Origin of the sequence: Streptomyces sp. NPDC048612 (assembly GCF_043199295.1) — a bacterium.
Taxonomy (GTDB): domain Bacteria; phylum Actinomycetota; class Actinomycetes; order Streptomycetales; family Streptomycetaceae; genus Streptomyces.
Genome location: NZ_JBICVV010000007.1, coordinates 115,344 through 229,262, shown reverse-complemented (window position 1 = coordinate 229,262; position 113,919 = coordinate 115,344). Strand labels below are relative to the sequence as shown.

Annotated in this window: 107 protein-coding genes, 3 pseudogenes and 3 CRISPR repeat arrays (2 of these 113 running past the window's edge); of the genes and pseudogenes, 45 read left to right on the top strand and 65 right to left on the bottom strand. The window is 68.7% G+C overall.

Translation table 11 applies throughout. The features are described from left to right. The 9 genes from ACGFN2_RS14030 to ACGFN2_RS13990 form a co-directional block, all read left to right on the top strand. Nucleotides 1-471, top strand: partial view of a riboflavin synthase gene (locus tag ACGFN2_RS14030; RefSeq protein WP_393360134.1) — the 3' portion only. It extends 165 nt beyond the left edge of the window; 471 of the gene's 636 nt are visible here — the last part of the coding sequence; its start codon lies beyond the left edge, outside the window; its stop codon occupies nt 469-471. Then, complete coding sequence (locus ACGFN2_RS14025) at nt 468-1,121, top strand: nicotinamide mononucleotide transporter family protein (RefSeq protein WP_362602432.1); 654 nt, start codon at nt 468-470, stop codon at nt 1,119-1,121. Before ACGFN2_RS14030 ends, ACGFN2_RS14025 begins: the two co-directional genes overlap by 4 nt. Continuing rightward, nucleotides 1,118-2,404, top strand: coding sequence for a bifunctional 3,4-dihydroxy-2-butanone-4-phosphate synthase/GTP cyclohydrolase II (locus ACGFN2_RS14020; protein WP_393360132.1), 1,287 nt, complete (start codon nt 1,118-1,120; stop codon nt 2,402-2,404). The genes ACGFN2_RS14025 and ACGFN2_RS14020 overlap by 4 nt, the downstream gene beginning before the upstream one ends. A 67-nt stretch (nt 2,405-2,471) precedes the next feature. Next, a complete protein-coding gene (gene ribH, locus ACGFN2_RS14015) occupies nt 2,472-2,957 on the top strand; it encodes a 6,7-dimethyl-8-ribityllumazine synthase (RefSeq protein WP_362602438.1) in 486 nt (161 codons plus the stop codon). A 34-nt stretch (nt 2,958-2,991) separates the two neighbouring features. Further along, entirely contained in the window at nt 2,992-3,264 is a 273-nt protein-coding gene (locus ACGFN2_RS14010; protein ID WP_086720687.1) for a phosphoribosyl-ATP diphosphatase, read from the top strand. Between the two features lie 51 nt (nt 3,265-3,315). Continuing rightward, the gene (gene hisG / locus ACGFN2_RS14005) at nt 3,316-4,164 is read left to right on the top strand and encodes an ATP phosphoribosyltransferase (RefSeq protein WP_362602441.1); all 849 of its coding nucleotides are present in this window, start codon (nt 3,316-3,318) and stop codon (nt 4,162-4,164) included. Nucleotides 4,165-4,215: 51 nt separating this feature from the next. Further along, nucleotides 4,216-4,668: a PH domain-containing protein gene (locus ACGFN2_RS14000; protein ID WP_362602444.1), complete on the top strand. Its 453-nt coding sequence runs from the start codon at nt 4,216-4,218 to the stop codon at nt 4,666-4,668. Nucleotides 4,669-4,842: 174 nt separating this feature from the next. Beyond that, the gene (locus ACGFN2_RS13995) at nt 4,843-6,216 is read left to right on the top strand and encodes a hemolysin family protein (protein WP_393360129.1); all 1,374 of its coding nucleotides are present in this window, start codon (nt 4,843-4,845) and stop codon (nt 6,214-6,216) included. Then, complete coding sequence (locus ACGFN2_RS13990) at nt 6,213-7,340, top strand: hemolysin family protein (protein WP_393360127.1); 1,128 nt, start codon at nt 6,213-6,215, stop codon at nt 7,338-7,340. Before ACGFN2_RS13995 ends, ACGFN2_RS13990 begins: the two co-directional genes overlap by 4 nt. Nucleotides 7,341-7,362: 22 nt before the next feature. Here the strand turns inward: ACGFN2_RS13990 and ACGFN2_RS13985 are convergent, their stop codons facing one another. Both ACGFN2_RS13985 and ACGFN2_RS13980 read right to left on the bottom strand, forming a co-directional pair. After that, on the bottom strand, nt 7,363-9,258 hold the full coding sequence (locus ACGFN2_RS13985) for an AAA family ATPase (protein ID WP_393360125.1): 1,896 nt from the start codon (nt 9,256-9,258) through the stop codon (nt 7,363-7,365). Nucleotides 9,259-9,733: 475 nt separating this feature from the next. Continuing rightward, nucleotides 9,734-10,318, bottom strand: coding sequence for a uridine kinase (locus ACGFN2_RS13980; RefSeq protein WP_393360123.1), 585 nt, complete (start codon nt 10,316-10,318; stop codon nt 9,734-9,736). A gap of 201 nt (nt 10,319-10,519) precedes the next feature. Between ACGFN2_RS13980 and ACGFN2_RS13975 the strand changes: the two genes are divergently transcribed. After that, nucleotides 10,520-11,914 (top strand): peptidase C39 family protein, encoded by a 1,395-nt coding sequence (locus ACGFN2_RS13975; protein WP_393360121.1) that lies wholly within the window; start codon nt 10,520-10,522, stop codon nt 11,912-11,914. Here ACGFN2_RS13975 and ACGFN2_RS13970 read toward each other — a convergent pair. Next, nucleotides 11,862-13,010 (bottom strand): tyrosine-type recombinase/integrase, encoded by a 1,149-nt coding sequence (locus tag ACGFN2_RS13970; RefSeq protein WP_393360119.1) that lies wholly within the window; start codon nt 13,008-13,010, stop codon nt 11,862-11,864. The genes ACGFN2_RS13975 and ACGFN2_RS13970 overlap by 53 nt on opposite strands. Nucleotides 13,011-13,677: 667 nt before the next feature. Here ACGFN2_RS13970 and ACGFN2_RS13965 point away from each other — a divergent pair. From ACGFN2_RS13965 to ACGFN2_RS13955, 3 genes are all read left to right on the top strand, one after another. After that, nucleotides 13,678-13,914: a hypothetical protein gene (locus ACGFN2_RS13965; protein ID WP_393360117.1), complete on the top strand. Its 237-nt coding sequence runs from the start codon at nt 13,678-13,680 to the stop codon at nt 13,912-13,914. Beyond that, nucleotides 13,907-14,995, top strand: coding sequence for a response regulator (locus ACGFN2_RS13960; protein ID WP_393360115.1), 1,089 nt, complete (start codon nt 13,907-13,909; stop codon nt 14,993-14,995). The genes ACGFN2_RS13965 and ACGFN2_RS13960 overlap by 8 nt, the downstream gene beginning before the upstream one ends. Before the next feature lie 323 nt (nt 14,996-15,318). Beyond that, nucleotides 15,319-17,007 (top strand): DUF6119 family protein, encoded by a 1,689-nt coding sequence (locus ACGFN2_RS13955; RefSeq protein WP_393360114.1) that lies wholly within the window; start codon nt 15,319-15,321, stop codon nt 17,005-17,007. 106 nt (nt 17,008-17,113) lie between these two features. Here the strand turns inward: ACGFN2_RS13955 and ACGFN2_RS13950 are convergent, their stop codons facing one another. Both ACGFN2_RS13950 and ACGFN2_RS13945 read right to left on the bottom strand, forming a co-directional pair. Continuing rightward, complete coding sequence (locus ACGFN2_RS13950; RefSeq protein ID WP_168476661.1) at nt 17,114-17,695, bottom strand: HD family hydrolase; 582 nt, start codon at nt 17,693-17,695, stop codon at nt 17,114-17,116. Between the two features lie 20 nt (nt 17,696-17,715). Continuing rightward, on the bottom strand, nt 17,716-18,714 hold the full coding sequence (locus ACGFN2_RS13945; protein WP_393360111.1) for an XRE family transcriptional regulator: 999 nt from the start codon (nt 18,712-18,714) through the stop codon (nt 17,716-17,718). Between the two features lie 269 nt (nt 18,715-18,983). Here ACGFN2_RS13945 and ACGFN2_RS13940 point away from each other — a divergent pair, with 269 nt between their 5' ends. From ACGFN2_RS13940 to ACGFN2_RS13915, 6 genes are all read left to right on the top strand, one after another. Next, nucleotides 18,984-19,505, top strand: a complete 522-nt coding sequence (locus ACGFN2_RS13940) for an ATP-binding protein (RefSeq protein WP_393360109.1) — start codon at nt 18,984-18,986, stop codon at nt 19,503-19,505. Nucleotides 19,506-19,546: 41 nt separating this feature from the next. Then, nucleotides 19,547-20,056, top strand: coding sequence for a DUF6415 family natural product biosynthesis protein (locus tag ACGFN2_RS13935; protein WP_393360107.1), 510 nt, complete (start codon nt 19,547-19,549; stop codon nt 20,054-20,056). Nucleotides 20,057-20,478: 422 nt separating this feature from the next. Next, on the top strand, nt 20,479-21,399 hold the full coding sequence (locus tag ACGFN2_RS13930; protein ID WP_393360105.1) for a hypothetical protein: 921 nt from the start codon (nt 20,479-20,481) through the stop codon (nt 21,397-21,399). After that, on the top strand, nt 21,396-23,585 hold the full coding sequence (locus tag ACGFN2_RS13925) for a B12-binding domain-containing radical SAM protein (RefSeq protein ID WP_393360103.1): 2,190 nt from the start codon (nt 21,396-21,398) through the stop codon (nt 23,583-23,585). The genes ACGFN2_RS13930 and ACGFN2_RS13925 overlap by 4 nt, the downstream gene beginning before the upstream one ends. Next, a complete protein-coding gene (locus tag ACGFN2_RS13920; protein ID WP_393360101.1) occupies nt 23,582-24,787 on the top strand; it encodes a glycosyltransferase in 1,206 nt (401 codons plus the stop codon). The genes ACGFN2_RS13925 and ACGFN2_RS13920 overlap by 4 nt, the downstream gene beginning before the upstream one ends. Before the next feature lie 45 nt (nt 24,788-24,832). Next, nucleotides 24,833-25,603, top strand: a complete 771-nt coding sequence (locus ACGFN2_RS13915; RefSeq protein ID WP_393360099.1) for a transposase family protein — start codon at nt 24,833-24,835, stop codon at nt 25,601-25,603. A gap of 83 nt (nt 25,604-25,686) precedes the next feature. Here ACGFN2_RS13915 and ACGFN2_RS13910 read toward each other — a convergent pair. The 3 genes and pseudogenes from ACGFN2_RS13910 to ACGFN2_RS13900 all read right to left on the bottom strand — a co-directional run bounded on the left by ACGFN2_RS13910 (nt 25,687) and on the right by ACGFN2_RS13900 (nt 28,790). Then, nucleotides 25,687-26,561 (bottom strand): annotated as a pseudogene (locus tag ACGFN2_RS13910) (IS5 family transposase). Nucleotides 26,562-26,882: 321 nt separating this feature from the next. Then, complete coding sequence (locus ACGFN2_RS13905) at nt 26,883-27,341, bottom strand: acyl-CoA thioesterase (RefSeq protein ID WP_393360220.1); 459 nt, start codon at nt 27,339-27,341, stop codon at nt 26,883-26,885. Nucleotides 27,342-27,401: 60 nt separating this feature from the next. Continuing rightward, a complete protein-coding gene (locus tag ACGFN2_RS13900; protein WP_393360097.1) occupies nt 27,402-28,790 on the bottom strand; it encodes a helix-turn-helix transcriptional regulator in 1,389 nt (462 codons plus the stop codon). A 1,204-nt stretch (nt 28,791-29,994) separates the two neighbouring features. Between ACGFN2_RS13900 and ACGFN2_RS13895 the strand changes: the two genes are divergently transcribed. The 9 genes from ACGFN2_RS13895 to ACGFN2_RS13855 all read left to right on the top strand — a co-directional run bounded on the left by ACGFN2_RS13895 (nt 29,995) and on the right by ACGFN2_RS13855 (nt 37,030). Then, nucleotides 29,995-30,321, top strand: coding sequence for a transcriptional regulator (locus ACGFN2_RS13895; protein WP_393360095.1), 327 nt, complete (start codon nt 29,995-29,997; stop codon nt 30,319-30,321). Nucleotide 30,322: 1 nt separating this feature from the next. Further along, nucleotides 30,323-31,342 carry a hypothetical protein gene (locus ACGFN2_RS13890; protein WP_393360093.1) on the top strand — a complete coding sequence of 340 codons (1,020 nt, stop codon included), beginning with the start codon at nt 30,323-30,325 and terminating at the stop codon, nt 31,340-31,342. Beyond that, a complete protein-coding gene (locus ACGFN2_RS13885; protein WP_393360091.1) occupies nt 31,342-32,049 on the top strand; it encodes an ATP-binding protein in 708 nt (235 codons plus the stop codon). Before ACGFN2_RS13890 ends, ACGFN2_RS13885 begins: the two co-directional genes overlap by 1 nt. 107 nt (nt 32,050-32,156) lie before the next feature. Continuing rightward, nucleotides 32,157-32,720 (top strand): WhiB family transcriptional regulator, encoded by a 564-nt coding sequence (locus ACGFN2_RS13880; RefSeq protein WP_393360089.1) that lies wholly within the window; start codon nt 32,157-32,159, stop codon nt 32,718-32,720. Next, nucleotides 32,717-33,781, top strand: a complete 1,065-nt coding sequence (locus tag ACGFN2_RS13875; RefSeq protein WP_393360087.1) for a DUF2637 domain-containing protein — start codon at nt 32,717-32,719, stop codon at nt 33,779-33,781. The genes ACGFN2_RS13880 and ACGFN2_RS13875 overlap by 4 nt, the downstream gene beginning before the upstream one ends. 102 nt (nt 33,782-33,883) lie before the next feature. Beyond that, nucleotides 33,884-34,108 carry a hypothetical protein gene (locus ACGFN2_RS13870; RefSeq protein ID WP_393360085.1) on the top strand — a complete coding sequence of 75 codons (225 nt, stop codon included), beginning with the start codon at nt 33,884-33,886 and terminating at the stop codon, nt 34,106-34,108. Beyond that, nucleotides 34,105-34,773: a plasmid mobilization protein gene (locus ACGFN2_RS13865; RefSeq protein ID WP_393360083.1), complete on the top strand. Its 669-nt coding sequence runs from the start codon at nt 34,105-34,107 to the stop codon at nt 34,771-34,773. The genes ACGFN2_RS13870 and ACGFN2_RS13865 overlap by 4 nt, the downstream gene beginning before the upstream one ends. Further along, nucleotides 34,773-36,536: a relaxase/mobilization nuclease domain-containing protein gene (locus tag ACGFN2_RS13860; protein WP_393360081.1), complete on the top strand. Its 1,764-nt coding sequence runs from the start codon at nt 34,773-34,775 to the stop codon at nt 36,534-36,536. The genes ACGFN2_RS13865 and ACGFN2_RS13860 overlap by 1 nt, the downstream gene beginning before the upstream one ends. 89 nt (nt 36,537-36,625) lie before the next feature. Further along, nucleotides 36,626-37,030, top strand: a complete 405-nt coding sequence (locus tag ACGFN2_RS13855; RefSeq protein WP_393360079.1) for a hypothetical protein — start codon at nt 36,626-36,628, stop codon at nt 37,028-37,030. Between the two features lie 13 nt (nt 37,031-37,043). Here the strand turns inward: ACGFN2_RS13855 and ACGFN2_RS13850 are convergent, their stop codons facing one another. Further along, nucleotides 37,044-37,763, bottom strand: a complete 720-nt coding sequence (locus tag ACGFN2_RS13850) for an HNH endonuclease (RefSeq protein ID WP_393360077.1) — start codon at nt 37,761-37,763, stop codon at nt 37,044-37,046. A gap of 400 nt (nt 37,764-38,163) precedes the next feature. Next, the gene (locus ACGFN2_RS13845; protein ID WP_393360075.1) at nt 38,164-38,790 is read right to left on the bottom strand and encodes a hypothetical protein; all 627 of its coding nucleotides are present in this window, start codon (nt 38,788-38,790) and stop codon (nt 38,164-38,166) included. Between the two features lie 686 nt (nt 38,791-39,476). Between ACGFN2_RS13845 and ACGFN2_RS13840 the strand changes: the two genes are divergently transcribed. Next, nucleotides 39,477-40,715, top strand: coding sequence for a DUF6236 family protein (locus tag ACGFN2_RS13840; protein WP_393360074.1), 1,239 nt, complete (start codon nt 39,477-39,479; stop codon nt 40,713-40,715). Between the two features lie 6 nt (nt 40,716-40,721). Here the strand turns inward: ACGFN2_RS13840 and ACGFN2_RS13835 are convergent, their stop codons facing one another. The 9 genes from ACGFN2_RS13835 to ACGFN2_RS13795 all read right to left on the bottom strand — a co-directional run bounded on the left by ACGFN2_RS13835 (nt 40,722) and on the right by ACGFN2_RS13795 (nt 43,655). Beyond that, nucleotides 40,722-40,952 carry a hypothetical protein gene (locus ACGFN2_RS13835; RefSeq protein ID WP_393360072.1) on the bottom strand — a complete coding sequence of 77 codons (231 nt, stop codon included), beginning with the start codon at nt 40,950-40,952 and terminating at the stop codon, nt 40,722-40,724. 28 nt (nt 40,953-40,980) lie between these two features. Next, a complete protein-coding gene (locus ACGFN2_RS13830) occupies nt 40,981-41,304 on the bottom strand; it encodes a hypothetical protein (RefSeq protein WP_393360070.1) in 324 nt (107 codons plus the stop codon). After that, nucleotides 41,301-41,555, bottom strand: coding sequence for a MarR family transcriptional regulator (locus ACGFN2_RS13825; protein WP_393360068.1), 255 nt, complete (start codon nt 41,553-41,555; stop codon nt 41,301-41,303). The genes ACGFN2_RS13830 and ACGFN2_RS13825 overlap by 4 nt, the downstream gene beginning before the upstream one ends. A gap of 102 nt (nt 41,556-41,657) precedes the next feature. Then, nucleotides 41,658-41,987, bottom strand: a complete 330-nt coding sequence (locus ACGFN2_RS13820) for an esterase (RefSeq protein ID WP_393360066.1) — start codon at nt 41,985-41,987, stop codon at nt 41,658-41,660. Nucleotides 41,988-42,068: 81 nt separating this feature from the next. Next, complete coding sequence (locus ACGFN2_RS13815) at nt 42,069-42,281, bottom strand: hypothetical protein (RefSeq protein WP_393360064.1); 213 nt, start codon at nt 42,279-42,281, stop codon at nt 42,069-42,071. 42 nt (nt 42,282-42,323) lie between these two features. Then, complete coding sequence (locus ACGFN2_RS13810; RefSeq protein ID WP_393360062.1) at nt 42,324-42,587, bottom strand: hypothetical protein; 264 nt, start codon at nt 42,585-42,587, stop codon at nt 42,324-42,326. Between the two features lie 72 nt (nt 42,588-42,659). After that, entirely contained in the window at nt 42,660-42,824 is a 165-nt protein-coding gene (locus ACGFN2_RS13805; RefSeq protein ID WP_393360060.1) for a hypothetical protein, read from the bottom strand. Between the two features lie 19 nt (nt 42,825-42,843). Beyond that, nucleotides 42,844-43,197: a MarR family transcriptional regulator gene (locus tag ACGFN2_RS13800; protein ID WP_393360058.1), complete on the bottom strand. Its 354-nt coding sequence runs from the start codon at nt 43,195-43,197 to the stop codon at nt 42,844-42,846. Between the two features lie 110 nt (nt 43,198-43,307). Further along, nucleotides 43,308-43,655 (bottom strand): DUF317 domain-containing protein, encoded by a 348-nt coding sequence (locus tag ACGFN2_RS13795; protein WP_393360056.1) that lies wholly within the window; start codon nt 43,653-43,655, stop codon nt 43,308-43,310. A 218-nt stretch (nt 43,656-43,873) separates the two neighbouring features. Here ACGFN2_RS13795 and ACGFN2_RS13790 point away from each other — a divergent pair, with 218 nt between their 5' ends. After that, a complete protein-coding gene (locus tag ACGFN2_RS13790; protein ID WP_393360054.1) occupies nt 43,874-44,137 on the top strand; it encodes a hypothetical protein in 264 nt (87 codons plus the stop codon). On the opposite strand, the gene ACGFN2_RS13785 is transcribed toward ACGFN2_RS13790, so the two are convergent. The 26 genes from ACGFN2_RS13785 to ACGFN2_RS13660 form a co-directional block, all read right to left on the bottom strand. Then, a complete protein-coding gene (locus ACGFN2_RS13785; RefSeq protein ID WP_393360052.1) occupies nt 44,134-44,640 on the bottom strand; it encodes a hypothetical protein in 507 nt (168 codons plus the stop codon). The two genes, ACGFN2_RS13790 and ACGFN2_RS13785, sit on opposite strands and share 4 nt — an antisense overlap. A gap of 66 nt (nt 44,641-44,706) precedes the next feature. Continuing rightward, on the bottom strand, nt 44,707-45,657 hold the full coding sequence (locus tag ACGFN2_RS13780) for a DUF317 domain-containing protein (protein WP_393360050.1): 951 nt from the start codon (nt 45,655-45,657) through the stop codon (nt 44,707-44,709). A 115-nt stretch (nt 45,658-45,772) separates the two neighbouring features. Next, nucleotides 45,773-46,615, bottom strand: coding sequence for a winged helix-turn-helix transcriptional regulator (locus tag ACGFN2_RS13775; RefSeq protein WP_393360048.1), 843 nt, complete (start codon nt 46,613-46,615; stop codon nt 45,773-45,775). A 61-nt stretch (nt 46,616-46,676) separates the two neighbouring features. Continuing rightward, on the bottom strand, nt 46,677-47,339 hold the full coding sequence (locus tag ACGFN2_RS13770; RefSeq protein WP_393360046.1) for a hypothetical protein: 663 nt from the start codon (nt 47,337-47,339) through the stop codon (nt 46,677-46,679). Further along, the gene (locus ACGFN2_RS13765; RefSeq protein WP_393360044.1) at nt 47,336-47,812 is read right to left on the bottom strand and encodes a hypothetical protein; all 477 of its coding nucleotides are present in this window, start codon (nt 47,810-47,812) and stop codon (nt 47,336-47,338) included. Before ACGFN2_RS13765 ends, ACGFN2_RS13770 begins: the two co-directional genes overlap by 4 nt. Next, a complete protein-coding gene (locus tag ACGFN2_RS13760; RefSeq protein ID WP_393360042.1) occupies nt 47,809-48,582 on the bottom strand; it encodes a glycosyl hydrolase in 774 nt (257 codons plus the stop codon). Before ACGFN2_RS13760 ends, ACGFN2_RS13765 begins: the two co-directional genes overlap by 4 nt. Then, the gene (locus tag ACGFN2_RS13755) at nt 48,579-49,190 is read right to left on the bottom strand and encodes a DUF4913 domain-containing protein (RefSeq protein WP_393360040.1); all 612 of its coding nucleotides are present in this window, start codon (nt 49,188-49,190) and stop codon (nt 48,579-48,581) included. The genes ACGFN2_RS13760 and ACGFN2_RS13755 overlap by 4 nt, the downstream gene beginning before the upstream one ends. Before the next feature lie 93 nt (nt 49,191-49,283). Beyond that, on the bottom strand, nt 49,284-50,231 hold the full coding sequence (locus tag ACGFN2_RS13750; RefSeq protein WP_393360218.1) for a DNA cytosine methyltransferase: 948 nt from the start codon (nt 50,229-50,231) through the stop codon (nt 49,284-49,286). 119 nt (nt 50,232-50,350) lie between these two features. Beyond that, nucleotides 50,351-50,926 (bottom strand): hypothetical protein, encoded by a 576-nt coding sequence (locus ACGFN2_RS13745; protein ID WP_393360038.1) that lies wholly within the window; start codon nt 50,924-50,926, stop codon nt 50,351-50,353. 40 nt (nt 50,927-50,966) lie between these two features. Continuing rightward, entirely contained in the window at nt 50,967-52,133 is a 1,167-nt protein-coding gene (locus tag ACGFN2_RS13740) for a DnaB-like helicase N-terminal domain-containing protein (protein ID WP_393360036.1), read from the bottom strand. Beyond that, the gene (locus ACGFN2_RS13735) at nt 52,130-52,381 is read right to left on the bottom strand and encodes a hypothetical protein (RefSeq protein WP_393360034.1); all 252 of its coding nucleotides are present in this window, start codon (nt 52,379-52,381) and stop codon (nt 52,130-52,132) included. The genes ACGFN2_RS13740 and ACGFN2_RS13735 overlap by 4 nt, the downstream gene beginning before the upstream one ends. Further along, nucleotides 52,378-54,159, bottom strand: a complete 1,782-nt coding sequence (locus ACGFN2_RS13730) for a type IV secretory system conjugative DNA transfer family protein (protein WP_393360032.1) — start codon at nt 54,157-54,159, stop codon at nt 52,378-52,380. Before ACGFN2_RS13730 ends, ACGFN2_RS13735 begins: the two co-directional genes overlap by 4 nt. Before the next feature lie 102 nt (nt 54,160-54,261). Continuing rightward, nucleotides 54,262-54,942 carry a hypothetical protein gene (locus ACGFN2_RS13725; protein WP_393360030.1) on the bottom strand — a complete coding sequence of 227 codons (681 nt, stop codon included), beginning with the start codon at nt 54,940-54,942 and terminating at the stop codon, nt 54,262-54,264. A gap of 73 nt (nt 54,943-55,015) precedes the next feature. Then, on the bottom strand, nt 55,016-55,765 hold the full coding sequence (locus ACGFN2_RS13720) for a hypothetical protein (RefSeq protein ID WP_393360028.1): 750 nt from the start codon (nt 55,763-55,765) through the stop codon (nt 55,016-55,018). A gap of 168 nt (nt 55,766-55,933) precedes the next feature. Beyond that, complete coding sequence (locus ACGFN2_RS13715; RefSeq protein WP_393360026.1) at nt 55,934-56,443, bottom strand: hypothetical protein; 510 nt, start codon at nt 56,441-56,443, stop codon at nt 55,934-55,936. Between the two features lie 65 nt (nt 56,444-56,508). Then, nucleotides 56,509-57,009 carry a hypothetical protein gene (locus ACGFN2_RS13710; protein ID WP_393360024.1) on the bottom strand — a complete coding sequence of 167 codons (501 nt, stop codon included), beginning with the start codon at nt 57,007-57,009 and terminating at the stop codon, nt 56,509-56,511. Further along, nucleotides 57,000-57,806, bottom strand: coding sequence for a hypothetical protein (locus ACGFN2_RS13705; protein WP_393360022.1), 807 nt, complete (start codon nt 57,804-57,806; stop codon nt 57,000-57,002). The genes ACGFN2_RS13710 and ACGFN2_RS13705 overlap by 10 nt, the downstream gene beginning before the upstream one ends. A 219-nt stretch (nt 57,807-58,025) precedes the next feature. Then, on the bottom strand, nt 58,026-58,718 hold the full coding sequence (locus ACGFN2_RS13700; RefSeq protein ID WP_393360020.1) for a hypothetical protein: 693 nt from the start codon (nt 58,716-58,718) through the stop codon (nt 58,026-58,028). Nucleotides 58,719-58,744: 26 nt separating this feature from the next. Further along, the gene (locus ACGFN2_RS13695) at nt 58,745-59,215 is read right to left on the bottom strand and encodes a hypothetical protein (RefSeq protein WP_393360018.1); all 471 of its coding nucleotides are present in this window, start codon (nt 59,213-59,215) and stop codon (nt 58,745-58,747) included. 33 nt (nt 59,216-59,248) lie between these two features. Next, nucleotides 59,249-60,754, bottom strand: coding sequence for an ATP-binding protein (locus ACGFN2_RS13690; protein WP_393360016.1), 1,506 nt, complete (start codon nt 60,752-60,754; stop codon nt 59,249-59,251). Nucleotides 60,755-60,780: 26 nt separating this feature from the next. Further along, nucleotides 60,781-61,233: a DUF6238 family protein gene (locus ACGFN2_RS13685; protein WP_393360014.1), complete on the bottom strand. Its 453-nt coding sequence runs from the start codon at nt 61,231-61,233 to the stop codon at nt 60,781-60,783. A gap of 32 nt (nt 61,234-61,265) precedes the next feature. Next, nucleotides 61,266-62,735: an SCO6880 family protein gene (locus tag ACGFN2_RS13680; protein WP_393360012.1), complete on the bottom strand. Its 1,470-nt coding sequence runs from the start codon at nt 62,733-62,735 to the stop codon at nt 61,266-61,268. Between the two features lie 140 nt (nt 62,736-62,875). Further along, nucleotides 62,876-64,180: an ATP-binding protein gene (locus ACGFN2_RS13675; protein WP_393360010.1), complete on the bottom strand. Its 1,305-nt coding sequence runs from the start codon at nt 64,178-64,180 to the stop codon at nt 62,876-62,878. Between the two features lie 25 nt (nt 64,181-64,205). Then, on the bottom strand, nt 64,206-64,880 hold the full coding sequence (locus ACGFN2_RS13670; RefSeq protein WP_393360008.1) for a hypothetical protein: 675 nt from the start codon (nt 64,878-64,880) through the stop codon (nt 64,206-64,208). After that, complete coding sequence (locus ACGFN2_RS13665; RefSeq protein WP_093646278.1) at nt 64,880-65,188, bottom strand: DUF6112 family protein; 309 nt, start codon at nt 65,186-65,188, stop codon at nt 64,880-64,882. The genes ACGFN2_RS13670 and ACGFN2_RS13665 overlap by 1 nt, the downstream gene beginning before the upstream one ends. 91 nt (nt 65,189-65,279) lie before the next feature. Further along, nucleotides 65,280-66,425 carry a C40 family peptidase gene (locus tag ACGFN2_RS13660; protein ID WP_393360006.1) on the bottom strand — a complete coding sequence of 382 codons (1,146 nt, stop codon included), beginning with the start codon at nt 66,423-66,425 and terminating at the stop codon, nt 65,280-65,282. Between the two features lie 578 nt (nt 66,426-67,003). Here ACGFN2_RS13660 and ACGFN2_RS13655 point away from each other — a divergent pair. Next, on the top strand, nt 67,004-67,750 hold the full coding sequence (locus ACGFN2_RS13655) for a DNA-methyltransferase (protein ID WP_393360004.1): 747 nt from the start codon (nt 67,004-67,006) through the stop codon (nt 67,748-67,750). 387 nt (nt 67,751-68,137) lie between these two features. After that, a complete protein-coding gene (locus ACGFN2_RS13650; RefSeq protein ID WP_393360002.1) occupies nt 68,138-69,967 on the top strand; it encodes a hypothetical protein in 1,830 nt (609 codons plus the stop codon). A gap of 79 nt (nt 69,968-70,046) precedes the next feature. On the opposite strand, the gene ACGFN2_RS13645 is transcribed toward ACGFN2_RS13650, so the two are convergent. Further along, a complete protein-coding gene (locus ACGFN2_RS13645; RefSeq protein ID WP_393360000.1) occupies nt 70,047-70,976 on the bottom strand; it encodes a DUF5655 domain-containing protein in 930 nt (309 codons plus the stop codon). 719 nt (nt 70,977-71,695) lie between these two features. On the opposite strand from ACGFN2_RS13645, the gene ACGFN2_RS13640 reads away from it, so the two are divergent. Next, nucleotides 71,696-71,932: a DUF397 domain-containing protein gene (locus tag ACGFN2_RS13640; protein WP_393359998.1), complete on the top strand. Its 237-nt coding sequence runs from the start codon at nt 71,696-71,698 to the stop codon at nt 71,930-71,932. 87 nt (nt 71,933-72,019) lie between these two features. Then, entirely contained in the window at nt 72,020-72,946 is a 927-nt protein-coding gene (locus ACGFN2_RS13635) for a helix-turn-helix transcriptional regulator (RefSeq protein ID WP_393359997.1), read from the top strand. A gap of 3 nt (nt 72,947-72,949) precedes the next feature. Here ACGFN2_RS13635 and ACGFN2_RS13630 read toward each other — a convergent pair whose 3' ends face one another. From ACGFN2_RS13630 to ACGFN2_RS13585, 10 genes and pseudogenes are all read right to left on the bottom strand, one after another. Continuing rightward, nucleotides 72,950-73,744 (bottom strand): SAM-dependent methyltransferase, encoded by a 795-nt coding sequence (locus tag ACGFN2_RS13630; RefSeq protein WP_393360216.1) that lies wholly within the window; start codon nt 73,742-73,744, stop codon nt 72,950-72,952. A 2,837-nt stretch (nt 73,745-76,581) separates the two neighbouring features. Beyond that, entirely contained in the window at nt 76,582-77,232 is a 651-nt protein-coding gene (locus tag ACGFN2_RS13625; RefSeq protein ID WP_393359995.1) for a DCL family protein, read from the bottom strand. Between the two features lie 1,555 nt (nt 77,233-78,787). Further along, nucleotides 78,788-79,564, bottom strand: coding sequence for a hypothetical protein (locus ACGFN2_RS13620; protein WP_393359993.1), 777 nt, complete (start codon nt 79,562-79,564; stop codon nt 78,788-78,790). After that, the gene (locus tag ACGFN2_RS13615) at nt 79,561-81,579 is read right to left on the bottom strand and encodes a hypothetical protein (RefSeq protein WP_393359991.1); all 2,019 of its coding nucleotides are present in this window, start codon (nt 81,577-81,579) and stop codon (nt 79,561-79,563) included. Before ACGFN2_RS13615 ends, ACGFN2_RS13620 begins: the two co-directional genes overlap by 4 nt. Continuing rightward, nucleotides 81,576-82,361 (bottom strand): hypothetical protein, encoded by a 786-nt coding sequence (locus ACGFN2_RS13610; RefSeq protein ID WP_393359989.1) that lies wholly within the window; start codon nt 82,359-82,361, stop codon nt 81,576-81,578. Before ACGFN2_RS13610 ends, ACGFN2_RS13615 begins: the two co-directional genes overlap by 4 nt. A 110-nt stretch (nt 82,362-82,471) precedes the next feature. Continuing rightward, nucleotides 82,472-83,176 (bottom strand): Crp/Fnr family transcriptional regulator, encoded by a 705-nt coding sequence (locus tag ACGFN2_RS13605; RefSeq protein ID WP_393359987.1) that lies wholly within the window; start codon nt 83,174-83,176, stop codon nt 82,472-82,474. Between the two features lie 19 nt (nt 83,177-83,195). Then, entirely contained in the window at nt 83,196-83,690 is a 495-nt protein-coding gene (locus tag ACGFN2_RS13600) for a Pycsar system effector family protein (protein WP_393359985.1), read from the bottom strand. Nucleotides 83,691-84,553: 863 nt separating this feature from the next. Further along, on the bottom strand, nt 84,554-85,231 hold the full coding sequence (locus tag ACGFN2_RS13595) for a hypothetical protein (RefSeq protein ID WP_393359983.1): 678 nt from the start codon (nt 85,229-85,231) through the stop codon (nt 84,554-84,556). Between the two features lie 1,046 nt (nt 85,232-86,277). Further along, nucleotides 86,278-87,350 (bottom strand): annotated as a pseudogene (locus tag ACGFN2_RS13590) (FAD-dependent monooxygenase). Nucleotides 87,351-87,634: 284 nt separating this feature from the next. Continuing rightward, nucleotides 87,635-87,844 carry a hypothetical protein gene (locus ACGFN2_RS13585; RefSeq protein ID WP_211117544.1) on the bottom strand — a complete coding sequence of 70 codons (210 nt, stop codon included), beginning with the start codon at nt 87,842-87,844 and terminating at the stop codon, nt 87,635-87,637. A 201-nt stretch (nt 87,845-88,045) separates the two neighbouring features. Here ACGFN2_RS13585 and ACGFN2_RS13580 point away from each other — a divergent pair, with 201 nt between their 5' ends. Further along, entirely contained in the window at nt 88,046-88,390 is a 345-nt protein-coding gene (locus ACGFN2_RS13580) for a DUF6233 domain-containing protein (protein ID WP_393359980.1), read from the top strand. 288 nt (nt 88,391-88,678) lie between these two features. After that, nucleotides 88,679-89,224 (top strand): GNAT family N-acetyltransferase, encoded by a 546-nt coding sequence (locus tag ACGFN2_RS13575; protein WP_393359978.1) that lies wholly within the window; start codon nt 88,679-88,681, stop codon nt 89,222-89,224. Between the two features lie 105 nt (nt 89,225-89,329). Here ACGFN2_RS13575 and istB read toward each other — a convergent pair whose 3' ends face one another. Further along, complete coding sequence (gene istB / locus ACGFN2_RS13570) at nt 89,330-90,103, bottom strand: IS21-like element helper ATPase IstB (RefSeq protein WP_274740426.1); 774 nt, start codon at nt 90,101-90,103, stop codon at nt 89,330-89,332. A 23-nt stretch (nt 90,104-90,126) separates the two neighbouring features. Beyond that, nucleotides 90,127-90,642, bottom strand: a complete 516-nt coding sequence (locus ACGFN2_RS13565) for a hypothetical protein (RefSeq protein ID WP_393359976.1) — start codon at nt 90,640-90,642, stop codon at nt 90,127-90,129. A gap of 24 nt (nt 90,643-90,666) precedes the next feature. Next, nucleotides 90,667-92,967: a CRISPR direct-repeat array (repeat unit 29 nt; unit sequence GGGACCAACCCCGCGGGTGCGGGGAGCAG). A 109-nt stretch (nt 92,968-93,076) separates the two neighbouring features. Here ACGFN2_RS13565 and casA point away from each other — a divergent pair. The 5 genes from casA (at nt 93,077) to cas6e (ending at nt 98,410) form a co-directional block, all read left to right on the top strand. Further along, nucleotides 93,077-94,789, top strand: a complete 1,713-nt coding sequence (casA, locus tag ACGFN2_RS13560) for a type I-E CRISPR-associated protein Cse1/CasA (RefSeq protein ID WP_393359974.1) — start codon at nt 93,077-93,079, stop codon at nt 94,787-94,789. A gap of 90 nt (nt 94,790-94,879) precedes the next feature. Beyond that, complete coding sequence (gene casB / locus ACGFN2_RS13555; RefSeq protein WP_393359972.1) at nt 94,880-95,512, top strand: type I-E CRISPR-associated protein Cse2/CasB; 633 nt, start codon at nt 94,880-94,882, stop codon at nt 95,510-95,512. A gap of 59 nt (nt 95,513-95,571) precedes the next feature. Next, nucleotides 95,572-96,723: a type I-E CRISPR-associated protein Cas7/Cse4/CasC gene (gene cas7e, locus ACGFN2_RS13550; RefSeq protein ID WP_393359970.1), complete on the top strand. Its 1,152-nt coding sequence runs from the start codon at nt 95,572-95,574 to the stop codon at nt 96,721-96,723. Next, on the top strand, nt 96,720-97,583 hold the full coding sequence (gene cas5e / locus ACGFN2_RS13545; RefSeq protein ID WP_393359968.1) for a type I-E CRISPR-associated protein Cas5/CasD: 864 nt from the start codon (nt 96,720-96,722) through the stop codon (nt 97,581-97,583). The genes cas7e and cas5e overlap by 4 nt, the downstream gene beginning before the upstream one ends. A gap of 5 nt (nt 97,584-97,588) precedes the next feature. Further along, on the top strand, nt 97,589-98,410 hold the full coding sequence (gene cas6e, locus ACGFN2_RS13540; protein WP_167539306.1) for a type I-E CRISPR-associated protein Cas6/Cse3/CasE: 822 nt from the start codon (nt 97,589-97,591) through the stop codon (nt 98,408-98,410). On the opposite strand, the gene cas3 is transcribed toward cas6e, so the two are convergent. Continuing rightward, complete coding sequence (gene cas3 / locus ACGFN2_RS13535; RefSeq protein WP_393359966.1) at nt 98,370-101,342, bottom strand: CRISPR-associated helicase Cas3'; 2,973 nt, start codon at nt 101,340-101,342, stop codon at nt 98,370-98,372. The genes cas6e and cas3 overlap by 41 nt on opposite strands. 76 nt (nt 101,343-101,418) lie before the next feature. On the opposite strand from cas3, the gene ACGFN2_RS13530 reads away from it, so the two are divergent. Further along, nucleotides 101,419-102,663, top strand: a complete 1,245-nt coding sequence (locus tag ACGFN2_RS13530; protein ID WP_393359964.1) for a hypothetical protein — start codon at nt 101,419-101,421, stop codon at nt 102,661-102,663. Between the two features lie 47 nt (nt 102,664-102,710). Continuing rightward, the gene (locus tag ACGFN2_RS13525) at nt 102,711-103,616 is read left to right on the top strand and encodes a nucleotidyl transferase AbiEii/AbiGii toxin family protein (RefSeq protein ID WP_393359962.1); all 906 of its coding nucleotides are present in this window, start codon (nt 102,711-102,713) and stop codon (nt 103,614-103,616) included. Nucleotides 103,617-103,625: 9 nt separating this feature from the next. Here ACGFN2_RS13525 and ACGFN2_RS13520 read toward each other — a convergent pair whose 3' ends face one another. The 4 genes from ACGFN2_RS13520 to ACGFN2_RS13505 all read right to left on the bottom strand — a co-directional run bounded on the left by ACGFN2_RS13520 (nt 103,626) and on the right by ACGFN2_RS13505 (nt 110,921). Beyond that, the gene (locus ACGFN2_RS13520; protein WP_393359960.1) at nt 103,626-104,936 is read right to left on the bottom strand and encodes a hypothetical protein; all 1,311 of its coding nucleotides are present in this window, start codon (nt 104,934-104,936) and stop codon (nt 103,626-103,628) included. Nucleotides 104,937-104,995: 59 nt separating this feature from the next. Beyond that, on the bottom strand, nt 104,996-106,087 hold the full coding sequence (locus tag ACGFN2_RS13515) for a hypothetical protein (protein ID WP_393359958.1): 1,092 nt from the start codon (nt 106,085-106,087) through the stop codon (nt 104,996-104,998). 257 nt (nt 106,088-106,344) lie between these two features. Beyond that, nucleotides 106,345-106,956 (bottom strand): hypothetical protein, encoded by a 612-nt coding sequence (locus tag ACGFN2_RS13510; RefSeq protein ID WP_393359956.1) that lies wholly within the window; start codon nt 106,954-106,956, stop codon nt 106,345-106,347. 513 nt (nt 106,957-107,469) lie between these two features. Beyond that, a CRISPR array of direct repeats spans nt 107,470-109,022; the repeat unit is 29 nt; unit sequence GGGACCAACCCCGCGGGTGCGGGGAGCAG. 23 nt (nt 109,023-109,045) lie between these two features. Continuing rightward, a CRISPR array of direct repeats spans nt 109,046-109,684; the repeat unit is 29 nt; unit sequence GGGACCAACCCCGCATGCGCGGGGACCAC. A gap of 1,054 nt (nt 109,685-110,738) precedes the next feature. After that, complete coding sequence (locus ACGFN2_RS13505) at nt 110,739-110,921, bottom strand: helix-turn-helix domain-containing protein (RefSeq protein WP_393359954.1); 183 nt, start codon at nt 110,919-110,921, stop codon at nt 110,739-110,741. A gap of 377 nt (nt 110,922-111,298) precedes the next feature. Between ACGFN2_RS13505 and ACGFN2_RS13500 the strand changes: the two are divergent. Further along, nucleotides 111,299-111,445: pseudogene (locus ACGFN2_RS13500) on the top strand (peptidase C39 family protein); the annotation flags it as partial. 54 nt (nt 111,446-111,499) lie between these two features. On the opposite strand, the gene ACGFN2_RS13495 reads toward ACGFN2_RS13500, so the two are convergent. Next, nucleotides 111,500-112,519, bottom strand: a complete 1,020-nt coding sequence (locus ACGFN2_RS13495; protein WP_393359952.1) for a hypothetical protein — start codon at nt 112,517-112,519, stop codon at nt 111,500-111,502. 258 nt (nt 112,520-112,777) lie between these two features. Here ACGFN2_RS13495 and ACGFN2_RS13490 point away from each other — a divergent pair, with 258 nt between their 5' ends. Next, nucleotides 112,778-113,347: a GNAT family N-acetyltransferase gene (locus ACGFN2_RS13490; protein WP_393359950.1), complete on the top strand. Its 570-nt coding sequence runs from the start codon at nt 112,778-112,780 to the stop codon at nt 113,345-113,347. Between the two features lie 87 nt (nt 113,348-113,434). On the opposite strand, the gene ACGFN2_RS13485 is transcribed toward ACGFN2_RS13490, so the two are convergent. Beyond that, nucleotides 113,435-113,919: the 3' portion of a helix-turn-helix transcriptional regulator gene (locus tag ACGFN2_RS13485; protein WP_393359948.1), read on the bottom strand. The gene runs 376 nt beyond the window's last position; the window shows 485 of its 861 coding nt (coding positions 377-861); its start codon lies beyond the right edge, outside the window; the stop codon is at nt 113,435-113,437.

Sequence of the window (113,919 nt, the reverse complement as noted above, 5' to 3'; positions counted from 1 at the left end):
GGTGAGTTCACCGCCGACGTGATGGCCGAGACCCTGAAGCGCTCCAGCCTCGGCGCGCTGGCCGCCGGCTCACGCGTCAACCTGGAGCGCCCGATGGCGCTCGGCGGGCGGCTCGGCGGGCACCTCGTCCAGGGCCATGTCGACGGCACCGGCACGATCCTCGAACGCACCCCCGGCGAACACTGGGAGATCGTCAAGGTCGCGCTGCCCGCCGCGCTGTCCCGCTACGTCGTGGAGAAGGGCTCCATCACCGTCGACGGCGTCAGCCTCACCGTCGTCGACGCGGCGGACGACTACTTCACCATCAGCCTCATCCCCACCACCCTCGCCCTGACCACGCTCGGCATCAAGAAGGCCGGGGCCCCCGTCAACCTGGAGGTCGACGTCCTCGCCAAGTACGTCGAGCGGCTGCTCGGGCGGGGCTCCGACGACCGCGGAGACCTCGACGAGATCAAGGAGATGGACCGGTGAGCGTCCTCGACACGCTGAACGGCGAGGCCTTCACGGCCCTCGGGCAGCACGTCATCTGGTCGGACATGATCGGCAACACCATCGGCCTGGCCGCCCTGGCACTCGGCTGGCGGCGCTCGATCTGGACCTGGCCCGCCCAGTTCCTCTCCGGCGTCGTCCTTGTCGCCGCCTACGCCTCCGCCCACCTCAGCGGCGGCGTAGGCAAGCAACTCCTCGTCATCGGCGTGGCGTTGTGGGGCTGGCGGCAGTGGCAGCGCGGCCGGCAGCAGGCCCAGGACGGCTCCATCGCCGTACGCTTCGCCGGCTGGCGCGAGCGCGGTGTGCTGCTCGGCGGCACCGCCCTGGGCACCGCGGCCGTCGGCACCTTGTTCACCCTGGTCCCGCAGCTGTCCTGGAACCCCTGGCCGGACGCCTACATCTTCGTCGGCACGCTCGCCGCGATGGTCGCCCAGGCCCGCGGTCTGGTCGAGTTCTGGCTGGCCTGGCTGCTGGTCGACATCGTCGGCGTCCCGCTCGCCTTCAGCAGCGGGCTCGCCTTCTCCGGCCTCGTCTACGTCGTCTATCTCGCCCTCGTCGTGTGGGGCCTGCGCGACTGGTGGCTGCGCTCGCGTGCGGCCGCCCGCCCCGTCCTGGAAGGAGCAGCGGCATGACCGCACTGCAGAGCTGGTACGACGAGGACGCCGCGGCACTGGCGCTCGACCCCGTCGAGCAGGCCATCGCCGATATCGCCGCGGGCCGCCCGGTGGTCGTCGTCGACGACGAGAACCGCGAGAACGAGGGCGACCTCGTCGTCGCCGCGGAGAAGGCCACCCCCGAGATCGTCGCGTTCATGATGAGCGAGTGCCGCGGGCTGATCTGCGCCCCCATGGAGGGCCCGGAGCTGGACCGGCTGGAACTCCCGCAGATGGTCGAGCACAACACCGAGTCGATGCGGACCGCCTTCACGGTCTCCGTCGACGCCACCGCCGCGCACGGCGTGACCACCGGCATCTCCGCCGCCGACCGCGCCACCACCCTCCGCCTGCTCGCCTCCGGGGAGTCGGCCGCCGGTGACTTCGTCCGGCCCGGCCACATCTTCCCGCTGCGCGCCCGGCCCGGCGGGGTGCTGGTCCGCAACGGCCACACCGAGGCCGGCGTCGACCTCGCCCGGCTGGCCGGACTGCGCCCGGCCGCCGCCATCGTGGAGATCGCCGGTGAGGACGGCACGATGCTGCGGCTGCCGGAGCTGGTGCCGTTCGCCCGTAAGCACGGCCTGTCGATCATCTCCATCGAGGACCTGATCGCCTACCGGCAGTCGTCCGAGCCCACCGTCCGCCGCGAGGCCGAGACCCGGCTGCCCACCGCGCACGGCGAGTTCACCGCCTACGGCTACCGCTCCACCGTCGACGGCGTCGAGCACATCGCACTGGTCGCCGGCGAGCTGGGCGACGGCGAGGACGTCCTGGTCAGGGTCCACTCCGAGTGCCTGACCGGCGATATCTTCCACTCCCTGCGCTGCGACTGCGGCCCCCAGCTGGAGGCGTCGCTGCGGCAGATCGCCGAGGCCGGACGCGGTGTGGTGATCTACCTCCGCGGCCACGAGGGACGCGGCATCGGCCTGCTGTCCAAGCTGCGCGCCTACGAACTCCAGGAGCGCGGCCGCGACACCCTCGACGCCAACCTCGAACTGGGACTGCCCGCCGACTCCCGCGACTACGCGGCGGGCGCGCAGATGCTCCAGGACCTCGGGGTGTGCTCCCTGCGCCTGATGACCAACAACCCCGAGAAGACCGCCGCCCTGCTGCGGCACGGCCTGCGGGTCTCCGGCCGGGAGCCGATGCCCGTCCAGGCCGGCGAGCACAACCTGCGGTACCTGCGCACCAAGCGCGACCGGATGGGCCACGACCTCCCCTGGCTGGAGCCCGACCGCCCCACCACCTGCGACAACCAGTAGCACCCCGGCAGCACGTCACCACCACCACGTCACCACCAACCGCACCATCACCCGAACGAGGAGAACCGTGAGCGGCAAGGGCGCACCCGAACTGACCGTGAAGAACTGTGGCGACCTGCGGGTGGCCGTCATCGCCGCGCAGTGGCACCAGCAGGTCATGGACGGCCTCGTGGACGGCGCGCTGCGCGCCCTCACCGAGCTGGGCATCGACGAGCCGACCCTGCTGCGCGTGCCGGGCACCTTCGAGCTGCCGGTCGTCGCCAAGGTCCTGGCCGGCCGCGGCTATGACGCGGTGGTCGCCCTCGGCGTGGTCATCAGGGGCGGCACGCCGCACTTCGACTACGTCTGCCAGGGCGTCACCCAAGGCCTGACCCAGGTCGCGGTGGACACCGGCGTACCGGTCGGCTTCGGCGTGCTGACCTGCGACACCGAGCAGCAGGCCCTGGACCGGGCGGGCCTGGAAGGGTCCGTCGAGGACAAGGGCCACGAGGCGGTGACCGCCGCGGTCGCCACCGCCGCGACGCTGCGGACCGTGTCCGAGCCCTGGCGCTAGGAGCGGGGGCCGACCGCGTAGGGTGGTCACCATCATGTCCAAGAAGACGTTCGAGGAGCTGTTCTCCGAGCTCCAGCAGAAGGCCGCCACCGGCGACCCCGCCACCTCCCGCACCGCCGAGCTGGTGCAGGCCGGTGTCCATACGATCGGCAAGAAGGTCGTCGAGGAGGCCGCCGAGGTCTGGATGGCCGCCGAGTACGAGTCCGACGAGGCCGCCGCCGAGGAGATCTCCCAGCTCCTCTACCACCTCCAGGTCATGATGGTCGCCAAGGGCATCTCCCTCGACGACGTCTACGCCCACCTCTGATCCACCCCACCGCACCACCAACACCTCTCAGCTGCAAAGGAATCCGCTCTCATGCTGCGCATCGCTGTCCCCAACAAGGGTTCACTGTCCGAGCCTGCGTCGGCGATGCTCCATGAGGCCGGCTACCGCCAGCGCAAGGACCGCAGGGAACTGGTCCTGGTCGACGCCGAGAACGAGGTCGAGTTCTTCTTCCTGCGCCCCCGCGACATCGCGGTGTACGTGGGCTCCGGCAAGCTCGACATCGGCATCACCGGCCGTGACCTGCTGCTGGACTCCGGCTCGCCGGCCGAGGAGATCCTCCAGCTCGGCTTCGCCGGCTCGACCTTCCGCTACGCCACCCGCCCGGGTACCGCCAAGGACGTCAGCGAGTTCGGCGGCATGACGATCGCCACCTCGTTCTCCGGCCTGGTCCGGCAGCACCTCGCCGACAACGGCGTGGACGCCTCCGTCGTCCACCTCGACGGCGCGGTGGAGACCGCCATCCAGCTCGGCGTCGCCGAGATCATCGCGGACGTCGTGGAGACCGGCACCACCCTGCGCAACGCCGGCCTGGAGATCATCGGCGAGCCGATCCTCAAGTCCGAGGCCGTCGTCATCCGCGGCACCGGCGCGCCGGACGACGACCCGAAGGTACGCCAGTTCCTGCGCCGGATGCAGGGCGTCCTGGTGGCCCGTCGGTACGTGATGATGGACTACGACATCCGGGTCGAGCACGTCGAGAAGGCCGTCGGCCTCACCCCCGGCCTGGAGTCGCCGACCGTCTCCCCGCTGCACCACGAGGGCTGGGTCGCGGTCCGCTCGATGGTCCCGTCCCAGGACGCCCAGCGCATCATGGACGAGCTCTACGACCTCGGCGCCCGCGCGATCCTGACCACCGGCATCCACGCCTGCCGGCTCTGACCCGCCAGCTCCCCGTACCCCCTGCCACACCCTTCACGGAAGACCGACGACGTGTCCGCGCCCCTGCCCAGCCTGCCGGTGACCTTCCGGCCGACCCGCACCCGGGTCGTCCTGTACTCCGTGGGCCTCGCCCAGCTCGCCGCCCTCACGGCGATCGCGCTGGCGCTGCCGAAGCTGAGCGGCGGCGAGCGGCTGAGCTTCGTCCTCACCGGACTGCTGGTGCTGGCCGTCCTCCTGCTCCTCGCCCGCCCGAAGGTGGTCGCGAGCCAGGAGGGCGTCACGGTGGTCAACCTCACCACCCGGCGCGAACTGGCCTGGGCGCAGGTCGTACGCGTCAACCTCCGGGCCGGCGACCCCTGGGTCCACCTCGACCTCGCCGACGGCACCAGCCTGCCCGCCATGGGCATCCAGCCCGGCATCGCCCGGGACCAGGCCATCCGGGACGCCCGCGCGCTGCGCGACCTCACCGAGAAGCATGGTGCTGTCGACCACACGGCCGGATGAGCCTGCCCTAATCGAGGCCCCGCTGTTTACTCTGTTCTCCGGGGCGCGCCCTGCGCCCCGCCCCTCAAGGGGACCACTGCGACCCGAGGAGTGACTCCCTCCGGCAATGGACGGATCGTCCTGTAGTACCTGCGCCGCCCCTCCCCAACCCCCGCATACCACGGAGGCGGCGGCATGACCGGCCCCCTGCTGCTGCTCGCCGCGGCAGTCGTCCTGATCCTGGCCAACGGTTTCTTCGTCGCCGCCGAGTTCGGACTCGTCACCGTCGAGAAGGCGGACGCCGAACGCGCCGCGGCCGACGGCGACCGCCGCGCCCACACCGTCGTCTCCGCACTGCGGGAGCTCTCCTTCCAGCTGTCCGGCACCCAACTGGGCATCACGATCACCTCCTTGGTCGTCGGCATGCTCGCCGAGCCCGCGCTGGCCGAGCTGCTGGCCGGGCCGCTGCTCGCCACCGGCCTGCCCAAGGGCGCGGTCCCCGGCACCGCCGTCGTCATCGGCATGCTGCTGGCCTCCGCCGTCCAGATGGTCATCGGCGAGCTGGTCCCCAAGAACTGGGCGGTGTCCAAGCCGCTGCCCGTCGCCCGGGTCGTGGCCGGCCCGCAGCGGGTCTTCTCCCACTTCTTCCGCCCGGTGATCACCCTGCTGAACACCGTCGCCAACCGCCTGGTGCGCGCCCTGGGCGTGGAGCCGACCGACGAGCTGGCCTCCGCCCGCACCCCCGGCGAACTGGTCTCGCTCGCCCGGCACTCCGCCCGCGCCGGCGCCATCGAACAGGACACCGCCGACCTCTTCGTGCGCACCCTCTCGCTGGGCGATCTGACGGCGGAGAACGTCATGACGCCACGCGTGCGGGTGAGCGCGCTGCAAGCGTCCGCGACCGCCGAGGACGTGGTGAACCTCACCCGCGCCACCGGCCTGTCCCGGTTCCCCGTCTACCGCACCCGCCTCGACGAGATCGTCGGCATGGTGCACCTCAAGGACGCGCTGGCCGTCCCCGCGCACGACCGGCTGCGCATCCCGGCCGCCCGCATCGCGGTACCACCGCTGCTGGTGCCCGAGACGCTGCCGGTGCAGCCGCTGCTGGAGCGGCTGCGCAGCGAACAGCCGATCGCGGTGGTCGTCGACGAGTACGGCGGCACCGCCGGTGTGGTGACCCTGGAGGACATCATCGAGGAGCTGGTCGGCGAGGTCCGCGACGAGCACGACGGGGTGGACCTGCCCGAGCTGGGCCAGGCCCCGCCCGAGGAAGGCCGCCCCGCCTGGGACGCCGACGGCGGCTGCCGGGTGGACACCCTGCGGCGGATCGGCCTGGACGCCCCCGAAGGACCGTACGAGACGGTGGCAGGACTGGTGGCCCACATACTCGGCCGTATCCCGGCCCCCGGCGACATCGCGGAACTCGACGGCTGGCGGCTGCGGGTGCGGCTGGTGTCGCACCACCGCGCCGAGCGGATAAGGATCGTACGGACCGCGACCGTCGTGGCGCCCGCCGCCCCCGGGGCGCGCCGTGAGCCCCTCGTGCTCGGCGCGGAGGTGGCCCGATGACGCTGGTCCAGCTTCTTTTCGCGGTGCTGCTCGTGCTGACCAACGGCTTCTTCGTCGGCGCCGAGTTCGCCCTGGTCTCGGTACGCCGCAGCCAGATCGAGCCGCTGGCGACCGAGGGCTCCACCCGGGCCCGGCAGGTGCTGCACGGCCTGGAGAACCTCCCGCAGATGATGGCCGCCGCGCAGTTCGGCATCACCGTCTGCTCGCTGACGCTGGGCGCGGTCGCCGAGCCGACCGTCGCCCACCTCCTGGAGCCGCTCTTCGAGGCGGTGCATCTGCCCGCCGCCCTGGTCCACCCGCTCGGCTATGTCATCGCCCTGGCGCTGGTGGTCTTCCTCCACCTCGTCATCGGCGAGATGGTCCCCAAGAACCTGGCGATGGCCGCGCCGGAGAAGACCGCCCTGTGGTTCAGCCCCGGTCTGGTCGCCTTCGCGCGGCTGTGCCGCCCGGTCACCGCGCTGCTCGGGGCCTGCGCCCGCGGAGTGCTGCGGATCTTCCGGGTGGAGCCGAAGGACGAGGTCGAGGCGGCCTTCACCAGTGAGCAGCTGACCCACCTCGTGGAGGACGCGGGGCAGGCGGGCCTGCTGGAGCCGGCCGAACAGGAACAGCTCTCGGACGTCCTGGAACTGGGCAGCCGCCCCGTCACGGAGGTCCTCCTCGACCGGGCGGGACTGGTCACCGTCGAACCGACCGTGACCCCCCGCCAGGTGGAGGAGCTGACCGTACGGACCGGCTACTCCCGCTTCCCGGTATGCGCCCCCGGGGGCGCATACATGGGCTATCTCCACGTCAAGGACGTCCTCGACCTGGAGGAACGGGACCGCGCGGTGCCCCAGCGCATCTGGCACCCGATGACCACGCTGCGCGCCGAGCTGCCCCTGGACGACGCGCTGACGGCGATGCGCCGGGCCGCCTCCCATCTGGCGGCGGTCGCCGACGCCACCGGCCGGGTGCTCGGCCTGGTCGCGCTGGAGGACGTGCTGGAGATGCTGGTCGGCGAGGTCCGTGACCCCGCGCACCGGCGGGCCCCGGCGGCCCGCCCCCGCGGCCGCGCGGGCGACCGGGTCAGCGAGCCCCGCGAGGAGGCCGCGCTGCCGGCGGAGGACCGGGTGCCGACAGGCTGAGCCGAGGGCGGCCGGCCGCCGCTCAGAACTCCGGCCGCCCCGGCGTGTCCGGGCCGCGGCCGGAGAGGACCTCGCCGTAGGCCTGCATCAGATCCGGCAGCCGGAGCGTGGCGAGGTCGTCGCGGGTCGGGGTGCCGCGCCAGGTGGAGAGCCGCAGATCGCGGTAGGCGCAGCTCTTCTCGTAGAGGGTGCGCAGAAAGCGGCCGTTGCCCAGCTCGTCGATCCAGCCCTGCTCGACGACATGCCCGCTGATGCTGCACAGCTCGTCGCGGGCCTCCTCGTCCCAGTGGTCGCCGTTCTCCTCGGCCAGCACCTCACCGATGGCGGTCAGCTCCAGCGGCCGGTAGCTGGGGAAGTCGACGCGGCTGGTGAAGCGGGACGACAGCCCCGGGTTGGCGGCCAGCAGCCGGTCCATGCCCTCCGGGTAGCCCGCCAGGATGACCACCAGCCGGTCGCGGTTGTCCTCGGCCCGCTTGAGCAGCACCTGCAGCGCCTCGTCGCCGTAGGCGTCGCCCTTGCTGTAGCCGGAGTTGGACAGGCTGTACGCCTCGTCGACGAACAGCACCCCGCCCAGCGCCGAGTCGATCAGCTCATTGGCCTTCACCGCGGTCTGGCCGAGGAACTCACCGACCAGATCCGACCGCTGGGCCTCCACGAGATGGTCGCCGCCGAGGAGCCCCAGGGCGTAGAAGACCCGCCCCAATATGCGGGCCACGGTGGTCTTGCCGGTGCCGGACGGGCCGGAGAACACGAAGTGCCGCTTGGGCGGCTGCACCGGCAGCCCCTGGCTCGCCCGCAGCCGCGCCATCCGCAGCTGGGCCGACAGCGCCCGCACCTGCCGCTTGACCGGCTCCATGCCGACCATCCGCTCCAGCTCCGCCAGCGCCTTCTCCAGCAGTACCGGGTCGGCGGGCCCGGCGGGCAGCCGTTCCGCGCCGCGCGGCACCGGGGCCGTCGCCTTGATGCGGGCCGCCGCGTCGCCCCCGGCGGGCGGGCCGCCGCCCTCACCGCCGTCCGGCCCGTCCGCCTCGCCGGTCACCAGCAGCTCCCGGCCGTCGACCGGGTCGAGCGGGGCCGGCGGGTCCGGATCGCCGCCGGCCCCTTGACCGAGGCCCGCTGCGGAGACCGTCGCGAGATCGGCTCCCTCGTCCAGGCCGTCCCCCTCCGCGATGGCGGCGAGTCGCGCCGCGGTGTCCATGAACGCCGGGTCGACCCGGTGCACGGCGCGGTAGAGGGGGAGCGCCGCGGCGCTGCGGCCGGTGCCCTCGTGGGCGCGGGCGAGCCAGTAGCGCAGCTCCTTGCGCTGCGGCTGCTCGCTGCGGCAGCGCATCAGCGCGGCCGCCAGCAGCGGCTCGGCCTGCCCGTACATCTCCAGCCGGACCCGCGCCATGCCGCCGAACAGCCCCGCCTCGATGCCCAGCACCGGATCGGCGAGCAGCGGCTCGGTGTGCCGTACGAGCTGGTCCCAGTCCTTGACGAGGTAGGCGCGGCAGGCGTGCAGAAAGCGGACCTGGGGGTCGGTGTCGACGGGCGGGCAGCCGGCCAGCGCCTGGTCCAGCTCGGCGACATGGCGGCCGTCGAGCCAGTGGGAGGCGTGGGCGAGCAGCAGATCGCGGCCGGTCTCCAGCACCGGCTGGACCCACCAGCCCAGCCAGTACCAGGAGTTGAGGGTGCGTCGGTGGCGGGCCCGCATCTCACCGAAGCGGTCGCGGTGCCGGTGCATCCGCAGCAGCGCGAGGGAGGTGTCCGCGCGCAGTGCGTGCAGGCCGAGCCAGGCGTCGGCCATCGCCGGATCGAGCCGTACCGCGGCCCGGAACTCCTCCTCGGCCTGCGGATAGGCGCCCACGGTGTAGGCGTCGACCGCGCGCAGCCAGGCGAGCTCGGCCGGGGCGGGCGAACCCTGAGTGCCGAAATCCATCCCGTCCCCCCACAAAGCGTCCCCCGCGCGGCACCGGGCGAGTGCCCGGCCGCGGCTCCCTAACCGGCATACGGCGGACGGGAGTTGACCGTATCCGCGCACACCTCGGGCCCAGGCAGGAGGTGGCACGGACTCGCATGGTACCTGCGGGATCGGTGCACGCCGAAGAGGGCGGTGCGGGACAAGAACGCACGGCGGGGCGCGAGGTGACGGCGCGAAGAATGCGGTGACCCTGGGTGAGGGAGAGAGGCTCCCGACCGGCGGCGCGAGCGGCATTTGGACAGAACGAAGCCCCCGATCACGGGGGAACAACCGGGGGCTTCGCATCTGTGGGCGGTCCGTTGAACCGCACATTGAGAACGTAAGTCCTGTACGCCCCCCAGGTCAAGCCGAGTTGAGGTACTCGGCGGGACCCTGTCGGCGGTGCCGGGCGGGTCGGCCGCGGTCGGCTACGGAGGGTGAAATAGGGGGCCGTTCAGGGTGTTCCGGAAGGTCCCACCACTACCTCGTACCCCATCTGCCCCTGGTGGACCAGGAAATCGGCGTACGGGCGCGAAGCATCCGCCGCGAAGTGCGCGCGCTCCGCCGGAATCCAGCCACTCCAGAACCCGGAGAGCCCCGGCCCGTCGCGGAGTTGACCCCTTTCCCAGGAGTCCTCGCGCGTCAGTTCCATCCACAGCAGGCACGTCAGGAACGGCCGCAGCGCCCGCCGTCCCGCGCCCACGCCCTCGACCAGCACCAGCGGTGCGGGCGCCAGCGCACGCTCCTCCGTGAACTCCCCGCGCACCCAGTCGTAGACGCCGTAGTGCGCCGTCTCGCCCCGGGACAGCGGCCCGAGGATCTGGGCGCCGAACCGCTCACTCCAGGCGAACAGTTCCTCATGGGTGGCGAGATCGTCGGTGTGCACCACCGGCACCCCGCCCAGCGCGTCGGCCAGCCGGTCCGCGAACGTGCTCTTGCCCGACCCCGCGTGCCCGTCCACCGCGACCAGCCGCACCGGACCGCAGGAGGGCGGTGCGGCGTGCAGCCGGGCGGCGAGCGGGGCGAGGCCATGGTCCATCGCGCCAGCGTACGCCGCCGCTGCACACCGCTCCGGCGCCACTGGTCCACACCAATATTTGTGCCGCGACGCGCCCCGCACCGCCTTCCGCAGCTCGCCCGGAAGGGCAATAGTTGAGCCACTGCCCCGCCGCCCGTCACCCGCCCGCCGCCCAGCCGACCTCTCCCACCCGCACCTCTGCATCCCACTGGGGGACACTCCATGACCAGCTCCGCACCCCGGCGCACCGTCCTGGCAGCCGCACTCGCCGCCGCGGCGGGCGCCGCCACCCCCGCGGCGCAGGCCGCCGACCCCGCCCGTACGCCCCCCGCGTCCCCGGCCCCCACCGCCCCGGAGGCCGCCGCGCGCCGACCGAAGAGCCTCGTGGACTATCACGCCTGGACCACCACCGCCGACTGGAACGCGGGCCGCGCCCGGGGGACCGGCCCCGCACACGGCTCCCGGCCGGGCATCCGCCTCGTCCACCCGGCCGGCACCGTCGACTACAAGGACCCGCACACCGGCCGGACCACCGCCTGGGAGTACGCCGTCTGGACCTCCCCGGCACACCCCCTCAAGGTCCCGGCCACCGAGGCCGTCGCCTCCTGGAACGCCCACACCCCGGCCGGCACGTGGATCGCCGTCGAACTGCGCGGCACCTACTCCGACGGCGGCCGCACCCCCTGGTACGTCATGGGCCGCTGGACCGCCGGCGACGGCGACGCCGACATCCGGCGCACCTCCGTCGACGACCAGAAGGACGGCCGCAGCAGCATCTCGACCGACACCTTCGCCATCGACACCCCCGCGAGCGGCCTCCGCCTGACCTCGTACGAGCTGCGCGTCACCCTCCACCGCAGGCCCGGCACCGCCCTCACCCCCACCGTCTGGCGGCTCGGCGCCATGGGCTCGGACCTCCCCGACCGCTTCGAGGTGCCCGCATCGAAGCCCGGCCAGGTCGGCCGCGAGCTGGCCGTCCCGCACTACTCGCAGGAGATCCACAAGGGCCAGTACCCCGAGTACGACAACGGGGGCGAGGCCTGGTGCAGCCCCACCTCCTCCCAGATGATCATCGAGTCCTGGGGCCGCGCGCCCACCAAGGAGCAGCTGTCCTGGGTCAACCCCGACTACGCCGACCCCCAGGTCTGCCACGCCGCCCGCCACACCTTCGACCACCAGTACGAGGGCTGCGGCAACTGGCCCTTCAACGCCGCCTACGCCGCCACCTACCGGGACATGCAGGCCCTCGTCACCCGCCTCACCTCCCTCACGGACCTCGAACGCCTCATCCACGCGGGCATCCCCGTCATCACCTCCCAGTCCTTCCTCAAGACCGAACTCGACGGCGCGGGCTACGGCACCGCCGGCCACCTGATGACCGTCGTCGGCTTCACCAAGTCCGGCGACATCATCGCCAACGACCCGGCCTCACCCGACAACGCCTCGGTCCGACGTGTGTACAAGCGCCGGCAGTTCGAGAACATTTGGCTGCGCACCAAGCGCCACGATGCAAACGGCCAGGTCAGGAGCGGTTCGGGAGGTGTCTGTTACCTCTACTTCCCGGCTAAGCCAGCACCAACTCAGCACCGGGTACTCGCGGAGCTGGGAATCCGCTGAGCATGTGCACCCCGAAGGTGGCCTCGATGACCTGACGGCAGCGGTCACTGCCGTCGAGGGTGAGGTGGCCGTACCGGTCCACCGTGATCTTGATGGAGCTGTGGCCCATCCAACGGGACACCTCGTGGATGGGCACGCTGTTGCTCAGGGTTACGGTGGCCCATTTGTGTCGGAGGTAGTGCGGGTTGTAGTCGGGAAGCCCGAGGCGTTTCAGTGCTCGGTCCCAGGACTTACGAAAAAGGTCGGGGTAGATCATGCCTCCGGCCTGATTCCGAATGGGCAGCCGTTCGGCAAGCGGCTCCAGGGTGGCGGGGGCCGGTATGTCGCGCCATTCGCCCTCTTTCCGATGCTTCAAGGGAGCGTAGAGGGCAACGTACTTACCTGAGGAATTCTTAATACGCACAACCTGCCGCCGGCAACGCAACGTGCCCTCGAAGATGTCCTCTGGAAAGACTCCCAGCGCCTCTCCGATACGCAATCCGCAGCACGCCATGAGCCACACAGCAGGCTCCAGGCGTGGACCAATCTCTTTGGCCAGGGCTGAGATCTCATCGAAGCTGGGAAGCGCCCTCTCATCCACTTGCATGATGGGGTTGGCCGGCTTCTCAGCCTGCTTGACCGGATTCTCACGGATCCTTTTGTGGCGAACTGCGTGAGAGAACATCCCTGACAGAGCAATGCGGCGGGAATCTATCGTGTTGGGCATCGCGCCCTGCCGGCGCCAGAGCGCGTACAGCTCCTCCACGTCGGCCGCGGTGACCTGGGAGATGGTCTTCTTCCCCAGCTGCGGGAGGACGTGTAGACGCATGATGCGCTCGTAGGACTCCTCCGTGCCGGCAGCCATGGGCTTCAGAGTGAGCCAGTCGGCCGCGTAGCGCCGCACCGACACCTTGCCGGCAGCAGGGTCGACGTAGCTGTTCTCCCGCTTGTCGTTCTCCATCTTGGTGGCGAAATCCACCGCATCCTTCTTGCGGTCGAACGACTTCTCGCGCTGCCGAGCGCTACGTCCACCGGGCTCCCGGTACCGTACGAGCCATCGCTTGCCGAGAACGCCGGCTCCCTTGTCCACGACCGTCGCCAAAACCGCACCAATCACTTCGAGAATTTCCGGCGGGTCTTCCCGCTGGGTGTGCTGTTGTAGCTCGAATTTCCGGCCGCGCCAAATGTGGGCTCGGATGGATAATTTGGCTACGGCGCGAGGTGGGGCGGGCCTTGAGGGCCCGTGGCTCCGAGATGCGTCGTCGGAGGTCTTCCGAAAGGGGCCATGGCGGCATGGAGGGGCAAAGCGTCGATCATCGCTGGGCCTACCTGCGGCCTGAGGTGGCGATGCGGATCCAGCAACAGCGCTGCCAGGACGGACATCACGTGGGTCGGATGGTTCTTCGGGCTGCTGCCGACGGGGCCGCTCGGAGCCGCGCTGACGCTGCCAGAGTCCTTCAGTGGCCGCGCGACCATCTCCCGCGTAGCACGGAAGGAGAGCCTTCTGTCAACTGACACAGAGGAACTGGGTTCGCACGTAGGTTCGCGTTGCCCATGTTGCGCGGCAACACAGCGCCAACGGCATGGGGCGTCAGGGCTGTGAGCTGCATAAAGGGCGGGTGCCACACGTGGGTGACCGTGGGCAGCGAACAACTTCGATGCTCTGCCCGGGCGTTCCCGGCATGCAACGGTGCTGTCGCCCTCCATGCTGTGTGCCAACCGTTCGGCAATCGGCTGCACGGGTGAAACCTCCCGCCCTGCGCGGGCGGATGGATGGAGATGCCGTGGATCGGCCCCTGCTATCGCTCAGAACGACGTTGGTGTTCCTGCTGGCTGCGCTCGGTGGGGCGGTCGCGGCGTTGCTGTCCTGGACGGCCGGCGAAGGTGTTCCGCAGAGCGTCCTCGTCGGGCTCGCTGCAGCAGGCGCGGCGGTGTCGTTCTTCAACCGGCTCATCGTCGCCGAGTCCGAACGAGGCCAGGCTGAGGCGGTCCCGCACGGTGAGGGGACGGAGCGTGGGTGAATTGCGGCCGCTGGGGAGTGATCTTCCGGAGGAGTCGCGGGCCCTTGCCCAGGCACTCCGGGAGCTGTTCGAGGGCCTGGAGGTGTCGGTGCGTCGCTATGCGGCTCGGCGCCGCCGTGACCCCGGTACGCTCTCGCGCTACCTCAACGGCACGCGGTTACCTCCGTGGAGAGTCGTCACCGATCTGCTCGCCGACCTCGCCGAGCATCGAGGCACTGCGGTGACGAGTGACGCTGTGGAACTCGTGCGCGAGCTCTACAGGTCTGCGGTCGACGCTTCTTCGATGCCGAAGCATGCGGTGGAGGTCTTGGAGGAGCAGCTTGCCGATGCAGACCGGGTCTCCCGGCGCTCCAGCGTACGCGGAGACGTGTTGGGCGATGCTCTGCTGGACCGCACGCACCGCATCGCCGACCTGGAAGTGCGGCTGGGACAGTTGGAGGCAGATTGGAAAGTAGAACGCACCCGAGCCGACCAGCTTGCGGCGGCTCACCCCGACCTTTCCCAGCTGCTGGAAGAGCGTGATGCTCTGCAGAAGCAGGTGTTCCAGCTTGGGGAGGAGCTTCAGACTGTGAGAGAACAGCGCGCGGACGCTGAAGCCCGTTGCGAGCTGCTGGAGCGGCAGCTTGAAGCGATCGAGATGTCGACCGTCGCGCTTCCGACTGCGACAGACACGCGAATGCCCAAGATTCTCGTGGTGGACGATCAGTCCGACAACCTCCTTGCGATGACCGCGGTGCTGGCAACGCTCGACCAGGAGCTCGTTACGGTGAGGTCCGGCCGGGATGCACTCAAAGCTTTACTGGACCACGACGACTTTGCGGTCATCATCTTGGACGTGCAGATGCCGGAGATGGACGGCTACGAGACCGCCGCCCAGATCAAGCGCCGTGCCCGCAACCGCGACGTCCCCATCATCTTCCTCACCGCCATGGGAACCGATCCTGAGCACACCGCCCGGGGGTACGCCGCCGGCGCGGTCGACTACATCAGCAAGCCCTTCGACCCTTGGGCGCTGCGAGCCAAGGTCGCAGTCTTCACTGCGATCTATCTCGAACGTCGCCTGCGCGTCCCATCACCGTGACACCTTGCGTCTGCGCCTCCTCGAGCACCTCCGCGGCTCCGCTCTGGGCTTCCGAGACCTCACCAACTACATCGCTCGGAGCTTGCTGAACCAGGTGGATTCAGACCCCACCTACACCCTCGATTGGGATGAGTCCCTTTACGGGACAAGCCTTAGATGACAACTAAACAGCCCACTCGTGAGTCTCTTAGTCACTCAGAGGGGAGGACTCCGGGCAGACGGCAGACGGCGCGGAGGGTGCCGCACAACCAGAGAGTCTTCCTCGGGATGCGTGCGCTAACCAGCACGGCACGTATCTAAGCACTGTCGGGAGGGGTCGCGAAATGAACAACGCTCAGAAGAAGCGCAAATCCAGCACGCGGAAGTCAGCTCTGCACCGGCTCAAGGTCCCCGATGGACGCGAGGTCGAGCTGCGCGACCTCATCCGTGCCCACTACCTGGAGCGAGACGGCTACAAGCTCCAGGAATTCGCTCGTCCTGGTGTTGAGGGCTTGTTGATCACCGGGGGTATCCCGCGCCCCCGAGCAGACTGGTGCGCCGCAGCCGCAAGCATTACCGGTCTCGAAGTGAACGAGAGCAATCACTCCGCCGCCGGCCTCATCCTCATGCGCACGGCGCGGGGTATGTACGCCCTGAGCTACGGAGTCGGATTCCATATGCTCGACCCGTACTACCGTGATGACGAGTTCGGGCTCGAGTTTGCCATCCGAAGCCTCGACGAAGTCGGCGTCCTGAAGGTCCGCAATCAGATCATGGATGGCCGCGGACGCGTCGACGAATACTCCGTCGCCCGAGGCGAACGCATCGATGGCTTCGGACTCGACCGGTTCGGCACCATCATCCGGAGACTATGCGGATCGGTCAGCGGCATACCATTGACATCCTTGCGTTCGAGGAAGACCCAGCAGGTGAAGATCGAGTGCGCCGAGTCGACCATCAAGCTTCCCCTAGCCACTGATCCCGAGGACTTCCTTAGTGACCTGCGTGCCATCGAAGACATCTGCGTTCGGAAAGAACCGCTGCCGGAACTGGGGTTCGTCGCCCGACTCCATGCGCTGGACAACCAGGGCCGCAAAGCGCAAGAAGCTCAGGCCGCCCTGGAGAAGCTGCTCGTCGATCCTGCCAGCTCGCGACTGACCCTCGGAGTGCCGGAGTCCTGCCAGGAGGCGTTCGGCTCAACCCAAGCCTTTCGCCTTACTAAGGGAACGCGTTCCAAAGAGGTCATGGATCTAGACCTCTTCTCCCTTCTGGATTTCGTACGGGACAAGGGGGAGGGGGACCGGTTGAAGGCGCTTGGTGAAGTGCGAGTGACGATGTACAGCGATGACGACCACCGGACGCCGGCTGGGTCGAGCACCAATGGCCGGGAGTGGATCATCGCCGACGTGGCCGTCAACGGTGAGCGATACTTCTATGGCCACGGTAAGTGGTACGAGGTCGGGGAACGCTTCTTGGAGACCCTCGAAGAGGAGCTTCGGGAACTCTTCGCAAAGACTCCGACCGTCACCCTTCCGGCCTGGCCGAAAGGGCCGCTGGACGCGAATAAGCGGGACACTCACGACGAAGCTTGGTACAACGAGCGCGCGGCCGAGATGACCGATTACGTCCTTTTCGATAAGAAGGGTGTCGTCACCGGCAAGTTCAATGGCGGCGGGCTGGAAATCTGTGACCTCCTTGGCCCGGACAACCAGCTCATCTGCGTCAAGAAGGCGACCACTAGCACTGCACCCCTCAACCATCTATTCGCGCAGGGAGTTGTGGCAGTCGAGACGTTGCGCAGCGACCTGGAAGTCCGAAAAAAGTTCTTGGCGCAGGTCGCCGCCCACACGCCAGACCACCGACTCCTCGACGACTTCGGCACGGTGCGGGTGGTCTTCGCCATCCTCCTCAAGGAAGGCCAGGACATCACGGTGGACTCTCTCTTCGCCTTCGCCCAGGTGTCCCTACTTCAGTCGGTCCGACGTCTGCGGGCGATGAATGCAGAGGTCGAGATCGTCGCCGTTCGGCGGTGATAGCAGGGAACAGCCATACCCGCGAGACCAACCCCGCGGGTGTGGCTGTTCAAGCAGTCAGATGCCGTGCCTCCACGGGCCGGGGATACGGGGCGTCAGTTCCGACTCAGGGCAGGTAGGTCTTCTGCCACTCGATCGAGGTCATTTGCAACGCGGCCTCCGCGAGTGCTTGGGCCGAGGCCGTCTTGAGCTTCGAGATGCTGCTGTCGATCCAGGGCTGCACGTTGGCGCAGCCCTGTTCGCGGTACTCGACGGCCTGAATCAGACATTCAAGTTTATCGGCGTCATGCGCGCAGATCACTTCGAGGGAGTCACCGGTTTCGTACTCCTCGACGATCCGCTGCGCTCCAGCCTTCACCGCCGGGTGCGCGGCTGACACCTGGTCCGCGGTGACCTTCTCGTTGCTCGCGGCTTCGAGGTAGCGCCGGCCGATGTGCGGGATGTCGCTGACGCGGGTCTCCTGGGTGTCATGCCAGAGGCCGAGCAGAGCCGTCTTCGCCGGGTCGGCGCCCTCCATCATCGCGAGCACGGAGCCGATGAGACCGACCCTGAAGCTGTGCTCGGCGATCGTCTCGGGGTCCTTGACGCCGGCGATCCACCAGCCGGACCGCTTGGCCCGCTTCAGCATCCCCATCTCCAGCAGGAAGCCCGCCGTGCCCTTCGCCTGCTCCTGCTCTGTGTCCGCCATGAGATGCGTCCTCCGGTGTGCTACGTGTGATTCTCGTGTAGAACGTAATGCACTGAACTGAGGTCCCGCCTTGATCGCGGCGAAATTCGGTGGTCGCCGAGTAGCTGCTCAATCCGTGCGCTGAGCTGTTTCGTCAGATCAGGAGCGGCTAGAGGCAGCCATCGGTGTGCTGTGAGCAAGGCCCAGAGAGAGTGGATGTAGAGATCCGCGTAGCCGGGCGCCTGGTACAGGCCACTTACGAGGCCGCGGAGCAGCCGAACTGGTTCCCAGTCCGTTGGCCGGCCCCGCATGAAGCCGTCGTTCGGCTGCGGCTCACGGATGGCGCCGAGCCAGTACGCCCAGTAGTTCAGGTTTGCAGTCTCCGCCACGTCGTCATCCACGATCGCACGATCAATGAAGTCGAGAAGGGGCTGATCGTCTCCCAGACGCACGAGGGCTGTTGCTGTTGAGCGTGCTGCGGCCCAGTGCGGTGTCCAGCCTCGGGACGCAGTGAGATCTCTGCGCGCGTGCAAGGCGTGCGCCATCCACGATGTTGCCTCCGGGCTCCGGTCGTAGGAGCAAAGGTAGAGGGCCTGCCGATGTAGGAGAATTCCTTCATCGCCCATTTGAACGGTGGACTCGGCGGTCTCTCTGAGCGTTGCGAAAAACTGGCCCCGTTCGGATGACGGCAGCAGAGGAGCACGAGCGACGGGGCCGCGCCGGGCTTTCGTTGAACGGTCAGCCAGGGCCGGCGGTGTGGTGCCGTTCAGAGCCCAGTTGATCATGTGTGCCGTTTCGCGAGTGTGCACCCAGTCGGCTAGGGGATGTCGCCTGTCGGAAGCGGGAGCGATGGTGGCGCCGATGATCCTGTCGGCGTCCATCGCTGCGTCGAGCAGGCTCAGGACGTTGGTGTCGGCGCCGCAGGCCAACAAGCGTCGCCGCAGGTCGAGTAATGAACCCGCCTTGACGTTGGCGAGTGGCCGGCGGCCTGTCTCCCATCCCTGCCACGTCGCAAGATCAATGCCCATCGCTTCGGCCATGCCGGCCTGAGTGCTGTGTGGATGGCGCACACTTTCTCGGGCGATGCGCAGCACAAACCCCGCGATGGTGCCTGTTGCTGCACGTCCCCGTGCAGCTCCTCTCGCGGCCATGCCGCCCCCTGTGGCCTCTGCTGCTGCCTAACTCGTACCCACAGTCAGTCCTACTCCATCTCCGACGACCGTAGGTTCAAGTCGCGGATTCGACCACTGCCCGCTGAGGCGGGAGATGTTGACGTCGCAGTCGCCGAAGGCCGCACCGAAAGAAGTCGGTGTCGTCGGTGGCTTGGAGGAGAGCTCTTGTACTGAACCCCCGTCAGGCCAGGAAGCTCAACGCCCCTGGGAGGGATGACCCCGTGATTCTGAAAGCCGCCGTGAGACTTACCGCAACAGGTGCGCCGGGCTACCGCGAAACCCTCCCGTGCCGCGCGGACTCGGCAAAACGCGCCCGGCTGCTTGTCGCCGCCGCGCTCGACGCCTGGGGGATAGGGGAGTTGGGTTGCTCCGGGATGCAGATCGTCGCGGAACTCGTGAACAACTCCGTCAACCACACGCGCTCCCGGGACATCCTGGTGGTGATCTCACGGGAGGGTCGAAGGGTGCGAATCCGAGTGGCCGACAAGAGCCGGGATGTCCCGGTATTGCGTCGACCGGAAGACAGCTCCGAGGAGGGGCGCGGCATCCTCCTGGTCGACACCCTGAGTGCGAGCTGGGGCTACGACAGGAAGCCTTGGGGCAAGGTGGTCTGGGCGGAGCTGCGAATGGCCGATGCCTCTTCTCCAGAGGAGCGGTAGGCCTGATGGGGCGACATGCACAGGGCCGCAGCTTCTCCCTCATGCCCTTCGACGGCCCCTCCTTTCGCGGTGCCGTCGTCGAGCTGAGCACGCGCCGGCCGTGTCGAGCCTGGAGCCACCGGGCGCCGGACCGAGAGACGATCGCTGATGCCGCACCCGACGACGGCACGGCAATCCGGCTCCTGGAAGCACTGCGTCGGTGGCAGGCCGAGGAGTCAGACGAGCCCGTTCACATCACGCGCGGCACCATCCGCCAGACGATCGACTATGTGCTGAGCGTTCACTACGACAACGTGGACGATGCCGACACGAAACACACGGTTGCCACCCTGAAGGGCTTCCTCGCTGCCCTCGCCGACGTGGCCGAAGCCCAGCTGGACACGGGACGCATCGTCGTTCGTGAAGTGGTCGCTCGTGCACGGAGGCTGGCTGGGCAGGAGACCCAGCCTTCACGAACTGCCGCACGCCAGACCGCGAGGACGCTGCGCGACGTGCTGGCGCTCCTCGGAGGTCAAGGGTGGGAAAGACCCCGCGAGATTGGCAGGAGTTGAGCCGCAAGCCACCTGCCCCGACCGCAGGACCCTGCCTGTTGCACCTTCCCGGGGGCGAGGCCGCGCGGATATGCCGATGGCCGGACACGGCCGTGATGACCGAAACGTACGTGTGCCCGTAAGACGACTCTGGCGAAACTCCCGCTCGCCAGTTCATTCACCCGGACGGACAGTGCTTCGCCTGGGGAGGTCGCTACCCAGCGGGCGACTCCACAGCGGACCTCACGAGCCGCAGACGCAGTCAGCCTGCGCCACCACTCCGTTTCCCGGCCCACGCCCTGTGAAGCAGCGGGCCGGGAGACGGCTCCAACAAACCGGCGCCGGAGAACGCGGCACCACCCGCCTCTCCGTGTGGGCGCACAAGCACCCCGTGCCGGTACCTCCATCCGCTCCGTGAAGCTCGAAGGTAGGAGACAACCAGTATGACCACGGCACCGAGCACCTTCCGTGTCCCTCTCCCCGATACCTTGGTCGAACTCCTGGGCAAGAGGGTCATCGACCTTCCGATCGTCGAACTCGACCGGGGGCTGCTGCGCGAGGACGTGAGCGCGGCCTGTCAGCGCGTCCTCGCCGAGTCGCCCGAGGCACAGATCGTCGTGCGCCGCTGCCGCAATCTCCTCAACGAACCCCACGGTGACGGTTTCGCCGTCATCGAGGCCGGCGCGCTGCTCGACCGGTACGGGCTGGACGACGGGCAGAAGGCCGCGACCGTGCTGCTGTCCTGGCTTGGCACGCCGCTGCGGGCCTTCGACAAGTGGCCACTGTGGAAGCCCCTGGGCACGAACCTGACCATCGACCCGATGCGCGCAACCGGGTCCGGGTACAACCCGCTGCACATCGACATCGTGAACGCGACCGAGCCGCCGGACTACAGCGCGCTGCTGTGCGTGCGCCCCGACCCGAGGGGCGAGGGGTACAGCATCGTCTCCCGGCTACGTCCGGCCGTGGACCGGCTCAGCGACGGCGAGCGTACTCTCCTCGCGGAGCGGGTGTTCAGCGACGGCGAGTTCTACGACCTGACCGGCGTCGGGAAGGAGTACAACCTGTTCCCCGTCCTCGACGGGCTGCCGGCGCCCGAGGGCTTCGTTCGGTTCACCGCGAAGATGCTGCCGGACATGGACCCCGGCGACCCCCACACCAGTGCCGTGCGAGCCTTGGAGCGGGAGCTGATCGCCGAGCAGAAGAAGTTCCTCCTCGGCTTCGGGGACCTGATCGTCGTCAACCAGCACCTGTCGGTGCACGGCCGCGAGGCCCTGGGCCACGGTCAGGAGAAGGTGCCCGAGGAGCGGCGCCGCCTGCTGTGGCAGATGTTTCTCCGCGCCGCCGGGACGGAGACGCGATGACCGCTGTCGACCTGGGGATGCCGCTGGCCGCGGCGGCCTCCCCGACCGGCTCCGAGCAGCGGCCGAAGATGAACCTGAAGGTCTGGCTGTGCGACCTCACCTACACGCAGCAGGCCGTGTCCGCCGAGACGATGCCGCAGGCCGTCGCCGGCCTGGCGACGCACGCGGCGACCGTCATGGACTTCCAGCGCGTCCCGCAGATCTTCAAGTTCCCCGAGGACCTGGCGACGGCCCTGGAGACCCACGGGGCACCTGACGTGATCGGGTTCTCTCACTACATCTGGAACGCGCACCTGTCGATCGGCTTCGCCCGCGTCATCAAGGAGAAGTTCCCGAAGACCGTCGTCGTCATGGGCGGGCCCCACTACCCGCTGCTGCGCGCCGACCAGGTCCAGTTCTGGCACCAGCGCCTGGCCGGGGCAGTGGACTTCTACGTGGACGGAGAGGGCGAGATCGCGTTCGCTGATCTGCTGCTGCATCTGAACGGCAAGCCGGCCGGCAAAGTCCTCGACACGATCCCGGGCGTGCACTCCCTGTCCCCGGACCGGCGTGCGGTGTTCACGCCCCGGCCGCGCAATCGCATCCGGGACCTGACCGACGTGCCCTCGCCGTACACGGCCGGACTGCTGGACCCGTTCTTCGAGCGTGGCGGCGTTCCGACGATCACGACCACCCGCGGTTGCCCGTTCGGCTGCAACTTCTGCACCGAGGGACAGGACTACTTCTCCAAGGTCGCCAAGCGCCCGCGCGCCGAAGTCGAAGCAGAACTGCACTACATCGGCCGGAGGATGGCGCCGCTCGTCGAGGCGGGCACTGCGCGCAACGAGCTGCTGATCACTGACTCGAACTTCGGGATGTTCCCGGAGGACAAACACACCTGCCAGGTTCTCGCGGAGTGCCAGAAGCTCTACGGCTGGCCGCGGGTCGTCAACGTGACCACTGGCAAGAACCAGCGCGAACGGGTGTTGGACGCCGTCGCCCAGGTGCCGGGAACGATCAGCCTGTCCGGTTCGGTGCAGTCTCTCGACACGGATGTGCTCGCCGCCGTCCAGCGCAAGAACATCTCGGCTGAGAAGATGGTGGAGATCGCCCTCCAGTCGGCGCAGGCCGGAGCGCAGTCGTACAGCGAGGTGATCCTCGCCTTACCGGACGACTCGAAGAGGAAGCACTTCGACACTCTTCGCGGTCTGATGGACGCCCGGTTCGACCGGCTCAACATGTTCCAGCTCACCCTGCTGCCGTCCTCCGAGATGTACGCACCGGCCTACCGGAAACGATGGGGGCTGGGCACGAAATGGCGGGTCATCCCGCGCTGCTTCGGCCGGTACACCGTCCTGGGCAAGGAGGTCCGTGCGGCCGAGGTGGACGAGGTGTGCGTCGAGCTGCCCAACCTGTCGTACGAGGAGTACCGCGAGTGCCGGGTGATGGACCTGCTCCTCGCCTCCCTCTACAACGGCGGCGTGTTCGGCACGATCCTCGCCGTCCTCCGCGCCCATCAGATCTCCCCGATGACGTGGTTGGAGGAGTGCCGCGACCAGCAGCACGGCGAGGAACTGAACCGGGTGCTCAGCGAATTCCTGGCCGAGACGGACGAACAGCTCTGGGACGACCGGCAGGACCTCATGCGGTTCGCCACGGCGAACATCGACCGGTACATCAGCGGGGAGCTGGGCAACAACCTGCTCTACACGTACCGGATGCGGATGATCTCCGAGGCCCTGGAGGACCTGGCCGACGTCGCCGTACGGGCCGCACTCACCGTCCTGCGCCGCACCGGAGCCGCGACCGGCGGGGCCTCACTGGTGGTCCGCATGGTCCGGGAGGGCGCCGCGTACCACCGGCTGAAGCTGTCGCAGGTCTTCACCGCCGCGCCGCCGGCCATTCTGGAACAGGTCGCCGACTTCGACATCGAATGCCTGCTGGAGGACGCACGGGAGGGGCGGGAGTCGCCCGATGCGCGCCGCTACCGGCTGCCGGAGCCGATGAGGCGGAACTTCGTGCTCACCGATCGTCAGAGGGCCACCCTGCGCACTTACGTGGGCGAGATGGGCTCGACAGCGGCCGGGTTCGGATGGCTCCTCACCAAGGTCAGATTGCCTGATATCGTCCGGCAGGTTCGCATGACCGCCGCCGGCTCCGGCTCGTCGGATGCGGAGCCCTCACGATCGGATGCCGTCACGCCGTGACCATCGATGCCCTCGCTGCCCGTTTCGCCTCCTTCCGCCGTCCCTTCAAATTGATGGTGACGGGAGGCGGAACGGGCGGGCACACATACCCTGCCCTGACCGCGGTCCGCGAGATGCAGACCGTCATGCAGAGCCACGGCGCGAGCGTGGAGGTGCTGTGGGTCGGCACCGCCACGGGACTCGAATCCCGCGTCGCCCCCGCCGAGGGCATCCCCTTCGAGACGGTGCCGACCGGGAAGCTCCGCCGGGCCAGCAACCCGCTGAAGATGATCAACGCCGAGAACATGCGGGACATGGGCCGCGTACCCAAAGGCGTGCTGGAGGCCCGCACCATCGCCCGCCGCTTCGAGGCCGATGTGATCCTCTCCACCGGCGGGTACGTCGCGGTGCCGGTCGGGTTCGCAGCCCGCGCCACCAAGACCCCGCTGGTCATCCACGAGCAGACCGTACGGCTCGGCCTCGCCAACCGCGTCCTCGCCCGCTCCGCGACCGCCGTCGCCCTGTCGTCGGAGAACTCGCTGAAGCTCCTGCCGGACTCCGTCGTCGCCTCCGCGGTCGTCACCGGCAACCCGGTCCGGCCCGCCGTCTTCACCGGCGACCCCGCCAAGGCAGTCCCCGCCCTCGGCATGACCGGCTACAACTCCGCCCTCCCCACCGTCTACATCACTGGTGGCGCGCAGGGCAGTGAGCAGATCAACGGCATGATCCGCGAGAACCTGCCGTGGCTGCTGTCCGTGGCCAACGTGATCCACCAATGCGGACCCAACTGGGTGGAAAAATCGAGGCATGCCGCTGCGGGGCTGGCGCCCGAGCTGCGCGCCCGGTACTGGGTCGACGGGTTCGTCGGTCCCGAGCTGCCTGACGTGCTCGCGCTCGCCTCCGTCGTCGTCTCCCGCAGCGGCGCGGGCACGATCTCCGAGCTGACCGCACTGGGCAAACCGTCCGTCCTCGTCCCCCTCGCCTCCTCCGCCGGCAACGAGCAGGAACACAACGCGCTCCACCTCCAACATGCCGGGGCTGCTCTGGCTCTTACGGGGGACGGCGCGAACGCCCCCGCGCTGCGGGCCGCTTTGGAGCCGACGCTGTCCGACCCCGTCAGGCGGGACACGATGGCGCAGGCAGCCCGTGCGATGGGCAAGCCGGACGCGGCATCCCGGCTGGTCGAGGTCCTGCTCAGCGCCGCGCTCAGAACGGACCGCTGAACTAAAGGTTGTTGCAGAACGGCTCTCGTTGGGCATTTTGCTTGTATGGGTGGGGTGTTGCGGGCTGAGCAGTTGTGGGTGGAGACGTTCACGGGCTTGCGGATGAGTGGCTTCGCGGGCTTGTTGAAGGTGGTGCGTGAGCGGGGCGGCAACGGGCCGGGAGGCGGTCGTCCGTGGTGTCTGCCGCTGGCCGACCGTGTACTGCTGGTGGCCGTCTACTACCGCACCAACCTCACGATGCGGCAGCTCGCCCCGCTCTTCGGGATCTCCCCGGCGACCGTCTGTCGGGTCATCCAGCGGCTCGGGCCGCTGCTCGCACTGGCGCCGGCTCCACGACCGGTCGCCGACGTCGAGCGGTTGTGGATCGTGGACGGCACCCTCATCCCGGTCCGCGACCGAACGGTGGGTGCCTCTTCTCGCAACTACCGCTTCTCGGCAAACGTGCAGGTCATCATCGATGCCGATACCCGCCTGGTGATCGCATCGTCCCGTCCGGCACCCGGCAACAAAGCCGACGCCCACGTCTGGAGGGCGTCCGGCCTGCCCGCCCACTGCGAAGGCACCCCCGTCCTTGCCGACGGCGCCTACCTGGGCTGTGGCCTCATCGTCCCGCACCGCAAAAGAGCCAGACGTCCCCTGCTGCGGGCCCAGGAAGAGGACAACGCCGAACACCGACGCGTCCGTGCCCGCGTCGAGCACACCTTCGCCCGCATGAAGAACTGGAAGATCCTCCGCGACTGCCGACAGAAAGGATCTGGTCTCCACCACGCCGTCCAAGCGGTCGCCACCATGCACAATCTCGCCCAAGCGGGATGAAAAGCACAGGTCAAACAACACTCCGACCTGCCCCCACCCACCCTTGTGCAACAACCTTTAGGGTCTGTTGCGAAAGTGCTGGTTCACAGCCACTCGTTGAGGACTGCGACCAGCACGGTTGCTTCGTAGCGGGCGGCGAGCTTGTCGTACCTAGTGGCAACCGCGCGGTGCCGCTTGAGTCAATTGATCCCGCACTCGACCGCGTGCCGATGCTTGTAGTCGGTCTTGTCGAACGTCGGCGGCCGTCCGCCGCGCGAGCCGCGCTTCTGCCGGTTGCGGACGCGGTCCGCAGGGACCGGGATCGTCGCTTTGATACCGCGTCTGCGCAGGTAAGAGCGGTTCTTGTGGGAGTCGTACGCCTTGTCGGCGCGCACTCGATCCGGCCTCTTGCGTGGCCGCCCCGGGCCAAGCCTGGGCACCCGGATCACTTCCAGAACAGGCTCGAACTGAGGGGAATCGCCCCACTGCCCGGCAGCGATCACCACCGACAACGGCTTCTGGCCCTGCTCGACCGCGAGGTGAATCTTGCTGGTCAGTCCGCCCCGGGAGCGTCCGAGTCCGTGGTCGGCCGGCTCGAAGGTGATCCCACCAGGCGGTTCCTTCTGGAGATCCCCCTTTTAGCCGCCCCAGCGGCGTGCTGGTGGGCACGGCAGACCGTGGAGTCGACGTTCACGTCCCAGGTGATCAAGCCGTTCGTGTCGGCCTCGGCCTGGAGCTGCGCGACGATCCGAGCCCACGTCCCGTCTCGCTGCCAGCGTCGGAACAGGTCATAGACCCGGTCCCATGGCCCGTAACGTTCCGGAACATCACGCCAGGGAGCACCGGTGCGGGTCCGCCACCGTATGCCGTCTATCAGCTGTCGCCGCGTCCACACCTGCGGACGGCCCGACTTGATGCCCCGCGGCAGCAGCGGCTCAAGCCGGGCCCACTGGCCGTTCGTCAGATCCCCACGCCCCACAAGACATGATCATCACGAACAAGATCAACTTTCGCAACAGGCCCTAGGGCCCCGTGCGTTACGCGGATCGATCCCGGCCTATCGGACAGTCGCGGCATCCTGCCCTCAGGCCCGCCGCAGGACCCACCAAGTGCTCGACGGGGGCGGCGCCCGTCGCCGCCCCAATCCGGTACCTCCGGGCGTGGGCGATCAGCGCGACGAACCCCGCTCGTAGCCTAAGCCCCTTGTGCGCTGAATATGGGAGGTGGCGGGCCGCTTAGGGCGGCAGACCTCGGAATGCCGGGACGGGGCGCTGCGGTCAGCCGCTCTAGGCCGACCGGATCAGCGCTTCGTATAGCGAGCGACGAAGGCCCGTTCCGTCCCGGAGAGGCGCCGCGGAGACCCCATGTCGAGGTTATAGGCGACAATCTTGGTGGTGGCTTCGACATACAGTTGCTCGGCATCCCTGATCTCATAGGCGAGCTCAAAGGTGGCGGCGGAAGCCTTCGTGACCCAAACATGCACATCGACGGGTTCGGGCTTGTAGAGCAGTGGAGTGCGGTAGTCGATGACGGTTCGGCTCACGACGAAGGCGTTTGCGCGGCGCCCTGCTTCGTTCGTGGCGACCGCTTCTTGGAACATGCGTGTGCGGGCTTCCTCCATGTAACTGAGGAATTGCGCGTTGTTGACGTGACCGTAGGCATCAGCGTCGCTCCAGCGCAGCGGGCAGGCATAGGTGTACTGGTGCACGGGATCGGAACTTTCTTCAGACTTCAGAATGGAAGAGCAGGCATAGCCCATCACGGCAGGAGATTCCGTCAGGGCCGGAACACCTTCCCCCATCGGGCCTTTGCCGGGGAATCACGAGACGAGTTCGGCTTGGACTTTGTGGGCTATGCCTTGGGGAGTACGCAGCGCTGGCCTGTGCACGCCCAGGTCTCGTTGGATTTCACGCAAGAGACTTTGCTGCTGGTCGAGTTCGCTGAGGAGCTGTTGGACCCGGTCGGCGGCAGTCTCGGGGGCAGATGGCAAGGCGACCCGCGTGAGCAACTTCAACTCGGCTCGTGCATCTCCGTGTATGGCCGCGGGTGGCACGCGGGCGATCAGAGTAGAAGGTGATACCTGCGAGACGCCCCATTCGCCGGGTGCTTCCTCAACTGCCCAGACCACATTGCGAGTCGATGGCGACAGAGTTAGCTGGGAGGCTGGCCCCACGAGGCGGCTGAGCGCGGGCAGGGGAATTCCGTCCTTGCCGGCCTTGGCCGCGGCCTTCTCTGCGCTGTCGACCACCAAACGCGCAGTGTGGAGGTCCATGTCGCGGAGGCGATCGGCTTCCGCGATGCGCGCTTGGGCGCGGCTGCGTTCATAAACCGTGTTGTGCGTTTCCTCCGCCCACGCGTTGCGTGGGCCACCAAGCGCATCCCGCTGGGCATCCGGTTCCGCTTCCACCCAGGTCATCACAACGAAGCGGCAGTCCGGCATGATCGCCGGGTATGCCACGTGGCTGACGATCTCGATCGTTTTCCAGCCGAGGGTGGGGATGCTGGCGAGGAAGACGTGGCCATCGCGATGCTCGACGAGGTCGGCGTCCGCGTCCCAGATCTTCTGGATCTCGGGGTTCTTCTTAACGTCCGCGATCAGTTCTTGAAGATCAGTGTCGCCGCCGTGGGTGGTCAGCGCGAAGCGCAGCATCCGGATGAACACCGCGGCGTGCTTGTGCCAGTCGTGGTAGGTGGCACGCCCTTCCGGGGTGGTCAGCGCCCACCTGATGATGTTGGCGCGAGGCTCCATGACCCACGGCCACAGCTCAGCCATGGCCTTGTTGTAGGCGAGGATGTTCCAGTTGCGGTCGGATAGGTAGGTCGGCGAGGGCATCTGGCGGTCGATGAGCAGCCTCAGGGCCGGCCCGACCTCGGGTCGGCCGTCAGCGGTCGAGGCTCGCAGGTAGGTGCCGACGTTGTAGAGCAATAGAGCGTGGCGTTCGTCGGCGTCCAGTTTTAGTAGGTCTGCCAAGGCATCGCACTGGGGCTGCGAGAAGCGAGGGGTCGCGCCGCGCTCGATGTTGCGGTACGTGCGCTCACCGATTCCCAGGGCACGCGCTAGGACAATCTGGTTGACGCCGGCGGCCTTCCGCCACCGCTTCAACATCCCGCCGAAGCCCATGTATTGCCCGGCTACTCCGACGGGCGCCACAGATGTGCCCTTTTTGGCAGCCGTGGCGTCCCTTTCGGCCTGCCGACTCGCGGCCATCAGCCTCTCCCTGTCATTGCGTTGGCGTGACAGGAGACACTCGCTTTTGGGCAAGTAAAAGAGGGACAACGCAGCCGTCGTCCCCCGCCCTCAACGTCTCCCCGCTAAGACCATACGCGGTATTTGAGCGATCTTGACCACGTGTGGCGGCAGCCACATACTCGCGAGAATGTGACTGCCAAGTATGGAACTGCGGCTCCCGGTGATCACGCTTTCGATCATCAGTGAACCGGACATCCCACCCTCGCGCTTACGCCTGATCTGTGAAACCGGCAAATGTTTGCCGATTTTCACCGTCACCTTCCGCTGCCGGTCTAGACCAGCCGTGTAGACACCATTCTCGTGCCGCCGAAATTCCCCATCTCCCCTAATCGGCAAGGCGATTGAGCGCTGCGATCCACCCTGGGGGATCGTCTATGTGATCGCGACCTATATGGCCAAAACGGGCATATGGTCTGCTTTGACGGGGCTTCTCGACCTTGGCTTAAATCCTTATGACCAGCCGATTCAACAGAGCGTCGTGGCATCAGACACAGGAGGTCACATGGAGATCGATTTCGGAGTCCTCGATCCAACTCGAACTCTCCAGGCCTCTCCTTTGTAGTCAGTTGTCGCCTCCACTACGAGTTGTGGCGAGTCCGGCAGCTGAGTATGGATCTTGAGACCGCCCTTGCGTATGGTCGTCGGCCCTCGCCGGGTACCTGGCTCAGCGACAGGCGGAAGGTAGGAAATGCACGCGGGGGACATGGTCGGGGCGGTTTCGTCAACCCGCAAACAGTGGCGGCGCCTGGGAGCCGTAAGCCCCGGACGCCGGACGTCAAATGGCACTCCCATCTCGGCGAGGGCTGGAGACTCCCCAATCACTGCACCGGCCGTTTCGGGATTCCTGAAAAAGATCGTCCGGCAGATGGCGATTCCGGTGCATCGGCATCTCATTTCCAACGACTGGATCTTGCGCGGGTGCCCGCCTATGTTGCTGGTCCCCGCACAAGCGGATCATCGGCGACAGGCCAAGAGGGGAGGGGTGATGTACGCACGTGGGCCGTGATGTCCGCCGGGGTGAATGAGACCGGCGCCCGGGAGCTACCAACTCCCAGGCGCCGGGCGGGCACCCCGAGGAGTACCCATTCACATCTCGCGGGCGGCGGGGCCTTTTTGCACGAGACCCGTCGCACCGCATCTCCTACGAATAACGGAGTATCGCATGCTCGCCATGCCGAGCGGCACCCCGGCATGTCCGGAAGATGACCGTCAGCACCGCCTCGCCGCCCAGCTCACCGACATGATCCCGGGCGCGGCCACCATCCGGGTCAGCCTCAACGACCCTCAGCAGTCGTGGCCCCACCCGCACGCCATCGTCAAGGACGAGACCCGGGCGACGCTGAAGGTGGGCCGGAACACGGCCAGGGTCGCAGCCCGCTGGATCCTGCGGGTCTGGCCGGAGGCGGACTGGACACGGCCGCATACCTTCGACCTCGCCGACGCGACCCTCACGCGTAGCGACCTGATCGCCGCCGGTCGGGGCCGCTGACATGGCGCGGATACGAACCATCAAGCCGGAGGCATTCGTCTCCGAGTCGCTCGCCGAAGTGAGCGTCGAGGCAGAGCGCACCTTCTTCGGACTGCTCACTCAGGCCGACGATCACGGCCGCCACCGTGACAACGCCGCAATCATCGCCGGGTTGCTCTGGCCGCTGCGCGCCGAGCACACCTCGGTCCACGTCGAGGATGACCTTCACCAGCTCGCGACTGCTGGCCTGATCTGCCGGTACACCGGCTGCGACGGCCGCCGCTACCTCCACATCGTGACCTGGTCCGCGCACCAGAAGATCGACAAGCCGAGCCAGTCCCGCCTGCCGTCCTGCCCGCAGCACCACGGTGCCGGCCGGTGCGGCCCCTGCAAGGGGACCTGCGCCCAGCTGGTCGAGGAGTCGCCCACCCCTCCCCGAGGGCTCGCCGAGGCTTCGCCGAACGCTCCCCGAACCCTCGATCTGCCCGCGCAGCCCGCCGCGACACCTCGCGGCCACGCCGACCACGCGCCCGCTACCCAGCAGGACGCCTTCGACGGCGCGGCCGACGCCCCTAGCGGCGCAACCTCGAAAAGCGCAGGTCAGAACGCTCTCGCCGAGGGCTCTCCGAGCCTTCCCCGAAGCCTCGGGGAAGGCTCGGCGCCTGGATCTAGGATCTTGGATCCTGGATCCTCTGTACCTACGGGGCGCACAGCGCCCGCAGCCACCGTCTCGGCCAACCAGCTCATCGGCGAGTACACCGCTGCCTGCGACCAGCGCCCGCCCAACGACGTGCTCGGGCACCTCGGGCGGATCACCAAGAAGCTCCTGGGCGAGGGCATCGCCCCCGACCACATCCGGGCCGGACTGCAGAACTTCGCGGCCAATCCCAAGCACCCGAGCGTGCTGACCAGCATGGTCAACGAAGCCATGAACGCACGCCCCGGTGGTTTGGCGCGGCCGGGATCCCGGCTTAACGTGCCCGCTCACCAGGCGTGGACCAACCCGGTCGACGCTGCCGCCGCCTACGCCGAGGAACTGTGATGCGCACCCGTCACCGCGAACCGCAGCTCCTCGGCAGCGAGGGCACCCTGGACCGCATGGCCCGGATTCTGGCCGCGCGCAACATCGACCCGGCCGCCGTCGCCGCGGTGGTCGACGAGCCCGAGCCGTTCTCCCCGCTGGACACCCTGTCGGCCGGGGTGCCTCCGCGCTACCGGGCCGCCGTCGCCGACCACCCGCAGGTCCTGGCCTGGGCCCGGGAGGTTACCGAGGCGGCCGTCGCCCCCAGCCGGGGAGCCCGGCGGCAGGTCACCAACGGTCCTAGCCTGCTGATGGCCGGGGTCGTCGGCGCCGGCAAGACGCATCAGGCGTACGGCGCGGTCCGGCTGCTGGCACAGAGAGGGATCGGCGTGCGCTGGCGCGCGACCACCGCCGCCGACCTGTACGCAGACCTGCGCCCCCGGCCCGGGGTCGACAGCGAGAGGGCGCTGGCCGCCGTCAGCCGGTGCCCGCTGCTGATCATCGACGACCTCGGCGCGGCCAAGCCCTCCGAGTGGGTCGAGGAAGTGACCTACCGGCTGATCAACCGCCGGTACAACCTCGAACTCCCAACGCTGATCACCACCAATCTCAGCATCAGGGACTTCCGGGCCTACCTCGGCGACCGCGTCGCCTCCCGACTCGCGCAGATGACCACCCGCGTCGAGTTCGAGCCGGTCGACCGCAGACGCTTCCGCGCCGCCGCCTGACCTTCCGCAGGCCGACCTCGCGCTTGGCGCGCCGCCCGTCTCCCTCTCACGACCCACCGCCTCCTCCGCCGACGCCCTGCGCGCGGAGAGCGATCGGAGCACCCCGCATGACCACCACGACGATCACCCCTGCCCGCCACCGGTCGCTCGGCGACCAAACCTGGCAGGACGACGCCGTCTGCCAGAGCACCGAGTACAACCCGGTGGACCCCGACCTCTTCTTCCCGGAGCCCGACGAGACCGACAAGATCGCGGCCGCGAAGGCGCTGTGCGGGCAGTGCCCGGTGCGCCGCACCTGCCTGGACGCCGCGCTCGAAGGCGGTAACGCCCACGGCATCCGGGGCGGCATGACCGAGGAGGAACGTGAGCCGCTGCACGAGAAGCTCGCCAACCGGCTCGACTACAGCCGCGTCAACGACACGATCGCCGGGCGGGACGTTCACCTCACCCAGGCCGAGCGCCGCGCGGTCATCTACGCCGCCTTCCGCCACGGGGTGACCGAGCAGCGTCTGGCCTGGCTGCTGAAGGTCACCGAGGAGCACGCCCAGAAGAAGTACCGCGAGCTTCGCCGGGCCCTGCGTAACCGCAACCTGGAACAGAACACGGAAACCCCGGCCCTCCAAGCCACTGGCGAGCGCCTGGGTCGCGATGACTTCGGGACGGCGGCATGAGCACCGCGAGCGCACCCAAGGCGGCGCACATCACCAACTGGGACCGCGCGGTCATCATCGCCCTGGGCAGCGTAGGGAGCGCCCAGTCCTGGGATGCCCTTCAGCAGATGGCCGTCGCCATCCACGTCCGAGGTTTTCTGACCTACCTCTTTCCGCTGGTGATCGACGGGTTCATCGCGTACGGCATCCGGGCCCTCGTGGTCCTGCGCGACGCGCCGCTGCGGTCCCGGCTCTACGTCTGGATGCTCGTCGGCACGGCCACCGCCGCCAGCATCTGGGCCAACGCGCTGCACGCGGTTCGGCTCAACGAGGAAGCGGTCACGGACACCGGGCTCCGCCTCGGAGACACCGTGGTCGCGGTGCTGTCCACGATCGCCCCGCTCGCACTGGCCGGAGCGGTCCACCTCTACCTCCTCATCGCCCGAGGGCCGGTCAAGGACAGTGACCGCGAGGACCACGGTCAGGCCGGTCACCTCGGTCAGGCGGGCAAGCCCGCCGGCATCGCGGTCACCCGGGCCGACCGGGTCGACCAGCAGCCGGAGCCCGGTCAGGTCACGGCCGGGCAGCCGGTCACTGCCCTGACCGACCGGCCGCGTCCGTCCCTGGGCAAGCAGACTCCCACCCCTCGGTCACTGACTGGGGACAGCGTCCCGGTGGACAGCAGCAACCCGGTCACCGGTCACCACGGTCAGCCGCACGAGCCCGCTGACCTGCCCGGACAGCCGGACACCGCGCCGCCGGTCACTGACCGCGCGGACGGCACCGAGCCGGTCACCGGCCACCAGGACAGCCCCTCGCCGGTCACCGAACGGCCGGTCACTCAGCCGCCGGTCGCTGACCGGGACGCCCGGACAACCGGTGACCGGCGCTCTGACCCGGACACCGAGGAGCTGCTGGAAATCGCCCGATCAGCGGTCAGGGCCGAGGACAAGCTGACCCGCAAGGTGGTCGCCCAGGCGATCCGCGGTCAGCAGATCCCCCTGTCCAGCGACACCCTGACCGCCCTGATGGCCCAGCTCCGCGAGCAGCACGGGCAGCCGGTCACGTCCGCCCGGACCTGACCGGACACCACGGAGCGGGTGACCGAGCCGGACACCTCGGCCGGTCACCCGCCCCGGACACACACCCCCACGCACTGGCGAAACGAAGCGGAGAACCCACCCATGCGCACCCGCCCGATCACACCTGCCGAGGTCGATTCCTGGCTGACCGTCCTGCACCAGCGCGGCCACCTCCACCGCGCCCAGTCCGGCCCCGACACCACCTGGACCGTCCAACGAGAGCGCCACAGCCGCCCCTGGACCCTGCGCCACCCGGTCCTGGCCATGGACTGGATCGAGGACCTCGTCCGCGAAATCCAGCAGCAGGACCCGGAGACGAGCCGGTGACAACCGCCAACGACCCGGTGGTTACCCCGGCCGGACAGCACCGTGAGCCCACGACGGCTCCTGGCGGAGCAAGTTGTCGCATACGACGGTCCTACGGCCCGTCGCACGCACTTGCCCCCGCCCAGGAGGGCGGCGGAAGTCCGGTTGGTCCCCGAGCGAGGGCGCACGGGGACCAACCGGGCAACCGGCACCAGGGGGCGCCGGTCACCGGGGGAGAAGCCGACCGCGTCGACCACCGCGAGCAGCCGAGCCCGAGCACGCCCGCGTTCCCTGACCGCACACCGCGCCGCCGCAGCCGCAACCCGAGCGAGCGCACCCGCAAGACGACCACCCGCCTGTCCGACACCGAGCACGCCGAGATCGTCACCGCTGCCGTGCAACGCGGTGTCACCGTTGCCCGATTCCTCGCAGCTACCGGCCTCGCCGCCGCCCGCGGTTCCACCTCCCTGCACTCCAACGAGCAGCTCGACGCCGCCATCGACGAGCTGGCCACCCTGCGCACCGCCCTGGCCCGGGTCGGCAACAACATCAACCAGATCGCCTTCGTCTACAACGCCGGGGGGCAGCCCCGTCCCGGCCAACTCGATTACGCCCTCGCGGCCTTGACCCGTCTGCTGTCCCGCATCGACGACACGGCCAACACCCTGGTGAAGAAGCGACTCTGATGGTCCCCAAGATCCGCCGAGGCGGGCGCACCCACGGCCTGCTCGTCTACCTCTACGGCCCCGGCAAACGCGACGAACACATCGACCCGCACCTCGTCGGGAGCTGGGACGGCTTCGCCCCCGACCCCGGCCGCGACACCAGCCTCGACCCGGACCCCAAGGCCACCCTCGCCCGCCTCACCGCCGCCCTCGACCTGCGCGTCAAGCAGGCAGGCGACCGCGCACCCGCCAAGCACGTGTGGCACTGCTCAGTCCGCACCGACCCCGGCGACCGCATGCTGACCGACGCCGAATGGAACACCGTCGCCCAACGCCTGGTCGCGGCGACCGGGATCGCCCCCGAAGGCGACCCGGACGGCTGCCGCTGGATCGCCGTACGCCACGCGGACGACCACATCCACATCCTGGCCACCCTGGTCCGAGGCGACCTGCGCCGCCCCCGGATGAACTACGACTTCAAGAAGGCCCAGGCCGAATGCCGCCGCATCGAGAAGGAGTGGGGACTGCGCCGCCTCAATCCGGGCGACGGCACCGGCTCCAAGGCACCCACCAGCGCCGAGCGCTTCAAGGCCGAGCGCACCGGGCGCCCTGAGCCCTCGCGCGAGACGTTGCGCGAAGCCGTCCGTCAGGCTCTCGCCGGAGCGGCTACCGAAGAGGAGTTCTTCACGCGGCTGCGCGAGGCCGGGCTGCGCGTGAGGGTACGGACCGCCCCGTCCGGCGATGCCATCGGCTACAACGTGGCACTCCCTGGCGACCGCAACCGCGATGGTGAACCGGTCTGGTTCCCCGGCTCCAAGCTGGCACCCGACCTGTCCCTGCCGAAGATCCGCCTTCGCCTCGCCAACGACACGGTCGACCTGACGATGTCGGCCGCCACCAGTGGCCGATCGCATTGGTCCCCGCCCGCCCGGGAGCGACGCAGCGCCGCCGGCATCGCCGAGCACGCTGCCATCCTGCTCGACAGCGACGACGACAACGCCGCAGCTCACCTCGTGGGGGTCGGAGAACTCCTGGATGCGGTCGCCCAGACCTCCCCGGCCGCCACCCGCGCCGAGCTGGCTGCCGCCGCCCGAGAATTCGAGCGGGCCACCCGCAGTCACGTCCGAGCGGAGCGCGCCGACACCCGCGCGATCCGCTCGGCCGCCCGGGGCATCATCCAGGCCGGCGGCGCACTCGGCCGTGGCGAAGACGGCGGCACCACCGCCATGCTCGTCTCGACCCTGGTCCTGGTCACCCTCGCCGCCGCCCGCTGGCACTCCGCCCGCGGACACGCCCAGCAGGCCCACGCCTCCCGCCAGACCGCCGAGCGCTTGCGAACCGCCTACCGCCAGGCCGCCGCCACACCCATGCGAGCACTGCACGACCAAGGCCGCGCCCTCCCCGAAGCCGTACGCCGAACCCACGAGGCCACTATCCGCGCAGCACTGCCGCAGCAGGGGCTACGAGCCGACGGCACGACGAAGACCGACGCCCTGGCCGCCACCATGGCCCAGGCCGAACAGGCGGGCCACGACCCCGAGGCGCTCCTACAGCGGGCCATCGACATGCGCGAACTTGAGACCGCCGAGGACGTGAACGACGTCCTGGTCTGGCGCCTGCGCCGCCTCGCCCAGCTCCCCGCACACCCGGGAGAAGTGACTCCTCAGCCGCAGGCCGGAGCCCGTCAGCCCGAGACCTCGACCAACGACCACACCCGCAACCGGACGGCCCCCACGGCGGCAGCTCGACCCGCCGACCCGCGCACCCGACCCCCGCGCCGCTGACCACTGACCGGCAGGCCGGTCACCACGAAACCCCCTGGACAGCCGCTTCCCCGGCTGTTACGGATGAACCAGAAGGACTCAACCGGGAGATGACGCTCGTGCTCAGAACCACCGACCGCACCGCAGAGCCGGCGCCCGTGCCGCCCACCCTCCCGGCCGGCACCGACCCCCTGCTGCAACTCGAATACGAGATGCAGCAGCCCAGCGGTCCCGGCGCCACACGCTGCCTCGGCCACCCGGCCGAGCTGGCCCTGCGCGGGATCCCCGTACGGTGCTCGGCCTGCCGCGCCCGACGAGACTGGCTGCTCATCAACCACGGCCGCAACGTCTGGATCGTCTGCCGCTGCAACAACCAGTGGCTCGAACCCGAGATCAGCCGCACCGACTTCAACGCACTGATCGCCATCCCGGACAGGAAGACCTACCCCAGCCTCGAAGAGGGCCTCGCCGCGCTCGGCTTCGACGGGGCCTTCGCCGGCACCTACCTGCAGTGACGAGCGGTATGCACTACTCGTTCTGGCGTATGACCTCGTCTGCGAGTATCGGACTCCTCGGCACGACTTTGACCACCCTCGGGGCAGGCTTGTTGAGTACCTCGTGGATCTCGTGATGCAGGTCGGCCCACATCGCGGGTAGATCATCAAAGGCCGGTCCTGTTTCCGGGAAGGCGGTGGGGACTGGCCTGTTCAAGAGCTTACAGGCGTGCCTCACGGTCACGTAAAAAATCTGATCGGCCAGTTTCGTCACCTCGCTCGGTGACGCCGCGGCGAAGTAGAGGCGTGCGTAACTAGCCTCCGTGGCTGTGTCGCCGATACCTTGAAAGTTCCGCTGGAGTTCGCTGGTTGTGGCGCCTCGCTGCTTCGCTCCCCGAAACGCAAGAGCGCCGGTGAGCCACATCTCAATGAATACGCGGAACTTTTGGTAGGCCGCCAGAAAGTCCGCGTGATAGGGATGCGCAGCGAGAGCGTATGGAGAAAATGGGCTCAGGTTCGCCTTGTACTGGACCATGGCCAAGCGGTCGATATGTCCTCGATCGAAGAGCGTATGGCAGGTCGGACAGAGGGCGATCAGATTCTCGAACTCGTGCCGCTTAACTTTGGCCCAGGGGCGAATGTGGGCAATCTCGATGACGGGAACGCGGCAGACCGGTATGGCACAGCGATGGCCGGCTTCGACACGGACTCGCCGATCTAACTCGCTAGGAATTGCAGGACGGTTGGCGGGCATGGTCACCATGCTAGAGCGGTCCACCGACAGCAGTCGCCTGCTGTCGGCTCGAACGTACCTCCGCCACCCAGGCGGCAGGGCGAGATGTCCCAACCCACTGCCAGGATCGCCGCTCCCCACCTCCACCGAACAGCACACCTCGCCGCGCACTCTAGTGTCACGGGAAAGCTGATGTGCGAGGAATGCGACATGTCAGGAATGAGTGCCCTCTGTCGATATGGCGACCAGCGCCCATACCATGGTCGAAAGCCCACATTAGCGCTGCCAGGGATTCGGAACTGGCTGTAGCGACCAGAATGCCACCGTGCACGTGGCGTCCGTACCAGCCCCGGGCCTTCACCGCGCGGTGGTGGACGAGGGTCGAGTCTGACCCTGCAAGCCAAGGCCCTGCGGCATTTGCTCAGCGCCCGATTTCGCGGAGCTGATGTTCGACGATGGAGAGGACCAGCGGCGTGGCGGAGATCTGGAAGTACTCCCGTCCTCGCACTGGCTTCACACCCTCGTCGGTGAGGGCGAAGCGTATGAAGGTTTCCAAGTTGGGTGCGAAGTCGCCGGGAAGGTCGCGGGCGACAAGCACCTGTGTCGTGTACCCGTCCGCGGCGTGGGCTCGCAGGCGGGGGCGTGGGTCACCGGAGGTGATTCCGAACTTCACACGTTCCGCGTCCTGCACGACGTAGAACACGTCCCACACCTTGCCGGCGCATCGTCGGCAGATGCCTTGCCCCTGCTTGACGCCGCTGGGGATGGTCTTGCCCTGGTGACCAGCACGGCAGATCAGCCGATGCTCAACTCCGTCTCCTCGCCATGCCGGCTCGACGACGGTCCCGCCGAGTTCTTCCACCCGCGCCTTGAACCACGCCCAACATGCGTCGGGATCAATGCCGACGCACTTGAGGCATCGGCCGGTGCCGCTGCGCATGTTGTTCGGCGTGGGTGTGAAGGGGTGGCCGTTCTTACAGATGACGCGGTGCTGTGCTGCCTTCCCCAGCCATTTCGTCTCGACGACGGTCCCACCGAGTTCATCCACCCGGGCCTTGAACGCTGCCCATGCTGTGGCTGGATCATTCCCAGAGCACACTGAACAGATGCCCCCACCACTGCGCACGTAGCCGGGCCGGGGCTTGCTGGGGTGGCCGTTCCTGCAAATCACTCGGTGACGCTTGTCCTTCCCCAGCCACTTCGGCTCGACGACTGTCCCGCCGAGCTCTTCCACCCGAGCTTTGAAGGCTGCCCACGCCGTAGCCGGATCGCTACCGGAGCAAGGTCGGCACATACCCTGGCCTCGTTGCACGGCGTTCGGAATCGCTGTCGTCTCGTGCCCCTTCGGGCAGCGAATCTGGTGCCTTGCCGCGCTGCTTAGCCACTTTGGCTCCAGCACTTCACCGCCCAGAGCTTCTATTCGGGCCTTGAACTGCGCCCATGCCTTCGTCGGAGAACCCCCCATAGGATCACTCTTCCAGAGATCCGCCTCCACAGCAGCCGTTTCGGGGGAACGAGCCGGTCTGGTTGTGCCCGTTGCACTCGGCAGCCGGAGTCAGGCTTCCCGGCCTCAAGAGTATGGGGAATACAGCACAGACGGAATGAGTGATCTCCGCCGGTATAGGGCAGCTCGCTCCGCTCCATGCACCAGCAGTGAAGACTGCTTGCGTAGCATGCTGTCGGCCTTCCCGGACATGTCCGGGAAGGCCGACAGGACGCGATGAAAGGGCAGCAGTGCAGCGGATCGGCCTCTACTACCCGTATGTACACTTCCGTAAAGAGCAGTGGATCAAGGCTGCCGCCCTCTATTGGCGGGGCCTTGCCCGAGTCGTTCCGCCGGGGTTTCCCGTCGCCGATCCGGACCTGGTCAAGGCCCTGCGCGACGAGCTGGACTTTGTCACCGACGTGGACCCCAGGGAAGCCGCAGCCGCTGTCGCCCCTGCCTTCCTCAAGGCTGTCGAGGACCACGGTGCCGAATTGAGGCAGCGGTTTCTGGCAACCGTCGACACTCGGCCTTTCCGCGCGCATCTGAACCATCGGCCTGAGGAGTTGATGGGACAACGCACCATCAACGCGGAGCCGACCTCACCTGACGACTTGCGAACGCTTCCGCGCGACGAACGCCCCCTCGCCGGCCTCTATCCGCACGAGGTAGACCCACGGCTTGCGGACGCCCTTCGCGGCACCGGTCTCGCTGTGCGAGCTATGCGGTCGCGCATTGCCAGATCCTCGGACGTAACGTGGCTGGCCATGGACCCGGCCCTGGCCTGGATCTATAAGTGCGTGCTCACGGAGGAGCTGGCCCGCCGTACGCGGTACGCGCCGATCACCGATCAGGTGGCGGCCCACAGCGCAACGGACGGCTGGGACAGCGATCGGATTGCTGCTGCCATGTTGGGCGAGCCGCCTCAGCCGGCAGGCTCAGATGAGACGACACGGCTCGGGCTGATGGCCGTGCAATGCGTCCTTCCGGACGGTCTGCGGTCGGTGCCGGTGGCGAAGATCATCCAACTGCGGAAGGATCACCGAGCGGAATTCAACGCCTTCACACAAGCGGTCGACGAGGCGGCGGCGGCCCTGCGAGAGGAAGTCGCTGGCATCGAAGACCGCGCGGCATTCGAACACCACCTTCGGATGAAGTTCGACGACAGCATCGCCGCGCATCTTGAGGAGCTGCGCAAGGCCATGAGCAGCCTTAACCTCAAGACCTTCTACGGCGCGCTGAGCTACAAGGTCGAAGTACCCGCTCTCGCCGCTGTGGCGAGTGGCTGGGCAGGTAACGTGCCGATCACCGTAGGAAGCATCGCGGTCGCTGCCGCGACCCTGCGCCAAGCCGCTGTGGAGGAACGCGACACAAAGCTCAGTGGCTCTCCAGTCAGCTACTTGCTCAGGGTGGAGCGGAACCTGAAGCCGACCACACTGGTGCGGCGAGTCGCGCGAACGCTGGGCCGAGCTGCGGGCTCTGGAATCTAGTCGCGATCAACCGCGATTGCTGTGCTTGGGCAGCTCGCCCCGGAAATGGCAGCCGGGGCACTCGTCCTCACCCTGGATATGCCCCTCGTACCAGCCGTGGACGGCCGCGTGCAGGATCGCCTCCTCCACCGTGGCGTCCCCGCTGTCGACCGCTGCTATGGCGTTGCCGACGACTACCTTGAGCGCGGCGTTGTCGGGCGAGGGAAAAGGCGGGGACGGCATTGGCGAGTCGGTCATGACCTGAGCCTAGGGGGGCAAGGAGCCGTCATTCAGTGGAATCGGCGTTCGAGGGAAGCTCGCCGGACCTGGTCAAGCGGTGGACGCTGAGGCGGACTGCGGCAGAGCGAAGCCCAAGCTCGTTGGAGAGGGCGTCGACGGACGTCTGGGGTGCTTCTCGTAGCCGGTGGAGGACGGCGCGGTCGTTGGCGGCGTCCTGGGACCGGCTGATCCGGTAGGCGCCGATGGCACCGGCTGCGATGACGAACAGGGCGATGCTGCAGGTGCCGTAACTGTGGTGGACAGCGGCTGCTATGGCGGTGACCGCTCCGGGGGCGGTGACCAGGGAGGAACCGACGAGGAACTTGTTCATGACGCTCCATGTCCGGAAGGCGCCGGTGAGGCGGGGGGAGCCGATTCGCTGTGCAGGTCACTGCGGAAGCCCCGGCCGACCGGTTTCCAGCCGTTGAACGTGGCCGGCTTCCAGCGGGGCCGGTCCGGGACGGTGGTGTCGTCGGGCGCGGGCAGGGTGCCTCGGCTCTTGCGGTTGCGGGCGGCGCTGACGCTGATGCCCAGGTGGGCGGCGACCTCCGGGTACCCCCAGAGCTGCTGGTCGTCGGCCATCGTGTCCTCCTCGTTCGTCGGGATGAGCGTACGCAACGCGGCCGGGCGTACGGCAAGGCCGCCCCTGCCGGATCGGCGCGGGGCGGCCTTGTGCGGTTTCGGTCAGACCTGGGCGAGGCGGTTCGAGAGGTCGAGGGCGGCGGTCGCAACCGCGAGGGCGGCGCTCAGACCGAGCACCTCGTGGAGGGTCGGGCGGACCAGGCGCGGCCAGTCGTCCGGGGCGGCAGGCCAGGAGGCGAGATGCACCTCGGCGGTGGCCAGCCCCAGGTGGGCGGTGACGTCCCACCCTGCGAGGGAGGCGGGCTCCCAGCGCAGGCGAATGCGGCCAAGGGCGATTCTCGGGGATTCGGGGGCGAGCCAGGTGACGTCGAGCGGTCCGTCGGGCCGGGCGGAGACGCGCTGGACCAGCGCGCCGCGTACCCCGTTCGGCATGGGGCGCACGGCGAGGCCGTGCAGCGGACGGACGTGGGACGGGCAGGGTCGAGACGAGATAGGAGCCTCCGGAGCTGTGGGTCAGGCCCAGACGAGGGCGTCGCTGACCGGGGTCGGGAGGTAGTCCTCCTGGCCGTCCTCGGCGATGAACGCCTTGCCGTCCCGGACGACCACCTCGGTCCCCACGTAGTGGGCGAAGGGGAAGTCGGGGTTGATGGCGAGGCGAATCGGAAGGCTGGGGTCGAGGTCCTGGAGCTGGCGGAGCAGGTGGCTGACGGTCAGGTGAAGGGGCATGGGAATCTCCGAGAGTGGTGCGGGACGGCGGGGCCGGTGATGTCAGGGACGGTTGAGGCGCAGCAGGTCGCGGACGGCCTTCGGCCCCTCGTTGTTGTGGGTGGCGAGGTGCCGCTTGCGGCTCTCGTTGACGTAGCCCTTGCCGGATTGCTTCATCTCCCAGTCGCCGCACGAGCAGATGGCCTGCGTGTAGGCGCGGCCGGGGCAGTCGGCGTGGAGCGGCTTGCCGGAGCTTGTGTGCTTGTGGTGCGCCGGGCAGAGACTGTGGTCGGCGTGGTGGTTGGTGAGCGGGGCGCGGAAGGGCATGGTCAAGCTCCTCGTGGGTGGGGTGGGGAGATCGGTCGGCCGGGTCGACGACTACCGGGTGTGCGCGATCCTTCAGAGGTCGCGCTGCCACTGGCGTCGTTCGGCATGACGGGCGGCACGGCGGCGCAGGGTTTTGGCGCGGCGGCCGTGCTGACCGGGGAGGTAGAAGCAGGTGCAGCGTCGGGCGTAGGCGCACTTGCGGCGGTAGCCGGGGCGGGTGGCCAGGAGCATGCGCACGGTCGGACGCCTCCCGGAGTCAGCCGGTGAGTCGGTAGGAACGACCGCTCTCCGAGAGCACCAGGCCATCGGCGATGAGGCGTTGAAGCGAGCTGCCGACCCGGTCCATGTGCAGGCCGGTAGCAGCGCAGATCTGGGGGAGAGACGAGCCGGGGTTGCCCGCAAGGTGGGTGACGACCCGGGTATCGCGACGACGCAGGTAGTCCTGGAAGCTGCCCGTGGTGTACGCCAACGCCACCCCGCAGTAGGCCATGGTGAGGCCGTGCCACACCGTGCCGGATCCGGTGACAGCGTCATAGGCGCCGAACGCGCCGGCGCTCAGGCCGCCGATCCAGTTCGTGATCTGGACCAGGTCGTCGGAGTAGATGGTCATATGCGGTGCGCGCCCTTTCGGAAAGAGGGGGAGGTGGGCCGGTCCGACGAGGTCGGGGTCCGAACGAGGGCCGGTGAACGGGGCGGGCCGCCACGAGCCCGCCCAGTGGTTCAGCGGTAGGAGTGAGCGACCAGGGCCGCGATGAACCCGGCGACGCCTTCGGAGGGCGTGTGCATGCCGAACTCCTGCGCCCACGGGTCGCCGTCGGTGGGCTGAACCCGGATGTGCCAGACGATGTTGCGTGTCCAGGCGGTGGGGTCCTCGGGGAGCCAGCCGACGTAGACCCGGCCGTCCGGGCTCGTCGCGTGGATGTTGGCCTCCGGGGTGTCGACGAGTGCCCAGCCGAGGTTGTCGAGGAGGTCGAGCACCGGGCTGGCGCAGTGGTCGGAGGAGAGCCAGTGGCGGTCTTCCACGGCGGGGCGGACGACGGCGGGAAGGAGGGTGGCGGAGGCGTTCATGGTTGCACGGTCCCTTCGTTGACCTGCGGTTTTTCCCAACACCCGTACGTTGACATGCAGTGTCCCGAAGTACGTAGTCCGTTCCCGGGAAGTGGCGTCTGCCGTGGGCGAACTGGCGGCCGTCAGTAGATCGCCGGTGCCCGGGAATGGATCGGCGGGCGTGGTTGTCCTAACCGGGTTGCGGCAACGGGCCGTACGGAACCGAAGGGGGAGCACGAGTGGCGGAGCCGAGCGGACACTGGGACGGCGCCGGGCTGGAACGCAAGATCCTTGCCGCCGGGCGGCGGTGGACGGTGGGCGACATCGCGATGGTCGACGACGGCCAGTGGGCCGTCGGTGCGCAGTCCGACGGACGGCGGGAAGAGGGCGTGGTGGAGGACCGGATCGCGCAGGGGCGTCGCGTCGAATTGACGGTGCAGGAGTTGGCCCGCGCGGTGAACTCCCGCATCGGGGACGCCCACCGCGACGGCGAACCCACCTAACCGGACCGCTCAGCGGTGCGGCCCCCGTCCGGCCCCGGGCGGGCCGACAGCGGCCGAAGGAACAGGCTGATCGGGCAACTGGCCCAGGGCGCGTGGAGAGTGCCCGGAGCGGGCAACAGCGGCCTGGGCCAGCCGAACGGCAGGCGCCCGGTCCGCAGTCGCGGCGGCTTCACGGGCCTCCAGCACGTGGCCGAGCGCCTGCCGGAACGCACGGCACTCGGCTTGGGCGACGCGAAGGTCCGCCGCTGAGCTGGTGAGGCGCTCCAGGTCAGGTCGTAGAAGGCCGGCACGTGACCGGGCCGGGTCAGGGCGTGCAGCCGGTCCTGGTGGACGGCCACCGCGTTGTCGGTGACGACCAGGGCCGAGCGAAGGTGCAGGGCCGCGCGCAGGAGCGGGTCGTCACCGGGGCTGCGGACAGCGAGGGACTCCAGAGCGTCGATCGGACGGCCCCAGGCTTTCTCGATCACGGCGGTGGCCTGGTCGAGTGCGGTGGCATCGGGCATGGCGGAACTCCCGTATTCGGAGGTGCTGTTCGATCGGGCGAGGTCCCGGAGGGGCCGGGGAGGGAGTCAGCGACTGCGGCGCGGAGCCGACGGACTGAGCAGCGGCCTGGCCACGGCAGCCGGCACGGGGCTGCGTGCCCCGGACCGTGTCGAAGTCGCGGTGCGACTGCGGGCGGCCATGACGCGGAGGTCGGCGGCAGTCCGCGGGGCGCGTGCGGCACGGTGGACGGCCTGAGTGACAGCGGTGCGCCGCACGTCGAGCGGCGTCGGAGCGCGGGAGACCAAGGACTCGGCGGCCGGCGCAGCCGGGGCAGCCGGGGTCAGCGTGACCAGGTGCTCCATCCGTCGGTCGATCTGGTGCCGTTCACGGATCACCGGGGCCGAATCCGCCATGACGGCCGCGGTCGCGGCGACCAGATGGGACGGGGTGCCGCTGGTGAACACCGCTTCCGCCCGAGTGCCCCAGCCCGGTGGACCGGCCCACAGGGTGACCGCCTCGTCATCCGGGCCGTAGCTGCGCTTGTCGATTACGGCGCCGGCCTGGCCGTCGGGGGCGACGATCTCGACCGTGCCAGGCTTGGCAGGGACGCCGCGTTTCCAGCCGGCATCGGTCAGCGGCCGAACGGCGTCTTCCCAGTAGCTCGACGGGTTCGCAAGGAAACGTCCGTTGCTGTCGTAGGCGTCGGCCTCGGCGTAGTCGTGGGCCAGGGCAGTGGTGAGGCCGGCGACGATCTCGGCCGGGGTGACGTGGTTGAAGGTGGCCGTCCAGCGCGTTGCCGAGGCGGCCTCCGTGGCCGCGCTGATCCTCCACAGCTCGAAGTCATCACCGAACCATCCGACCCTGATCCGCTGGTCGGGCGAGGTGACGAGGAGCTGACACGGCCCATCGTCGAGGTAGTGGTGCGGCCAATGGGCAACCGGGGCGAAGCCGGCGTCACCGGTCCCGTTGGAACCGGCCAGGTACATGGGACTGACCACCACCTCCTCGTAGAGGCGCGGGTCATCAGGGGTGTGCATGTCGAAGCTCCGGGGCGTGGGGGAGAACGCGCCCGCGTGCAGCGGAACAGACTGCTGGACTGCACGCGGGCGCCGGCCGACGAGGAGAGGCGGCTGGCTCTCGGCGTCATGACGGTCACCGACCCCGACTCGGGGCTGACCGGGCGGTCACGGCCGTCGGCACCCGCGGTTGCGGCTGCGGGGCATGGCTGAAGAGGTCGCTCGACGCGGCAGCGCTCCGGCGCATGGCCGCCGCTGTCCGGCCACTGTCCGACCCCAGCGGGTCGCTGGCGTGGGGCCGTGTGGCCGCTGCGACGGGCACCGGAGTCGACGAGTTCCTCCGTGCAGCGGTGGGGTTGCTCCAGTGCGAGACGGCCGCGTAGACGGGGCCCAGCGCACGCCCGGCATCGGTCAGGACGTAGGGAGCGCCGTAGCGTGGGCCTGTGCGGGCAACCAAGCCGTCGGCCTGAAGTCGCTTGAGTCGGTCCCGGGTGAGGGCGTTGTCCAGACCGGCCTCCTCCGCGATGTGGACGAGTCGCATCGGGCCGCCCGAGTCGAGGAGCTGGATCACGGCGGTCGAATGCCGAAGATGCAGACGCCGCACGGCGTCCTCGACCCGTTCGGCTCCAGCCGCCTTGCCGAGCGACAGGTGGGCCAGGGACCAGTCCGACAAGGCGCGGTGCACCGGAGCCAGCGACTCGCCGAGTGCGCTGAGCTGATACGGCGCCCCGTGGCGGTAGCCGGCGCGGGTGACCAGCCCGTCCGTGTGCATCGTGGCCAGCCGCTTGGCGACGAGCTGCTCGCTGATGAAGGGGAGCCCGGCGGCGACATCGCGCACACGCATGGGATGGCCCTGCTGCGCCAGGGTCTGCGCCGACCAAGTGGTCCACTTCGGCGCTATCAGGGCCAGCGCGTCCTCGACGCGCTGAGCATCGACCGAACCGATGGAGCGGGCCGAGGGATGCTTGAGGGTCGGCATGGGGTGAACTCCGATATGAGGGAAGCGGGTTAGGTCTGGATGGCGCCGGGCCCCTTGGGGTTCACCCGGCGGCCTCCACCCGGGCGAGCAGGGAGCGGACCAGGGTGGGCAGGTTGTCCGGGCCGTCGCCGATCCAGGCATGCTCGGATGCCGCGCCGCGGATGTACGCGGCGTCTTCGAGCAGGCCGTTGGAGATCTCCATGCAGGCGTCGGTGATCCGGGAGGCGGCGAGCAGTGACTCGGAGAGCACCTTGACGTAGTCGCCCGGTGTGAGGCCGGCGGCCTCGGCGGCGGTGCGGATCGCGGCTACCTCCAGCGCGCTGAAGGCGAAGTCGAACTCGCCGTCCTGCTCGGCACCGCCGGGTGCGGCGGTGTCCGGGGCCTGGGGCTCGGTGGGGATGCCCGCGCGTGTGCAGATCTGGCCGACTGTGGTGGTCAGCTCGGCGAGGGATTCGGTGAGCCATCCCAGTGCGGCGGCGTAGGAGGCCAGGGTGAACAGGCCCACCGGTGTGGCGGGACGCGGCTCGATCAACCCTTCGAGCTGGTCAGCGAGTTCGCAGGACACCTTGGGCCCGGCGGACAGCGCACCCAGTAGGGGGTGCAGGTAGGAGCGGTTGGCGGCCGTCGGGTACTCGGTGGTGAGAATGGCGGAGACGCTCTGCGCGGCGTCGGTGAGAAGGTCCGCCAGTTCGGTACGGGGCAGAGGGGTGCGTTCGGCGGTCATCGCTGGGCGGCCTTTCGGGAGGCAGCGGCCGCGGGCCGGGCTGCTTCTGGAGGAGTTACTGGGGTATTCGCCGACCGGTCGGCCGCGAGGGAAGAGCGGGACCGGGCAGCCTGCACCCGAGCCTCGGTGGCGGAGATCGTCTCGGTGTCCTGCTGCTGGCCGGTGCGGAGGTGGGCCGAGCGGTAGACCGCGTAGTCCTGCCGGCTTCCGGCGGCAACGAGATAGATCTCCCGCTTGTGGTCCGAGGCCGGCGGAGCCGCGCGGAACTGGATGACCATCCGGTAGGACACGGTGGGGTCGACGTAGACCTTGTGGAAGCCGGCGAGACGGCCCTTCAGCGGCAGACAGTCGTCACTGCCGTGGACCAGGTTCTGCAACTCCAGCAGCGCCAAGTCACGTATCCCGTCCGGAAGTTCCCGCAGGTCGGCGATGGCGTCGGGGTGCGCGGCGAAAGCGAAGCGGGCGCGGCTCACAACGGCCTCCCCTGTACCGGACGCTGGACCGGTCCCGCCGGGGCCGTGCGGGGCGCGTCGAGGCCGGCCCCCGGCGTCGCGGAGACACCGGCTGACCGAGCGAGAGCGATGCGGGCGGCGCGGGCCCGGACGACGGCGCCGTCGTGATCGGTGTACTCCGGCGGTTCGGGCAGCGGGCCGCTGCGCTCGTCCAGCCAGGTACGGGCGGCACTGACATCGGCGAAGGCGCCCTCACGCATCGTGTACGTGCCGGCGTCACAGTCCCACTCTTCGTGGAAGACCCGGATCGGCGCCTTTGTGGCACGGGAGTCGCGGGTCAGCGTCCAGGTCTCCCACGGGTTGAAGGTGTAGGTATCGAGGACATCGAGGCGACTGCCCGACTGCCGGATCCGCTGTTCGACCTGAAGCGTGAGGTCGTCATCGGGCTTCAGGCCGTCGTCGCCGGCCAGCGTGATGCGCGCGGGCGGGCAGCCCCGTTCGACCAGCCAGTTCTGCGCGAAGGACACCGTGGCGTGGCGGCTCATCTCGAACGTGAACGTGGACCGGCTGAGATCCCGCGCGACCGCGATCGCGACCAGCTCCGGCTCGCCGGGTGTTCCCCAGACGGCTGACCAGTCGTGGGCGAGGACGAAGCTATGGGGGCCATTGGGAGCGGTGTGGTGCTGCGCGAGCACCCTCAGGTCACCGGCCCGGACCGTCTCCATCGCCTCCTCGGAGGCGTCATCGGCGGGGGTGAGTTCGGCGAGGTCGAAGCCGAAGGCGTCGTTCACGCCGCCACCTCCCCCTGCTCGGGTGCCGGGGTGGCCAGCACGCGATGGTTGGGGCGGGTGGGGCTCGTCGTGCACGCCGCGAAGGGCCCATCGGGGGCACGGAGGTGCACCAGGGCCTGGTCCAGGTGGTCGCGGTGCCAGGTCGACGGACCGGACAGACCGGCCTCGGTATCAGTGAACTGCTGCCAGGCCAGCCAGAGCGCGTGCAGCCGGGCGACGGCCTCGGGGTGCTCGTGCCACTGCGCGCACCACGGACGGCTCGTACTGATCTCCCGGCCGTACACCGGGAGGAAGAGGTGGTTCACCCAGTCGGTGAGAGCGGCGAGTTCGACGGCGTACGCCTCGCCTCCCAGGGCGAGGAGGAACACCGAGGCGGGGCCGTCGGACTGCTTCGCGTCGGCCGCCTCGGCTTCCGGAGCGCCGTCCGTGGCCAGGCTGGCCGCGGGTATGGGGTCGGGCTCGGAGCCGAGGCGGTCGAGGATGACGCCGTGCTGCCTGACCTCGGCCATGGTCTTGGCGAGGGTGCTGGCGAGGTCGTCGAGGTCCTCGTCGTGGACGCGGAACGGCTCGGGGCCGGGGTTGGGGGTGGTCGGGCTGGTGTCGGACATCGGGGCTTGCTCCATCTGTGAGACGGCGACATGCCCCAGAGGATGCGGAGAATTCGTGGTTTGGCCCGGCCGGAAAAATCCGGTAGTGGGGCGCTACACGGCCGTGCAGCGCGGGCACCGCGGGAAGGGCGGTGCCAGCAACTGCACGGCACGTGAAGCCTGTTGGGGGACAACACCGTTGCCGAGCGCGGTGAGCTGAGCTGGTCGTCCGAGCCCGGGGGTGGCGGTGACCCAGCCGTCATCGAGGCCCTGCATCCATTCGACGAAGTCGGCACGGAGCCGACCGCCCGCGTCGGTGGGCTCGGGCGCGGGACGGGTGAGCGTCTCCCATCGGGCGATGGCGGCTGCGTACGCTCCCCATCGCCGCTCTGCTCCCCGGCTCCCGGAGCCGAGTCCGCACAGAGCGGCAGGACCACCGTCGGCAAGGGAGGCCGCCACCCCTTCCCGCAGCCGTGGGCCGCTGTGCCCGTGTCGCTGGCCCGCGGTGTGGGCATCAGTGACGCCGCTGCACTCGGCAGGGTCATGTCCCCGTTGCCGTGCCGCTGGTTGGGCGACCCTTTGATCCCGTCCGACGCTTTCGGGGTCGGCAGGAGGAGCCACTCCACCTCGTCGGCCAGGTTCGGGCCGTGGCCCCCGCTCTTCCTCTTGGCGGGGTGCTGTGAGCCGCCGTTCTTCGCGAGGTTGCTGGTCGGCGTCTTGAGCAGGGTGTCCGGCGGGCCAGGCGGCGAGAAAGGTCCTTTCGCGACGGTGCGGTGCTCCGATATCGGAGGCGCGAAGCACGAGCCACCGTGCGTCGTACCCGAGGTCGGCCAGGGAGCCGAGTACGGCACCGAGTGCCCGCAGAGCAGGCTGACCTGGGGTGTCTCCCAGACACCACGGACAGGGTTCCACGTCGCCAGGGGAACCGGCGGGGGAGGTGAGGAGGCCGCGCACATTCTCGATCACAACCAGGCAGGGGCGGAGGGCTTCGACCGCACGGGCGACGTGCAGCCACAGCCCGGAACCGGTCTGGGAGTTGAGTCCGGCCCGTCGGCCGGCGATTGACCTCGGCGTGCCAGGCCAGCGTGCCGCCGAGGGCGGACTGCACCCCGAGGTCCAGTCCTCCGTACCCCGAGCAGAGGGAGCCGATCAGCGGAGGGCGCGCGATGGTGGTCTCCATGTCACCGGCTCCGAGTGATCCGGTCCGGCCGAGCTGCCGCCGCCGGGGCACTGACGGAAGACGGGGCGGGCGAGGGCGCTGAGGTGGTGGACCGGCTGCGGGCGGCCTGAAGCCGCACGGAGGGCTCCGAAACCGTCGCCGACGCGGCGTGAAGGGATTCGGCGGCGTCGCGCAGGGCCGTGTCCGCCATACCGAGCGCGTTTCCTATCACCAGTGTGGCCACATCTCGTGCACCCCGGGCGTCGGGCTGGTCGCGGAGGTGCTCGGTCTGGTCCAGGAACGAGAGCTGGTGAGCCACTGACCCGAGCGCGGATACCGCCTGGCTGGCAGGTCCCACAGCGGCGACGAAGCTCGTGATCACCCTCGCGCTGTGGGGTGCCTGGGTCTCTGCGTTGGCGCGGAAGAGGACCTGGTCGCCCAGGGTGGTGATCAGCGTTCCGAGCTGGGAGATCTGGCGTGCGACGGTCACGGTGTCGGGCGAGCGGTCGCCGGGTACGGGCAGTTTGCTGCGCTGGGCGTCGAAGGCGAATGCGGTGGCGTGCAGGGCGCGGGCATCGGCCACAGGTGTGTTCTTCACGGTGAATCCCAATGAGGAGGACGAGCGGGGGAAGGGGGTTTCAGCCGTGGCCGCGAGAGGGCGGTCGCACGGCGGTCGAGCTGGGGGTAGAGCCCGATGGGGCCGAGGGCGGCGCAACCGGGCGCGGTGCACTGCGCGCGAGGGCGGCGTGCACCTGCGCAGAAGGGGGCCCGTTCGGCAAAGGAGCCGGGGATATCGGAGCGGGGTGGCTGTTCGCGGACTGCCAGCGGGTGCGCACTTCGTCGAGTGGACCGAGCGCGTGCAGGGCGTGGTTGATGAGCTGCCCGGGGGCCAGAGCCTCGTTCTCCGCCAGCGCTCGGATGGCGCGGGCGGAGGCTGCCGCGGTGCGGGTGACGGAGGAGCGCATCACCTGCTCGCCGAGCCATTCGGCGCTGCCAGGCCCCACGCCGTCGCAGTTGGCGGCGATCTGGTCGCCGGAGAGCGTGCCGTCGGCCAGCAGGCCGCGTCGCTGCGCCTCCCAGAGCAGGGTGATCCGGTCGATGGGCTCGCCCCGGTGGTGCAGTGCGCCGAGGCACCGGTAGACCTCCCCGCGGGCGGGGTCGGCGAAGTCGGCTGGCCGCAGCCAGCCCACCACCTCGTCCATGCCCTTCGGCCGCTCGGCCAGGACGCCGAGAAGGACCTGCTCCTCCTCGACCCCCGTTGCCGAACCGGGCGGCGGGGCGGCGGCCGGACCGGGGGCCGGCGGGGTACCAGGGTCTACCGGGCGTGGTTCGGTGCCCCACCGTCGTGCGAGATCGTTGAGCACGTCGCGCAGCACGTCCGCGCAGCGCACCGCTCCCTCGGCCTCTCCTTGCAGCGCGTCCGCGCGGGCAGCCTGGTGCAGGCGGATCGCGTGCGCGGTGACGCTGCGATGGATCGCGCCCTCCAGCACCATCCGCCCGTACACCGGAGCATGCCCGGGGCGCGGACAGGCGGAGATCAGGGTGTGAGCGTGCGACGCGGTCAACCCTCGGACGTGCCGGCCCGCCTCTGCCACCGCGTCGGTCACCCACGACAGCGGCACAGCGTTCTCGGCCGCCGACGCCGGGTGGCGGTCGGCGTGGAGCTTGCGCATCGCCGAGAACAGGGCCCGGTGCACGGGGCGGTGGAAGTGCTCCGGGGTGAGCCAGCCGAGCTGTCGAAGCTGCCCGGGGTCGAGCAGCGCCGCGCCGAGCACCGCTTGCTCAGCTTCCAGCAGGGGGCTCATCGCCGCCTCCCATCGGGACGGGCCGGAGGCTGGTCCTGCCGGACGGGGCGGCCGGCGACGGCCTGGTCGGCCGCCGCCATCGCGGTGGCGAAGCGGTTCAGCTGGCCGGTGAACACCGGATCCGTGACGGCGACGGAGCCGGACTCGGCGACCAGCCACCACTGGCCGTCGCGCCGGACGGCCGGTGACTGCCCGAGAGGTCCGGAGCGCACCGAGGACGGGAGGGCACCGGACGGGAGGACGCTCATGCCGCCTGCCCGAAGTCGTCACGGGTCTTGGCCTGGGCCCGCTCGGTGATGGCCTTCGTCGCACGGGCCGAGGCCGCACCGATCACCTTGGCGGAGCGCTCCTTGTACCAGGGCTTCAGGTCGAGCATGGCAACCCGGATGCCGGTGGCCAGGAGCAGGGCCTTGCCCTTGGGGAGGGCGCGGATCACATCGGGCGGCAGAATCCGTTCGGTACGCATGCTCACCGTCGTGGACTTGCCGCCCTCGCTCATCGACACCGAGGTGGTCTGGACCTCGTGATCACCGCCCTGCCGGCTGATGCGGTCGGCGAAGTCGGCGTCGTCGACACCGGATCCGACGATCTTGATGGTGGCGGCGGACCAGAGGGCGTCCATCCCGGCATCGCCCCAGCACCGCTGTCCCTGACGGTAGGACTGCAGGATCGTCATCGGGATCACGCCCCGGGAGCCCAAGTGGCTGTAGAGGTCCGGGAGATCGGAGATTTTGCAGACGTTGGCGGCCTCGTCGAGGACGCACAGGGCGGGCGGGTCGAGCCGTCCGCCGGAGCGCTCGGCGACGATCACCGCGGCACGCATCACGGCGTCGGCCGCAGCGGCGATGATCGCGCTCGCGCTGCCGCCGCCGTCCTTGCTGAGCAGGTACAGGGTGTCGCGGGAGGTGGCGAAGCGGGCGGGCTTGAACTCGGGAAGGTCCGGGCTGGGGGTGACCCAGGCAACGATCTCCGGGTCGAGCAGGCAGCTCGCGTACTGCCGCGCGGTCTCGTAGATCCCGTCGCGGGTCTCGGTCGCGCCGGAGACGGTTCCCTGGAGCTGGGCGGCGACTGCTTCGTGGCCGGCCTCGGTGAGCAGGTCGACGGGGGTGCGGTCGGCGGGGGAGGCGAGCCAGGCCGAGACGTCGGTGATCGGCCGCCGGTGGCTGGCGGCAGCCAGGAACAGTGCGCCCAAGGTGTTGGACGCGGCGGTGGACCAGAAGTCGGTGCCGTTCGACTCGTCCACGCTCGCGGCGGCGAAGTGTCCGGCCAGACGCTTTGCCCCGGCCAGGTCGCGGGCGTCGGCCAGGATGTCCCACCACATCTCGCGCCGGTGGTGGGCGATCTGCTGGGGGTCGAGGGCCCAGATCGTGCCGACCTCGGCGCGCGCGTCCACCGTCGCGGTGAAGGCGTCGTTGGCTGCCTTGTTGCTGGTGAGCAGGACCGGGCCGGGCGCGGCGAGGATCGCGGGGATGGCCAGGGTGGAGGTCTTGCCGCTGCGGGGTGCCATGATCGCGACGATCACGTCCTCCCAGGACGCGCGGACCGTGGCCCGCCCCCGGGAGAGGGTGCCGAGCAGGATGCCGCGGTCAGCGGGAGCGACCTCTTTACACTCCCGGCTGCTCAGGGACGGCCGCAGGCTCCGGGCCTTGGCGGTGATCTGCTTGTCCAGCAGCGGGGCGAGATCAGCCTTCGTCGCGAGGCCGTTCTTCGTGCCGCCACGCAGTCGTACCCACAGCACCAGGGCGAGGACGGCGAGGCCGACGGACAGCAGGCCAGGGACGATACGCGCGCCGACCAGCAGGGCCGTCGGGCCCAGGTGCGGCCACAGCGCCGAGGGGCGAAGCAGCACCTCGGTGACCGCAAACGGAGTCCAAGAACCGCTGTCGATGATGGAGTTGGTGATGTTGCCGGTCAGCCAGGCGAGCGATCCGAAGGTGAACGCGAGGCCGAGTATGGCGAAGAGGAGGTAGAGGAGCGCGTCTGACCCGGTGGTGGTCGAGGGCGCGCTGGTACGCGGTGCGGGCATGAGAGTGGTTCCTGAAAGTGAGCGCAAGCGATGGACGGGGGCGGGGCGCGCTCGGATCTCGTACCGTTCATGGGTCTACTCCTGGGGCTCGAAGGAAACGATTCAGCGAGGTCGGCCGGCGGGGCGCGACACGGGCGGAGGCGACGCGGGCGGAGGCGGCGCAGCGGCCGGCGGGCTGCCGGTCGACGGCGTTGAACCGGCGTGCGGTGAGGACGAACGGGCGGCTCGCTGCCGGTCCGCTTCGGGACTGCGAACGGACGACGGTGGGGGGATCGCTTCGGCGCCGAGGACGTCGTCGAGCAGCTCCCGGGTCCGCAGGACGTTGACCCTCTCGTGGTGCCTGGGGTCGGTGCGCTCGGCAGGACACGCGGCGATCCCGTCCACCGCGACCTCCAACTGCTCCTGGACGTCCCGGAGCATGCCGTAGGCGGCGGCCAGCCGGGTCCAGGTCTCGAAAGTCGGGTTGTGGTGCGGGTCGTCGAACGTCAGACGGGCACGGGTCCAGTCGGCGGCAGCGGCCACGAGTTCGGTCAGCTCAGGCAAAGCCCCGACCAGCGCCCCGTTGACCTCCTCGACGATCCCGGCCACTTCGTTGGGCGCGGCGTCCTCGGTAAGGCGGGCGATCATCCCGCGGACGGAGTACGGGTCGGCGGACGCACTGGGCAGATGCCGCACCTGCAACGGCTTGTCGGAGCTGGATGCCACGCTGCGGTCGGCGAGCCGGATGTTGTGCTGCATCGCGGAGCCGACGGCCTCGCCGATGCTGGAGTAGTACTCGGGCACGCTTCCTCCTCGTTGAGTGACGTGAACGGCCACGCGGCAGGCCGACGACTGGGGTTGACGAAGATGACCTGGGTCACCGTCGGGGGCCCGAGAAATGCGGTGAGTGTCCGGCCGCGTTGTGCTGCGCCGCTTCGGAGCCGGGCGTCGAGGAGATCTTGGCCTTGGCCGCTGCGGGCGACGTGGCCAGAGCGGCGCCCTGATGATCGGGCAGCTCCGAGGACTGCGTCCGCGCCTCGGTCTGGTCCTGGGACGCGGTGCCTACCCGGCGCAGCTGGGCCTCGGAGCCGACGAGTTCGGATTGTGCGCCCCTGACGTACTCGGAGGCGTAGTCGAAGCGGTAAGCGAGGTCGTATGCCTCATCGTCGTGGTCGTAGATCTGCTCGATCTGCTTGCTCGTCACCTTCAGTGCCTCCCGGACGTGCTCCAGGGCACCGTGCTCGGGGTGAAGAAGACGGTCGACCGCCCGCTGAAGGTCGGCCCCGTTCTCGGCCGCCCTGATCCGGTCCGTGGTCCGCAGGAGTTCCGCCCCGGCGGTATAGGGCCCGAGGGCAGGCGCCGGGGGGCTTATCCGCGCCGCGTCCAGGGAGGACGGGAGGGTGACGTGGTACCGGGCGGCGCGGAGCATGTCGGCCGCGTGGGTGGCGATGGCGACCTTGTCGGCATCCGGGGTGGTGGTGGGAAGGCGATGGCGTCGGCCGTGCCAGTCCGAGATCTGCTGGAAGCCGGCGTGCTTGAGGAGGCTGCCGGAGAGGTCGTCGTTGGCACCCTTTGCCACGACGCTGCCGCTGAACTCGTGGGTGATGATGATCGGAGGGACAGGCACGTTGGTCTCCTGGGGGCTGAGTTTCGGATATGGATCGGTGAGCCGGTGGCCCATCTCGCCAGAGAGGACAAGGGAGGGCGAACAGACCCGGGGGACCGGGCCGTGGGGAAGAGGATCTGCAGAATCCGCGATTTGGCCCGGCCGGAGATCGCTGGTAGATGCCGCCACTCACCCCGGGGCGTCCAGGCCGTGGTCATAGGTGAAGTTCGCGCAGGCGGCACGGGCAAAGTGAGCGTCGTTGTGCAACCGGGCCCAGCGGCCGTCCTGCCGTATGACGGTGGCGACAATGTCGAGCCCGTCCGCCTGGTTGCGCAGGGCCACCCACCGGCAAGCCGCCGGGTCGGCGTCCGGCTCGATGCCCGTGGCGTCGAGGACCTCGCGCGTCAGCTCGAACCAGTCATCGTCGTCGAGTTCCACGTCGGTGGCGTTGCGGATGGAGCAGTGCCAGGTCAGCCGTGGGGACGCGGCGTGGCCAGCCCGCGGCTTCCGCAGCGCGGTCGGCTCGTCGAGCACCGATGCCAGGTCAGGAAGGGCGACGGTCTCCTGGTCGGTCAGCTCCGGGGACCACGCGGTGAGCAGGTAGGGGACGAAGCCTGGATCGGTCCGGTGGAGGCGGCTGAGGAGATCCGTGGTGCTTTCGGTGCGCCGGACTTCGCAGTGCAGGGGGTACTTGGGCATGGGGTATCCAGGTCTCGGGCGTGGAGGGTGGAGCCGGTGTCCCGCCGCAGCGGGACACCGGGCGGTCAGAAGTGGGGGTTCTCGGTCGGCCGGTCGGCCTCGGTGGCGGCCTGGAGCAGCTCGGTGAGGTCGTCGGGCTCGGAGGAGCGCTGGTCGATCCACGACCCGGCGCGGGAGACGGCGCGAGCGGCCTCCTCAATCTCCTCCCACTCCGTCTCACTGATCTCGCCTTCGACGACCAGGGTGGTGTAGGCGGCGGCCAGAACCTGATGGCGACAGCGCACACCCCAGGCGACGGCTCGCTCGGTCCCCTCCAGAGGCGGCATCCGGTACCGCTGCGACCAGGCTTCGGATTCAGCCTGCTCCTCGGCCCGCTTGGCCTCCAGCCAGGCGGCCTTGCCCTGCTCGTCGCCTTCCTTGGAAGCCCGCCAGCATTCGCTGCACGCCTGCTTGGAGAGCCACTCGGCGAAACCCGCGCGACGGTCGGCCGCCCGGTCGGACAGATCGCGTTTGGCTTGGTGGCCGCAGGGTTGGTGGGTGATCTGCCAGATGGTCTTCACGGCCATGGGAACTGCTCCTTACGGGAGTTGGGTGAGCGGGTGCGGGAGAACGCGATGCGCGGGTCGACCGGCCGGGCTGCCGCAGCAGAGGTGGCGGGAGAGGCAACCGGAGCCGTGCCCGGGAGGCCGGCACGGGCGGGGCTGGCGGCGCGCGCGGCGGCACTGAGGGGGGACGCGCGTGCGGTGAAGCCTTGGCCGCGCCCGTGGTTCGCGTTCGTTGCGGGCGTCGGGCGGCGGCGCGTTGCCGCGTCCTGAGCAAGGGTGGGCTGGGCCGCGACCTGGAGACCGGATCGGTGCATCGACACCGTCGCGTTGGCGACCTTCTCCAGGGCGTCGCTGCGGTCGATGGTGACGGGCAGCGTGTAGATGTCCAGGGCCCGGTTGTGCCGCCAGCCGTGCTCCTCCAGGAGCCGACCGCCGAGCGCGCGGGAGCGGTCATCCGTGGCCGCGACGATGCCGAGCTGCGGATGCTCGGCGAACGCGACGTCGGGCTCTATACGCGGGGACCGGTCACGGGCAGGCGCCGCTTCGGCGGCCAGCGTGGGGTCGAACGCGGCATCCACGTCGACCTGGTAGCCGGCCTTGCGCAGCAACGCGACGGCCCGGGAGACGCGCCCCTGTCCATCACGCCGTTGATCGGCCAGTGCGTAGAGCGTCGGGTGATCCGGAACGGGGTGGAAGTCGAACCCCTTCAGCATCCACGCGCTGGCCGCAAGGTGCTTCGGGTTCGCGGCGACGATGCCGTAGTCGGAGTGACGGCCAAAGGCGACATCGGGAAGCGAATCGTGATCGGGGGCGGGCATAGCTGATCCATCCGGTGCTGACTCGTACAGAGGGGCGGTCGAGGGCCGGGATGGTTCTGCTGGTGCGGGACATGGGGGCTCCGAAGGGGACGAGGGCCTGGCGGCAGCGAGGTGGTGCGCGGCCGAAGCCGCTGGCAGGCCGTGAGCTGTCCGGCCGCGTTGAGATGAGGATGCGGGGATCGGCCGGTTTGGCCGCGCCGTAAGTCGGTGATAGGCGCGTCAGCGGGAGCGACCTGGGGCCGTCGGCGCCGGTGCCGGGGGTGCAGCGGGCGAAGCGGGGAGGGCCCCGTGGTTGACGGCGGCGGATCGAGCCAGGGCCACCCGTGCGCGTTCGGTCTGCGAGGGCTGGTCGGAATCCGCCCGGTCCGCCAGGTAGTCGGCAGCTCGAACCAGCGCCGGACCCTGGAAGGACAGCTTGTCCGCGTAACGCCAGCCGTCGGCATTCCGGATCCGCTCCGCTCGGCTCTCGTAGATCTTCCGCGAGCCCGGAAGGGAGGCATCCATGAGCGCCATGATCTGGTCCCACTCGTGCCGGAGCTGGCCTGCTCGCTCCAGCGTGGTGTCGATCCCGCGCAGCCGTCGAAGGTCTTCGCTGACCGGCCCCTCGACGTAGTCGGCACCGCTGGCTGTGGCGCGGACACCGGCCAGCACCTCGGGACCGTGGGCGAGGAAGACCTCGACGTGCTTCCACGCTTCGGCGTCGCGTTGCACCTTGCCGTCCGCGTAGCCCTCCTCATCGATGGGCCAGCCATTGCGGTCGCAGAACGAGGCCGGGAACGCGTCCCAGGGATCGGACGCCCGCTCGATGCCGGCAGCGGCCGAGGCCAGCGTCGGCACGTGCCGCCGCCACACCAGGTGATCGGTGATCGCCGGTGACCGGTCCTCAGCGGGAGAACTGGAAGAAGTGGACATGATCGTTCCTTGTGCTGTGCCGGTCTTCACCGCGCACACGGCAGTGAACGGACGGGGAGTAGCGGCGGAGAGGCAGGGGTCTCGGTTGGAGGACCGACGCAAGCCCCTCGTGTTGAGACGGCCGGCGAGGTACGGGCTGCCGCTGCCGCTCGATGCGAGCGGGAGTGGATCTCGTGGGCCATGCCCTCCCTGACAAGGTGCAGCTCCTCGTCGAGGTCGGCCAGGCGCTCGGCGAGGACGTCCAGCTCGGCGGCGCTGCTGCGGGCGCCGTGAAAGCGGCACCACTCCGAGGCGGTTTCGAGCATCTGGTGCAGCCGGGCCACCGTGCCGAAGTCTCCCGTGACGGCGGTGGAGAACAGCTCGTCGAACTCCTCGGGTCGAGCGGCGGCAAGACGGTCGTTCCAGCAGACGGTCGGGACGCCGAAGCCTGGACTCACGGCCGAGGTGCGGACTTCTTCGAGCATGCGGCGTTGCGCCCGCGATACAGTGGACGACATGAGGTAACTCACCTTCAATGCAAGCTGGTTGGGTTAGGCGGCCATGCGGGCGTCGGTGTCGAACAGCTTGCGCTCGGCGGGGTGCAGGATGTGCTGTGTGATGAAGCTGCGGCCCGCGACTTTCCACAGGCCCCGGCCCTTGGTCAGGGCGGAGACGGCCTGGGTTTCGACTCCGGTCAGGCCGAGTAGTGCCGTGGCGGCGGTGAGCTGGTCGGGCTCCTGGCGGTAGATGATGCGGGTGGAGCAGTCGGCCAGGAGACCCTCGGCCAGTACCCGGCCGCGCGAGCCGGCGTCGCCCGCCGAGAGCAGGTCCGACAGCCGGTGGATGATCATCAAGTTCGCGATACCGAGGCCCCGGGACAACTTCCACTGGCTCTGCATCCGCTCCAGCAGGCCGACATGCCGCATCAGCCGCCACGCTTCGTCGTAGATCACCCAGCGTCGGCCGCCGTCGGGGTCGGCGAGGGCGGACTCCATCCATGCGCTCGCGCAGGTCATCGCAAGGACCAGTGCGGTGTCGTCGCCACCGCCGCCGAGGCGGGAGAGGTCGATGGACAGCATCGGCGTGGTCGGGTCGAACTCCACGGTGCTCGGGGCGTCGAACATGCCGCTCAAGTCGCCGTGCACCAGCCGGCGCAGGGCGTGCGCGAGGTCCTGAGCGGCGGACCCGAGGTATCCGGTCTGGTCGCCGAGGGCTCGGTCGAGGCGCTCGGGTGAGCCGAGGGCGTGTGCGATGTCGCCGAGCAGCGGCACCGTGCCGCTGGCGTCCGCTTCGGTGACGACCAGGTCGAGGGCGAGGTCCAGGGCGGTGTGCTCCATCGGCTGGAGATCACGCTTGAGCACGGTACGGGCCAGGCCGGCCAGGAGCAGCAGGCGGCGCTTTCGCACTTCCGTCGCCCAGTCGTCCTCACTGACAGAGGCGGGCCGGACCGGGGCGTCCAGCGGGTTCAACCGGCCCGGCAGCCCCGGCCCCAGAGCGATGGTGTGGCCACCGAGGGCCTGAGCCACGGCCGTCCACTCGCCCTTGGGATCGGAAGGGACGTAGATCCGGTAGCCGTGGGCGATTGACCTGGTGGCGATGGACTTCGCCAACGCCGACTTCCCCATGCCGATGATCCCGGCGAGGACCGCGTTGGGATTCGTGAAGCCCTCGATCCGCCCGCTGCTGTACAGCGAGAACGGGTCGAAACAGAATGCGGCCTCCGCGTGGACATCGCGACCGATGAAGACCCCGTCCGCCCCCAGACCGCCCTCGGCCACGAAGGGGTAGGCCCCGGAGGCCGTCGCGGTGGTCATCCGGTGGGCGGGCAAGCGAATCTTGCCGCCCCGGGCGGAGGAGGGGCCCGGACGTCCGGAGGGCGGGTAGGCCGGCCGCAGCTCCGGATCGAAGGCTCCCTCGGTGCGGTGCTTGGGCGGTGTTGCGGCGAGGCGGGCCTGACGGCGGGCCTCGGCGAAACCGACACGGGCGGCCCTTCGCCCGGCGCGGGGTGCCTTGCGGGGGGCGAACAGGGGGGAGGCGCTGGCGCGGGTGCGGGGCATGAACGTTTCTCCAGAATGGAAGGCGGTCAGCGGCGGACGAGGCCGGTGAACGGTGCGTGCAGGTCGGCCGGGGTGGTGCGGCGGCGCACCAGGTGCGCGGTGCGCTGGTGGCGCTGGCAGATGGTCAGCTCCGGCGCCCCTTCGGGGAGACCGGCCTTGCATGCCTCGCGCTCGGGCACCTCGCCGGAGCCTGGCCGGGGTGCCGCGTGGTAGGCGGCGTGGACGTGGTCGGCGGCCTGCCAGATGCGGGTGCGGGCGGCGCGGAGCGGGTCGCCTTCGGCCGGGACGAGCTGCCCGACACGAACGGCATGGGCGTCGAGCAGCCCGTGCAGCGAGACGAGGTGGGAGTGCAGCGAGTCCAGCTCGGCGCGGGTGGTGACGAGGGGGCCGTTCGGGACGTTGAGTGCGCGGTGGAAGTCGAGCGCGGCGGTGGCGAAGGGCACGAAGTCCTCCGCGGTCGGGCTGGCGGTGCGGGACATGAGATGTTCTTTCGGAGGGAGGGCGGCCGGGGTCAGGCGGCGAGGGCGAGCGGCATGGCGGCGGCGGTGAACGCCTCTGCCTGCTGCCAGGTCAGGGGCCGGAGGTCGAGCTGGGCGCCGACGGCGGCGGTCTCCACGACCGCGCAGGCGGAACGCAGTTCGTCCTCGGAGTCGGCCGAGACCGTCAGCAGGCCAGTCAGGGCAACATCCGCATGGCCCGCGATGAGCTGCCGCTCACGCGACTTGATGTCCTGGTACTCGATCGAGTCCGCCTCCGAGTCGACCTGCCCGCGCCGGGCCCGCTCGGCGGCATCCGCGATCACGCTGGCCTTCTTGCGCTGGACGTCACGCAGCGCGGCGTCCAGCCCCTTCGGCTCGTACGAGAGCGACAGCGTGCGCCGGACCCCGCCGGTGAACAGGAGCTGATGCAGAAAGCCCGCGCTGGTCTCGGTCCTGGGCCAGTTCTCCACCCAGTACGTCTTGTGGACGGCCGTATCCGTCGTGATGTGGTCCGACTTCTCGACGACCACGACGGGGCCGGCAGCGGCGGGCTCGGCCTCGGGGCGACCGGCGGCGGACCAACGATCCAGCGGTGCCAAGGACTTCGGGTCATACGCCGTCCGCACGACAGCCGCGATCTCGCGAGCGGTGAGCCACCCGGTGGGGGTGAGGCCGGCGGTCCGAGCGGCCTGGTCAAAGGTGGAGGTCAGTTGCCCCAGAACGCTGAAAGCCCCGGTCAGTCCGCCTCCGGCCTGGTTGATCAGCCGTCGCGCCGCCTTGATGTCCAGCGACACCGCCACGTACGCCTCGTGCGGCGCCGCGGCCGGGCCCGCACTCTGGACCAGCTCGCTGTAGATCGCGCCGGCCACGGGAGCGTGGGGTCGGCCGTGCTCCTCCCAGTAGCGGCGCAGGGCGTCGCCGGAGTCCGGGACGGTGCGCTCGATCACCTGGATGCGGGCGATCTGCCCGGTCCGGGCGAGCGCGGCCAGCGCACGTCCCCAACCGCCCACGTTCGCGTTCTGGGTGCCCGGGTCGAGCAGCGCGTAGGCGCGGGAAGCGACCTTGACCACGGCGGTCAGCGTGCCGGTGTGGGGGTTGTGAACCGCACCGTATCGGCGGTCGGGCGCGGTGACCACGCGCAGACTGGCCGCCGTGCCGGGCAGGTGGAGGAGCCCGTCGCGCGACGGGCGGCGGGAGGGCCGGGTGAGCCAGACGAGCTGCCCTCGCATCCGGCGCAGGACGTACCGGGTGACGATCGGAACCCAGTCCGCCAGTGCCCGGCCTCGGTGGCGGACGAACACGAGGAGGGCGATGGCGGCCCACAGAGGGATGAGCTGGAGAGCGCCGACCACGCCGCGGGTGATGACCACGGCGAGCAGAAGAAGGCCGGTCAGGCTCGCGACGATGAGCTGTGGGGCGGTCAGGCCGAGCAGGATGCCGCGCCTGCTGCGGTGGGGGAACTTCACGGTGGCCGTGGCTTCGGCCTGGTGCTTGCCGGACATGAGGGTTCCAGACGGTGGGAGCGGGCGGAGGGGCGGGGCGCGCGGCGCTCTTCTGGAGGTCATAGGGGAGGCTCCTCGGGTAGTCGGTCGGGGGAGGTGGGGGCGGGCTGGGTGTGCAGCCCGCCCCCGGATGTGATCGGTCAGGTGCCCGAAGGCGGAGGTCCGGCCGGATCGCTGGCGCCCACGTAGGCCACGCTGGCGCCCGAAGGCGATGCGCCAGCGACGCTGACAGGTGTTCCGGGAGTCCCTGCTTCGTCCTCGTGGGGGCGCGTGATGAGTGGCGGGATGCCGGGTCGCTGAATCAGGGACCGGCCCTTGTCGCCCGGCGCGTTCGGATCTTCGCCGTACCGGAACCGGGTCTGCTGCTGGGGCGGACCAGCGTCGATGCCCTCCTTGCTGAGGGCGCCGCCGGAGGGGTTGATGCCGGAGGCGACGCCATCGGCACCGGCGCCAGGAACCTGACTCGGGCCCTGCGGCGCAGGTGTACCCGTGCCGGCCTGCATCGCCAGGGTGCCCGCGGTCTTCGCGGCCCCCGCGGCGACCGCCATGCCGGCAACACCAGTGCGGTGCAAATCGTCGTTGCCGCCGCCGTCGCTGGCCCAGTGCACGAACTTGTACGTGGCATACGGGCACAGCAAGATCAACACCATCACGACGATGCCTGCCAGCGCGTCGGACAGCGCGGCCATGCCGTCGTGGGCATCCGACTTGCCCATCGCCGAGACGCCGATGAGGAAGACCACGGTCATCAGGAGTTTGGAGACGACCAGGGTGGCGGTGGCCTCGATCCAGCCACGCCGCCATCGCTTGGCGACCTCCCAGCCGCCCCCGGCGCCGGCGAAGACGGCGAGCGCGACCAGGACCAGGACGCCGACCTTACGGGCGACCATCACGCCCCAGTACAGGAACGCCCCGATCGCGCAGCCGAGCGCGACCAGGCTGGGGACGCCCCAGCCGAGACCGTACATCGCACCCAGTTCGCTGACCTTGATCACGCGGCGGATCGCGTCGTCGACCGAGGTGTTGGCTGCCTGGAACAGCCCGGCGGACAAGGCGTCGACCACGGTGACGGCGACGGTGGTGAAGGCGATGGCGCTGAAGCTGAACAGGACGCCGGTCATGGTGCCGATCGCGGCCTGAGCCAAGGCGCGTTCGTCTCGCCGCCAGGCCGCGAACATCAACTGGAGACAGAAAATGCCGACGGTCAGCGCGAGCCCGATGGGCAGCAGCAGTTCGTAGTTGTCCCGGAACCACCCGGCATTGAGGTCGATGGCGGTCGTCTCGTTGACGGCCTTGGCGGCGAGATCCGCTGAACTGGCGGCCAGTTCACCGGCGGACTTCGCGATCCACGCCCCGATGCCGTCGGTGACGGCTCCCGCGGGATTGGCGGCGAAGTCGACGGCGCCGCACACCTTGTCCATCAGCGGCAAGTCGCAGACTGCCATGGTGGCACCTCCTTCCTTGAACGGGTCAGGGCGCGACGGACGGCATGACGCCGACCAGGGCGCAGGGGTGATGAGGGCGGCACTGGACCGCGAGGGTGCTGGTACGGCTCTCCGCACCGCCGGCGTGCGAGCCCTTCCAGGCGATCGACTGCTTGCCGGAGACCGTCACGGCGTAGATGTACGCCTGGGTGATCGCCCCGGGATCGGCCTGCAGAGCCCGGGTGAAGGAGTCCGGGAAATGCCCCTCGTGCACCCTGGCGGTGGCGAACTGGCCGTTGGCGGCCATCTCCTTCCACAGCACGGGCGAGGGGACGACCTTGTCGACCGACGCCGGATCGGCGTACTTGTCCTCGGTGGTCAGCCACGCGCGCAAAGCGGTCCGCAGCTCCGCACGCGAGTACGCGCGGGTGTCGTAGGACCACAGCGCCGCCGCAGCGGCCTTCCCGAACATGATCGGGTCATGGGTCTTCGGCGGAACGGCGAGGGCACGAGGCTGGGTGCGCGGTGCGGACGGGATGGTCGAGGGGGCCGCGGGCGAACTCGGGCGGACAGCAGAGGCTTTGGAGGGGCTCCTGCCGTCGCGGGTGAGGTACGCGGCCAGGCCGGCGAGGGCGACAAGCACCACCAGAACAGCGGTGCCGAGCAGCGCCCGGCGGCGCACGGGGGACGCGCCACCGGGGTTCATCGGGCGGGAGGGCATCAGTGGACCTGCGTTCCCAGGCCACTGAAGAACGCCACCACACCATTTGCGGCACCCAGCAGCAGCGCCGCGCCGGCGCTCACCAGCACGCCCTTCTTGCCGTTGGCCTCCGCCTGGTGTCCGCCCGAGTGGTGCCCCCAGGCCCACACGCCCGCGCTGACGGCGAGCGAACCGACCGCAGCGATGATGCCGTAGAGGTTGATCGAGCCCATCACGTGCTTGAGGACCGACAGGCCCGGCAGCCCGCCCTCGTTCGGCTTGATCCCAGGGTCGTAGGCGAGCTGGATGACCTGGTCAGCGAGATACATTACGAACTCCAGTGCGATTTAGCGCACGCCAAAGTCCGCGAGGGCGGAGCGGCGGTGCGAGAAGAGGGGAGAGGGAGAGGGGAAGCGCCGGTCAGACGACTCGGCGGGCCGCGAGAATCTGTGGCTTCCAGGACGCGAGGGTCGCGATACGGACCACGTCGCCGGTGTGCGGGGCGTTGACGAGCAGCCCTCGGCCGATGACCATGCCGACGTGCTCGGGACGGGACGGGGTGCCCTCGGTGAACACCAGGTCGCCCGGCTCCAGCAAGCCGACCGAGACCGGCTTGCCGTCCATGACCTGCGTGTACGTCGTCCGAGACAGAGCGACACCGGCGGCCTTATACGACTGCTGCATCAAGGACGAGCAGTCACACCGACCCATCGGCACCTTGCCGTGGGGAGCAGTGCAGTGCCCGCCCCACTGATACGGCGTGCCGAGCTGGCCCAGCGCCCACCAGATCGCGGTGCGGACCTTCGGCGGAGCGTCGGCGGGGATCTTGTACCCGGCCGGCACCGAGCCCGGCGGAACGGTGCCGAAGCCGGTCCCGTCTCCGTCAGCCGCACAGCCGCCCGCGGTACCGGGCGAAGGACTGCCGGTGCCGGTCGGGCCGGACGGCGAAGGGATCGGTGACGCGTCACCGGCCTTCGCCAGCACGGGCTCGATTGCCTTCTGCAGGGCGGTGGCCAGGGGCTCCCACTTGGCGTACGCCTCCGGGAAGCCTGACCGCTGCACCGCCTGAGCGGCCTGAGCGACGGACAGGGACTGCCAGCCCGAGACCTTCTGGAGCCCCTCGTAGAACTTGGTCGAGGCGTGTACCGGGTCGAGGATCTCGTTCGCCGTGCCCCAGCCCTGCGACGGACGCTGCTGGAACAACCCGAGGCTGTCGCGGTCGCCGTAGGTCAGGTTCCGCAGGCCGCTTTCTTGCAGGGCGGTCGCCAGGGCCACGACCTGGCCCCGGGCCGGAATGTGCATTGCGACGCCGGTGGCCTGGATTTTCCTGGCGTTGGGCACCTGCTCGGCCGGATCGTTCAGCCCCGGCACGTGGACCGAGTCCTTGTCGCCGCCGTCCAGGACGGACTTCACCTGACTTGCGACGGCCGCGGTACCCACAGGCTGTGCACCGTCGGTCGAGCAGGAGGCCGAAGCGGTCTCGGCGCCGAAGGCGAGGACGGGAGCGGCCAGCAGCAGCGGACCGGTTGCGCAGAGGCCGACGAGGGCTCCGGTGGTCTTCTTCATCGTCGCCGCCGTTCACCAACGTGGTGGCGATGGCCGGGGGCCGATGGTGGGTCGGGGGGCGGGGGGATCAGGGCATGCTGCATCGCAGCGGCTCCTCGGTGTTCGCAGGAGGCGCGGTGCCGACTTCTCGTGCAAAGCCGTCGGCACCGCGCCGATGTGAATCCGCCTGTTGGGCGGGCCCGGGTCAAAGGAGTTGGTAGCTCCCGGACGCCGGTCTCAGGTCGCGCGCGGCAGCCAGCCGCGCTCGTAATCTCAGGCAGTACACCGGCTCTCCTGACGGCGTGGGGAACGAGGGAAACGCGCCTTCCGCATACCTCGCTTGGACGAGATGACACGGATAAGCACAGGTCAACGGGGGTGAAGCGAGGCTTCGGCCCGGTGACAGGACGAGACAGTAGACCGGGACTCCGGCCGCACCAAACGACCCCCGGACCTCCTCCCGGAGCGCGGCTCGCCTCGTTGGGTGTGGCCGGAAATCACGCCTAACATCCGGCACCACCCGCCCCGACGAGCGTTGTTGAACGCTCTCCGGAGCGGCCCCCCCCCAGCCCTGCCATGCCCTGAAAGAGGCCCTGCACATGAGCTACACGCTGCACCGAGGCGACGCCCTGACCGTGCTCAAGTCCCTCCCGGACGAGAGCGTCAACGCGGTGATCACCGACCCGCCGTACAACTCCGGTGGACGGACCAGCTCGGACCGCACCGGCCGCACCGCGCGAGCCAAGTACGTCACCAGCAACTCCTCCCACGACCTCGCCAACTTCCCCGGCGAGAACCGCGATCAGCGCTCGTACCGCTCCTGGCTGACCGAGCTCCTGACGGAGGCGTACCGGGCCTCGACCGAGCACGCGGTCGTCATGGTCTTCTCCGACTGGCGCCAGGACCCGACCACTTCCGACGCACTGCAGATGGCGGGCTGGACCTGGAGCGGCACCATCCCGTGGATCAAGCCCGCCAGCCGGCCCCGCAAGGGCGGGTTCAAGCAGGACTCCGAGTACATCCTGTGGGGCGTCAAGGGCAGCCTGGACAAGGACCGGGACCTGTACCTGCCCGGCCACTACATCGCCTCCCAGCCGCGCAAGGACCGGGTGCACATCACCCAGAAGCCGGTCGAGATCATGCAGCAGCTCGTCCAGATCTGCCCCGAAGGCGGCACCGTCCTCGACCCCTTCACCGGCAGCGGATCCACCGGCGTCGCCGCCCTGCGCGAAGGCCGAAACTTCATCGGCGTCGAACTGTCCTCGCACTACGCCGACGTCGCCGAACAGCGCCTCCACGCCGAACTGACACAGGACGACTTCACCCTGGCCGGACCAGAGGCGTGATCATGAGAGCGAAGAAAGCCCGGGTTCAGCGGGCCGAAGACGCCGAAGGGCGGCTGGAGCATCGAGTATCCGATGCGTCAGCCGCCCTTCGTCCTTGGTGCCCGTCCACCGGTCGCCATGGCGTTGCTGGCCGGCGGTATGTGCGCCGTGAGGTGCCACGCGCTTGCCGAGCATGCCCCGATGAGTGTGGTTCAATGGCGACGCCTGGCCTCTGTACGCGGCCAGACCTGAGCGTCCGGACCCGACCTTGCGGGCGCTGACAGGCAATCTACGTACGGTCAGTCCCTGCACAAAAAGTACATCGTCACTCTGTGGAACATGTGGCCCTGAGATCCGTTCCAAGCAGCCTGGTCGGGAGGCAGCGGAACACGAAAGGAACTCACGACCATGAACACCTTCCTCAGCGTCAATGCCACCGCCATCGCCGACCTGACCGGCGAGGCATTCAGGTCGGCAAGCATCCGCCTCGCCGACCGTCATACCTGGACAGATCTTGTGGCTTCAGCCAGTCAGGATCAAGCCTTGCTCGAAGCACTGATCCTTAGCGGGTTGGCGTCGCATCGCTCGCCTGAACACCCGCTCGGTGTGGTGGAAGCGTTTCACGCGAAAGCGGATCTACTGAACCTGCGACTGGGAAGCGCCGGGGCTGCCGAAGCGCTACTCGACTTGCTGCCGTACAGGGACAGGCGCGGAACGAGGCGGGGCGTTCCCGGCATGCAGGCGTGCGTGATCGGAAAGCAACTCGAACTGACCGCCTCGTTCGGCGACAAGAGCGGTATCCGATGGAATGCCGCAGATCCAAAGGTGCGCATCCAACTTCAAGGCGACGAGCCCCTGGCCGCCGTACTTCAGGCTCGCCACGAACGCGCGATCCAGGAACGCTGCACTCCACAGTGGGTACCCGGCGAGGCAGTCGCACCGCTGCGGCGCCGCCCGCCGCTAGACCGCGATGTGATTTCCCAACACCGCGCGAGCGCGCAGTTGGCGAGCGCGCTACTGCGCCGCCCGCGGATGTGGACAGCGCTTGTCGGGCACGACGGACTCACGGTGAGCAGCGCGCTCTTTGAGCACGGGCTGGACTGGACATTCGTGCGGACAGTGGCTGGCGGGGTGGCACTTCACGATGACCGGCTCGTCGAGCTGCTCCAGGACGCAATCACCGGACCCGACCTGCAACTTCTCGATCACGTCTGCGAACCAAAGACCTGCACCCTACGCTTCGTCGGGAGCGGCGGGCGCGTCGAAGGCTGGAGAGGCATCCTCACCGTCCGCACCGAGCACGGAAACTCGGCTACGGGCCGCCCCGGACGTGCCTTGGCTGCCCTGGGGGAGGTGCGTGCCCCCAGCCGCCCTACCCGACGAGCCATCGCTGGGAGCGGACCTGAGCAAAGCCGATGCTTCGTTCTGACACCTGGTCCCTCGTCCCCGGGAGCTGTGCACGGTGTGACCACTGCCGTCGCCGATCGGCTGGCGACCGCCTGGGCTGCCGAAGGTCACCGTGCCGCAGTGCTGACCATCAACGACGGTGCCTTTGAGTTCAGTTGGTATCGCAGCGGAAACGGGGCCTGGCCGACGGTCGATGTGCCGCGGCCGACGGGTCACGTCATTCGCTGGAACCGCCTGCGCTTGACGCCGGGTAACGGAGAGGCATGGAAGGCGAGTTTGAACCCGGGGCCGAGCTTCTTCGCCGTCGTAGACGGGGAAGCCATTGATGCCACGCTCGACGCCGCACGCGAGCGTTGCAGCCGCATCATCGTCGTTGATGGACGACCATCTGCCTGGGCTGGTGGACTGAGGAACAAGGGGGTTGACGGCGTGCTCTTTGCCTTCGGAGCCAGCGAGTATCCAAGGTGCACGACAACTCCGACGTGGCGCAAAGCGGTTGACGGAGACCGTACTGTTGACCTTGCCCCCGAAGACTCCGCTGCTCTTTGGCGAGAACGCCACCTGGGCCAACACGACCTGTCCCAGATTCCCCTTGCAGGCCTCGTGCTTCTCCACATCCATGAGGAGCAAACGCGCTCGGATGCCTTCACGGAGCAGGTGGAAGGACACCTCAGCCGCTACGGGACACCCGTGCTCGGCTGGCTTCCTCCTGAGGCCGAGGAAGATCGTCTTCTGCGCCGCGGCGCGAAGACCGCTCTCGACCGCATGAGCCAAGAGAACCGAGAAGGTGAGATCGCGGCAGCTTCAGCTATCGGCGGCAAACTGTGGTGAAACCGCAGCGCACGATGCTCTGACATCGCCGAGGGGGTGGCGGGCCAAGGGGGATTGACGTGCCACCCCTCCGCGCGGCTCACGCCGCCTCGAACGCCCGCCTAATCAGCGGCACGGCCTTCTCTAGGTCGGCTGCCGAGACGAGGCGCACCTCCAGGTCCCCGGTCCCGAGGTGCCCGATGCCGCGCATGTCCCGGGTGAAGCCCTCCTCCAGCGTGACCGTGTCCGGGTCGAGTCTGAGATAGACCAGGATCGCCTCGTGCTTCGGACGGAAGATCACCGATGCCACGTTCACCAGCCGCCGATAGGCGATGTAGTGCCGCAGAGGCGCCACCTCGACCTCTCCCCACGCCGTCAGAGCGTCGTCCAGCTCCGCGTACAGGTCCTGTAGGCACCCCGGAACAAGGCCGGCACCCGCCGGCGAAGGAGAAACCGGTGCCGCTGACGGGCTGCCGACCACCGTCTCTCGGCTTCGCCGAGACGAAGCGGCGGTCGGGGAGCCGGGCGAGGAGTCCACGAGCAGCAGGCTCAGCAGGCCGCCCTCGAAGATCCGGTAGCGCACCAGGTCGATTTGCTCGGGCAGCCGCTGCACGGCCACGCGGTCGTGATGGGAGAAACCGGCCGCTATGCAGACCATCCGCGGGCGACGCCAGTTGATCGACTCGGCAGCCTCCGCGCCCAGCACCCTCTGGACAAGCGCCTCGAATTCGTGGTGCGCCGATTCCAGCCAGGAGAGGTATGAGACGGCCTGCGACAGCACCCCGCTGTCGGAGCCCTTCTTGAACTCGATCACCACCGGGCTGCCGTTCTCGTCCAGACCGAGCGTGTCGATCCGGCCTCGGTGCCACGGACCGGTCGGGTACTCCGACGCCAGGAACCGGATGCCGAGCATCTGCTCCAGACCGGCCTCGACCCGCCGCTGCAGCTCCACCTCCAGCGCCACCGTCGAACCGGGCAGCTCCGCGTCCCGCCCATCCACGTCCCGCCGGAACAACATCAACTCGGCCACCAGTGCCACCTCCCCGTGATCTCTGCAAGAAGACCAATCGACGGACGGCTCTGGGTATTCCTCACCCAGTCGGTCAAAGCGATCCTTTGCCCAGCTCCGGGGGGTGACGCACCTGCGTGGCCAGGACTGCGCCTTGGCAGCAGCGTCCGCGGTGACCACGCTTTGCTGACCGGCACTGCTCGGGTCGGCCGACAACTCTCTCAGTACGGCAGGACCGCGATGGCGCTGCTCGCGGGCTTGTCAGAGAAACGGTGCCGGATAACGGCGCAGTGCTTCGCCACCGTTGTGCAGTAGAACGTCGAATTCTGCTTCAACGCCTTCGTTGGGAAACGTCGCTACGGCACAGAAATCCGGCGACACCGAATATCGAAAGCTCCTTTATTTGCGGTTCTCCAGGTACGTCGGGAGCCCGGCGAGTTCTTTTCATCAGGGCAGGCCACCCGTCACGCCACCGCTGGCGCTTCGGCCAATCTCTCAGGTCTGGATGCTCGATGCTTCCGCACGGCTATTCGATGGGCAAGGGTCATATCGTCATCTCGCAAGAACACTCTTTCGAGGGACGGCAGGCCCCCTGGTCCACAGCTAGGATCATCAATAACCCGATGCTCCATGAAATTTCAGGGCGGGTTTCACGTGACCGCAGCGCGACGGGGAGTCCCTATTGGCGTCTCGGGCGTCAACGGGGTTGATGCAGGTCGGAGGGGAAGGGGTAGGTTCACATGGCGGAGTACCGCAACGGGGTGGCGGCAAAGTCGATTAAGGGGGCGCGCTGGGTGAAGGCCAGTGCGAGCGACCCACTTCATGATTGCGTTGAAATTGCAAAACTGGGGAGCGGCGAGGTGGCGTTCCGCAACTCCCGCTTCCCGGACGGAGCTGCCCTGGTGTTCACGTGTTCGGAGATGGCGGCCTTCCTGGACGGCGCACGTAAAGGAGAGTTCGACAACATGGCTGTCTGAAAGTCGATGGCCAAAACTGGTTACTGACGCGTCGGCTCCTCATGCTGGAATAGGGTGATGGAATCGCCTTCTGTATGAGGAGTTCGAGTGTCGGATCGGGTATTGAGCGTTGTTGTAGGCGGCGACGAGGAAGCGCCGGCTACTGCCGACCTCGTGCTGGGCAAGTACCTCCTTCAGCTGCGCAAGCAAGCAGGGCTCACCCAGAAGCAGGTTGTGGATGCCGGCGCCTTCAGCTCGGTGTCCATGCTGAGCAAGTACGAAGGGGGCAAGGTCACTGTCCAGGAACAGGCCGTGATCAAGCTCGTCAAGTTCCTCGGCATCCAGGATGCCGAGGAACTTGACGAGCTGCGCGCCTTGGTGGGCCAGGCAAGGACCAAGGAATGGTGGTCCGGATTCTCGGACGTCGTGCCGGGGTGGCTCAGCCGGCTGTTCAGCATGGAGAACTCTGCTCACCAGATCTGGACCTACCAGGGAAACTTCGTTCCCGGCCTGCTCCAGACGTCAGATTACGCACGTGCCTTGATGCGCGCCCCGTACAGGCGGCCGGGCAGCGACGGTGTCGACCTCAAGGCCGCGAAGATGATCGAGCGGAGGCTGACGGTACGCCTCCAGCGACAGAGTCTTCTGGACCAGGCCAACGCACCTGACTTGTATGTGGTGTTGGACGAAAACGTCCTCAGCCGGCCGACGGGAGGCCGATCCGTGATGCGCGGACAGCTCCGCCAGCTGTACAACTACGGTGAGAACAAGTCACGGGTTCACATCCGCGTCTTGCCCTTCTCGGCAGCGGAGTTCGTCACCCCACTCAAGACGGCTATGACTCTTCTCAAGTTCGCTGCTGGCCAGGGTGGTGACGTCGTATACATCGAATGCAGCAATGAAGGCGGGACATACGAGAACGAGCGAGAGCCCGTGGAGAGGCACAAGGCATCCTTCGAAGAGTTGTGGGCACATGCCATGGACAAGGAGGCTTCCTTGAAGCTGCTCGATGTCTACGCCAACAAGCTGCGGTAGGCGTTAGGAAATTCGAGCGACGCCGCCGTATTCCACCCACTCCTGTGTTGCCTGGCGAGGAGAAATCTGGGAGTCGGGTCGCCATTGCGAGACCTCGCACGGTTCGTCGGCTTCTTGCATTTCGAGTCCCTCGAAGAAGCGGCGCACATCGTGAAAGGAACGAACTTCCCCCCAATTGCCTTCGGTGATGTCACACATGAAGCGTGTCACGTCTTCGCGCAGCTTAGGGTCATCGCTGGTGAGTTGCGAGATCACTAGGTAGCTGCCCGGCGGTAGTCGTCTTGCTACGTCACGCACGAGCTGCCAGGGGTCGGGAGTGGAGTTGTTGGGGATGCAGTGCAGCACGGAGACGAAGAGGGCTGCCACAGGCAGGCTGTCTCGAAGGAGTCGGTGCACCTGGTCGGTGGCGAAGATCCGCTCTGTGTCCCGCATGTCGCTCATGATCACTGCGGTGGTCTTCATGTCCTCCTGGAGCATCATGCGCCCGTGAGCCAGGACGATAGGGTCGTTGTCCACGTAAACGACTTGAGCGGTATCGTCGATTTCCTGCGCCACTTCGTGGACGTTAGGGTGAGTCGGAAGGCCCGATCCGAAGTCGATGAACCGGCGGACACCGCACTGCGCCGCGAGAAAGCGGACAGAGCGGATCAAGAACGCCCTGTTGATGAGGGCGAGTTCCCTAGTGCTAGGCGCCATCCGCAACAGGTCGTCACACGCTAGGCGGTCGGAGAAATAGTTGTCCGTACCGCCAAGTAAATGGTCGTACATTCTTGCGACGCTGGGTTTGCTGACATCAATAGGAATGCGATGCTCCCCGCGTAGCCGGCCCGCGTCCGGCCCTCATGGGGGGTGCGCAGGTCTCCTGGTGAGTGAGTCCACCCATGCTAGGAGTATCGGCTCGCATCGGGCTACCTCGCCCGATAGTCCAGGGTGACTTGGGAGGGGGGAATCGGTCGATTCCTGTGCGTGATTTCCATGCCCCGGCGCCGGCACGCGGACATCAGTCGGCTGGATCGTATGCCTGGCGCATATGCAATGCGTACCCAGGGCGCCTGGGCTTGGGTGCTGCTCCATGTCGCTGCCCCCACCAGCTCTGACGCCTGACGGGTAGCCCCGTGCAACACGGTCCCGCAAGGGAGGGGAATGCTTATGCGACTGGGACAAGGTGTTGCACGGGCGCCTACGATGGCTGAAACCAGACGGCACGGTTGCCAAGTCGCGAGACCCTGCAAGGCGGTTGTTTTGACCTGCTCAAAGAAGCCTCGGCGGGGACGCGGCAATGCGGACCGCAGTCCGTTGAATCTCCACGGCGCCGACTGGAAACGATGCCCCCCTCGCGGCCGTGCGCCTACGTCAGTCATGCGTCCTGCGACAGCAGTCGCGTCTCATCTGCCGGTTAACTAACCCCAGAGCAGGATCTAACGGTCACATGGCATGCCCGTAGTCGTCGGGGGCGAACATGCGGCCGCGAGCGCCATAGGTTTGGCTGTGCGCAATGCGGGCTCACGCGACCAAGTCACCTCGCTCCACGCGAGACGGCATATCCCAACAGGCTTCGCTTGCAAATCCGTCATACCTCCGCGCGGTGTCTGCCTCCCCTGTCACCCGCCCTGCGGCGTCGCGAAAGCCCGGCTGCCCTCGGACGGGTCAGCCGGGCAGGGGCTCATGGAGCCGTGCTGCAGCCTTCACGCATGGGCTATCGCCTCCAAGCCCGTAGGAAGGTGAGAACGGAACGATCTGCCAGCACCATTGGCGTCAGGGACAGGAGCACGCCGGCCCTCAGTAGGCCACCCTGGCAGACCGCGACAATGATCAGAGCAGTCGTCAGAACAGAGCGCCACCGTACTGTGACTGCAAGAATGTTCATGATCACTGATTGGCCGAGACCATAGGGTGGAACGCTATTGCCGAAAGACACCGGACGCTGACTGATCCAGTTCTGGTGCATGCGTGCGATCAACTCGAAGTCCTCCTTTAGGGATCGGGTGGAGCGGACGCGTGAGGGCTTCGAGTCCGGCTGCCGTCGCCTCGGAGCCCTTCTTGCTGTCCTGCCCGTAACGTAGCGAGCAGCCGCCCGCACTACCACTGGCGTGAAACTTCTGAAAATGGGCTCACTGCCCCCCGCCTGTAGGTGAGTTGACGCACGGAATGCCCAATAGGCAGAGCAGATTGTGCATAGACGGTCAGATTCGATCATGGGTAGGGCGTTCAGGTCAGGGAAATATCCTCAAGCTTGCGAGAGGCGAGTGATCTGATTCGCATATAGTCATCCGAAAGAGGGAACTCTCGTCTCTCTTCTCTCCCCTGTCGCTGCAAGTGCAACCCGGACGGGAGCCATCATTCGCGGTCAGGAGCCCCCGCCACGGTCGCATCAATCTGCCTCAGCCTGCCCACACGAAGCCGCGGGCGCTCTCCGTAGAAGCCAGTCAGGCGACGTCGTCCACAGTCGACTGGCCCGCGGCGGCGTGGATGCTCACGCGTTAGCTGTCGCAGTCGAGTAGGTCTTGGCCGCGCAGCCGGAAGCCCCCGGGGCCGGCCGAGGGTCACGGCCTCCTCCGGCAGCCCCGGACCTGGTCCTCGCGTCGACGTGCGGTGCGTCGACCGGGCTCTGGTGCACGGGACGGACTGTGCCGCTCGCCGGACCTGTCTGCGTGGGAGGGAGAGGCCCCGGCCCGCACGCTGCCCCCAGGGGGATGAGGATCTCAAGTGTGGTGGTGTCGCACGAGGTGGAGGCGGCGCTTGTTAAGTCTCCACAAGCGTATGAGACTGGGGGATCGAAGGGACTTGGGCCGTGGCCAGCGAGTCGGCGGGTGGTCACTGTGTGGTGCACAAGGAGAGGCAGCGGTGGACAGCCGGTGGACAGATGCCTTTGGACGACGCAGCACGGGGTAGCACGCCCCAACCCGGTGCACCCGTTCTGATCAGTGGAAACGTCACGAGACGGCACCACGCAGCACCAGGCAGCATGACTGCTCACGGTCTCGTAATGCGTAGGTCTATCCGAATCCCGAAAAGCGGCTGAGCTTTGCTCTCCACGCCTGTACAGCAAGGGCACAACCTCGCAGGTGCCACACCTTGGCCCACCGACGCGGACACGGGACCAACTCCGCGGGTGCGGGGAGCAGGCACGGCGGTGGTCGCGTACTGCTTGACGTACGGGACCAACCCCGCATGCGCGGGGACCACGCGCGGAGCCGCAACGCCATCGCGGAGGACCTGGGACCAACCCCGCGGGTGCGGGGAGCAGCGGGCCCTGCTGGGGCTCGCGTACATGCTCCCGGGACCAACCCCGCGGGTGCGGGGAGCAGCCGTTCGCCGGCGACCCGGCCACCGAGTCCGAGGGACCAACCCCGCGAGTGCGGGGAGCAGAGATCGAAACGTACAAGCTCCGCAACACCATCGGGACCAACCCCGCGGGTGCGGGGAGCAGCGGCGAGTGGCCTTCGATATCAGACGATTCCCGGGACCAACCCCGCGTGTGCGGGGAGCAGGAGTTGTTGGCGATGGCGCCTCCCGGCGTCGAGGGACCATCCCTGCGGGAGCGGCAAGCAAGCACCGACGATCCAGTGGTCGACGGCCCCCGACAGGCCGAGTGCCAACCATGATCTCTCCCACGTAGGGAGTCCATCTGGGTGCTATCTGCGAGGACGTCTCTGGTTCTCCTGCGACGAAAGAAGTCCAAGCACAGCACGCTCCTGATGGTGGCTGCACCATTGTTGAGCCAACTGGCGATCCCTGAACCTTCCGAGACCGGGCTCCGTCGACGGGGTCATTTCAATCGCTTCCCACCCGCCGACCGTCCCGGCGAACTCCTCTGCGATGACCACAAACGAGGGTCCGCGGAAGTAGCTGACAGCCGTGTTGCTGCTATTCAGAGGCACGCCGGACTGGTCCGAGGTTAACGAGCCAGCTTCCTTTCGAGCCTCGAAGTAGGTGTTGACGTGAGTCTTAACCTCGTCTCGCATGACGTTCATGACCTGTTGGCGGTAGGTAGGGCGACTCAGGCAGGTCTGGTACGAGAAGTCGATGCGGCTCCCGTCCGTACGAAGCACCTCGAATCCCGGATACGGGCCTCGCTGGGGCGGAGCGATCGCAAACGCATCAATGCCGGGGCCGACCTTGTCTTCCGCTTCATGATGCTTGTCGAGAAGGTCCAGCAGCAGCTGATGGTCGCCCTCCTGGTCCACGATGCTACCCATGGGGTACCGGTACAGCACTGCGCGCACGGCCTCTTTCGCCTCCCCCTTCGTCCGATACCTTCGATGCCCAATCCAAAATTCAGGCATGGCCACTCCCTCTTAGACGTCGTAAGCCCTGCGGCGCAATTATTCCGACAGCGTTTGGCAATCGCGTCCCATCGCCACGTCATCCCTCGGGTTCGAGCGACGAGGAATTCTGGTGTAGTCCTGCTCACCTCCCCAAGCAAGCGGTTCGAGTTGGGTTCATAGGTTCGGGTGGACTCTCAACGGAGGAGCAGGGCAGGAGTGCAGGCGCCTGCGAGCCCCTCCCAAGGGCCATCCCTGTGTCGTGGGGAGCAGCGGCAGTCAGCGTGACTCCACGGTATTGGCAGGACCATCCCCCGCAGGCGCGGGGACCACCTCGGGCGGCGAATTCGCCCCGGCCAGGATCGTGGACCAACCCCGCATGCGCGGGGACCACCGACCTGCGCCGTCGCAAGTGCTCGGACCCGGTGGACCAGCCCCGCATGCGCGGGGAGCAGCCGCTCGACACGTTCTGTCCCAAGACGAACGGGGGACCAACCCCGCATGCGCGGCCCACCCGGCCCCGGCCGAGACCGAGCCCTACCAGATGGGACCAACCCCGCATGCGCGGGGACCACCTGTCGCCTCCCACCCTCGTCATCCGGCGCCGGGGACCAACCTCGCATGCGCGGGGACCACCCTCCTCCAGGCCCCATATCAGCCGTCCAGGTGGGATCAACCCCGCAGGTGCGGGGAGCAGGCCCACAGGACCCGGATCGCCGTCAAGGTGGTGGGATCAACCCCGCGGGGCGGGGAGCAGGGTCTGGCTCACGGTAGTTCTCCTTCGTGGTCGGGACCAACCCCGCGGGTGCGGGGAGCAGGGCCGCTCCTGCGCCAACAGGAACGGCCCTCGGGGACCAACCCCGCGGGTGCGGGGAGCAGCAGAAGGACGACGAGCAGCACGGCGAGATGCAGGGACCAACCCCGCGGGTGCGGGGAGCAGGGGGCCTCCAAAGTTCCCTCGTTGCCCCTCTGGGGACCAACCCCGCGGGTGCGGGGAGCAGAGGCCGTGAGCTGCGGCTTCAGGAAGAATCTGAGCTGTTTTTACTTACTTTCAGCGATTCGGGCATATCGACCTTGTAATGGAGAGATGGCTCAGCAACAGCGCGCCGTAGCGGTGCTCGAGGACGGTTCCACCGCCGCCCGTGGCATACGGACTCGCATGCCTTGCGTTGTTCTGGGCACGGGATTGATCAGGCACCACTCCAGCCTACGGGCCCTTGTTGCGTACCGCTGATGGACAACCGATCAAATTCGTACTCGGGGGCGGCCGGTCTCGGAGCATGGTCAACCGACTGGCAGTGGCGCCCGCAGGAGGGTGCGGGCACGTTCGGCCATCGCCTGATCGCTGTCCTCGGCGGCTCGCAGTAAGGCCCACTGTTCCGTGATTAAGGAAGCACGTCGTCAGGATCGTCGGGTCGGTGGCCGTGAACGCGATACACGAGCTCGTCCGGGTGTCGCATGACCCTGGCCAGCCGCCATGTTGCGTCGTACGGCCTGCGGCCGTGTTCCCGGGACCACAGGCAGAGCGCGAGCAGACTGGTAAGCGGGTCGAGCATCCAGCGCAGTATAGAGGTCTTCACTGCTCGTCCTCCGTTGCGAAGGGGATGGTCGCGGGGGACGGCGCTGCGGACTTCAGGTCGTCGGACGGCGACGGCCAGGGGAACCCATCAGCCCAACCCATCTGTTCGAAGAGCGTGCGGGCGGTGGCAATGAACCGCGCCTGCCGCCCGGGTACGGCGTCCAACCGCTCCCAGACGTAGAGGAGGGTGTGCGCGAGCCGCTCGGCTTGTGTGCGCTCGGCGACCGATGTCCCTACCACAGGCAGGATGGCGTCCCTGAACGAGTCCCAGTTGAGTCCCGACAGGTCGTCCAGATGTTGCTCCAACCACCACAGCCTGGCGGCATCCCGGTCGGTGCACACGGTCCGAGCAAGCTCCTGCCGGCGCAACCGGTCTTGCGCGAGCCGGAGTTCCACGTCGCGCAGGGCGTTCTGATGACTCTGAGCTCGGTCGGCGTCCTGCTGGGGAAGCAGCAGGGTGAGTCGTGCCCTGAACCAGAGGTTGGAACGGCTGTCGGGGGTTTGCCAGGCCGAGACCGCCAGGATGAGCCTCTGCCGAGCGCACTCCACCTCCTCGGGCCGGTGCTCCGCGGCGATGCCGCGGCCGAGCTCGTCCAGGGCCAGGCGGGCCGCCGCTCGCGCGGCGGTCCCGTGCTGGCTCCCGGCTGCCCGGGGAGAGACCACGTGGGTGAGAGTGCCGCGCGCGATGAAGCGGACGCCCGGCAGGCAGGTGGGCCAATGCGCTGTGAACCGGCCGATCCGCCGTCTCCACCAAGGACCGGGACGATCGGTCACGCCTCCGACGCCTTCCGGACAAGGCTGTAGTGCTGCATGGCATGGCCGAGGATGTCCCGCCAGAACGGCCGGACCACCGCCCCATCGGCCACCAGGAGTCGGTCGAGCCGCAACCGCAGCCTCGGCGGGGCGAAGACCTCCGCGAGCAGGGCAATCACCGCGTCCCTGTGTTCGACGTCGTGCTCGAACCGCTCCTGCCACCAGGTGAGCTGGGCGATCACGGCGTCCACGGCGTCGTTGGTAGACAGCAACGCCTGCCAGGCATGGACGTAGTGCTCCCTGCTGGACGCGTCGAGCGCCGAGGCGAGGATCAGGTCTGTACCCGTCTCACTGGAGACGAGCGCCAGGAAAGAACCCAACGCTTGGCGGCGCGCTTTTCCGTCGGCCTCGGCCCCGTGCTTTCCCAGCCACTGCACGACCGTCTTGTCCACGAGGCCGGGGGCCTGGCGGACGAGCTCCTGGAAGGCGTCGACCAGCTTCTCGTCGCCGAACTTCTTCCCGCCCGCCGCTTTGCCCAGGCGGGTCAGCGCGAGCGCCGGCTGCTCCAAGCCCCAGGGCCCGCCGCAGACTTCGACGACCAGATCGAGCTTCTCCGCATTGTTGGACTCCGCCCAGTTGAGGAGCCGGTTCCGGACATAGCGGCCGAGTTCGGCATCGGTCGCGGCTTTCGTGAGCGCCTCGACGGCCAAGATTCGGCGAGGGCCGGTGAGCCCCGTCGCGAGAGCGTCAAGCACGGCCCTGTCGTGCCGACGCACCGCCAGGCGCAGAAGGGCCTCGCTTGCCAGGCGGGCATCGTCCTCCGGGACGGACCGATTCGCGGCGACACCGACCGCCCACGACGTCAACAGGTCGTGCTGGGTGGGGAACTCGTCCCACAGGTGGCGCAGGATGGCCGCGGGCAGCCCCTGACAGCTCCGATCGTGGTGGGCGCGGTCGCCGGCGGGCACGATCTCGGCAGCTCGAAGCCGATAGGACGACGTCGCGTCGGTGAGCACATCGGCTGGCCCGCGGGCCTGGCCCAGTGAGGCGAGCAGGTCGTCGGACGCGCGGACGATGGAACCGCGCCGCCCTCCGTCGAGCAAGGCTCCCGCCCACACCGTGACCCGCGTGGACAGCAACGACGGAATCCCGTCCGCCGAACCGCGCTTGTTAAGAAGCTTCTCTACCGTGGTGTGCCAGTCCCCGAAACGGTCTACGGCTTCCTTGATCTGTTCCCTGCTCTTGGCCGCACTGAGGAGTCCGGCCAGTCGGCACGCCTCACGTGCGGAGGGGTCGGCTGCCCAGATCGGGGAGAGTTTCTCGTCCGTCAGCCATGCCGCCCGGTCCGCGTGACCGTGTGCGTCGAACTCGGCCTTGACCAGACGCCGCGCGCTGGGGGACTCCAGCCGTACGGTGACGTCGCTGGTGGCATCGGCCCACGCGCCCTGCCAGTCGCTCGGGGTGGCGAGCACGACCAGGAAGGACCCCCGTTCACAGAGCGTCGCTCCATGACGGACCAGGTCCTGCCCGAAGCGGGCGGGCGGCTCGTCTGGGAGGTCGGAGAGGTCGAGCACGAAGCCTGTCGCCGACCGCACGGGCAGGCATTGGGTCCCGGGCTTGGCCCACTCCGGTTCGAGGTCGAACAGCTCCGGCTCCCGAAGTGCCGTCGCACGGCGCAGGAGCCGTACGGCTGCGGTCCGCCGGCCGCTGCCGGCGGGCGCGCATAGCACCACGACGCCGCGCTCTTCGAGGATTTTGGCGGCCTCCGGAAGACGGTTCGGCTCCCGAGGTTCGACGAAGCGCTCGTCTTCGCTCGCCCTGTAGGCGGGGTCGTGGCCGTCGATGGGCAGATCCTGGACGTAGTCACCGTTCAGGTGCACCGCGTAGTTGTACGCCTGGACGCTGTGGTCGCCGTATTGGTGGAGCTCGGGCGCGTTCGACGGCGGTGCGCCAGCCGGGGCTTCCTGCGTCGGCGGCTTCTCCGGGTCCGTACCGCGGTACGTCGAGTCGTGTGCTTCGGTGCTCCGGTCGCTCATCGCTGCCCCCGCTTGCCGTAGAGGTTGTAAGCCTGGGTGCTCTGCTCGCCGTACTGGTGGAAGTTCACCGCGCCGGGACCCGCCGGAGCCGGGGGAGCTGGCGCCACGTGCGCCCCGGCTCCCGGCTCCTCCTCGTCCCCGGCTGTAGCAGACGGCTCGAAGATGTCCGGATCCGCGAGCCCCCAGTCGAAACCGGGAAGGTGCAGATAGGCCGGCTGCTCGAACTTCTTTACCCTCACCAGATGCCGGTGGAAGTGCGCTGGCAGCACGTCGTCGTTGACGCAGCCGCTGTCGAAGACGTCCTCGTACACCCGCTGGGAGACGATCACGGCAGTGTTGGTGATCTCGGGATGCCCGCGCCCGAGCACCGTCCGCACCGTCTTGTCGTCCAGGAGTCGGTGGGTGTGCACCATGGGCACGCCCAGACCGCTCTGAGGCAACGGCCCGACGTGGATGCTGACCCGCAGCTGCAGCGGCTTGAGGTGCGGGTTCTCGGCCCGCCGACGGCCGAGCGCCTGCCGAAGCGCGTCGGGGAAGTGCCCCACCAGCGCGGGCAGGACTTCGGGGTCCATGCCGGCGACGTAACCGTCGCCCGTGTGCTGGCCGAATACGCGCCGTTCCCAGTGCGCGCTGACATTGCTGGCGCTTAGCGCCTGGGCCAGCAGGGGCGGGATGTCGGCGTTGACCCGCTGCATTCCCTTGCTGTCAAGTGTTCCGAAGTCCCTGGCGTCCACGGCCAGCACGGCCCGGTAGGGCCACAAGGGCTCCCATGACGGCAGCATGCGCCGCTCCTCTCGTCGCTCTCCCCACCCATGCGGCGGGGAGAGCACCACCCTGTTCGAGGAGGCGGGAGCCGACCGTCCAGCGCTGGACGGTACGGGCGTGTGGCACGTCACATCACGTGAGCTCCGCGCGGCGGCCGGTCGCCGTCACCCACCCCGACGTCCTGGGACGCGACTCTCAGCAGGGCGAGATCCCTGACAACGAGCCGACGACGGCCGAGTGTGACGATGCCGTCGGACTGTAGACGCGCGAGGGCAGCGATCGCGGACGACCGGCTCATACCCGCCATAGTGGCCAAGTCCTCCCTGGGTATGCCGAGTTCGACAACAACACCGCCGCGCCCGTCACGGTGACCCACTTCGTCCGCGAGATGGACGACCACCCGTGCCAGGCGCGCTGGCGGCGGCAGATGAGCAAGGTCGGCGCGCAGACGCTCCTGGCTGTTCAGCCGGTCCACGCTCAGTCGGTACACGACCGGCTCCAGGCGATGCCGGGCCACGTATCCACGGAAGGCATGTGCGGCCATGACGACACCGGTACAGGGACGTACCGCAGTTACGGTCGCCGAGCGCGGCCGGTCGAGCAGCACACCCATCTCGCCGAGGACCTCGCCGGGGCCGCGGAGCATCAACGTCAGGCGGTCCCCAGCCTCATTGCCCTGCACCACCTTGACGAGGCCGTCGACCAACGCGATCACACCGTCGGGCGACTCGCCCTGGGCCAGCAGCACTGCCTGGCTCGGGTAGGTGCGCCGACGCCCACGTTCGATCAAGTCACGCCACACATCAGGAGAGACCAGGGAGAGGAAGTTCACCGATACACCTCCTGGCACGTCACGCGAAGATGGTGGCCACGGCGAATGAACCGCAGCCCGCGACTGCCAGTACGAGAGAGCACTGCACCCGGCGGTGTTTGGCCCAGGCGATTTCGCTCATCACCACCACCTGCCGGGTGAGAGAAGGCAACGGGTCCGTGCTCCGCAGTGTCCTCTCCAGCGTGGCTGGTTCCATGAGCCGCAGGTGACCGAAGTACAGGAAGTCGCCATCCGGATCTGCTCCTCGCCGCTCCTTGCCGAGCCGGGGAGAAACAGCCCATGCGGCGCAACCGGCACCCCCCATGATGAGTACGACACCGAGCCATAACAGCGTCTGCGCCGCGACGGACTCGAACCCGCCCGCTGCCCGCCGGGAACTCGCCAGGAGACTGAGCACAGCCAGCATGGTGGACTGCAGAGTCAAGGCGAGCGCGGCCTTCGAGTCCGCCTTGGCCGTTGCATCCGCGACGGCTGACTGGATCTTCCACGCTGTTTCGGTCGGCTCAGTCGGCACGGCGATATCCCCCAGGTGTAGCGAGTGTCCACTCACTGTTCACTGTTGCTGCGCTGAAGGCTGCGCGTGCATGGCCGTCCGAAAACACACGGCGGATATCTTGGCCTGAACATGGTGGGGGAGAGGGCGATCCCCGTGGGCGCTGCCGTAAGCGCCCGACGACGCGCCGCCTGTCCGGCTGGCCCGGGGTGCACGATGCGCACTCCACCTGGTCGACCGGGTCGCATGCGCTCGTCACCTGGGATGGCAACTTCCCTGGAGGCGATCGCTTCTACGCGTTCGACAAACTCGGCAACTCGGAGGCCTGTCGATTCGGGCGCCGGGCTCGCGCTTCTCAGGAGGCTCGGTAAGCCATGTGTCAGTCTTTGGGGGCGGCGGAACGTGCGGCTACGGCGTCCCTTGGGACCATCAGGGCGACGGCTCCCGGGACGTCCGCGGGTTCCCTCTGCTCCGGGCCGCTGCGCTTCGACTTCGGCGAGCAGCCGGTCGAGGAGGGTGCCGTCCGGCCGCTGGGCGGGGTTGCGGACCAACAGCAGGGCGAGGGGGCGGGGCGAGGACCCCGGAGCGGACCGGTGGCGGGATCGGGGCGGCCACGTACTTACTGGAGCATGCCGGGGAAGCGCAGACTCGCTGGGGCTGGCCTGGGAGACCACGCGGCAGTTGTCATGGTGGATGAGACGTCTGGGGCCTGCGGGCCTCCGCATGCAAAATCATGGGACGGCGCCAGCTGTGGATCCAGGACATCGGTGGGTCTGGGGCGCCCTGGCGTAATTCCGTCTTAGAGCCACCCCGAAGACCCTCTGGCGCGGTCGGCAATCCGGGTGTGCCGGATCCGAGAATGGCAGGTCCATGCACTGGCAGCTTCAGTCGCTGCAGTGTTTCTTCGAGCCGCCTGATCTGCACTGGCCACGCCAGACACCGTGACGATCCTTGACAGCCTGCCCGCTGCCCGCTGCCCGATGGCCCAGGCACGCCGGTAGCATCGGGGTTGCCTTAACGGAGGTTGGCGGAGACGAAGCGGGGTTCGGGGAGCCGGGCGAGGAGTCGACGAGCAGCAGGCTCAGCAGGCCGTCCTCGAAGATCCGGTAGCGCACCAGGTCGATTTGCTCGGGCAGCCGCTGCACGGCCACGCGGTCGTGATGGGAGAAACCGGCCGCTATGCAGACCATCCGCGGGCGACGCCAGTTGATCGACTCGGCAGCCTCCGCGCCCAGCACCCTCTGGACAAGCGCCTCGAATTCGTGGTGCGCCGATTCCAGCCAGGAGAGGTATGAGACGGCCTGCGACAGCACCCCGCTGTCGGAGCCCTTCTTGAACTCGATCACCACCGGGCTGCCGTTCTCGTCCAGACCGAGCGTGTCGATCCGGCCTCGGTGCCACGGACCGGTCGGGTACTCCGACGCCAGGAACCGGATGCCGAGCATCTGCTCCAGACCGGCCTCGACCCGCCGCTGCAGCTCCACCTCCAGCGCCACCGTCGAACCGGGCAGCTCCGCGTCCCGCCCATCCACGTCCCGCCGGAACAACATCAACTCGGCCACCAGTGCCACCTCCCCGTGATCTCTGCAAGAAGACCAATCGACGGAGGGCTCTGGGTATTCCGCATCCGAGCAGCGAAAACGGCTATGTGCCCAGCCCTGGGGCCTGCCCGGCCGGAGAGCTACGACCTGGCTTGGACCAAGGCCACCACCCGAAGCCCTGTCATTCGGGTGGTCCGTGGAGCGGATTGGCAGCAGGCTGAAAGGGACGCGCGGACCCATCCGGATCCGGACTACGGTCCCTGGGTCGGCGTGCGGGGCGAGGGCCAGTAGGCCGGTAAAGCCCGGCTGGCGCCACCGAAGCAACCCCGCGGGTACGGGGAGCAGACAGCACCCACGCCACCGGACCTGGCTGCGGCGGGACCAACCCCGCGGGTGCGGGGAGCAGATCTCGGCCTCGCCGGTCAGGAGCCGCATCTCGGGACCAACCCCGCGGGTGCGGGGAGCAGCACATGCAGCGCGCGCCGGGCACGGTGAGGGCGGGACCAACCCCGCATGCGCGGGGACCACACGCCTTGGCCGTGGGGTTGGGCGTGGCGGAAGGGACCAACCCCGCATGCGCGGGGACCACTGGAGGACGAACAGCCCGTCACCAGAGCGGCAGGGACCAACCCCGCATGCGCGGGGACCACCGCGAGTGCCGATCGCGGCTTCCCGGTGCCAATGGACCAACCCCGCATGCGCGGGGACCACCGAGGGAGCGTGATGGATGATCTGGCGTGCTGGGGACCAACCCCGCATGCGCGGGGACCACAGGCTGTGAGCTGTGGTTTCAGGAAGACGGTGAGTTGATTTTACTTACTTTCAGCGATTCGGATATAGCGCCCTTCGGTTGGGTTGCGGCTCCAGCAGGGCGCAGTGGTCCGCAGAGCCATTGCGGCCTGGGCACCGCTCCGGCGTCGAGCACCCCGCACAGGTGATGTCGGTGTCCCCAGGCTAATACTGGACTCTCGCTCGATCCGTCACACCGGATCTTGCCGGGTTTGAGTCGGCGTCATGGCGGGACGCGATGCCCGATTCGACTTGGCCGCCCGCCGACGGTAGGCCCCTCAGCCGGGCTGATGGAGATGTTGCCTGGGAGCTGTTCCGCCTACCACGGTAACGGGCTCATACAAGGCGCCGCCGGCGGTGCCTGAGGCCGAACAGGACGAGAGGGCGCTGTCCAGGTCGGGACTGTCCCGCAGGGACTTGGCGAGGATGACGGCGTCCTCCAGCGCCATCGAGGCCCCTTGCCCGGTCACCGGCGAAGCCGCGTGCGCCGCATCGCCGATGAGCAACGTCCGTCCGGAGTGCCAGCGGGTGCCGGGCGGGATCTCCGTGGCGTTGGTGGCCATGATGTCCTCGGCGGAGGCCGCGACGATGTCCGCGGCGGGTGTGGCGTCCTTGGCGAGCAGCGCGACGACTTGATCTCGCCAGTGGGACGGCGTGGGGTGTGCGAGTTCGCCGGCGGGGACGGCGTCGCCGCTGACGTGGGCGAACCAGTAGGTCTCCCCGTCCGGCGAGACCATGTAGTCGAACGCCGCGGCGCTGCCCCGCACTGTGGTGAACTGGCCGGTGGGCTCCGCCGCCGGATTACTGCTCGTGTAGCCGTAGAAGACCGCGTAGACGGGCTCCACGCCGGGTGCGACCGATCGCCGGACGGTCGAGCTGAGGCCGTCCGCGCCGACGACCAGATCGCCGGTCGCGACGCTTCCATCAGTGAAGCGCACGGTCACCTCGTCCTGTCCGTTCTCGACGGACACCAGCCGTGCCCCGTGCGACAGCCGGATTCCCCGGCGGACCGCCTCGGCCTGCAGAGCGGCGTTCAACTCGCCCCGGCGCAGGCACCGGTACCACAGCCCTGGGTCATCGGCCTCGCCCAGCGGCACCTGGACCAGGTGACCACCCTGTGCGTCGAGAACCCGCATCGAACGCAGCGGGAAGCCGAGCGCCGCGACCACGCCCGAGGCGTCAAGCTCGGCCCGTGCGCGCATCCCATTGCTCGCCACGGCTAGGAACGCCCCGATATCCTCAGCCGTGTCAGGGTGCGCCCGTGCACGGCGACTTCGAACCCCGCCTTGTGCAGCGCCAGCGCAGCCGCCGTACCGGCGATCCCACCACCGATGACCAGAATGCGCGTCACGTACCACTCCGCCCTTCTTGGCGGGTCCCTCGGGGCTCCAGGTCCATGATGCACCGGTCAGCGCGAAGCCGCCGTGCCCCCCCTGGAGCCTTCGGACGTCACGGCATCACTGATTGATCTCCCCGCCCCGGTCGAGCTGGCCTGACTCACCAGCTGATCGCGTTGCGGAGGGTCAGCTCAGCCCGTGATTCAGCCCACGAATTCGCGGTCGGAGCCCCGGGCCGCGAGCTCAACTGACCTCTGACAAGTGATCTTGACCGATTGCCAGGCGCCCTTGGCTGTTCCTAGTCACGACCGCTGTTGTTGGTCGGCGTCATACTCAGGCGCTGGCGTCGGCGTCGGCGCTTCTCGGAGCGATGCACCAGCTCGCTTACGGCGAGCGTCACGGTCGCCACGCGGCGGGCCCAGCGGGGTCCGCCGCGTTCCGCCCACACCACACATGCACACCCGCCGACGGCGAGCACCACGACGCCGAGCAGCACCAGATTGATCATGTTCTTCACCCCTGCGTTCAGTTGTACGACCCTGCTGATGGTCTCAGACCAGGAAGGGCCCCAACGGGATGTCCGACCGAAACGACATCTGGTCCACTGCCGCTCCCCTTCACGCTGGAGGACCATTCGGCCAAGATCAAGTGGCAGAGGACATCAACGGTGGCGCCGTGCAGCGAGCACGGCAGGCTTAGAATCGAACGTGTGAGCGAAGCATCTCCTCTCCCTGCCGACCTGTCCCGGCTGAGGGTGATCGCGACCTACCTTCGGCTGGAGCTGGACCGCGTCCAGCTGCGCATCGCCGAGGCCGAACAGCAGGAGCAGGAGGCTGCTCGGCGGGTCGCTGCCAGCGCCGGGCCGCCGCCGGCCTGGACGGTGCAGATGAACGTCGGCGCGGACCCGCAGCCAGTGGCCATCCACCATGGCGAGTGCGCCGTGGGGCAGCCCCGCGTACGGCCGATCACCCGACGCGGTGCTATCGAGGCGCTCACCGCTGGGGTGGAGGCATGCGCGTTGTGTCGTCCGGACCGTGAACTGCGAATCGACTGAGCCGTGGCTGCGGGAATGCGGGTGGCGGCGGGTGGATCATGTGGCGGAGAAGAATGCTGCTCTTCTGAGGAAGGTCCTCGGGACTGGCTTCGTGCATCTTTAGGAACAGGAGATGTGGACGAGGTTGGGAGGCAGTTGGTGATCTTTCCTCGTTTGGATGTCGATGAGAAATGACGGCACTAACGGCGGTGGGAGTTGGCTCACGTCCCTGACACGAGCCCCGGCGGGGTTGTCGGCTGCTGGGGAAACCGACGTGACAGGCGATGCCTGCTGAGGAAGACTCGCGTCGTGCGCGATCGTGTAGATACCCCCTCTGGCCTGGTGCTGCGGAGATGGATGGCCGAGGACGCCCGGGCGGTGATGACCGCGTTCGCGGATCCGCTCATGCGTGGCCAGTCCATCGAGCCGGTTGATTCTGTTTCGGCTGCCGAGCGGTGGATAACGGCTCGTGGTGACCAGTGGGCTGCGGGGTCTTCCTACTCCTTCGCCGTCGTCGACGGGGGTGGCCTCGTTCTCGGCCAGGTGTGTGTTGGCTCAGTGGATCGGCGTCATGCCACTGGATGGGTGTCCTACTGGACGACGGCAGCGGCCCGTGGCCGGGGCATAGCTTCCCGTGCCTGCCGTGCTGTGGCCCGCTGGGCTTTCGACGACGCGGAACTCTTCCGGCTGGAGCTGGGGCACCGGGTGAACAATCCCGCCTCATGCGGAGTGGCTCGCGCTGCCGGCTTCGCGGTGGAGGGACAGCAGCGACAGAAGCTCGAATACGACGGTGTCCGCTTCGACGTGGAACTCCACGCCCGCCTGGCAACGGATGCGGAGCCCGTGTCCTTGTAAGGCCGGCTCCAGCCCGTGGCACGTCTTTGGTGGGATTGAGCGAGAGGCGATGCGGGACCGCCCGCCGTCCGTGAGGGCCGGCGGGCTGTCGGGTGAGTGCCTCTATCAGCTGACCTTGGCGGGTTCTTCGGCTCGGGCTCGGGTGCTGGCCAGGCGGTAGGAGTCGGTGCCGGTCTCGATGATGGTTCCGTTGAAGGTCAGCCGGTCGACGATGGCCGCGCAGAGCCGAGGGTCCGTGAACGTCTTGGTCCAGCCGCCAAAGGACTCGTTGGAGGCGATGGCAACGCTGTTCTTCTCCTCGCGCTCGGTCAGAACCTGGAACAGGAGTTCGGCGCCGTGCCGGTCCAGCTCCATGTAGCCGAGCTCATCAATACACAAAAGATCAACCCGCCCGTAGCGTGCGATGGTCTTGTTCAGCTGCTTCTCGTCGGCGGCCTCGACCAGCTCGTTCACCAGCTTCGTCGCGAGCGTGTAGCGGACCCGGTAGCCCTTCATTGCCGCCTCGGTGCCCAGGGCGATCAGCATGTGTGACTTGCCGGTGCCGGAGTCGCCGATCAGGCAGAGCGGCTGCCCCTGCTTGATCCATTCACAGCTGGCGAGGGTGTGGACGGTAGCCGCGTCGATGTTGGGGTTCGCGTCGAAGTCGAACGCCCGAAGGGACTTCTCCCGAGGGAAGTTCGCCGCCTTGATCCGCCGCTCCGAACGGCGGCGGGCCCGGTCGTCGCACTCGGCCATCATCAGTTCGGCGAGGAAGCCCCGGTAGCTCATCTGCTCCTTCAGCGCCCGCTCGGCGATGTCGGAGAACTCCTTGCGGATCGACGGCAGCCGCAGCATGCGGCAGGCCGTGTCGATGGCGGCGTCGGCGGCTTGCTCGGTCAAGCCTCGCTGGCGGGGCAGGGTCGTCACTGTGCTTCTCCCTCACGGTGGTCACCGCCGCTGTCGCGGCGGCGTCGGAGCAACTGGTCATAGGGGGGCACCGAGGGCAGCGGCCTGGTGTCCGGCGGAAGATGAGCCAGGCGCCACTCGTTCAGAGACGTCACCGTCGCCGGCAACTTGCCGGAAGCCAGATGGTCTGCCCTGGGGCCGGGTTCGGTCTCGGCCTGGGCGGCCTTGCGGGCCTCCAGCGCGACGGCGTCCGCTGTCAGGGCCCCAGCCCGCAGGGCAGCGGCGAGGCCGGCGACGACATGCTCATGAGGCAGGTGCCGGCCCAGCAGCAGGACCTCGATCAGGGCCCGGGTGCCGTCTCGCTCACCGTGGATCTTCTTGGCCTGATCCCACCAGGCGTCATGGACCGGGGTGAATTTGCCCGCCGAGCGAGCCTGTTCGAGCGCGGTGGAGCCGGGAAAGGCGCCGGGCTTGCGGACCAGTGCCTCCAGGTAGTGGTCCAGATCCAGGCGGACGGCGCCCTTGGCAATCAACCGCTCCCATCGGCTTGCGGCCGCGGGACCAACCCCGCGGGTGCGGGGAGCAGATCACGGCGGGACTGTCCACAGAGACCGGGAAGGGACCAACCCCGCGGGTGCGGGGAGCAGACCCAGATGATCAGGCTCCACCGGCGGTTGACGGGACCAACCCCGCGGGTGCGGGGAGCAGGCGGACGTCGAGGACAACCCCGACGGCTGCGCGGGACCAACCCCGCGGGTGCGGGGAGCAGACCGAGGCCACTGGCGCCTGGCACGGTGTCCCGGGACCAACCCCGCGGGTGCGGGGAGCAGGACCGCACCGCTCTGACCTGCGGGAAGGGGACGGGACCAACCCCGCGGGTGCGGGAAGCAGACCGCGTGCGTGGCGCCACGCCAACCTGTGAGGGGACCAACCCCGCGGGTGCGGGGAGCAGGACCGGCACCAGGCCGTGGCGCTCGGGGACGCGGGACCAACCCCGCGGGTGCGGGGAGCAGTGGTCCAAGGCCGGATCCAACATCCTCTCGCAGGGACCAACCCCGCGGGTGCGGGGAGCAGGAGCCCGAAGCCCTTTGGCGACAACGACAGCGGGGACCAACCCCGCGGGTGCGGGGAGCAGGCGCCGGTCGCCTCGGCGACGTGGTAGGTGATGGGACCAACCCCGCGGGTGCGGGGAGCAGAGCAGAACAAGGTTGTCATCCAGATGGTCGACGGGACCAACCCCGCGGGTGCGGGGAGCAGGAGCGCTACGGCAATGGCGAACTCGACCTGGAGGGACCAACCCCGCGGGTGCGGGGAGCAGCCCCGGCCGTTCCCGCGCCGCCGGTCGAGCCAGAGCCTGAGCCGGAGGGACCAACCCCGCGGGTGCGGGGAGCAGGTCAAGCGCGCCATCCCGGACGTCATGGCGATGGGACCAACCCCGCGGGTGCGGGGAGCAGGTCCTCTCGGTCGGGCTGGGCGATCAACCCGAGGGACCAACCCCGCGGGTGCGGGGAGCAGGAGGAGTTCAGCTGCTTCTGGTACGCCGCGAGGGGACCAACCCCGCGGGTGCGGGGAGCAGCCGAGCCTCCGAGCCGCGGCGAACAGCCTTCCGGGACCAACCCCGCGGGTGCGGGGAGCAGCCCGAGGCATAGCCGGGCAGGCGGCCGGTGCGGGGACCAACCCCGCGGGTGCGGGGAGCAGCATGTTCGCCGTCCGTATCAACGCACCGGAAGGGGACCAACCCCGCGGGTGCGGGGAGCAGAGGTGCTGGGACAGGCCCTGCACATAGCTGTCGGGACCAACCCCGCGGGTGCGGGGAGCAGAGGTGCTGGGACAGGCCCTGCACATAGCTGTCGGGACCAACCCCGCGGGTGCGGGGAGCAGAGAGAACCAGGAGCGGGTGCGGATCAAGCCCTGGGACCAACCCCGCGGGTGCGGGGAGCAGATGGCAGCGGACTCCTCCCCGACCGGCAGCTCGGGACCAACCCCGCGGGTGCGGGGAGCAGCCTGGCAGGCCAAGTTGGAGAGCAGGGGGCGCGGGACCAACCCCGCGGTTGCGGGGAGCAGGTGGAGAACAATCCCTTCGCCTCAAACGCACAGGGACCAACCCCGCGGGTGCGGGGAGCAGAGGTCGCGGAGCAGGTTTGCGCTGAAGGTGTCGGGACCAACCCCGCGGGTGCGGGGAGCAGCACCACGCACTGGGCATCCGCCCCGTCTACCCGGGACCAACCCCGCGGGTGCGGGGAGCAGACCTGGAGCACCTCCGGCACGTCCGGCTGGAAGGGACCAACCCCGCGGGTGCGGGGAGCAGACGTCCACGCCAGCAGCCCCTGATCGGCGGGGGGGGACCAACCCCGCGGGTGCGGGGAGCAGGTCTCGTGTCGCTCGTCTTCGCTCTGCCGTGCGGGACCAACCCCGCGGGTGCGGGGAGCAGCGGATCGGCAGCACGAACCCGTCGTGCGCCGCGGGACCAACCCCGCGGGTGCGGGGAGCAGCGGATCGGCAGCACGAACCCGTCGTGCGCCGCGGGACCAACCCCGCGGGTGCGGGGAGCAGGTCGCCACTGTCTGATGCGATGGTGGCGAGAAGGGACCAACCCCGCGGGTGCGGGGAGCAGTGGACCCTGACCCTGGTCAACGCCACGACCTCGGGACCAACCCCGCGGGTGCGGGGAGCAGAGCCGCCGACCACGCCCTTGCCATGTACTCGTGGGACCAACCCCGCGGGTGCGGGGAGCAGTCGGCGAGCTGCTTCTTGATCTCGTCGGGCGTGGGACCAACCCCGCGGGTGCGGGGAGCAGGATAGCGACGGCGAGCGCGGTGATGGCTTCGAGGGACCAACCCCGCAGGTGCGGGGAGCGGCACTCCGATGTTCATTTTGGCATTTCGGGACGGGGCTGGGGGCTGCTGTGCAACGATGTTTCTCGCGTCTTATGGCGTAGACGTATGGGGGGAAGCCTAGTTGTGTAATTTGCTGGACGACGCGTGGCTGCGTGCACGCGCCTCGAACAGTGCTGTGGGGGAGGGCCACCGCGGGTTTGGCGCCTTCGAAGAAGTTGGCGTACGACGGCTCCTTCTGGGGGCCGAGCGGTTCCAGGACATCGCTGTCGAGCTGCCGACCCAGAAGCCTGCAATTTTCCGGCAGTTGTTGCTGCCCATCGTCGTGGATGCGCTGGGACGGCCGCGGGATGCCGCTGAGTGGGTTGCGATGTTCGAGGCCGGGGCCTTCTCTCCTGAGCAGTGCGACAAGCTCAATGCTTACCTTGACGGACACCGCCATCTGTTCGACCTCTTCGGTAAGGATGCGCCTTTCGCACAGGTAGCGGGGCTGCGTACCGCCAGAGACGAGACCAAGGGGGCTGCGCTTCTGGTGGCGACGGCTGCCACTGGCAACAACGTGCCGCTGTTCTCGTCCCGTTCGGAGGGGGACTCGCTGGAGCTGACCCCGGCGCAGGCTGCAAGGTGGCTGCTGCACACCCATTGTTGGGACACGGCCGCCATCAAGACCGGTGCAGTGGGCGATCCGCGGGTGAAGGCGGGGAAGACGACGGGGAATCCGGTCGGTCCGCTGGGGCAACTGGGCGTCGTTATGCCCAAGGGGCGTACCGTCTACGAAACTCTTCTGCTCAACATTCCCTTCGGACAGCCGCTGCTGTCCGATGACCTTCCCCAGTGGAGGCGTCGCGAGCCGGATAGCAGGGTTGAAGAGACGCTGTCCTGTGCCACACCGGCTTGGCAGGCCCGCGCATCTCGTGGGCTGTTGGACGTATGGACCTGGCAGTCGCGTCGCATCCGGCTGGTTCCGGAGGAGACCCCGAGCGGGCTGCGGGTCACGCAGGTCGTTGTGGCAGCGGGTGACCGACTGGACAGCACGCCCGATCACGAACCCCATACCGCCTGGGTCGTCGACAGCGCCGCTACCCGTGGCAAGAAGAGCGGCAAGGGGAAGGTCGTCTCTCCTGTTCGTCCTCGACGACATCAGCTGGGGCGTGCTGCTTGGCGAGGTCTGAACGCATTGCTGGCGGTTGATCGTGCGGGGGAGCAGATCGATGCGACGGACGTTCGTGCAGGCTTCCACACCAGCGTTCTGCTGAGCCGCATCGGTGCGGTCAGGGAGCGGCTGCCCCAGGAGTACCCGCTCCAGGTAGAGCTGACAGGCATCGCCTACGGCACTCAGTCCTCCGTCGTCGAGGATGTCTTCTTCGACGAGATTCCCCTACCGTTGACTGCACTGAACCCGGACGGCATCGTCTGCGGCTCGCTTCTGGAGGCCCTGAGCCAGGCGGAAAGTCTCGCCGGCGCGGTCAACAATCTCTCCGCTGATCTGCGGCGGGCGGCCGGCACCGAACCGATCCCCTGGGACAAGGGGCAACGCCCCGGGGACACCTTGCTGCACGCCCTTGATCCGCTGGTACGGCGGCTGCTGGCCGGCCTGCGCACGGTCGGTGAGGACTTCGAACAGTCCGAGCGTGGATTGACGGCATGGGAGCAAAAGGCCGGGCGAGAGACATGGAAGGTGGCCGAACAGGTGCTCTCCACAGCCGCCCCCGGACTCTTCAGCGGCAGAACCGTGACGAAGGACGGCAAGGAACGGCTCTATCAGCTCAGTCGCGCCGAACGTCACTTCCTGGACCGCATGGATGAGATCCTCACCCGTCGCACGGCCCTGCGGAAGTCCGCCTGAGCGGCAGTGCAGGCCCCGCTCTTCCACCCGTCCCGTCACCGCACCACACATGACCGATCGGCTGCCCGACGAAAGTGAAGGGGGACTGCCGTGTCTGCCACACCCGAGACCGGCCCCAGCAGCACCACCGAACCCACGGCGTCCACGCTCGTCCGCCGCTACTGGAGCCAGTACGTACGGAACGACGGCACCTGGCGCATCGATCCCAAGAACGGGGCGCTCGCCAAGGCGCCCGGCGAAGATCTCGCCGCCCTGCGGTCCGGTCTGGGGCAGCCAGCTGGCACGGTTCCCGCGCTCTGGCCCTTCTACACCAGCCACACGGACGGACAGGTGACGCCGGAGCTGGAAGCCGAACACGCGGCGCTATCGCTCTATGGCCTGCATCAGCAGAGCCAGTCCCACCCCGTGCACAAGAGGGGTGTCGGGCTGGGGGCGGCCCTGCGCGCGCTACGTCACGACGACCGGTTCAGCACGGAAGCCGTGGACCGCCGGGTCGCAGCCGCGGTGAACACCACCTCAGTCTCCGCCCTGGTGTACCGGCTGCGGGGCTTGATCACCCAACTCCGGTCCGTCAAAGCGCCCTTGGACTACGACCAGTTGCTTCAGGACATCAAGAACTGGCACTACCCCGAGTCACGTCGACGGGTCCGCCGCACCTGGGGACTGGCGTACCACTCCTGGAATGCCCACCCGGTCACGTCATCACCTGACCACGTCTCCTAGCGCTCTCACGACAGAGCCGCCACGCCCGTCCGCAGACCACATCACCGGAGGACTTCACGGTGCTCACCGCGCCCCGCACCTACATCGACGTCCACATCCTTCAGACAGTGCCCCCGGCCAACCTCAACCGCGATGATCAGGGCAACCCCAAGGAGGCGTACTACGGCGGTGTGCGACGGTCCCGCGTCTCGTCGCAAGCGTGGAAGCGGGCCACCCGCCTCCATTTCACCGAGCGCATGCCCGAACAGGACCTGGCGACCCGCACCAGGCGCATCAGCAGCGCGCTCGCCGGCCTGATCGGCGCCGACAGCGACCTGCCCGCCGAGTCCTCGTCCCGATTGGCGGGCGCTCTGCTGGCGCCCTTGAAGATCAGCGCCGGCAAGAAGGAGGGGGACACTGCCTACCTGTTCTTCTACGGCCGCCGGCAACTCAGCGCTGTGGCCGACCTTGTCCGTGGCCGTGCTGCCGAACTGGCAGTGCTGGACGACGCGGAGTTGGCAGCCGAGATCGACCAGCTGCCGGTGCAGGAGAAGTTCAGCACCGGACATCCGATGGACGTCGCCCTCTTCGGGCGCATGGTGGCCGACATTCCCGCACTGAAGGTCGACGCTGCCACCCAGGTCGCCCACGCCTTGTCCACCCATGCCGTCGAGCTGGAATTCGACTACTTCACGGCCGTCGACGACGAGGCCATGAAGGAGCAGGAAACCGGCGCCGGCATGATCGGCACCATCGGCTTCAACTCCGCCACCCTCTACCGCTACGCCTCTGTCAACCTCCACCAGCTTCTGCACAACCTCACCGACGAGGAGGCAGCGGTCACCGCCGTCGAGGAGTTCGTCACCTCCTTCGCCCGCTCTATGCCCACCGGTTACGGCAACTCCTTCGGCCACCGCACCTTGCCCAGCTTGGTCGCGGTCGTCGTACGCGCAGACCAACCGGTCAACCTCGTTTCCGCCTTCGAGGAGCCGGTCGGGGCCCATTCCGGAATCGCCGCGGAGTCCGCCCGCCGCCTGGCGCGCGAGTACGCCACCGCTACCAGTGTCTGGGGCGACACCCCCGCGTTCACCGCGCTGTGTCACACCTTCGACACCTCCGGGAAGATCGCGGAGCAGCTCAAGGGCACCTTCGCCGAGCCCGTGGCGTTCCCGAAGCTGCTGGCCGGCCTGCGCGCCCACCTCACCGACACGGTCAAGCGAGCCACCCGATGACCAGCCCTCCGCCGGCAACGCCCGCCCCTCAAGGGGTGACAACCGAGGCTGTACTCCTGCTCCGCCTGGCCGGCCCCTTGCAGTCATGGGGTTCTCGCAGTGCCTTCAACCGACGTGAGACCAACCCGGAGCCCACCAAATCTGGTGTGATCGGCCTGCTCGCGGCGGCTGCCGGAATGGCTCGTGAGGACCCGCTCGACGAGCTGACGCCGCTGAGCCTGGGCGTGCGCGTCGACCAGCCCGGAACGCTCCTGCGGGACTACCACACCGTCAGCGACTTCCGGGGCCGGCCACTGCTCCAGGCCGGAGTCTCGGCCAAGGGCCTCCAGAAGCCCACCTCCCCGGCCAAGTACACCCATGTGACCACTCGCTACTACCTCCAGGACGCGGTCTTCGTCGCGGCTGTCGCCGGCCCCCGTGACCTGTTGTGCACCCTGGACCAGGCCGTCCGGGCCCCCGCCTTCCCCCTTGCCCTCGGCCGCCGCTCCTGCCCTCCCACCCAGCCGCTTGCCCTCGGCCTGCGGGAAGGAAGCCTGGAACACGTTCTGCGGAAGGAGCCCTGGCAGGCCTCCCGGCGCGCCCGTGAGCAGTACGCCGCCCAGTGCGGACGGGAGCAGGAGCTGGACCGGCCGCTGTACCCGGCGCGCATCGACCGTTCGGTCACCGTTGAGGACCCCGAAGGTGACGACGTCCTGCACGATTCCCCGGTCTCGTTCGATCCGTACGCCCGCAGCTTCACCAGCCGACGGGTACGGCACGGCTGGCTGAGCATCCCCACCGGGTTCCCCCGGCCCGACACCACCGACGACGGCGCGGACGAAGCCGCCGGACACGACCCCTTCGCCCTGCTGGGCTGGTGACCGCCATGACCTACCTCTCCCGTATCCGCATCAACCCCCTTCGCGCCGAAAGCCGTCGTCTGCTGGCCAACCCGCGTGCCATGCGCGGTGCCGTCATGGGGGGCATCCCCGATGCCCCCCAGGGCGACCGCGTGCTGTGGCGGCTGGACGCCGACAACCCCCGTCGCCCACACCTGTTCGTGCTCACTTCCGCCAAGCCCGACTGGACCCATATCGTCGAAAAGGCTGGCTGGCCGGACGCCGACGGAGAACATGCCGCCGTCCGCGACTACGCCCCGCTCCTCGACCAGATCGCCGTCGGCCGGGAGTTCGCGTTCCGCTTGACCGCCAGCCCCGTACAGAACACCGCGGCGCCGATGAGCCCCACGCCCACGCAGGCGGCCCGCCTCGCCGCTGCCGCTGACAGCGACAGCAAACGGGTACGCGGCTTCAGGCTGGGCCATAGCACCGCGAGCGCGCAGCTGAACTGGTTCCTGACCCGTACCGCCCGATGGGGCTTCGACGTCCCCACAGCCCGTACCGACGCCCCGGCCCCCGGCCTCGCCGACAGCCGGACCGCTGACGACGCGCGCAACACCGAGGTAGGGACGGAGGACGCCGGCCCGGCACGCGACATCCGTATCACCGCAAGCCGTCGGCACTCCTTCGTCAAGAACGGGAAAGGCCCCCGCGTCACCATTCAGAGCGCCACTTTCGAAGGGCGCCTTCAGGTAACCGACCCCGCTGCCTTCGTCACGCGCCTGTTGGAGGGCATCGGCCCTTCGAAGGCATACGGCTGCGGCCTGCTCACCCTCGCCCCACTGCGGAGCCGGACGACTCTGCAGTGACCGCGCCCTCGTCAATGATTCCGAGCACCGGGTCGTAGCGCAGCCGCCGCCCCGAAACCGAAGCGGTGCGGTCCGCCCCGAGGACAAGAGCCCTGCGGTATTTCAACCGTTCGTGCCCAACCCAGCCGGGTAGGACGGACAGCTCCACAGCCGCTTCCGAAGAGCAGGTCGCGGGCAGCTTCACCGTGTCGGCGAGGACCTCGTCAATGAGGTCGTCGTCGGGGACGGCACCGTCCTCTGCCAGAGCGCTCCCCGACAGCGTCAGGTACCTGGCACCATCGTGAATGACGAGGACGGCCTCCGCCCCGGGATCCCCGTCACGGACCAGGGCGGTCATCCCGGCATCGCCCTTTACGGGAGGCACGGCGACATAATGGAGATCGGCCAGCGTCGTTGCCTCTCTGTCGCCGCGCCGTGTCAGTAGGTGGTGGGAGGCGTTCCCGATGCGTTTCCGTCGCTCGGCCTCCTCCTGCCGCCGGGCCGCCTCGGTGTCGTCCCGCCATGCCTCCGGAACCTCGTCGTCGCCGCCGTAACCGGCCGCCACCAGCGCAGGAATATCCCCCGGGAGGCTCCAGCCGCCCGACTGCCCGGCGGTCGTGAAGACCAGGGCCGCCGTGCGCAGGAGCAGATGGCGGCCGTAGAGGGTCTGTGAGCGGTCGGGAAACCTCGGAGCGCCACGGCCGAGCGGATCCGCGTCGGTGCCGTCCCGGCCAGGTAGGGCGCTCCCGGGGGCCCAACCCGTGACGATCACCCGTGGCCTGGCCAATCGGCCGGGGCGGTGCATCCTGTCGCCGCGGTGCAGCCGGCCCATCCGCTGCAGCAGCGCATCGATCGGGGCCATGTCGGTGATCAGAACGTCCACATCGACATCGAATGCCTGCTCGGCGACCTGGGTGGCCACCACGATCATCTGAGGCCGGACCGCCGCGGTGCCGGTCGGCCACGGGGCGAGCTGGTGCAGACATTCCGCCGTGCGATCGGCACGCGTCCCGAGCGGAAGCTGCTCGTGCAGCAGCACCACCTGGTCGCCGAAGCGCTCACGCAATACGGTGCACAGCGCCTGGGCCCGTTCGACGGTGTTGCGGATGACCAGAGCGCATCCGCCGTGCGTCAGCTCCTCGCCGAGCAGGTCGGCGACCGCTGCGTCGGCGGCCGTATCGGCTGCCCGGTGCTCCTCGGGATCTGCACCCCCCTCGGGAACGGCCTCCGGCAGGAGGACAACGTCGACGGGCCGATCCGTGCGCCAACTGTCACAGACCGACACGGCGGAACGGTGGCCGGTGCCGTCCGGTGCGTTCCACACGACGGTGGCGGAGGGGTACCCCTGAGGATGGCGGAGGTCGTCCGCCGTGAACTCCTCACGTCCCAAGGCCCCGGCCAGATAGGCGTCGACAAGTGCCTGGCGCTGCGGTGCCGGCAGCGTCGCCGACAGCAGCACCACCGGTACGCCTGCCTGGCCGAACCAGCGCAGGCCCTCGAGGAGAAACTGCGAGGTGTAGACATCGGTGGCGTGCACCTCGTCGAGTACGACGACCTTCCCCACCAGCCCCGCCATCCGGAGCATCACGAACTTGGTGCGGGTTGTCGCGTACAGCAGCTGATCGACCGGGCCCACCACGAAGGGGCACAGCAGCCCGCGCGCGTAGCCGAAGAACCATTCGGCCGGTACGCGCGCCACCGGCCCGCCGCCCCCGGAACCGTGCGGACCGTCGCTCGCCTGCTCGCCGTGCTGCTCGTCCTCGTCGCATTCGCCGACGGCGGCGAGCCTGACCCCCCGCGGCTCGCTCAGCAGGGCGCTCCACTCCTTGTTGAAGGTCCGCTTGCCGTGGAGCAGCGCGACCCGATCGGCCAGCTTCCCGTCGATCCGGCTCACCCACTCTCTGACCCTCCCGAACATGGGGTCGTCGGTGGACCACTCCGGCATGCCGACGAACACGCCGTCCGCGCCGAACTTCGCGGCCGTGATCTCCGCCGCCATCAGGGCGGCCCTGGTCTTCCCCTCGCCCATCGGCGCCTCGATGACCATCAGGCCGGGAGCCGCCATTTGCCGCGCCGTTTCCATCGCCAGCTCCTGTGAGGGACGCGGCTCGCACCCGAACCGCTTCGCGAAGGCGTCCGGTGGCGACTCTGGCAGCTCTCCCCATCCGCGCTGCAGGCCGAGCTTCTCCCATGCCGCAGCTGCCCGTTGCCGTGCACCCTTGAAGCTCACGTCGGCCAACGCGTCGATCCCCCGGAAGCCGGCCCCGCTGGCGATCCAATCCGTCATCACGATCAGTCCACTCAACTGGAGTTGGACAGCACGCGTCGGCACCACCGCGGGGGCCGGAGCGGTGAGAGCACCCAGTCCCAGTTCCCCGGAAAGACGCTGGACGAGGGTGAGTCGTACCTCAGCCCAGCGTTCGTCACCCTCCAACTGCCCGCGTGCCTTACGGTCCGGCTTCAGCGCGCTCTCGACTGAGAAGAACCCGTGATGCCCTGCAACAAGGGGCCACACCCAGTCGATGTGCTCCTCGGGCCACCCGGCCGCCGACAGCAGCCGCTGCAGCAGATAACCTCCGGCTCGTCCGTGATGCCATGCGAACCGTCCGGCGGTCGGCTCGTGCCACCGCAGCCCGGCCGCTCGTACGGCCTCCGCCCCTCGTGGCCACCGGCGTTGGAAGACCGGCGTGGCCTTTCCGTAGTCGTGCATCCCGCAGAGCCAGATGAACAACCCCCGGCCCCGGCCCTGGCCACCGGCTGTCTCGTCCAGCAACCGCCGGGTGGACGGCGCCAGATAGCGCTCCCACATGACGTCGGCGACGGCTGCCGCGTCGAGCATGTGCGACAGCAGGAGATTCATCGTCCCTTCGGCATACTCGGGTGTCTTTCCCACCAGAGCGCCCAGCGCCGCGTTAAGGTCCAGGCTGTCGTCCGGGCCCGGAATGCTGGCCATACTCCCCCTCTTCGCCTCGTCCACCGGTCAGGTTAGGCGATGCGAGCGGCCCCCGTCCGGGTGACATCATGCCGTCGTGAGAGACGACGTCACCGTGCTGAACAGCGCGCTCAGTACGAGTTTCGGCCATGACCTGCTGACCGAGTGGATCCCCGACGCCCTCGGCGCCACCGATGTCATCCGGGACCTGGCCGGCGGAACTGTCGCGGTGCCGGAGCGGCTTGATGTCGGGTGGCTTCAGGTGCCCTTGACCCGGCGGACGGAGAGTGTGCCCGTCGTGCCACCAGCCGTACGCGCCCATGCGCATCTCCTGGTGGAGCGCTCGCTGCTCTACCAGGAGCCGCGCCCCGAGGTGTTCAGCTACCGTTCCCCGGTCTGGGACTACCGCTCCGCCTACCGGGCACGACAGACCCGTATGCGCGAAATGGCACGCCGAGGTGATCTGCCACTCGTCCTGAGGCTCGACATTCACCGCTTCGGCCAGTCGCTTCCCCTGCACGTACTGCTCGATGCTGCCTGGATGACCGGCGAGTTGGCGGGATACCTGACCGAACTGCACCGTGCCACCGGCCGGTGCCTCCTGCCCGGTCACCGCTGGGCCAACCGGCTCGGTACCGCAGCGCTGGCCCCGATCGACGCGCTCCTGGCCGTGACGACGCCGCGCCGGTGGCTTCGCTGGGGCGACGACTGGCATGTCTTCGTCCGCGACAGCGCGGAAGCGGAACAGGTCCGCGACGTTGTGGAAGGCGGGCTGGAAGGACTCGGACTGCGTCTGTCCGAAGAAAAGACCACCACCGAGCCGGTGAACGACCTGTTCACGGGACCGGCCCACGACGTCGCAGGCCACCCACCCGAGGTCTGGCGCAGGGGCATACAGGACGCCGATGTACGTGCCCTCAGGTATGCCCTGGCCCGTATCGAGCCCGACGCGCAGGTGTCCCGCGCCCTCGTCGGCACCGTACGAACGTGGCCGGTGCTGCTGCCGCGTGCGGTCCAGTACCTCGACCGCGCGGTGAGTACCCCAGCGGGTCAAGAGGCGGCGCGAGAACTGCTGGAAGACGCCCACGCAGATCTGTTCGGGGCCGCACGGATACTTGCTCTGGCCGGCCGGCATCAGGTACTTGCGTCGGGCGTTTCCGACAGGCTGCTGGACGTGGCCGCCGGCTGTGGGATCTCCGGGCTGCGGGCCCTGGCAGCACGTGTCGCCCTGTGCACCGGGCGTCGGTGGCTGGTGCACAGGCCACCTGCGCACCTGCTGCGCTGGATCGCTCAAGGCGCGGACATCCGGCGGAATCCACCCTCCGTCGCCACCCTCCTGTGACACTGTCATCCCTGCGAACCGGGCGGACACGCGATCGAGGGACACGGATGGAACAGCGGCGCGGATCATGGGAGCAGGCCGACTGGATCACGCTTCCCACAGCTGACCAACACCTGGTCCAATCCGTAGCGGTGGTCCTGTCGAGTATCGACCGGCTCCTGCCACCGCACGCCTGGCATCTCAAAGGTTCGACGGCGCTTATGGGGTGGATGGGCTCTTCAGCCCGGCTGCCGAACGATGTCGATCTGGCCCTTTCCGAGCGCGCGGGCCGGCAACTGCTGTCCGCCTCCGAACTGCCGCCCGGCCCGCAAGGCGAGAGTCTCCGGCTGCTGCGTTCGGAACCCGTGGTGTTCAGCTCGCCCGGCAGGGCGACCGTACACCGGGCACTGATCCGCCTACGGGCGGGGGAAGCCATCGGGAAGGTCCTGCTCAACATATTGCTGGTGCCGGACGCCGAGACGGCGCGCGACAACCGCACCGCACCCCTTGACTTCCCCGGCCGGAAGGCCCCGGTCACCGTACCGGCGGCGACCCTCAGCCGGTGCCTGGCGCAGAAGCTGCTGCGCTACACCCGACGGCGCGACGGCGGCAAGATCAATACGCGCTGGACCGATCTCACGGACTTCCTGCTGGCTGCCGCGAGCCCCCTGGCCCCCGCACTGTTCCTGGACGAAGTACGGCGTGACGTGGCGATCGAATTCGCTGCCATGGGCCGCACCTGGCCGGACCACCTGCCTCAACCACCACGCGAATGGCTGGACTTCTGGGACACGGCAACCTTCCGGGACGGATTGGAGTTCGGCCGCCTGCCCGAAGCGGCGGACCGGCTCGCACAGTTCTGGAACCCGGTGCTGGGGACGCGGGTCGCTCCGTACGGTCCCTCTCCCGCACCGGTACCGCCGACGGCGCCACAGGTGTGGTCGTCCAGCGCATGGAAGTGGGCGACCGCATGAGGTCAGGGCTCACGCTCCCGCCGACGTGCCCGGTATCGATTCCTGTACCGATGCGAAGAGTCGGTCGAGGTGGCCCTGTGCGGTGGGCGGCAGGTGCAGATGCCACCAGTCGCGCCATCGCAGTGCGTGCGCGAGATGGTGGAAACCCGGGGTGCCGGGTCCTGCCCTCCGCAAAGCGGACAGAAAACCGACGACGGAATCGGCCGCTCGGGAGCCGAGGGGGTTACCGAAAGCGTGGAAGAACCGCTCCTGGTGTCCCGTGCCTTTGAGGGCCTTGGTCACATGGAGGCTGAAATGCGCGCGACGGCGGGCCGCGGTGAGCCCCCACTCGTCCATGGGCGCCACACCGGCCCCACTGTGCATACGACCCGCACTCTCAGCGTTCGCCGCGACCATCGCCGAACGCATCAGCGCGGCGTCGGAGACGACGCCGGAGAGGCCGTCCCCCAGCGTCGCGAAGAGCCGGCCACCGGCCGCGACCGCGTCGCTCAGGGCCCGCAGATGGCGTGAGAGCAGCGATTCACGCCGCACCCGAAGCCGGTATGCCCGGTCCAACACGTCCGGTACCGGCAGGGATCCGTCCAGCCAAGCCGTGCTCAGGGGAATCAGCTCGTGCGCACTGCCCTCCGTAACACGCTCACCGCTTTCCCGGTCGAGGGTGCCCCATTCGATGTCGTGAACGTCGCTGACCGCGTAGAGACCTCGCTGCGGTGGCCTCTGCGCGAACACGTCCCAGGCGTCGGCCGACGGCACCCCGGGAAAACGCGGATCTTCTCCCGGGCGGGCACCCGAGCCCTCGTCGGCACCGCCCAGCGGCCGGACAAGGACACCGGCGAGCAGCGAGGCCCCCCGCTCAGGTGACAGGAGTCCCGGCACCCGCAACAGGACATCAGCCGCCCGGCACGGCCGAAGATCCGGCCGGTCCCGCCGCAGCCGAGCGGCCATCGAAATGGCGTAGCAGGCACGCAGCAGCCCCTCCCGCCTCTCGTCGCCACTCCCGCTGAGGGAAACGAAGTCGAAGGCCCAGCCATGCCGAACCCCGCTGTCGCTGCCTCCAGCCGGAGGCTCCAAGGACAGGCACGCGGGGACAGCATGCTTCCCGGCGCGGACCAGGACCAGATCCTTGCCGTAGTACGAAGAGCTCCATGCGGCCTCAAGGCGATGCCCGATCGCCGCCAGGCTCTGCCGGACTCGTGAGAGCCCCGCCATGTGATCCCCACTGTCCTCCACGCTGGCCCGCAACGCGCTCGTGACGACAACCACGGTCGCCTCTTGACGTGGCTCGCGGGCGAAGCGGGCGAGCACGTCCCCCGTGTCCACACATCCCAGCGGGTAGCCGGGAGCATGCCGGGGCGGCCAGGAGAAGGCGGGTGGTGGCGTCACCGCCCGCCACCCCGCCGCTTGCGCCGGAAGAGATCCACGAACAGCCTGCGCAATCCAGGGAACAGCGTGACGAGGCCCACGGTGACCACGCCGGTCGCCCCGAGGATCCGGAACAGCGACGAAGCCCCGGCCTGCGGAAGCCCCTGCCAGATGGCGAGCCCCGTGGTCAACGGCAGGCCGACCGCTGCGAGCAGGCCGAGTATCGCGTTGGTCGTCTCCGTCTCGGCGGACTGCACCTGGCGGGAGAGCTCGCCGAGGTCGCTGACGAGGTTCTGCAGCGACTGCGGCAGACCGGCGCTCTGCTGCCATGCCCGCACCATGGCATCGACGGTTCCTTGCCGACCGAAGCCGGCCGCCCAGTAGCTGCGGCGGAAAACGAGCAGATCCCTTTCCATCTGTGCCACTTTCCGCCGGCGGGGTTCGTGCTGGCCGATCCGTGCCACTTCGCTGCCGAAAGCGTCCAGCACGGTCTGCTGCAGCCGGGCCAGGGCCAGGGCGTCGGCGTACAGCGTCGCCAGGTGGTAGCTGGTGCCGTCGTAGTAGTTACGTGGCACTCCGACACCCGGATCGTGCTCGGTGCCCACCAGGGTGAGCCCACGAACGCCCAGCACGCCCCGCACCTTGGTGGGTAGCGGCAGGCGCATGGCGTGGAGTTGCTCCGCGGCCTCCGGACCCGGCGGATACAACGTCGCGTGATGCAGATGCCACAGCCATTGATCGAGGGAATCCCAATTCCGCTGCGCACGCCCCGGATGCAGCCGCACCAGACCACTCTGGGCGGTGACGAGAGTGCAGTGCACCGCCTCCCGCTCGGTATCAGCGATCCGACACCCCGATGGCAGCTGCCGTGCGACCCAGGCTCGTTGGGCGCCCTGCCCATGGTGCGGGTCGACGTCAGCGCACTCCTGGAGGGTTTTCGGTAGCTGCGCTGGCGGATCCGGCGGCAGAACGCCATGCAGAAGAGCCACTCCGTTCGCATGAACCGGTGAGCCCATGTCCTTGAGCGCGCCGAGCGCAGTGTCGTTCAGGCGCACCAACTCGATGGCTGAAAGCTGGAATCGGGAAGGCGACGCTTCTGCCTGGGGCACCTCGCGATGCCACCGGACTTGCTGCCCCCACAGGAGCGGTACGAGGTGACGCTGCGTGTATGCGGCACGGCGGGATGCGCTGGACACCACTTCGTCGGGCCGGCCAACGCGCCAGCGTCGTTCCAGAGGGCCTGCACGGAAAGGCGCCCCAGGGACGTCATCGATGTGGACAGCGATGATCAGGACGGTATCCCTACGGATGAGCGCCCGAGGGTCATCCCGTCCCGACGCGCGTCCGTGACGATTGCCTGTACGGCTCATACGAGGCAGTCCAACGCCTCGCGAAGGTAGCCACGCCGTTCCGACGGCCCCACGTGCCGCCACCGCCTCGGCCCCTCGGAAACCTCACCCCGGACCAAGACACGTGCGTACCGGCTAATCGGCGCCCCCCTGGCAACCAAGGTCATCGTGCCGGGCAGCGCGCTCGCCCGATGGAACATGAAAGCCGACATGCCGTATGCGTCGCCTGCGCACACCGCGGCCGTCCGATGCCCTGTCACGACCACTCGCTCCCCGCAGCTTGCGTCGAATCGGTATCCCTCTTCGCGGGGCTCGTAGCGGATGACCCGGTAACCCGGAGACTGGGACGATGCCGCGCCGAGGCGGGGGTCGCTGTCGACGAGGGGTTCGTCGGCTTGGGTGATGTCCAGCAAGCTGTTGTTCACGGTTCCGCGCAACACGGTGGACGAGAAGTCCCAACGGTGATCGTGGGCTTGTGAGTCCTCTTCTCCATCAAGCCAGACGTGCAGGAAGAGCCGCCTTGAGTCCTCAGCTACCAGCGCCAAGGGCAGCTTGACGAAGCCGTTCGGGTGCGCCACGGGCGCGGCTATTGCAGGGGCACGGAGCGTCTCGTCGTAGGAGTCGTACAACGCCGCGATGAGCGCGGACCTGGCCAGCCCCTGAGGTACGGGCCCACGGTCGATAGCTTCGCAGTGGTGCGGCACTGGGCTCGTCCCTGAGGCGTCGACTCGACCTGTTCGCACAGTGCTCCTCGTCGTCTCGCATCCCCCACTTACCGTCAGTTTAAGGGACATGGGATGCCGGATGCCGCTCTTATGTTCGGACTGCCGGTCTGAGCCGGACCGGAAAGCCGGAGTCCGCGAGGCTTGTTCGGGGCTGCTCGGAAGGCACCACTATCCGGCATAGTTCGCTCGCGGCAGCACGGTCACCGGATGGGCCGGAGGCTGGGCGTCGGCGCTTTCTGCCAACTGGCTAGAAGAGGCCGGCGCGCATGTGCTGGGTGAGGTTGTCGAGGATCTCGCGTAGCCAGGGGCTGCGGACTGCTGGTAGCCGGACCGGGGAGTGCCGGAACGCTTCCGCGTCGGCCCGGAACAGGAGGCGGGGGCGCGGTGCGGGTGGGCAGTCGCGCAGGTCGCCGTCCAGGGACCAACCCCGCATGCGCGGGGAGTAGACGATGACCGCCGACACCAGCACCAACTTCCAGGGACCATCCCCGCGTGTGCGGGGAGCAGCCGGTGGAGCTGTCCCCGGGCGTCCTGGCGACGGGACCAACCCCGCGGGGGCGGGAAGCAGCGGACCGAGTCGACGTCCACGGTGCCGTCCGTGGGACCAACCCCGCGGGTGCGGGGAGTAGGTCACCGCGGCGGCATTCAGGCCGCGTTGGATGGGAGCAACCCCGCATGCGCGGGGACCACGCGAACGCCACCTACATCGTCGAGTTCCACCTGGGACCAACCCCGCATGCGCGGGAACCACGACACCAACACCATCACCCTGGACCTGAGCAAGGGACCAACCCCGCATACGCGGGGACCACCTGGACGCGCTGCTCCTCGACCGCGGCCGGCTGGGGCCAACCCCGCATGCGCGGGGACCACCCGGTTCCGGACAACGGATATCTGATGCCCTGGGGACCAACCTCGCATGCGCGGGGACCACAGGGCCAGCTGTCCCCCGGCGTAGGCCACCCAGGGACCAACCCCGCATGCGCGGGGACCACGGGGCCGTGCCGTACTCGACCGCCGCGGCGTAGGGACCAACCCCGCATACGCGGGGACCACGCTCAGACGGTGCTGCCCCCGTCCGTCCGTCCGGGACCAACCCCGCATGCGCGGGGACCACTGCTTGGTCTCGTCCTGGGCCTGCTCGACCGCGGGACCAACCCCGCATGTGCGGGGAGCAGGTCTTCACGACGGGGACGCCCGTCGCATTCACGGGACCAACCCCGCGGGTGCGGGGAGCAGAAGCGAATCAACAGGGCCGAAGCCAAAGCGGAGGGCCAACCCCGCGGGTGCGGGGAGCAGCTCATCCACCAGCGCATCCGGGCGGAGCAGAGGGGGCCAACCCCGCGGGTGCGGAGAGCAGAGCCGACGCCCGAGGTGGACCTCGTCCGCGCCGGGACCAACCCCGCAGGTGCGGGCAGCAGTCACTCACCACCGCCGTTCTCCAGCGCCGTGAGGGACCAATCCCGCGGGTGCGGGGAGCAGGCTCCCGGTTCGGGGCGGAGGTGGGGGTCGGTGGGCCCAACCCCGCGGGTGCGGGGAGCAGTGATCCGCGTACAGGTACGGGCCGTGCGGGCTGGGACCAACCCCGCGGGTGCGGGGAGCAGGAAGACCCGCTCACTGGGCAAAATCTGACCCCGGGACCAACCCCGCGGGTGCGGGGAGCAGGGCGCGGGGCGGCGCGGCGCGAGCTGTTACAAGGGACCAACCCCGCGGGTGCGGGGAGCAGCTGGAGACGGCGGCCCTGGCGAGGGGGTACGCGGGACCAACCCCGCGGGTGCGGGGAGCAGTGCGGAACCGCTGTCCCAGTAGGGCCTCTTCCGGGACCAACCCCGCGGGTGCGGGGAGCAGAGCAGCAGCGGGTCGGCGTCCCGGCCCCAGTCGGGACCAACCCCGCGGGTGCGGGGAGCAGGCGGTCGAGTCGCCCACTGAGGCCCGCGTCGTGGGACCAACCCCGCGGGTGCGGGGAGCAGTGCGGCTCCCCGCCGGAGATCAAATGGTGAACCCCGCATGCGCGGGGACCACCCGGCCGCCGAGGACATGTGGGCCGGTGTCGAGGGACCAACCCCGCATGCGCGGGGACCACGAGGCGTGCAAGTCCCGCGACTTCACAGCCCTGGGACCAACCCCGCATGCGCGGGGACCACAGAAGAGGGTGCTGCTCGCCCGAACTGCTGTCGGGACCAACCCCGCATGCGCGGGGACCACCAACGGGCAATCGATCGGCGTCCGGGCGCGATGGGACCAACCCCGCATGCGCGGGGACCACCACGAGCCGGCCATCAAGCACCTGCCGCTGCGGGGACCAACCCCGCATGCGCGGGGACCACCTGGCATTCAACATCGAGTGGATCGCCGCCGAGGGACCAACCCCGCATGCGCGGGGACCACGCGGCAAAGACCATCTGGACCAACACGGTCAAGGGACCAACCCCGCATGCGCGGGGACCACGAAAGTCACGAGTGCCGGACCGTGGGACAGCTGGGACCAACCCCGCATGCGCGGGGACCACCCTCCTGGTCCGTGGCGGCACGTGCCCGGGGCGGGACCAACCCCGCATGCGCGGGGACCACCCTCCTCGCTTCACCGCGCGAGTAGGCGCACAGGGACCAACCCCGCATGCGCGGGGACCACACGCCGTGAGCTGCGGTTTCAGGAAGACGGTGAGTTGTTTTTGCTTACTTTCGGCGATTCGGAAATAACGCCCTTCGGTGGGTTGCAGGTGCTGCAGGCCGCAGTGGTCCACAGCGCCACTGCGGCCTGCAGCACCGCCCCGGCGTCGTACCGCTGGCACATGTGATGTCGGTGTCCCCAGGCTCATACTGGACTCTCTCGATCCGTCACGACGAATCTTGCCGGGTTTGAGCCGGCGCCATGGCGGGGCGCGATGCCCGACCCAGCTTGGCTGCCTGCCCACGATAGGCCTCTGCTGCCGGGCTGATAAAGGTGTTGTCTGGCAGCTGTTCCGCCACAGTAGTAACGGGCTCGTCAAAGGTGCCCGTCTACGGTGGTCGAGGGCGAACGTGGCGAACAAGGCGAGAGTGTGCCGTGCGGTCGCGCCGCCGATCGATCCACCCCTAGACGGTCTCACGCGGTGGTGAAGGCGCTCGCCACGGCACTCAACTCATGCGCGGCCTGTGTGGAAGTTCAAAGGGAAGGCCAGGCTGGTGCTGTTCTCAGGCCGTGGCTGGGCCAAGGCTCTCCGTCCCAGTGACTACAGAGCGTGACCTGCTCCGGGGTGACTGTTCAGGCTGTGTGGTCATCCTCTTGTGCGCTTGGTTCGGTGTGGGTTGGGGTTGGAACACGTCTCGCTCCGTGGAGGCGTCTGTCAGGGGAAGTGGTGTGGCGATCACCTAACCGCACCGGATCCAGCAGGATCGAGTAGGGCGCAGCAGGATTGAATGGGATGGAAATGTCGGCTCCTTCGATGAAGCCGCAGGTGAGACGCGTCACCGGGATAGGTTCGAGTCCCACCCGCCCTGCATAGCGCCCCCAAGCTGGTGTTCGGACCGAGCCCGCACAGCCGCCCTCCGAGGCGCGAGTTGCGGAGCGTCCCCAGTCCCTGGCCCTTTGAGGGCAAGCACGAGTGAGATCTGCTGACTGTGGGAGCGATCTGCCGAGTGCGGTCTGATCCACCGAGGGGCGGACGTGCGGTATTCGACGCTCGCGGTCGCCTGGTGCTTGACGTTCATGCAGCCCGTTCGCGGCAATTTTCTTCCAGCCAGACCTTGATCTCGTTGGGCCAGAACCGAAGTTGTTGGCCCACGCGAAAGCTGGGGATGGCCTGCTTCTCGTGATTGTCGTAAACCCAGGAGGTGGGCTTTCCGAGAAAGTTCGCCAGAGCCAGCACGGTCCACATCCGTTGATCCATCGCTGCTCTCTTCCGTAGGTCGGGAGTGCGACACGATAAGGACGGAACACGGCCGCACCAAACGACCCGTACAACGCCACTTGATCTTCATGGGCCCGTCGTGGCGGGCGTCCGCGGGGGAGGCTGGCGAGGGCGCCGAGGCGACGCGTAGTGATGAGTGCGCATCTTGTCTGTCTGGTGCTATCCGCGCTTCGGCCCTCAGCGCCAGAAGCCAGCACCGATCCAGCACAACGCCCCCGAACGGACCGGAAGGGGCGGCAGCGGAAGTCAGCACGAACTCAGCACGGTCCGGCTTGGGCTCGTTCGAGGCGAACGAGCCCAAGCTGTTGACCTGCATGTTTGTCATCGTGTTCGGTGTCTGATAAGAATCCGCATCCCAGTTCGAGAACATCTGGCTGCGGACCAAGCGCCACGATGCAAACGGCCAGGTCAAGAGTGGTTCGGGAGGGGTCTGTTACCTCTACTTCCCGGCTAAGCCGGCACCAACTCAGCACCGGGTGCTTGCGGAGCTGGGAATCCGCTGAGTTGGGGTGTCGCGAGTTCGGTAGGTGACCGCTCCGAAGAAGTTCAGAAGAAGCTCAGTGGGACCTGTAGCGGGTGGCGAGTGCGTGGAATGCTTGCTTCGGTTCCCAGGGCATGTCGGGGTAGGTGCGTTTGCCGGCGGGACAGGCGCTGTGCTCGTCGAGGACTTTGACGATGCCGTAGGAGGCGAGGTCCTCGTCCGGGCCGGTTGTCCGGTGGGGTGTGCTGAAACCGGCGAAGCTGAACCAGAAGGCGGAGTCGACGGCCTCCTCCTCGAAGACGGTCATGAGATCGTCGAGGTAGCGGACCTGTTCGCCCTCGTCGCGGACCAGGCCGGGTTTGAGGGTGACGCCGTCGGCCTCCCTCGCCATGTACCAGCCGGAGCCGCCGTGTTCTCCCGCTCCCCGGTAGGTGCAGCAGCCGGCCTCCATGATGGCGACGGGCTTGCCGTGGCCGCATTCCTTGCGCAGGTCGGTGCGGTAGGTGGCGGCATTGCGCAGGCTGCGGAAGGCGTCCAGGCCGACGATGTCGAACGGGGCCCAGTCCACGCCGTCCAGAGGGCAGGAGGCGTAGCTCACGCGGCCGCCGAAGAGGGGCCGCACGGCGTCGACGACCTCCCCCAGGAAGGCGTTGACCTTGTCGGGGATGCCCTGGAGCGCGGCTTCGCGGCCGGGGCCCGCCAGGACCGGGATGCGCTCGTTCAGGGTGTCCCCGGGCAGGTATCCGCGGGCGAACACGCTGAGTTCGCAGCCGGTGACGAGGACGACCTCGGCGCCGTCGCGCCGCAGGCGCTCCGCCCGCTCGGCGCAGTCGGTGAACAGCGGTAGCATCTCGGCGTCCGACAGCTCGCAGGGGAACGGCGAGAACCAGACCTCCAGGCCCGCCTCCGCCGCGTAGCGTGCCGTGGTTTCGATACGGTCCGGATCGCCGCCGGTGATACGGACAGCGGTGCAGTGCAGGTCCTCCGCGACGACACGCATGTCCCGTTCGGCGTCCCGGACGTCGAAGACGGGGCGCGATGTGTCGCCGTTGGGAAAGGTGCCGGTGTCGTAGTGGATGCCCTTGCCGCGCAACATGATGAATGCCTCCGGTGGGGTGACTGTTCCTGCCGTACGGCGTCATGGTCCAAGTTGCCGCTGCGTCAGCGTCAAGGCCGCACCGCGGCCGGCCTGTTGCCGAGCTGAGGGGATGTCTGAGGCGGTCGGGGCAGCTGGTGCTGTGACCGCATGAGCATGAGGTCGACGGGGGTGGTGAGGGCAGGTGCCGGGACCTCTGGTGCAGGACTGCTTCGAAGTCGTTGGACATCCGTCCGGTCAGTGGGCGAGCATCCGCCGGTGACAGATGAAGCCGATGAACAAAGACGATTCACGCGGGGCCTCAGACACGTCCGCTTCGTCGAACTGGGCGGCGAGGCGATGTCCGCTCTGCTTGAGGGAGACCTGGCCAAGGCCGGCAGAGCAGCGGGGGTTTCGCTGACCGAGTACTTCGTGACCGACAGGGCGAAGTGGCTGTGGCGGCTCCGGCTCGACCAGATGGCCGCTGATCCGGGCCGTGCACGGTGGATGGTGCGGCAAGCAGTCGTCGGCGACCGGGGTCTCGTCCTCGGACATGCCGGATTCCACGGACCGCCCGATGGAGTCGGCATGGTCGAGATCGGCTACGCCGTCGCTCCCGAATTCCGTCGCCGCGGATACGCGCGATCCACGCTGGCCGAGTTGCTGCGCCGGGCAGCCGGCGAACCCGCAGTGACGACCGTGCGGGCGACGATCGCCCCTGACAACGTGGCGTCCCTGGCCACCATCTCGGGCTTCGGCTTCGTCGAGGTCGGAGAGCAGTGGGACGAGGAGGACGGGCGTGAACTCATCTTTGAAGTGCCTGCACGACCGACCGGTCCGCTGAGTTGAGGTATCGCTGAGGCGGCCCGGTGGCCGGGCCGCCGCCTCAAGCTCTGGGGCCGATCGTGGCTGGGGACCGTCGAGGCCGGCGGCGGATCAGCCCGGGAGGCTCATGTGCTGGGTGCCGATGACGGACAGGAGGCGCAGGGACTCGTGTGAGGGGGAGCCGGGGGCGGCGGTGTAGATGATGACCTGTTGGTCCCGGTCGGTGATGTCCAGGACGTCGCAGGTGACGGCTACCGGGCCGACGAGCGGGTGGGCGAAGGTCTTGCAGAGGGTGGGCCGGGCGGCCACCTCGTGGGTGGCCCAGAGGCGGGCGAACTCCTCGCTGCCGGCGAGGAGTTCCGCGACCAGGCCGGTCACCTCCGGGTCGGCGGGGTAGCGGGCCGCGGCGGTGCGCAGGTGCTGGGCCGAGGTCCGGGCGAACGTGTCCGCGTCCGAGACGCCGTACAGCCGCCGGCCGTTGCGGTACGGGCCGAGGAAGGCGCGCCGGATGAGGTTCCGGTCCTGGCGCGGCAGGGCGGAGAAGTCCTCCATCAGGGCGGCGGCCAGGTCGTTCCAGGCGAGGACCTCGTACGTCG

Coding starts and splice junctions, on each gene's coding strand:
- ACGFN2_RS13615 (WP_393359991.1), bottom strand. CDS start 81,579: ATGAGCGACCGGAGCACCGAAGCACACGACTCGACGTACCGCGGTACG.
- ACGFN2_RS13775 (WP_393360048.1), bottom strand. CDS start 46,615: ATGCCGACCCTCAAGCATCCCTCGGCCCGCTCCATCGGTTCGGTCGAT.
- ACGFN2_RS13930 (WP_393360105.1), top strand. CDS start 20,479: ATGACCACGGCACCGAGCACCTTCCGTGTCCCTCTCCCCGATACCTTG.
- ACGFN2_RS13690 (WP_393360016.1), bottom strand. CDS start 60,754: ATGCCCCGCACCCGCGCCAGCGCCTCCCCCCTGTTCGCCCCCCGCAAG.
- ACGFN2_RS13710 (WP_393360024.1), bottom strand. CDS start 57,009: ATGGCCGTGAAGACCATCTGGCAGATCACCCACCAACCCTGCGGCCAC.
- ACGFN2_RS13850 (WP_393360077.1), bottom strand. CDS start 37,763: ATGCCCGCCAACCGTCCTGCAATTCCTAGCGAGTTAGATCGGCGAGTC.
- ACGFN2_RS13670 (WP_393360008.1), bottom strand. CDS start 64,880: ATGCCCTCCCGCCCGATGAACCCCGGTGGCGCGTCCCCCGTGCGCCGC.
- ACGFN2_RS13830 (WP_393360070.1), bottom strand. CDS start 41,304: ATGAACAAGTTCCTCGTCGGTTCCTCCCTGGTCACCGCCCCCGGAGCG.
- cas5e (WP_393359968.1), top strand. CDS start 96,720: ATGACCAGCCCTCCGCCGGCAACGCCCGCCCCTCAAGGGGTGACAACC.
- ACGFN2_RS13915 (WP_393360099.1), top strand. CDS start 24,833: ATGGGTGGGGTGTTGCGGGCTGAGCAGTTGTGGGTGGAGACGTTCACG.
- ACGFN2_RS13950 (WP_168476661.1), bottom strand. CDS start 17,695: ATGGCGGACACAGAGCAGGAGCAGGCGAAGGGCACGGCGGGCTTCCTG.
- ACGFN2_RS13740 (WP_393360036.1), bottom strand. CDS start 52,133: ATGAGCCCCCTGCTGGAAGCTGAGCAAGCGGTGCTCGGCGCGGCGCTG.
- ACGFN2_RS13855 (WP_393360079.1), top strand. CDS start 36,626: ATGACGCTCGTGCTCAGAACCACCGACCGCACCGCAGAGCCGGCGCCC.
- ACGFN2_RS14020 (WP_393360132.1), top strand. CDS start 1,118: ATGACCGCACTGCAGAGCTGGTACGACGAGGACGCCGCGGCACTGGCG.
- ACGFN2_RS13815 (WP_393360064.1), bottom strand. CDS start 42,281: ATGCCCCTTCACCTGACCGTCAGCCACCTGCTCCGCCAGCTCCAGGAC.
- ACGFN2_RS13795 (WP_393360056.1), bottom strand. CDS start 43,655: ATGAACGCCTCCGCCACCCTCCTTCCCGCCGTCGTCCGCCCCGCCGTG.
- ACGFN2_RS13505 (WP_393359954.1), bottom strand. CDS start 110,921: ATGGATCAACGGATGTGGACCGTGCTGGCTCTGGCGAACTTTCTCGGA.
- cas3 (WP_393359966.1), bottom strand. CDS start 101,342: ATGGCCAGCATTCCGGGCCCGGACGACAGCCTGGACCTTAACGCGGCG.
- ACGFN2_RS13890 (WP_393360093.1), top strand. CDS start 30,323: ATGGCGCGGATACGAACCATCAAGCCGGAGGCATTCGTCTCCGAGTCG.
- ACGFN2_RS14010 (WP_086720687.1), top strand. CDS start 2,992: ATGTCCAAGAAGACGTTCGAGGAGCTGTTCTCCGAGCTCCAGCAGAAG.
- ACGFN2_RS13755 (WP_393360040.1), bottom strand. CDS start 49,190: ATGTCCGACACCAGCCCGACCACCCCCAACCCCGGCCCCGAGCCGTTC.
- ACGFN2_RS13735 (WP_393360034.1), bottom strand. CDS start 52,381: ATGAGCGTCCTCCCGTCCGGTGCCCTCCCGTCCTCGGTGCGCTCCGGA.
- ACGFN2_RS13695 (WP_393360018.1), bottom strand. CDS start 59,215: ATGTCGTCCACTGTATCGCGGGCGCAACGCCGCATGCTCGAAGAAGTC.
- ACGFN2_RS13895 (WP_393360095.1), top strand. CDS start 29,995: ATGCTCGCCATGCCGAGCGGCACCCCGGCATGTCCGGAAGATGACCGT.
- ACGFN2_RS13665 (WP_093646278.1), bottom strand. CDS start 65,188: ATGTATCTCGCTGACCAGGTCATCCAGCTCGCCTACGACCCTGGGATC.
- ACGFN2_RS13825 (WP_393360068.1), bottom strand. CDS start 41,555: ATGGCCGACGACCAGCAGCTCTGGGGGTACCCGGAGGTCGCCGCCCAC.
- ACGFN2_RS13975 (WP_393360121.1), top strand. CDS start 10,520: ATGACCAGCTCCGCACCCCGGCGCACCGTCCTGGCAGCCGCACTCGCC.
- ACGFN2_RS13685 (WP_393360014.1), bottom strand. CDS start 61,233: ATGTCCCGCACCGCCAGCCCGACCGCGGAGGACTTCGTGCCCTTCGCC.
- cas6e (WP_167539306.1), top strand. CDS start 97,589: ATGACCTACCTCTCCCGTATCCGCATCAACCCCCTTCGCGCCGAAAGC.
- ACGFN2_RS13900 (WP_393360097.1), bottom strand. CDS start 28,790: ATGGCCGCGAGTCGGCAGGCCGAAAGGGACGCCACGGCTGCCAAAAAG.
- ACGFN2_RS13925 (WP_393360103.1), top strand. CDS start 21,396: ATGACCGCTGTCGACCTGGGGATGCCGCTGGCCGCGGCGGCCTCCCCG.
- ACGFN2_RS13525 (WP_393359962.1), top strand. CDS start 102,711: ATGGAACAGCGGCGCGGATCATGGGAGCAGGCCGACTGGATCACGCTT.
- ACGFN2_RS13990 (WP_393360127.1), top strand. CDS start 6,213: ATGACGCTGGTCCAGCTTCTTTTCGCGGTGCTGCTCGTGCTGACCAAC.
- ACGFN2_RS13945 (WP_393360111.1), bottom strand. CDS start 18,714: ATGGCCGAAGCGATGGGCATTGATCTTGCGACGTGGCAGGGATGGGAG.
- ACGFN2_RS13985 (WP_393360125.1), bottom strand. CDS start 9,258: ATGGATTTCGGCACTCAGGGTTCGCCCGCCCCGGCCGAGCTCGCCTGG.
- ACGFN2_RS13770 (WP_393360046.1), bottom strand. CDS start 47,339: ATGACCGCCGAACGCACCCCTCTGCCCCGTACCGAACTGGCGGACCTT.
- ACGFN2_RS13625 (WP_393359995.1), bottom strand. CDS start 77,232: ATGCCTGAATTTTGGATTGGGCATCGAAGGTATCGGACGAAGGGGGAG.
- ACGFN2_RS13495 (WP_393359952.1), bottom strand. CDS start 112,519: ATGTTGCGCGGCAAGGGCATCCACTACGACACCGGCACCTTTCCCAAC.
- ACGFN2_RS13640 (WP_393359998.1), top strand. CDS start 71,696: ATGGCGGAGTACCGCAACGGGGTGGCGGCAAAGTCGATTAAGGGGGCG.
- ACGFN2_RS13880 (WP_393360089.1), top strand. CDS start 32,157: ATGACCACCACGACGATCACCCCTGCCCGCCACCGGTCGCTCGGCGAC.
- ACGFN2_RS13860 (WP_393360081.1), top strand. CDS start 34,773: ATGGTCCCCAAGATCCGCCGAGGCGGGCGCACCCACGGCCTGCTCGTC.
- ACGFN2_RS13680 (WP_393360012.1), bottom strand. CDS start 62,735: ATGTCCGGCAAGCACCAGGCCGAAGCCACGGCCACCGTGAAGTTCCCC.
- ACGFN2_RS13905 (WP_393360220.1), bottom strand. CDS start 27,341: ATGGGCTATGCCTGCTCTTCCATTCTGAAGTCTGAAGAAAGTTCCGAT.
- ACGFN2_RS13800 (WP_393360058.1), bottom strand. CDS start 43,197: ATGACCATCTACTCCGACGACCTGGTCCAGATCACGAACTGGATCGGC.
- ACGFN2_RS13820 (WP_393360066.1), bottom strand. CDS start 41,987: ATGCCGAACGGGGTACGCGGCGCGCTGGTCCAGCGCGTCTCCGCCCGG.
- ACGFN2_RS13730 (WP_393360032.1), bottom strand. CDS start 54,159: ATGCCCGCACCGCGTACCAGCGCGCCCTCGACCACCACCGGGTCAGAC.
- ACGFN2_RS13995 (WP_393360129.1), top strand. CDS start 4,843: ATGACCGGCCCCCTGCTGCTGCTCGCCGCGGCAGTCGTCCTGATCCTG.
- hisG (WP_362602441.1), top strand. CDS start 3,316: ATGCTGCGCATCGCTGTCCCCAACAAGGGTTCACTGTCCGAGCCTGCG.
- ACGFN2_RS13875 (WP_393360087.1), top strand. CDS start 32,717: ATGAGCACCGCGAGCGCACCCAAGGCGGCGCACATCACCAACTGGGAC.
- ACGFN2_RS13655 (WP_393360004.1), top strand. CDS start 67,004: ATGAGCTACACGCTGCACCGAGGCGACGCCCTGACCGTGCTCAAGTCC.
- ACGFN2_RS13955 (WP_393360114.1), top strand. CDS start 15,319: ATGAACAACGCTCAGAAGAAGCGCAAATCCAGCACGCGGAAGTCAGCT.
- ACGFN2_RS13780 (WP_393360050.1), bottom strand. CDS start 45,657: ATGCACACCCCTGATGACCCGCGCCTCTACGAGGAGGTGGTGGTCAGT.
- ACGFN2_RS13610 (WP_393359989.1), bottom strand. CDS start 82,361: ATGCTGCCGTCATGGGAGCCCTTGTGGCCCTACCGGGCCGTGCTGGCC.
- ACGFN2_RS13835 (WP_393360072.1), bottom strand. CDS start 40,952: ATGACCGACTCGCCAATGCCGTCCCCGCCTTTTCCCTCGCCCGACAAC.
- ACGFN2_RS13785 (WP_393360052.1), bottom strand. CDS start 44,640: ATGCCCGATGCCACCGCACTCGACCAGGCCACCGCCGTGATCGAGAAA.
- ACGFN2_RS13585 (WP_211117544.1), bottom strand. CDS start 87,844: ATGATCAATCTGGTGCTGCTCGGCGTCGTGGTGCTCGCCGTCGGCGGG.
- ACGFN2_RS13885 (WP_393360091.1), top strand. CDS start 31,342: ATGCGCACCCGTCACCGCGAACCGCAGCTCCTCGGCAGCGAGGGCACC.
- ACGFN2_RS13700 (WP_393360020.1), bottom strand. CDS start 58,718: ATGTCCACTTCTTCCAGTTCTCCCGCTGAGGACCGGTCACCGGCGATC.
- ACGFN2_RS13870 (WP_393360085.1), top strand. CDS start 33,884: ATGCGCACCCGCCCGATCACACCTGCCGAGGTCGATTCCTGGCTGACC.
- ACGFN2_RS13935 (WP_393360107.1), top strand. CDS start 19,547: ATGCCCTTCGACGGCCCCTCCTTTCGCGGTGCCGTCGTCGAGCTGAGC.
- ACGFN2_RS13980 (WP_393360123.1), bottom strand. CDS start 10,318: ATGGACCATGGCCTCGCCCCGCTCGCCGCCCGGCTGCACGCCGCACCG.
- ACGFN2_RS13810 (WP_393360062.1), bottom strand. CDS start 42,587: ATGCCCTTCCGCGCCCCGCTCACCAACCACCACGCCGACCACAGTCTC.
- ACGFN2_RS13650 (WP_393360002.1), top strand. CDS start 68,138: ATGAACACCTTCCTCAGCGTCAATGCCACCGCCATCGCCGACCTGACC.
- ACGFN2_RS13675 (WP_393360010.1), bottom strand. CDS start 64,180: ATGGCAGTCTGCGACTTGCCGCTGATGGACAAGGTGTGCGGCGCCGTC.
- ACGFN2_RS13660 (WP_393360006.1), bottom strand. CDS start 66,425: ATGAAGAAGACCACCGGAGCCCTCGTCGGCCTCTGCGCAACCGGTCCG.
- ACGFN2_RS13705 (WP_393360022.1), bottom strand. CDS start 57,806: ATGCCCGCCCCCGATCACGATTCGCTTCCCGATGTCGCCTTTGGCCGT.
- ACGFN2_RS13715 (WP_393360026.1), bottom strand. CDS start 56,443: ATGCCCAAGTACCCCCTGCACTGCGAAGTCCGGCGCACCGAAAGCACC.